Source organism: Thioalkalivibrio sp. ALE30, assembly GCF_000377465.1.
Taxonomy (GTDB): Bacteria; Pseudomonadota; Gammaproteobacteria; order Ectothiorhodospirales; family Ectothiorhodospiraceae; genus Thioalkalivibrio.
In genome coordinates, this window is record NZ_KB898170.1 from 1 (window position 1) to 112978 (window position 112978).

A 112978-nucleotide genomic window follows, 5' to 3' on the forward strand; every position below is an offset into this window, starting at 1 on the left:
GGCTGGCCTTGTATGTTTACCCGTGGCAGGCCTAGAAAGGGTCTGTCGGGGTGGAGGGACGAAGCTGGCATCTGGCCTGTGGCACAGACGGTAGGAGAGTTCGTCCCACCCCTCACCTTAAACGCCGATAAGGAATCGATCGGCTCGGGACCGACGATAGATGGCAAGCCAGCGTTCGGTGAGGCCCCGACAGACCACTCCAAGCTAGCTCGGGAGGTGTGATGATGGCAACGCATCGGATCGGGGTCGATGTCGGCAAGGCCGAGTTGTGGATCAGCATCGACGGTGAAACCGCACAGCTGTGTCCCAACGAGCTCCCGGCGATCCGCCGGTGGGTCCGTGGTTTGCAGGGTCCGGCCGACTTCGCCCTGGAAGCCACCAACGACTATCACCTGGCCCTGGCGCTGGAGGCCCATCATCAGGGCCACCGGGTGTATCTGATCAATGGCTATCGCCTCAATCGCTACCGCGAGAGCATCGGTGGCCGGGCCAAGACCGATGCCGGGGATGCCCGGCTGCTGGTGCGTTATCTGCAACGCGAGCAGGACGAACTGCGCCCCTGGACACCGCCGCCCGAGGGCTACCGGACCCTGCAAAAGCTGCTGCGCCGGCGTGCCACGCTGGTACGGGCACGGGTCATGCTGGAGCAGAGTCTGCGAGGCGTACCCGAACTGCAGGCCCACCTGAAGCACCTGCTTCGGGAGATCGTTCGGCTGGATACCGTCCTCCAGCGTGTGCTGCGCGAGACGGTCAGTCGCGCCGGCTGGTCGGATCACACTCGGCGCTGCCAGCAGATCGAGGGTGTGGGCCCGCTCACCGCCACCGGCTTGGCGATGGCGTTCCATCGCGGCGCGTTCCGCAGCAGTGATGCGTTCGTCGCCTTCCTGGGGCTGGATGTCCGCATCCGCGACTCCGGCACAAAACGGGGGCAGCGCAAACTCACCAAGCAGGGCGATCCAGAGTTGCGACGGCTGCTCTACCTGGCCGCGATGCAGGCCAAGTCCAAACCCGCCTGGAGCGACTACTACCAGCGCTGCCTGGACCGTGGCCTGGCGACGACTCAGGCGCTGAATGCCTTGGCTCGCAAACTGGCCCGCGTCGCCTTCGCCCTGATGAACCATCAGACCGACTATCAACCTAAGACCCCTTGTGGAGAGACATAGAATCTCCTACATGCCTGGGGCCTCGACACCGCGCGAGCATTCCACAGGAACAAGGAAGGCCCGCTGGAAAGCGGGCCTTCTACGTGTCGGCGAACGGCGATCGGGCTCAGTCGACGGCGCCTTCCGGCGGCAGCTTTTCCTTCATGGAGTCGGACAGCGGCACGTCGTGCACGACCAGTACCGGCAGGCGGGCGTTGCGCACCAGCCACTCGGTCGCGGAACCGGAGAGCATGTTGGCGATCTGACTGCGCCCGCGGGTCCCCATCACGATCATATCCGCGCCCCACTCCTCAGCATGACGGGAGATCTCCTCCGGCGCACTGCCCACGGCGATGGCGACCTCGTCATCTGCCTCCGCCCACTCCTGCAACTGCGACCGGATTTTTTCTTCCGCCGAATGGCGCATTTCCTTTGCATTCAGGGGCGACGATCCCGCACCACTGAACGCACCAGCGGAACTGGGCCCTGCCACGTCCGACGGCTTCATCACATAGAGCAGCCGCTTCTTCGCCCCCGGGCAGTGCTGGCGTGCAACGGCCAGGGCCGCGGCAGAGGCGGGCGAGAAGTCGACGGCGATGATGACGCGCTGCAGCATGAAGATCCCCAATTGAACGCATGGAAGAGCCCCGGCAAAGGCTTGAGCGGGGCGGCAAACTTCAGGACGGGCTTATGAAGTGCTAGACTTTGCCGCCTTTCCTGGCGGTTTCAGTCTGTACCGGCATTGAACCGCTTGCAACCGCGCCATCCACTGGTGGCAACCGGGCCCGGCTACTTCGCACAAGTCTCTGGTACCTGTTCGTTCACCCGTTGATCCCGACGCATGTCGGCTTCGGCGCGCATGGGTATTGGGGACCATATCGTGCAGCAGACCCTACAAGACTTCCTGTCCCGCCAGCGCAAGATCTGGTTGTTCAATGTGCGCGGAGACCTGATTGCCGGGATCGTGGTCGCGCTGGCCCTGATCCCGGAGGCGATCGCGTTTTCCATTATCGCCGGGGTGGACCCGAGCGTGGGCTTGTACGCGTCCTTCACCATGGCGGTGGTGATCGCCTTCGCCGGAGGGCGCCCCGGGATGATCTCGGCCGCGACCGGGGCCATGGCCCTGCTGATGGTGACACTCATCGCCGAGCACGGACTGCAGTACCTGCTGGCCGCGACCATCCTGACCGGGATCATCCAGATCCTGTTCGCCTGGGCCAAGCTCGCGCGCTACATGATGTTCATCCCGCGCACGGTGCTGGTCGGCTTCGTGAATGCGCTGGCGATCCTGATCTTCCTGTCCCAGGTGCCCTACCTGGTGGATGGCGACACCACCATGTGGGCGCTGGTCACGGCCGGCCTGATCATCCTCTATGGCCTGCCGATGATCCCGGGCTATCCGAAGCTGCTGCCGCCGCCGCTCGTCGCGATCGTGGTGCTCAGCGTCGTGGTCTATTTCATGGGGCTGCCGACGCTGGAGGTCGGCGACATGGGCGAGCTTCCGGACGGCCTGCCGGTGTTCCTGTTCCCCGACATCCCGCTGAACTGGGAGACGCTGCAGATCATCTTCCCGACCGCGTTCGCGCTGGCGATCGTCGGCCTGCTGGAGTCGCTGCTGACCGCCTCCATCCTCGACGATCTGACCGACACGCCCTCCGGCAAGAACCGCGAGGCCCAGGGCCAGGGCATCGCCAATGTCGTCACCGGCTTTTTCGGTGGCATGGCGGGCTGTGCGATGATTGGGCAGTCGGTGATCAACATCAAGTCCGGGGGGCTGGGGCGCCTGTCCACGCTGTCGGCGGGCATCTTCCTGCTGCTGTTCATCGTGTTCCTGGGGGATCTGGTCTCGATCATCCCGATGGCCGCGCTGGTCGCGGTGATGATCATGGTCTCCATCGCCACCTTCGACTGGGGCTCGCTGACCACCCTGCACAAGCTGCCGCGCACCGACGCCACCGTGCTGATCGTGACCGTTGGCACCACCGTGATCACCCACGACCTGTCGCTGGGCGTGTTCGCCGGCGTGCTGCTCTCGGCGATCTTCTTCGCGCGCAAGATGGTCAAGGCGGTCGAGGTCACCAGTGCGCTGTCGGAGGACGGCCGGACGCGCCTCTACACCGTGCGCGGCCAGCTGTTCTTTGTCGCCGTGGACAAGTTCATCGACAGCTTCGACTACCGCGAGGGCATCCATCACATCGAGATCGACCTGACCCGCGCCTCGCTGTGGGACAGCTCGGCGGTGGCCGCCATCGACAAGGTCGTCGGCAAGTTCCGCCGCAACGGCATGGAGGTCGAGGTGAAGGCCCCGCGAGGTGAAAGTGGTGAACTGCACGACAAGCTCGCGCAGCACGACAAGGGCGCCGACCTGGGGCCGGGCGGGCACTAGCACCGCCACCGTCATTGCGAGGAGTGCAGCGACGAAGCACAAAGGCGCGAAGCGCGTTGAACGGCCGCAGGCCGGCCCGAAGGGCGAGCGCAGCGAGTAATCTCCCTCCGAAACCCTCGGACCCCGACACTGCGCAAGCTTCAGGAGGTTGCCGCGGCCCCTGCGGGGCCTCGCAATGACGGTGCCCGTAACGACGCCGGGAGATGGGAGAGATTGGACCTCTTGTCCAGGCGTGGCAGGCTAGGCGGATGATGAATCTTCGCCGGCCGGCACCCCCGGCCGACCCCCGGGCCGAGCAGGAGCGGATTCGGCGTGCGCTGCTCTGGCCCATGCTGGGGGCCGCTATCCTGATCGTGATCCACGCCCTGCACGACCTGCTGGGCGGGGACTGGTCGCGGCTGGGCATCCTGCCGCGCGACGCGGTCGGGGCGCTGGGCATCATCACCTCGCCGCTGATCCACGGCTCCTGGGGCCACCTGCTCGCCAATGTGCCGACCCTGTGGGTGCTCGGCATGCTCACGCTCTACGGCTTCCCGCGCGCCACCCGCGTTGCGGTCCCGCTGATCTGGCTGATGGGGGGGCTGGGTGTCTGGCTGTTCGCCCGCGAGGGGCTGCACATTGGCGCCTCGGGCCTGACCCACGGGCTGATGTTCTTCGCCGTGGTGATCGGGATTCGCCGCCGCGATGCGCTGTCCATCGCGGTGGCCATCATCATCCTGTTTCTCTACGGCAGCATGATCTGGGGCGTCTTCCCCAGCGGCCCCAGAGTCTCGTTCGAGGCGCACCTGTTCGGTGCGGTTGTGGGTGCGGTCTGTGGCTGGTTCCTCTATCGCCGCGACCCGCTCCCGGTATATCGGCGGCATGACTGGGAGGACGAGGACCCCACCGACCCCGAGACCCTCCGCAAGATCGAACAGGGACGGCTCGACGAGATCGAGCCGAAAGAACCGCCGGACGGGCCTGGGCGGCGTGATTAGGGCATCTGTCCTTGATGCAGTTCGCTGCGCTCAATGCATCCTACGGCGATGGGGTCGGCGACGACGGTTCGCAGGGTGCCGTGAGCGCAGCGAACCGCACCAGCCGAGGCTCGTTTACCGCCCGAAGGTCATGCGCATGCCGGCCATCAGGGTCAGGCCCGGGGCCGGCTCGTAGTAGCGTCCCTGGTTGGCATTAATGCGGATGTTGTCGACGTTGTCCGCGTCCAGCAGGTTGTTCGCGGCCACGAAGGCCTCGACATGGGTGCCGCCGTCCTGCCAGTAGCGGCCCGCGCGCAGGTTCAGCGTGGTCTGCGACCCCGCCTTTTCCGTATTCGCGTTGTCGACGTAACGCGACCCGACATGCAGCGCATCCACGGTCACAAACCAGGGGCCTTCGCGCCAGTCGGCCTCGATGAACAACTGCTCACGCGGCAGACCCGGCATCCGATTGCCGTCGAAGGTATTGCCATCCGCATCCGAATATTCCCGGAACTGAAAGCGGTTCAAACTCAGTGAACCGCTCAAGGTCCAGGCCTCCGATGCCCGCCACTCGGCGCCAAATTCCACTCCTTCTCGCGCCGTACGCCCCGCGTTCTCATAGAAATCCCGGAAGTCTCCCTCGTCATCCACGACGATCTCGTCGCGAACCCTGGTGGCATACGCCGAGGCCTCCCAGGCCAGCCGGCCTGCCTCCGCCCGAACACCGACTTCGATGCTACGCGCCCGCTGGGGATCGAGGTCGGTGTTGAATCCGGCCCCGCCCTCGGGGTTCGCAAACTCGGTGAAGGTTGGCGTCTCGAAGTTGGTCGCCACGTTCACGAAGGCTCGATAGTCGGGCCGGAAGTGCCAAATCAAACCGGCCATGCCGCTGGTTTCGTGGAAAGTGCGCGCACCCGATTGATCGGACTGCCCCACTTGGGTAGAGAAGTGATCATCGATGGTCATGCGGACACGATCGTGTCGGGCGCCCAGGACCATGTTCCAGTCCGACCCGAGCGCGGTGTCGGTCTGCACGAACGCCCCGCGCGAGCGGGCGCGTTCGCGCTGGTCCAGCGCGAGGTCGGTCAGAGCATCTTCGGGTTCTGCCGAACATTCGCGTGCGTCAGGCGCACGGTCAAACAACTGGCCAGCGGAACAACGCCGGGTGCGGTCGTCACGCTGCTCTTCCAGGTCGATCCCGGTCAGCACCCGGGTGGGTCCGATGTCCTGTTCGTACTGGGCGTTGAGGCCGTAGAAGTATCGTTCGTAGGCTACCCGTGAGTCGCCGGGGAATGGCAGTTGCTGCGCGTAGTCGCGCTGCGTCCAGAACCCCCCGAGGCGCAGCTCGCCGGGCCCGAGCGACTGTTCCCACTGCAGCCCCGTCGTGAGCTGCTCGGCCTCCTGCGTGCTGTCGAGGGCCGTGGCCAGCGGGGCGGCCGCTCGCCGGTTCTGACGCATCTCCTCGCGGGTGAGTCCGCCGGGGTCGTCGGTGCGTGGGGCATCGAGGTAGCGCAGGTGGAAGTTCAGCGTGCCGGCCTCCAGCTCCGAGGCGGTGTGCAGGCGCAGGTAGCGCTTCTCGGCGGTGGACTGGTCGCGGTAGCCGTCGATCGCGAAATCGTGGGCGGTCAGGGAGTAGCGATGGGTCCCGTGGTCCTGTTCGGCGATGGCCTCGGCGCGGCGATAACCGTAGCTGCCCAGCAGCACCCCGCCACCAAAGCCACGCGGGTCGCGGCCGTCGCGGGTGCGCGCCGAGATCACGCCTCCGGAGGCATTGCCGTACAGCGCGGCGCTAGGTCCGCGCAGCACCTCGATGTCGCGCAGGTCCAGCAGGTCGATCGCGTCCACCTGTGACTGGCCGTCGGGGGTGGTCTCGGGGATGCCGTCCTGCAGGATGCGTAGCCCGCGCACCCCGAACGGCGCCCGCGAGCCGAAGCCGCGGATGGAGATGCGCGCGTCCTGCGCAAAGTTGTAGCGGTTCTGGGCGAACAGCCCCGGCACACGATTGAGCGCCTCGTCCAGCTGCAGGCCCTGCCGCCCCTCGGTCGCCTGGCGCTCGTCCACGCGCGATACCGCGGCCGGCAGGTCCGCCAGCGGCGTGGCCAGGCGCGGAGCAGTGACAGTCACTTCGACTGGATCCAGGACCGTGGGCCCGTCGTCGGCCTGTGCGGTGACCGCCACCAACAGGCTGGCGAACAGGGGCCAGCGCACTCGCCCAGAGAACGTCGGATCCGGCCGTCGCGCCACCACGGTCCCTCCCATTCGGTACTGCATCGTGACGGGCCTTGAGCCCGCCCACCCTTCAGAGGACTCGCCGCTCGCTAGCAGGTTCCCGGCCCAGGTGTTTCATTTGCGCAACAGTGTCGCGTTGTAACGCGATCTTCACCACCCCGTAACGGACACGTCACTCGCCCTCCCCATGCTTGCGCCCTGTCGGGACGGCTTCGCGTCTCGCCAACCTGCACATTCCAATAGGGGAGAAACCCATGAATCGCAAGCAACTGCTGACCAGCCTGATTGCGGCCGGTCTGGTCGTACCGGCCCTGGCCACTGCCGACTGGACGCTGTACGGCCGCGCCCACCTGTCCGCCGATGTCCTCGACGACGGCGCCGACTACAACGAATTCAACGTGTCCAGCAACTCCAGCCGCCTGGGCTTCAAAGGTGAACGCGAGTTCCGCGAGCAGCTGGTCGGGATGTTCCAGATCGAACAACAGATCGACTTCGACACCAACGGCACAAACTTCGCGACCCGCGACACGTTTGTGGGCCTGAAGGGCTCCGAGTGGGGCATGCTGCGCATCGGCAAGTTCGACACCCCCTTTAAACGCGCCCGCGGTCCGGCCAACTTCTTCGGCGACCAGGTCGGTGACATGCGCAACCTGACCCGTTCCGCCGCGCAGACCGGCCGCTTCGACGAACGCTTCAATAACAGCATCCACTACCAGACCCCGAGCTTCGGCGGCCTGACCTGGAACATCCAGTACTCGAACGAGACGGACGGCGCCACCACCGCCGACGGGGCCCCGAACAAGGCCTACTCCACATCTCTCAACCTGAGCATGGGCGACCTGACCGGCGCCCTGGCCTACGAAAAGCAGGAAGATGGCGATGTGAACCCGGATGCCTGGCGCCTGGCCGTCGGCTATCGCATCACGCCCGCCTTCCGCATGGGCGCGTTCTACCAGAATTCCGAGACCGTCGGTGGCGACGACGCCGATGTCTACGGCCTGGGCGGCCAGTTCCGCCTGACCCCGAGCATGTACCTGAACGGTCACGTCTTCCAGCTGGATTCCGATCTGACTGATGCTGACGCAACGATGTACGCCCTGGGCCTGGAATACCGCCTCGACAGCGACCTGCGCTTCTACGGCAACATCGCAATGGTCGACAACGACGACAACTCGGCCCTGGCGCCGTGGAATGCCGCCAAGAGCGTCAGCCAGCCGGGTGTGGGTGGCGAGAACGCTACCGCCCTCTCGATCGGGATGCGTTACGACTTCTGACCGAGCAATACCGGGGCCGGCGGCCAGGACCGCCGTCCCCGTTTTCCGAGCCCCGCCGGACTACGCCCCGGCGGGGCTTTTTTGTGAGCTCAACGAGGCGCTGGCGGCGCAATTCCGTTGCGACACCGGGACCTTCAAGAATCGGGGAAATACAGGTAGAGATCGGTTTCGGTGCAACAGGCGCACACCGCAGTCCCGTTGGCGGGCTATCCGGGATGGGTTCATCGCCGCCGTTAAAGGATCGACACGGTCGCGCGCCTGCGGGGCAGATGCGCGACCGGCGATCGGCTCAGGGGCGTTTGGGGGTCTGGTATTCGGCTTCCTTCTGGAAGGGTTCCCAGATGGTCTCGTAGCCGACGAAGCCCTTTTCGTTGGGCTTCATCTGCCGGGTTACCAGAAAGCGCGACTTGCCGTCCGGCACTTCCGGGTGCTTCTTGTCGGATTGCTGACTCATGGTGCATTCACCTCGCTTCGATGAAAAAAGAGGGGCGGAGAACTGGCGTCGCCCTGCCCCGACATACTCACGCGCCGAACGCCTGCTCCATCACTCGATAGGGACCGCGCGCCCGCTGTCGATCTCCGGGCCCGACTCCACCTTGCCACCGTGTGCGATTTCCTCGTCGGTGGCATCGCGTACCAGCAGGATGTTCAGCTTGAAGATCACCTGACGGCCGCACAGTGGATTGTTGCCGTCGATGGTGATGGTCTTGTCGTCGAGCCGTGTCACCAGAAAGCTCTTGGTCTGGCCGCGATCGTTCTCCATCAGGATGGCGGTCCCCACCTCGCGGTACTCCTCCGGCACGTTTTCGATCGCGTCCGTGATCACGAGCGACTCGTCGCGCGGGCCATAGAGGGCGTTGCAGTCGATCGGCACTTCGATGGTTTCGCCTTGGGCGCGGCCTTCCAGCTCGCCCATGACCTGGGGCGACAGGACCTCGTTGACGCCGTGGACATAGCCCAGCGGGAACTCGACCTCGGTCAGCACCTGGCCGGTTTTCTGGTCGATCACCTGGTAGTTCAGCTCGACGTACTTGTTGTCCTGGATTACTTCGGTCATGAACAGTCCCGCATTGTCAGAAAATGGACGCACCAAAGATGCGTACCTCGCCTTCCTCGTAGCCGAGGACCATCCGGCCCAGCCACTCGCCCTCCTTCTTCGTGCTGCGCACGCGATACAGGACGGTGACATGCTCGCCACGGCGAATAATGCCCAGGAAATCCCAGTCCTCGCTGAGATTGCGGGTCAACTCGCTCTGGGCGAACTGCTTGCCCACCTCGACCTCGTTAAGGCCAAACAGCAGGTGGTAGGAGAACCGGCGGACGAACTTGCCGTACTGCCCCTTGTTGGAGTGCTTGATTAGGTCGCTCCAGATGGGGTGGGCAATCTCGAGGATCTCCTGGTCGGAGTGGTCGATGATGTTCATCGAGGTCTCCGGCAACGTCTGTGCTTCAGCTGCACTGGTCATATTGAAAACCCTCAGGTGTGGCGGTTGAAAGGGATGACCGACGCGCGAACGCGTGGGTCATCGCGGCTGCCGAGCATGGTGGCGGGGCCGGCTGCGGCCCCGCCACCGCAGCACCCTAGGCTTCCTCCTTCTCGGCCTCCTTGGCCGGCGCCTCGTCCTTGTCGACCAGGTGGTAGCAGGGCGCCTTCTCCATGGTGTACTCGCCCGTCTTCGGGTCACGACGCGAAACCGTCAGGTGGTGCCAGTTCTTGTCATCGAGCTTCATGTAGTCGCCGCGGTAGTAGTAGCCCGGCCAGCGGGTTTCCTTGCGGAACAGGGTGTGGTGGAAGACGCTCTCGGCGGTGCGCACGCGGTGCTTCAGCTCCCAGGCACGCAGCAGCTCGTGGATGTCCTCCGCCGCCAGCTTGTCCAGATCCTCTTCCAGGATCTTCATCTTCTTCAGGCCGATATTGAGCAGCTTCTCGTTGGTCATGTAGCTGACCGTTACGCCGCCACAGTATTCATCCATCAGCTTCTGCAGGCGGTCAAGACCCTGGCGCGGGTTGATGAAGTTCGGATTGACCGAACCGGCCACGACCTCGTTGCTGTAGATCTTGTAGTGCTCCAGCGGCTTGTAGATCTCCTCCTTCAGCTTGTTGATCTGCGAATCGGAGACACGGATGCCGTCGGCCTTGCCATCGTCGATGTACTTGCAGGCGGCCTTCGCGGCCAGACGGCCCTCGGTGAAGGAACCGGAGGAGAACGCGTGCGGCGTGCCGCCCACGGCATCGCCGGCACCGAACAGGCCCTCGACGCTGGTCATGCGGTTGTAGCCCCAGAAGTACTCGGGCGGGGAGACATCCTCCGGACCGGAGCACCAGGCGCCACAACCCGTGGCGTGCGAGCCCATCACGTAGGGCTCCGAGGTGGTCAGCTCGGGGTTCTCGTTCTTGGGGTCCACGTCGGTGGCGGCCCACAGCACGGCCTGGCCGACGGTCATGCCCAGGAAGTTCTCCCAGCCCACCTCTTCAAGGTGCGGATCCTGGAAGGCCTCCATGGTGACCATGTGGATCGGGCCACGACCGGCATTCACCTCGTTCAGGAATGCGTGGTTGCGCAGGCAGGTCGGGATCGGGCGATGGGTCCGGTGGGAGGCCTCCGGATCGAGGTACTCCTTGCCGACCATCTCCTGCAGCTGCGGCCACCACTTGGATTCGTACTCTTCGCCATTGCAGTTCTGCGTACGGGTCTTCAGATGCAGGAAGTACGCACCCACCGGACCGTAGCCATCCTTGAAGCGGGCCAGCACGATGCGGTTCTCCATCTGGGTCATCTTGGCACCGGCGTTGATCAGCAGGCCATAGGCCGAGCCGGACGACCACGGGGCATACCAGACGCGACCCGCACCCTCACCGACCGAACGCGGCTTGAAGATCATCGAGGCGCCTCCGGCGGCCACGATCACCGACTTCGACTTGAAGACGTGGTAGTTGCCGGTGCGAACGTTAAAGCCCACGGCGCCGGCGACCCGGTTCTCCTTGGACTCGTCCATCAGCAGATGGGTCACGCAGATGCGGTTGTAGATCGTGTCCGCGGACTTCTTGGCGGCCTCGGCCACGATCGGCTTGTAGGACTCGCCGTGGATCATGATCTGCCAGCGACCTTCTCGCTGATAGGCGCCCGTCTTCGGGTCGCGCATCAGCGGCAGGCCCCACTCCTCGAACTGGTGCACGGTGGAGTCCACGTGGCGCGCCATGTCGAACAGCAGGTCCTCGCGCACCATGCCCATCAGGTCGATGCGGGCGTAGCGCACATGGTCCTCGGGGTTGTTCTCGCCCCAGCGGGTGCCCATGTAGCAGTTGATCGCGTACAGGCCCTGGGCCACCGCACCAGAGCGGTCGATGTTGGCCTTTTCGGCAATCACGACCTTCTTGTCCTGCCCCCAGAAGCGGGCTTCCCAGGCGGCACCCGTGCCGCCGAGCCCGGCGCCACAGACCAGGATGTCGATGTTGTCTTCGACGATTGTCTTGTAGGCCATCAGTAGTACACCCCTTCTTTCAGTTTGAGACCGGCGGCCTCAAGCGTGTGCAGATCCCCCTCATCCATCCGGATGTACTTGGGCTCGTTGAACAACAGCTGGCTGTCGCGCATGGACTTGTCCGGTGCGGGGACGTCCGCCAGCTGCGGGATGTGCTTGCCCCAGGGCTTGGTGGTAATCGGCGACAGGAAGTCCTTCTCCCGACCGTCGCGGAACTTGATCTTCCAGGCGATGGTGCCGCGCTCTTCGTCGCGATCGACGCGCACGCTGTGCCCCAGTGGGGCGAAGTCCGCGTAGCCGCGCACGTCAATCGCATGGTGCGGGCAGGCCTTCACGCAGGAAAAGCATTCCCAGCACATGTTGGGCTCGATGTTGTAGGCGCGACGGGTGGTTTCGTCGATATGCATGATGTCTGACGGGCAGATGTCCACGCAGTACCCACAGCCATCGCAACGGGTCATGTATACGAAAGTTGGCATGGTTGTCCTCGATCGATGCTGGTGTTCGGGTTAATGGCTAGTAGTGGTGCGGCGCTTCACGCTGGATGCCCTTCCCCATCTCCATCGGCGCATCGCGCAGCAGTTCCATGGAATGGCGCTGCTGTTGCTCGGGATCGTCGCGCGTGAGGGTCGGGAGGTTCTCGGCGGAGCCGTCGGCACGGGTAATGCGCTTCTGGTAGGCCGCGGCAGGCTTGAAGAACATGTGCGCGAACTTGGACCAGTAGACGGTCGCGAACAGGGTCGTGGTCGCCGCGAGGAAGAGCGCGAAGAACAGCCACCCGAGGGCGCCGGTGCCCTGGGTCAGCGACCACAGGATGGCGAAGGTCGACATCGCCAGCAGCGACACGATGAACAGATCGGCCCGGACCAGCTGGTACCAGCGACGGCCCTCGGAGTAGACGTCGACGCGAATGAAGAACCAGAACCAGTAGCCGCCGAAGGCCAGCGACAGGGCGCCCAGATGCCACAGGACCGGCCACACGCCCGCGGCGGGCTCGCTGGCGTAGCCAAAGATCAGGACCGCGGAGGAGACCACGAACAGGATAAAGCCCCACATGGTGAACAGATGGGACGCGCGTCGTTTCGGGTTCTTGAATTCACCGGAGGTCAGAACCTCTTTTCCCAGGGTCTGCATGGCCTGGGAGAATTTTTCGCCGCCGCTCACGCTGCGGGTCGCGTTCTTCTCGGCTTTCTTGGCGTTCTCGAAGAAGTACTGGGCACTCCTCTTGTGCATCATGTCGAGGATCGTGCCGGCGGCCACCAGAATGACCATGAGCACGACATACGCCTGCATTGCGGCTGGTGGGATAAACGCAGCCAGTTCGGCAAAGGGATTGCTAGTGATCACGGCGACAGGCCTCCTCAGAGTGTCCAATGGGCACACCGAGTCTGTGCCAACTCGATCTTGCGCTTCAAATCAAACTTGCTTCCCCGCGCATAAGCCCGATGAATGAGGTCATATGCTTATTTATGGAAACACTTATCTAGCGGCCCAGGCAGACGCCATCGCAAGCCGCCAGGCTGGCCCGGGGGCGGCACACCGCCCGCTGCCCGCAGCACGCGGGTCCGGGGCGCCAGCGATGGCACCGGAACGAACGCCCGGGCCGGGTGAGACAAAGGGAGAAGGCCGCTGATCGAGGCGCTCCCGGGGCAGGGCTGACGGCCCTGACGGGTGGACAGATCCGGATGTGCGGCTGCGGGGGCGGTCAAGAAACCCGAACCTTTATGGACTATCTTGTGCTACGTTCGGGGTCGACCAGCAGCGCGCCCGCCCCGTCAACCGGGTGGGCGCATGCGCCCCGAACACGACTTACGTGTGGCACAGACCACCCCATCCATGCAGTTCACATCCAGCGTCGGCAGGAGAGAAAGCCCCATGATCAAACCGCACGGTGCAGACACCCTGAAGCCCCTGTTCGTCTACGACCCCGATCAACACCACGCCCTGCTGCAGGAGGCCGAGACCCTGCCCTCCGTGGTCATCAGCTCCGGCGCCGCCGGCAACGCCGTCATGATGGGCGGCGGCTATTTCACGCCGCTGACCGGGTTCATGAATGTCGCCGACGCCATGAGCTGCGCGGAGAACATGCGAACCACCAGCGGCCTGTTTTTCCCGGTGCCCGTGGTCAACCTGCTGGAGGATGCGGACGCCATTCGCGGGGCCAAGCGGATTGCCCTGCGCGACCCGAACATGGAGGGGAACCCGGTCCTCGCCATCCAGGAGGTCGAGGCGATCGAGGAATTCACGCCCGAGCAGATGGCGACCATGACCGAAAAGGTCTACGGCACGACCGACATGGAACACCCCGGGGTCGCCGCCTTCAACAGCGTGGGCCGCGTCTGCGTATCGGGGCCCATCCAGGTGCTCCACTTCTCGTACTTCCAGGATGATTTCCCCGACACCTTCCGCACCGCCGTCGAGATCCGCAACGAGATCGCGGAACGCGGCTGGAACCGGGTGGTCGCGTTTCAGACCCGCAACCCGATGCACCGCGCCCACGAAGAGCTGTGCCGCATGGCCATGGAGCAACTGGATGCGGACGGCGTGGTGATCCACATGCTGCTGGGCAAGCTCAAGCCCGGCGACATCCCGGCCCCGGTGCGCGACGCCGCCATTCGCAAGATGGCCGAGCTCTACTTCCCGCCGAACACGGTGATGATCACCGGATACGGCTTCGACATGCTCTATGCCGGTCCGCGCGAGGCCGTGCTCCATGCGCTGTTCCGCCAGAACATGGGCGCGACCCACTTCATCATCGGGCGTGATCACGCCGGGGTGGGGGACTACTACGGGCCGTTCGATGCCCAGACGATCTTCGACACCGAGGTACCCGCGGGCGCGCTGGAGATCGAGATCTTCCGGGCCGACCACACGGCCTACTCGAAGAAGCTAGACCGGGTGGTGATGATGTGCGATGCACCCGACCACACGAAGGAGGATTTCGTGCTCCTGTCCGGCACCAAGGTTCGCGAGATGCTGGGCCGAGGCGAGGCACCGCCGGTCGAGTTCTCCCGCCCGGAAGTGGCCAAGATCCTGATGGAGTACTACCAGGGGCTGAACCGGTAGCAGAAACGCGGTTGAGGCATCCGGCGACCCGCACACTCGCGCGGGCGGCCGGATGTCGGCTCCGGCTAATAGGTCTTGGACAGGGTCGCCTGGATCTGCGCGAAGGTCCGCGCGACATCGAAGGTCTGCACCTGAATCCCCAGCTGACGCCCGATCTGGGTCGCCGAGAATATCCCCCGGATGCGAGTCTCACCCGTCTGGGGATCCCGCTGACCAACCAGCGCATGCTGGCGCCCCCAGTCCTTCAGCGTCGCGACGATATCCGCCACGTCCGCCTGCATCACGCGCTGCATGTCCAGCAGGTCCACGTCATCCAGCGGCACCATCAGGTCACGCACCCGAAGGTCGTCGTACCGCATGCCGCGCTCGTTCACCATCTGGACCGGGCGCTCCCCCTGAGTGTCGCGGGCCGTGATCAGACCCAGCACGCGCTCCGAGTCCACTACGATCAGCAGCCGGACACCCCGGGCGATCATCTGCTCGGTCGCCTGGTTGAGCGTCGCCTCGGGACCGATCGTCGCAACCGGCACCCGGCGGAAATCGGTCATTACGCACAGCGCCGAGGAAGCCAGGGTGACCTGGGGGTCTTCCTCCGACACCTGCTGGAGCCCGATTCCGGGGGCCGCCTTTTGCGACGGAAGGGGCTTGTGCGGGAATTCTGCGGTCATCGCGTTTCTCCATCCACGGTGGAATCCAGAGGGACACGAATGACGCGCCCTCTCCTAGACGATGCCCTGAGACGAAGGCGCTGACAAGCGGGTCGATCATCCCGCGCCGAAACGCCACCCCGCTGCCGAATGCGGGCCGTATGACCGAGTCGGATCAGGCCGCGCTCTCCTCGGGTGTCGCCCGGATCGCAAAGTCCATGGTTTCGAGATCGCCCAGCGCCCAGGTCGCCCGCGGCGCCCCAAGCCCGGCCACGGTGCCCGGATTCACGAGCCAGGTGGCGCCATCCTTCACGTGCGGCTGCTGGCGGATCTCGGTCTCGTGGCTGTGGCCGCAGCAGACGAGGTCATAGTCCCCGGTGCAGGCCATCGCATGGGCGTAATGGGGGTAGTGCGTGACGAAGATGCGCCGGCCACCGAGGGTGATGGTGGCGTCCAGCCCGTAGTAGTGCAGGAGGCCATCGGACTGGTGCGCGATGCGCGAGATCGCGACCGGGTCCCCCAGGTTGTTGCCGTGCACCGCGTGGATCGGCACACCCAGCTTCAGTGACGCCCGCAGCGTGTTGCCGCCGATCACGTCACCACAGTGGATGACCGCCTCGGCGCCCTCGGCAATGCCGGCCTCGATCGCGCGGGCCAACATCGGGCCACGGTCGTGACTGTCGGAAACAATGCATACCTTCATGGGTTGGCAGGCCTCTGTTGTGAAATTCCGGTGCCGGAACGATAACACTGCCGCGCCCCGCCCTGCGTCCGGGCCCGATTCGGGGCATCCGAACGGGCGCGAAGAATCCATCTTTGACTCCCTTGTGGTGGATACCCCGGAACTGCATAGTGGGGGTAACCCCGATCGAAGTAAGGGGTATTGCAGTATATCGCGATTGTCTAACTTACAAGGCGTTGACGATTTATGGCACAGACCCCGTCGCAGGAAATCAAGAACACCACCTGTTACATGTGCGCCTGCCGCTGCGGCATCCGGGTGCACCTGCGCGACGGGGAGGTGCGCTACATCGATGGCAACCCGGAGCACCCGATCAACGAAGGCGTGATCTGCGCCAAGGGCGCCTCCGGGATCATGAAACAGCACTCGCCCGCGCGGCTGACCCAGCCCCTGCGGCGCAAGGCCGGCGCCGAGCGCGGGGATGGCGAGTTCGAGCCGATCTCCTGGGAAGAGACCTTCGAGATCCTCGCCGAACGCCTCGGGCACATCCGCGAGACCGACCCGAAACGCTTTGCCCTGTTTACCGGGCGCGACCAGATGCAGGCCCTGACCGGGCTGTTCGCCAAGCAGTTCGGCACCCCCAACTACGCGGCCCACGGCGGCTTCTGCTCGGTGAACATGGCCGCCGGCATGATCTACACCATCGGCGGCTCGTTCTGGGAGTTTGGCGGCCCCGACCTGGAACGCTCGAAGCTGTTCGTGATGATCGGCACCGCGGAGGACCACCACTCCAACCCGCTGAAGGTGGCGATCTCCAAGTTCAAGCGCCAGGGCGGGCGCTTCATCTCCATCAACCCGGTGCGCACCGGCTACTCGGCCATCGCCGACGAATGGGTGCCGATCCGCCCCGGGACCGACGGTGCCCTGCTGCTGGCACTGATCCACGAGATCATCAACAAGGGCCTGTACGACCGCGACTTCCTGGTCCGCTACAGCAATGCCGGCCAGCTGGTGAACATGAACGAGGAGCAAGACGACTTCGGCATGTTCCTGCGCACCGAGGATCCGCCCGAGGAGGGCTGCTACGACGCGCAGAACCAACTGTGGTGGGACCGCAAGACCGGACGCGCGGTGCCGACCCACACGCCGGATGCCGATCCCTTCCTGCTCGGCGAGTTCACCCTGGATGACGGCACCCCGGCCAAGCCCGCCTTCCAGCTGCTGCAGGACCGGGTCGCCGAATACACGCCGGAATGGGCCGCCCGGATCACCGGGATCGATGCCGAGGACATTCGCCGGCTGGCCCACGAAATGGGCGTTACCGCGCGCGACCAGCGCATCGAACTCCCCATTGCCTGGACCGACTCCTGGGACGTGGAACACGAATCCGTCACCGGGAACCCGGTGTCGTTCCATGCGATGCGCGGACTGGCCGCGCACTCCAACGGCTTCCACACCATCCGTTCGCTGTCGATTCTGATGTCGCTGCTGGGCACCATCGACCGCCCCGGCGGCTTCCGCCACAAGGCGCCGTTCCCGCGTCCGATTCCACCCTGCGCCCGCACGCCCAAGGGGCCGGAGGGCGTGCAGCCGGGCAAGCCGCTGGACGGCATGGTGCTCGGCTGGCCCGCGGACCCGGACGACCTGTTCGTGGACGACAAGGGCGAGCCGGTACGCCTCGACAAGGCCTTCTCCTGGGAATACCCGCTGGCCGTGCACGGCATGATGCACAACGCCATCACCAACGCCTGGCGCGGGGACCCCTACCCGATCGACACCTTGCTGATCTTCATGGCCAACATGGCGTGGAACTCGACCATGAACACGGAAGAGGTCCGCAAGATGCTGAACGACAAGGATGACAACGGGGACTACAAGATCCCGTTCCTGGTCGTCGCGGACGCGTTCCAGTCCGAGATGACCGCGTTCGCGGATCTGATCCTTCCGGATACCACCTATCTGGAACGCCACGACGTGATGTCCATGCTGGACCGCCCGATCTCCGAGTTCGACGGCCCGGTGGACTCGGTGCGCATCCCGGTGGTGCCGCCCAAGGGCGAGTGCAAGCCGTTCCAGGAAGTCCTGATCGAGCTCGGCTCGCGCCTGAAACTGCCGGCGTTCGTGAACGAGAACGGGGAGCGCAAATTCCGCGACTACCCCGACTTCGTCGTCAACTACGAGACCGAACCGGGCTCCGGTATCGGCTTCCTGGCCGGCTGGCGCGGCAAGGGCGGGGAGAAATCCCTGCGCGGCGAACCCAACCCCAACCAGTGGGAGATGTACGCCCAGAACAACTGCGTATTCCAGTACGAGCTGCCGCGCAGCTACCAGTACATGCGCAACTGGAACAAGGGTTATCTCGAGTGGTCGCAGCGCAACCGCATCACGCGCTTTGGCGAGCCGATCCTGATCCACCTCTATTCCGAGGTGCTGATGAAGTTCCGCGCCGCCGCCCAGGGCAAGGGCCCATCGCGCAAGGCCCCGGCGCATCTGGCCAAACGCGTGGAGACCTTCTTCGACCCGCTGCCGTTCTACTACGACCCACTGGAATACCAGACCACCAACAAGCACACCTATCCGTTGGCCGCGATCACCCAGCGTCCCATGGCGATGTACCACTCCTGGGACTCCCAGAACGCCTGGCTGCGACAGATCCACGCGCACAACCTGCTCTACGTGAATTCGCGCACCGCGCGGGCCGCCGGGATCAACGACGAGGACTGGATCTGGGTGGAAAGCCAGTGGGGCCGGGTACGCTGCATGGCCAAGTACTCCGAGGCGGTCGAACCCGGAACGGTCTGGACCTGGAACGCGATCGGCAAGGCCGCGGGGGCCTGGAACCTGACACCCGAGGCCAACGAGTCGCGCAAGGGTTTCCTGCTGAATCACCTGATCTCCGAGGAGCTCCCGGGCGATGAAGGCCCGATCTCCAACTCCGACCCCGTCACCGGGCAAGCCGCCTGGTACGACGTGCGCGTGCGCATCTACAAGGCCGAAGAAGGGGCGCCGCAGGAGACATCGCCCCAGTTCAAGGCCCTGCACCCCTACCCCGGCCAGTCCAAGCGGGCCCGTGTGGTGAACTTCTTTGCGGGAATAGGAGGTAAGAAATGACCCAACTCGCCCTTGTCATCGATCTCAACGTCTGCGTGGGCTGCCACGCCTGCGTCACCAGCTGCAAGGAATGGAACACCTCGGGCGATGCCGGCCCGCTGGTCGACCAGAACCCCTACGACGCGGACCCCACCGGTACCTTCTTCAACCGCGTGCAGAGTTTCGAGGTCGGTGAATACCCGAATACCGAGACGGTCCACTTTCCCAAGTCCTGCCTGCACTGCGAAGAGCCTCCCTGTGTGCCGGTCTGCCCGACCGGGGCGTCCTACAAGCGCGAGTCGGACGGCATCGTGCTGGTCGACTACGACAAGTGCATCGGCTGCAAGTACTGCTCCTGGGCCTGCCCCTACGGGGTGCGCGAGGTAGACACCGAAAGCAAGGTGATGACCAAGTGCACCCTGTGCGTGGACCGCATCTACAACGAGGAGCTGCCGGAGTGGGATCGCAAGCCGGCCTGCGTACGGGCCTGCCCGACCAACGCACGACTCTACGGGGACATTCATGATCCCGAATCGGTCGTCTCGAAGGCGATCCGCGAAGCAGGCGGCTATCAGCTGATGCCGGAATGGGGCACCAAACCGGCCAATCACTACCTGCCACGACGCAAGACTCAGCTGACCATCCGCGAGGACGAGGTGGAGCGCGCCGACAACCCGCTGAAGATCGACAGTCAGCTGCCGAAGCCCGGGCAGGAAGAACCCTCGCTCGACGACGTCACCAGCTGGTAAACAGGGACGAAGACACTATGCATCCAGCCTTCTCGGTTATCTTTCTCACCACCCTGATCGGCGCCGGCCAGGGCCTGTTTCTCGGTCTGTTCGGTGCCGAGTCTCTCAGTCTTCTGGGCGTGCTGCCGCCGCCCGGTTCGGACTTCCTGGCGCTGGGCTCCGCACTCGCCCTGGTCTTCCTGGTCCTCGGGCTGGTCGCCTCGTTCTTCCACCTGGGGCGCCCGGAACGCGCCTGGCGCACCGCCACCAAGTGGCGCACCTCGTGGCTGTCGCGCGAGGTGATCGTGCTCCCGGCGTTCATGGGCGTGGTCTTCCTGTACGGCGCGGCCCACGCGTTCGGGTTCAACCCGCCTCTGGGCACGCTGGCCGGGGACGTCCCCATCCTGCCAACCGTCGTGCTCGGTGCCATCGGCGCGCTGCTGGCGATCGTTCTGTATGTCACGACCGCGATGATCTACGCCTGCATCAAGTTCCTGCAGGAATGGCACTCCCCGCTGACCGTGGTGAACTACACCGTGCTGGGCGCTGCCAACGGCTTCACGTTGGCGGCTGCCTATGCGGCCTGGGCCGGTGTCCCGCTGGTCGCCTTCCTGGCGACGGTGGCGATCGTGCTGACGCTGCTGGGCCTGGCCACCCGCATCGCATCGCTGGTGCGCAACGCCCGTATCAAGTCGAAATCCACGGTGCAGACCGCGATCGGCGTGAAACACCCGAAGATCCAGCAGAAGTCCCAGGGCTTCATGGGCGGTTCGTTCAACACCCGGGAGTTCTTTCACCACATGTCCGCGACGTTCCTGCGCGGGATGAAGTGGATCTTCCTGCTGGGGGCGTTCGCGATCCCGGCGCTCCTGCTCCTGATCGCCCTGGTCACCCGGGTCGACCCGGTCAATGTGCTGATCGCCGCGTTTGTCATCCAGTACCTGGGCCTGGTGGCCGAGCGCTGGTTCTTCTTCGCCCAGGCCAACCACCCGCAGAATATCTACTACCAGTCGGTCGCCTGACCCCGGTTGGGGGGCGGCCTGGCCGCCCCTCGTTCACCCCCACTACGGGCCCTGTTTCAAACAGACCGCTCAGGTGGCAGGCCAGCCCTCCGTCGCGATGCCTTCCCCCAGATCGACCTCTACCAGGCGGCGACGCACCTCCAGCAGCTTCTCGACCAGGGCCGGTTCGACGCGCTCGTAGGCCTCCGCGTCCGGCACCCGGTTGACCACCACCCCCAGCAGTTCGGTGATCGCGTTGCCGATCGAGTTCTGGCTGATCGTCACGATCAGACGGCCCTCGTCATTGCGGTAGATCAGCTGCTTGAAGGCCGGCTGCCAGCGAATGGCATGGGCGTACTTGGCATCGGTAAAGCAGCGGTCGCGCACCTTCTTGGCAGTCTTCAGGAAGTCGTTGTTGAACAGCAGGACCTCCTCCACCGCATCGGGAAAGTGCACGCCCTCGGGCATCGGGGCATTGCGGGTGGAGACCTGGGAGAAGAAGGTGCGATAGAAGTCCAGGAAGCCCTGCAGGATGGCGTCGTATTCGCGCCAGAAGCGGATGTCCTTCAGCGCCTCGACCCCGCCCTGGATCTCCCAGCTCGGCAGGCCGTGCGGGTAGCCGGTCAACCCGAGGCGCGCCTCGTGATCGGACGCCGGGCGCAGGATCTGCAGGTCCAGGGCCCGGGTAAAGAACGCCCGGTAGACCTCGCGCATATAGGCCTGAAACAGGCTGTGCTGCCCGCCATCAGTCAGATTGGGATTGCCCGGATCCGCCAGCGGCGCATCGGCCAGCGACGCCATCGGGAAGACGATGAAATGGTTGTGCAGCATGCGGATGCTGGGCACCCCCGGCGCGGTCAGCGGCCAGGTCGCGTCCAGGCTGGCCTCGCCCGCCAGCACCAGGGCCTCGGCCGGGTCCGGGTACTGCTCCAGCATGTACTCGATGATCACCCCGTTCATCCGGTTCCAGACATGCCGCACCGGCTCCGGCACCTGGGTGCGCCGCACCGGGCGGCCCATCGGGTCGAGGATGGTCTGCGAGGTGTTGTAGATGATGGAACAGTCGAACTCGTTGCTGTGCCCCAGCGCCTTGCGATAGAGCAGCAGGTTTTCCGGATTCACCAGCAGCCCGTTGTTGTGGACCAGGTCCGCCAGGTTTTCGGTGCTGTTGAAGAATTCGTTGGGTTTCATGCCCTCCGGGATGTCCAGGGGGATGGGCCGAAACGGCGTGGTGATCTCGCGGGGGCCGGCTTGCATGACGGTCAGTGACTCCTTGCAGAGGGGCGATGCCAGGGCGGCGCGGGCGGACTTGTACCTACAACCACAATGCCTGTACTGTAACTTGCGCGGCTCGGGAGTGTCTGCCGCGACCATAGCACAACCACCCACTCCTCAGAGGAGCGAGAGCATGCGACTGATTCTGTTGGGGGCGCCCGGCGCCGGCAAGGGCACGCAAGCCCAGTACATCTGCGAGAAGTACAACATCCCGCAGATCTCTACCGGCGACATGCTGCGCGCGGCGGTGAACGCAGGCACCCCACTGGGCATGAAGGCCAAGGAGGTCATGGATGCAGGCGGCCTGGTCTCCGACGACATCATCCTGGGTCTGGTGAAGGAACGCGTGGAGCAGCCCGATTGCTGCGACACCGGCTTCCTGTTCGACGGCTTTCCGCGCACCATCCCGCAGGCCGAGGCCCTGAAGGAACAGAACGTGCCGCTCGACTTTGTCGTGGAGGTGGATGTCCCGGACGAAGAGGTGATCCGGCGCATGAGCGGGCGGCGGGTGCACCCGGGCTCCGGTCGCACCTACCACGTCGAGTTCAACCCGCCGAAGGTCGAGGGCAAGGACGACGTCACCGGCGAGGACCTGATCCAGCGCGAGGACGACAACGAAGAGACGGTGCGCAAGCGCCTGGAGGCCTATCACAGCCAGACCCAGCCGCTGGTCGAGTTCTACTCGAAGTGGGCGGACAGCGATGACCCGTCGGCGCCGCAGTACGTCCACATCAAGGGGACGGGGTCGGTGGAAGACATCCGCGACCAGATCTTCAAGGCTCTGGGCTGACGATCTCGCGGAAGGCCCGGAAAGTGCCTCCCACGAGGTAAAAAGGCCCGCCCGGAGCACCGGGCGGGCCTTTTCGATTCGGGGACCAGCCAACCGGCCAGCCCCCTTTGCTGCCGAGCGGGCCGCGACTAGCGCCCCAGGACTTTGGTCACCTTGTTCTGCCGCAGCCGGTAGGCATCCGGCATACCGGAACCCAGCAGGGGCCGCAGGTACATGCGGAAGGCATCGGTCACATCGGTGCCCGAGGCATCGATGAACTCGTCCGGCATCACCTTGGTCTTGCCGGCGACCGCCTCCAGCGGCACATACTCGTAGTCCACCGAGTAAAAGCCGGTGCGCTTGATCGCCACCGAACCGTCGCGACCTTCCCACATCGCGAACTGCACGGCCTTCTCGCCCACCTCGCGGGCCTCGCGCTGATCGACATCCGACACGCAGCCAATGAAGGCCCGCTGCAGATAGCCGAAGGTGTCGCCACGCACCCGCTTCACCCCCAGCTTGTCGCGGATCTCGCCACACAGCATGTCCGCCAGCGCCCCGGTACCGGAGAGCTGGACGTTACCGTGGGCATCCTTCTCGACATCCTTCGCCAGCTTGGTCGCGATGGGTTCATCGTTGGCATCGTGGATGCCTTCGCTCACAGCAATCACGCAGCGGCCGTGGCGATCCATGGTGGCCTTCACATCCTTCAGGAACTGGTCGACCTCGAACACCCGCTCCGGCACGTAGATCAGGTGCGGCCCGTCATCCGGGAATTTCTTGCCGAGCGCGGAGGCCGCGGTGAGAAAACCGGCATGACGCCCCATGACCACCGCCAGATAGATCCCCGGCAGGGCGTAGTTGTCGAGGTTGGCACCAATAAAGGCCTGCGCCACGAACCGTGCCGCCGACGGGAAACCCGGCGTGTGGTCGTTCTCCACCAGGTCGTTGTCGATCGTCTTCGGGATGTGCACGCAGCGCATCGGATAGTTGGCCTTGCGCGCCTCCTCGCTGACGATGCGGACCGTGTCGGAGGAGTCGTTGCCGCCGATATAGAAGAAGTAGGTGATCTCGTGGGCCTTCAGGACCTTGAAGATCTCCTTGCAGTAGTCAAGGTCCGGCTTGTCGCGCGTGGACCCCAGGGCGGACGAGGGCGTCTGCGCGACCATCTCCAGGTTGTGGGTGGTCTCCTGGGTCAGGTCCAGGAATTCCTCGTCGATGATCCCGCGGACCCCGTGGAAGGCCCCGTAGACCAGTTCGACGTCGGTGAATTTCCGGGCCTCGAGGACCGCACCCACCATGGATTGATTGATTACCGCCGTCGGGCCTCCACCCTGGGCGATCAGAACCTTGGCCATCTTCGTCCTCCTTTTGCGACTTGCGTGCGAACCATCGGTGAACCGGCCGCATAGCGACCGGGGCATCTCGATGCAACAAAGCCCGAAGATAGCAAATTCCGCACCCTGTGTACGGAATTGTTTAATTGTATTATCAGAAACTTATTTAATGGCGCACAGCCCGGCGGGCCTACCTGCATAAGCGTCAGTTGTGCCCCCTGGCAGGGGGCAAGGCAGAACTCAGTCGCGCAGGTGCTGATTGACGAAGTGCGTGACCCGAATCATCGCGTCGCGCGAGGCGAGGTCATCGGCGAAGGTGCGGTTATTGCCGTTGCGGAAGTCGAAGCCGCGACCCACACCGGGATATTCGATCCAGGTGACATCACCGCCGCGGCTCTCCAGTCCATCCGCGGCCATGCGCGCGGTACGGTGGCGCTGGTACTGCTCCTCGTCGCCGATCAGGATCATCATCGGGATCTCGAGCTGATTGACCTCGTTGGCGTAGCGGTACACCTGGTGCGGCTCGCCCAGATTCGGGTCCTGCAGGTGCGGGTAGTAGCCGGCCCAGCAGGCGACATCCTCGACCTGGCGCTCGAAGGTGACGGCGACCTTCAGGGTCTTGTAGCCGCCACGAGTGATGGAGACCAGGCAGGCACGGTCGCCCGCGATGTCGTCACGCGCCAGCAGGACATCCAGCCCGCTGTTCAGATCGCCTTCCAGCTCGTAGTCATGATCCAGCGGGTGGCTCTCCATGAAGCGGCCGGTGTACAGGTCCGGCGCCAGCACCACGAAGCCGCGGGCGGCCAGGCGCTTCACGTGCAGTTCGGCCAGGTCGTCCAGGCCGCGCCGGCCGTGGGTCCAGAGGATCGCCGGATAGGCCTCGCCATCGGCCGGTCTTGCCACCATCGCCGGGATGTCGATGCCGTCGCGCTGGTATTCGATGCGTTCAATGGTGACCTCGTGGTTCTCCAGATCGGAATACATCACGCCGTCTTCCCACCAGTCGTCATCCCACCACCAGTTGTCGGAACCGGTGGGTTCATCGGCCGCCAGCGGCGCTACGAACAGGCTGGCAGCCGCCAGGAACAGGAGAGGACGCAGTACAGAAACCATCGGGAACCTCGTGCGGATCAATGTGGACAGGGCCGTCACAGGGAGACGGGCCGCTCGCGGGCTTTCTTCCGAGGGTAGTGCAAATGGCGAGGCCCTGCCGGGGGGCGCAGCAGATCGCCCAGATCCGACAGACTCCTAGTCTCCGCCGGAAAACCCGAGCTGGCGCCAAGCCTCGTAGACGACCACGGCGACTGCGTTGGAGAGATTCAGGCTGCGGCTGCCGGGCTGCATGGGCAGGCGCAAGCGCTGCCCGGGAGGCAGGGCTTCGAGCACCGAGTGGGGAAGACCGCGGGTCTCGGGGCCAAACAACAGGGCATCGCCAGCGCGGAAGGCCGGCGCATCATAGCGGGCGTGGCCGCGCGTGGTGATGGCGAAGACCCGGTCGGGCCGCACCGATTCCCGCCACTGTTCGAGGCTGTCATACTCTTGCACCCGGGCCAGCTCGTGATAATCGAGCCCGGCGCGGCGCGCCCGCGCACTGTCCAGCTCGAAGCCGAGCGGATGGATCAGGTGCAGCGCAGCGCCGGTATTGGCTGCCAGACGAATGATGTTGCCGGTGTTCGGCGGGATCTCCGGTTGAAAGAGGACGATGTGAAGCATGAGTGATTCGCGCACCGATCCGCGGCTGGCCCTGGAGTTCTGCGGGCTGCATTTGAACACGCCGCTGGTGCTGCTGTCCGGCTGCGTCGGCTTCGGCGAGGAGTACACCCGCGTGGCCGGCTTCTCCAATCGCGACGCCGGTGCGATCTGCCTGAAGGGCACCACCGGCCAGGCCCGTCTGGGCAACGCGCCGCACCGGGTCTACGAGACCCCGGACGGCATGCTCAACGCCATCGGCCTGCAGAACCCGGGCGTGGACCACGTGGTGGACCACACCCTGCCGCAGCTGGACTTCGAGGAGACCCGCTTCTTTGCCAATGTCTCCGGCTCCACCATCGAGGAGTACATCGAGGTCACCCGCCGCTTCGACGACTCGCCCATCGACGCCATCGAGATCAACATCTCCTGCCCCAATGTAAAGGAAGGCGGCGTCGCCTTCGGCAACGACCCGGACATGTCCGCGCGCGTGGTCGAGGCCTGCCGCAAGGTCACCTCCAAGCCGCTGATCACCAAGCTTTCGCCCAACCAGACCGACATCGCCGAAAACGCCCGCCGCTGCATCGAGGCCGGCACCGATGCTTTTGCGGTGATCAACACGCTGATGGGCATGGCGGTGGACGTCGAGAACCGGCGCGCAGTGATTGGCAACAACCAGGGCGGACTCTCGGGGCCCGCGATCAAGCCGATCGCGCTGCTGAAGGTCCAGCAGGTCTATCAGGTGGCCGCGCCCCACAACGTGCCGATCATCGGACAGGGCGGCGTGATGAACGCCACCGACGCGCTGGAATTCCTGATCGCCGGGGCCAGCACCGTCGGCGTGGGCACCGGGCTGTTCTACGACCCGCTGTGCCTGCCCAGGATCCTCCACGGCATCAGCGACTACATGGACCGCCACGGCTACACCCACGTACGCGACCTGACCGGCACCCTGCAACTCAACGGCGCCGTCTCCGCCTGCGCCCCGCCCGCCCCGCAGGACCCCACCACCTGAAGACCTGTTTCACCACGAAGCACACGAAGGCACGAAGAACGGCCAGGTCAAAAGCGATAGAGCATTAACAGGAAGATGGGAAGGACGGAAGAATGCGGGAATGGTGCCCCGGGACTGATCAACCCGCCGGGCAGGCCCCAGGACACGGGCCAGCGGCCTTTACCCAAAAACCCTTCCCATCTTCCCTTCTTCCTGTGAACCGCTTTTGACCTGGCCGTTCTTCGTGCCTTCGTGGGCTTCGTGGTGAAATCAGCCTAGTCGTCGTCGAGGCCGAGTTCGTGGATCTTGCGGGTGAGGGTGTTGCGCCCCCAGCCGAGCAGGGCCGCCGCCTGCTGGCGGTGGCCGCCGGTGGCGTTCAGGGCCTCGCGGATCACCGTGCGCTCCAGTTGCGGCAGCACCGAACCCAGCAGGTCCTGGTCTCCACGCTGCCAGTGCTGGCGGGCCACCTGGGCCAGTTCGGCCGTCCAGTCCCGCGGGCCGGCGACCACGCCGGCCGGACCACCGTCCGGCTCGGCCCGGGTCTCGGCGGGCTGGTGCAGCTCGGCCGGGAGGTCGTCCAGGTGGACCTCGCGGCCCGACGCCATCACGGTCAGCCAGCGGCAGGTGTTCTCCAGCTGACGCACGTTGCCCGGCCAGGGCAGGCGCTGCAGCTCCGCCACCACCTCGGGGCGCATGGTCTTGGCTTCGACCCCCAGTTCCTGCGCCACCTCGGCCATGAAATGCTGCACCAGCAGCGGGATGTCCTCCGGGCGCTCGCGCAGGGACGGCACATGGATCCGGATCACGTTCAGACGGTGGAACAGATCCTCGCGGAACAGCCCCGCGCGCACGCGTTCCTCCAGATCCTGGTGGGTCGCGGCGATGATGCGCACGTCCACCCGGATCGGCGTATGGCCACCCACGCGGTAGAAGGTGCCATCGGACAGCACGCGCAGCAGCCGGGTCTGCAGGTCGAACGGCATGTCGCCGATCTCGTCGAGAAACAACGTGCCACCATCGGCCTGTTCGAAACGGCCCTTGCGGCTCTGGTTGGCGCCAGTAAACGCACCACGTTCGTGGCCGAAGAGTTCACTCTCCAGCAGATCCTTGGGGATGGCCGCGGTATTCAGGGCAATCAGCGGCTGATCGGCGCGCGGGCTGTGCTGGTGCAGGGCACGGGCGACCAGTTCCTTGCCGGTGCCCGACTCCCCGTTGATCAGCACGGTGATGTTGCTGCGCGACAGGCGGCCGATGGCGCGGAACATCTCCTGCATCGCCGGGGCCTCGCCGATGATCGGGGTTTCCTCGATCTCGGGGCCAGCGGTGCCGTTGTCCTGCCCGGCGCGCCGCGCCTCCAGTGCCCGCTGCACCAGAGCCACGGCCTCGTCCACATCGAACGGCTTGGGCAGGTACTCGAAGGCCCCGGTCTGGTAGGCGCCCACGGCGCTCTCCAGATCGGAGAAGGCCGTCATGATGATCACCGGCGGCGGATCGGGGCGCGTCTGCATGCGCGCGAGGAAGTCCAGGCCATTCAGGCCCGGCATGCGGATATCGGCGACGATGGTGTCCGGCACCGGGTCCCGGTCGAGCGCCGCCCAGGCGGCGTCCGCGGTCTCGAAGCCGCGCACCGCGATCGCGTGACGCTGGAGGGCACGCTCCAGCACCCAGCGAATCGAGTCGTCGTCGTCAATGATCCAGACAGTGGGCTCCATCACTTCCTGGCCTCCCGGGCCTTCGGGGGTTCAAGGGGCAGCAGGATGTCGAACGTGGTCGCCCCCGGGCGCGAATGGCATTCGATCAGACCGTCGTGCAGCTGGATCAGGCTCTGGGCAATGGGCAACCCGAGCCCGGTCCCGGCGGCGCGGCCGGTCACCATGGGGAAGAAGATGCGTTCGCGGATCTCCTCCGGGATACCGGGCCCGTTGTCGCGCACGCTCAGCTTGGCGACCAGGCGGTGGCGATGGCCGGAGATGGTGTACTGGCGCAGGATGCGCGAGCTCAGGGTGATCTCGCCCCCGTCCTCCAGCGCATGCACCGCGTTCTGCACCAGATTCAGGATCGCCTGCACCAGCATGTCGCGATCGGCCTGCACGTCCGGGATGCTGGGGTCATAGTCGCCGCGGATCTTCAGCCCCAGCGGCAGCTGCACACTGACCAGGCCCCGCACGTGCTCCAGCACCTCGTGCAGGTTGACGGGCTCGCGCCGCGGCAGGTTGTTCGGCCCCAGCATGCGATCGACCAGGCTGCGCAGCCGGTCGGCCTCGCGAATGATGATCTGGGTGTATTCCTTCAGGCCCGAGTCGTCCAGTTCGCTGGCAAGCAACTGCGCCGCCCCCCGCAGTCCGCCCAGCGGGTTCTTGATCTCGTGGGCCAGCCCCCGGGTCACCGCGCGGGTGATCGCCTGCTGCTTCTGTAACTGCTCCTCGCGGCTGATGCGCTCGTGGCGATCGATCGCATTCAGCTCGAACAGCAACTGCCCCGGCTTGTCGCCCTCGCCACGGAGCGGGGTGATGACCACGTCGGCGAGGAAACTTTCGGCCCGCAGCGGCTCCATCTGGCGCGCGCGCAGGGTGATCGGCTGATCCAGCGTCAGCGCCGAGCGCAGGCGGCTGGACAGATTCCGGTCCAGCTTGAGCCACTGGCCCAGACCATGCCCGACGATGCGTTCGCGACTGAGACCGAGCAGCACCTCGGCGGCGCTGTTCATGCTCAGCAGGCAAAGCTCGGCATCGGTCACCAGCACGGCCGTGGAGAGGTCGTCCCACCAGGGCGGGGTGGCCGGGCCGGAATTGGAAGCGGGCGTGGTCATCAAGAGGCCTCAAGCAGGAATCGCGCCAAGCGGGAATCGCCCGGCGGGGCGCCGAAGCCGGGGGCACGGTCACAAAACGCAGCCGAATCGCCACCCCCCAGAACCTAAAACGCCCCATGATGGTGCAATTATAGCACCATCATGGGGCTTTGGTCGCACTATTTCAGTGCAGAGATCGAGGTTATCAGTTCGGGGCCGGCGTCACCGGCTGGGGCGCCCTGGGTGCCTGCGGGGCCCTGGGCGCCTGCGGCGCACCCCCGGGCGGGAATTGCTGCGGCCGCTGCTGCTGTTGCTGCTCGCGCGGAATGGCCATCCGCAACACGTTGAACTCGATGGTCGCGCTCGCCCCCAGCTCCTCGCCGGATGCGTCCACGATCCGGGCCTGCAGCGTATGCTCGCCGCGGTTCAGCCCCTCGAAGGTCGCCGTGGGCGACTGGCCCTCGCCCGCCTCCTCGCCGTTCAGCACCCAGATCACGCGATGGCCGGCGTCGGCATCCAGCGCTGGCTCGAGATCCAGCTCGGCACTCACATTGCCGTCGTTCGCCCGCACCCCCGAACCATCCTCCGGACGGGCAATTGCGACCCGCGTGTACGCACCCTCCGCCTCCGGCTGACCGCGGGGCCGCACGGGCCGCTCGAGAATCTCCCGCGCACCTTCCAGCGGGACCGCGCGCATGGGCTCGCGCACGTCCACGGGCTCGCTGGCGCGCCCCTCGGGCGGGCGGTCGCCAAAATGGACATTGCCCTGATCGTCGGTCCAGCGGTAGACGTCGGCACTCGCAAGCGCCGGGGCGAGAAGGACAGCCAGCGACAAGGCCAGCCAGAGCGTGGTTCGGAACATGGGTCTTCCTCCTTGGGCGGGATGGCGCGGCACCACCACCCTGCCTCCCGTGTACGTTCGGACCACCACAAGCCCGGAAGCTCCCGCGCCACCGGCACGGGCCAGCCGGGATCAGGCGGCCGCGCGAACCCAGACGCCCTGCAGCCGCGCCGCATCGGCCTGCAGGGTCGCGAGGCGATCCCGCTCGGCCGCCGCGGCCGTTCCCGACTCCAGCGCGGACAGCCAGTCATCCAGCGCAGCCAGGCGGAGCATCGTGGGCGCCGCCCCGCGTTCGATTGCAGTCAGTGGCCGCCGGGCATTGAACCCGGCCAGCACGGCCCGGTACCGATCGGCATCCGGCTGTCCGGAGGCGTCCACGGCGAGCGCCAGGGCGATGCGCGCGAGCTGCCAGAAGGCCGGTACCGGCGCGGGCGGGATCACCAGATCGGCAAGACCGGCACCTTCCGGGTAGATGCGCACGGACTGCCAGTAGCTTCCCGCCAGCGGCAGGTCCTCGAAACGGTAGAGCCCCTGGTGGTGCAGCTCGGCGTCCAGGATCGCCCGGGACTCGGCATCCAGCGTGGACGCCATCGCATCGGCGCGCTCGCGCATCTGCTGCTGCAGCACCCCGCGCCGGTAGCCCTCGCCGACGGGCAAGGCCCCGGCCGTGTGACGCCCCTGCCAGTCGGCGGCGCGCTCGCCCAGGGCCTCCAGACTGCCGGGCCCCTCGGCCGCAACCGCGCCCTGCGGCGCCTGACCGCGCTCCAGCACCAGCAGGACCTCACCAGAATCGGGATCCGCACCCCGGCCGATCACGCGACCGCAGCCGCCAGGTACCTCGCCGAGCGCGGATTCGAGCGCCGGGGCCACGGCGGCTGCCAGGCGCAGACACTGCACCGGCCGGCCATCCAGTTCGAGGCCGCTCGGGCCATGGGTCAGGGCCAGGCCGGTCGCGTCGGCGCAGGCCCGGGTCTCGGATTCGTTCTCTACCATCGGAAAATCACCCAGGAGGGGGGTACGAAATTGGGATCCAGCTCGTTGCGACGACCGTCCAGCGTGCCGTCGCCCGTGGTGTCGATCAGGTAGTAGGTCGGGCCCACGGCGGGCGTGACCTCGACCATCACCAGCTCGCCACCCACGCGGTATTCGCGCCGGGTCTCGCCGTCGCGCTCGATGATGATGATGTCGGCGTCCTCCAGCGAGCGCTGTTCGCGGGCGCGTTCATCCAGCACCGGGGGCGGCGGATCCGCGCCCTCTTCAAGCTCCGGCGGCGGCGGGGCATCCCCCCACTCGCGGTCTTCCTGCGCCAGCGCCGTGCCGGAAACCAGCAGCAGGGCCGCCAGCAGCGACAGGGGCAGGCTCGCACGCATCGAGGTCATCATCACAGTTCCATCAGTCGTTTCTTTTCTTCCGCGGACGGCTCGAAGCTGCGCGCCTCGTAGTACTCGAAGATCACGTCCACCACGTCTTCCGGTGAATCTACCAGCGAGTATAGCTGGAGGTCTTCCTCGTCAATGGTGCCCTGCTCCACGAGCGTATCCCGGAACCAGTCGAGCAGGCCCTTCCAGAATTCGCTGCCCACCAGCACGACCGGGATGCGCCGGGTTTTGCCGGTCTGCACCAGGGTCAGGATCTCCGCCAGCTCGTCCAGCGTCCCGAAGCCCCCGGGCAGCACCACGTAGGCCGAGGCGTACTTGACGAACATCACCTTGCGCGAAAAGAAGTGACGAAACCCCAGGCCCACGTCCTGGTAATCGTTCGCACTCTGCTCGTGCGGCAACTGGATATTCAGGCCGATGCTCGGCGAGCGCCCGGCGAACGCCCCCTTGTTGGCCGCCTCCATGATGCCCGGACCGCCGCCGCTGACCACCGCGAAACCGGCGTCCGAGAGCTGCCGCGCGGTCGCCTCGCCCAGCTGGTAGTAGCGATGCTCCGGCGGGAAGCGGGCGGAGCCGAAGATGCTCACCGAGGGCTTGATATGCGCCAGGCGCTCGAAGCCCTCCACGAACTCCGCCATGATCTGGAAGATCTTCCAGCTCTCGCGGGTCAGGGCGGAGTCATCGATCGGGCGCAGGCCCGGGTGTTCGGCACGTTCGCGGTTGTTCATGCAGCGGGTTCCCAAGGGTGAAGGCTTCAGCGTACCGGCGCCCCCGGGCGCGCACAAATGGTCGCGGCCCGGGCCGGGCCTGTAGAATGGCGCACGTTCCCTGTCCGGATTCCACCTTCATGTCGCAAGCGCCTCTTGTCCTGGTCGACGGCTCGTCGTACCTGTTCCGCGCCTTCCATGCGCTGCCGCCGCTGACCGCGCCGGATGGCGCCCCGACCGGGGCGATGATTGGTGTGGCCAACATGCTGCGCAAGCTGCGCGCGGACTACGGCCCGGAGCACATGGCGGTGGTGTTCGACGCCAAGGGCAAGACCTTCCGCGACGACATCTATCCGGAATACAAGGCCACCCGCCCGCCGATGCCGGAAGAGCTGGCCGCCCAAATCGAGCCATTGCACGAGCTGGTGCGGGCGATGGGCTTGCCGCTTTTGTGCGTCGAGGGCGTGGAGGCCGACGACGTGATCGCGACCCTGGCCGACCAGGCCGCCGCAGCCGGGCACGACGTGGTGATCTCCACCGGCGACAAGGATCTCGCGCAGCTGGTGAATGACCGCATCACGCTGGTCAACACCATGAGCGGGGTCACGCTGGACCCCGAGGGCGTGCAGGAGAAATTCGGCGTCGCCCCGGAGCAGATCGTCGACTACCTCGCGCTGATGGGCGACAGCGTCGACAACATCCCGGGCGTGGACAAGGTCGGCCCCAAGACCGCGGCCAAGTGGATCGCGAAGTACGGCGATCTCGACACCATTCTGGAACAGGCCGACGGCATCGGCGGCAAGATCGGCGAGAACCTGCGCGCCGCGGCCGAGCGCCTGCCCACCTCGCGCGAACTGATCACGGTCAAGCGCGATGTCGAGCTGGACGTCGGCCCCAACGACCTCAACATCCGCGAGCCGGACCACGAGCGCCTGCTGGAGATGGTGCGCCGCTATGGCTTTACCCGCTGGCGCGCGGAGCTGGAGGGCGGCGAGGACGAGGCCGCTAGCGGCAATCCGGGCTCGCCGCTGGCGAAGGCCGACTACCGCACGTTGCGCGAGGAGGTCGAACTGGCCGAGCTGCTGGAGCGTCTGGACCAGGCCGAGCGGGTCGCCTTCGATACCGAGACCACCAGCCTGGATGCGATGCGCGCCGAGATCGTCGGCATGTCCTTCGCCTTCGAGCCAGGCACCGCCTACTACCTGCCGCTGGCCCACACCGGGCCGGATGCCGACCCGCAGCTGCCGCGCGCGGAGACGCTGGAACGTCTGAAGCCCTGGCTGGAATCCGAGGACCACGGCAAGCTGGGGCATCACCTGAAGTACGACCGCAACGTGCTGGGTAATCACGGCATCACCCTGCGCGGCATCGTCGACGACACCCTGCTCGAGTCGTTCTGCCTGGACGCCGGCGCCAACCGCCACGACCTCGACTCCCTGGCCGAGCGCCACCTGGACTACCAGACCACGCATTACGAGGACGTGGCCGGCAAGGGCGCGAAGCAGATCCCGTTCGCCGAGGTGGATATCGGCATCGCCACCGATTACGCCGGCGAGGATGCCGACATCTGCCTTCAGCTGGATGCGGTGTTCCAGCCGCGCCTGCAAGAGGCTGAAGGCCCCGCGTTCGTCTACCGCGAGATCGAGATGCCGCTGGTCCCGGTGCTGGCGGATATCGAACGCGTGGGCGTAAAGGTGGACCCGGATCTGCTCGGCGAGCAGAGCCAGGAGCTGCTGGCCGAGATGGAGCGCATCGAGCGCGAGGCCTTCGAGGAGGCCGGCGGCGAGTTCAACCTCGGCTCGCCCAAGCAGATCCAGGAGATCCTGTTCGAGCGCCTGGGCCTGCCGGTGCTGCGGCGCACGCCCAAGGGCCAGCCCTCCACCGCCGAGGACGTGCTGGAGCAGATGGCGGACGACTACGCCCTGCCGCGCCTGATCCTCGAGCACCGCGGCCTGTCCAAGCTGCGCAGCACCTACACCGAGACCCTGCCCCGGCGCATCCACCCGGAGACCGGACGGGTGCACACCTCCTACCACCAGGCGGGGGCAGCCACCGGGCGGCTGTCGTCCTCGGAGCCGAACCTGCAGAACATCCCGGTGCGCACCGAGGCCGGCCGGCGCATCCGCCGCGCGTTCATCGCGGATGAGGGACACCAGCTGCTGGCGGCGGACTACTCGCAGATCGAGCTGCGCATCATGGCCCACCTGTCGCAGGACGCGGGCCTGCTGAAGGCCTTCGGCGAGGGCCAGGACATCCACCGCGCGACCGCCGCCGAGGTCTTCGGGCTGGACCCGGAGCAGGTCTCCGGCGATCAGCGCCGCGCGGCCAAGGCGATCAACTTCGGCCTGATCTACGGCATGTCCGCCTGGGGCCTGGCGCGCAACCTCGGCATCGAGCAGGGCGAGGCGCGCGAGTACATCGACCGCTACTTCAATCGCTATCCCGGCGTGCACGACTATATGGAACGCGCGCGCGCCTCCGGGCGCGAGAACGGCTATGTCGAGACCCTGTTCGGCCGCCGCCTGTACCTGCCGGAGATCAACAGCCGCAACGGGGCGCGACGCCAGCAGTCCGAGCGTGTCGCCATCAACGCCCCGATGCAGGGTACCGCCGCCGACATCATCAAGCGCGCGATGGTGCGCGTCGCCAACGATCTCGCGAACTCGAATATCGACGCCCGCATGATCATGCAGGTGCACGACGAACTGGTGTTCGAGGTGGCCGATGCGGCCGTGGAGGACCTGACCACGCTGGTGCGCCAGGCCATGAGCGGGGCCGCCGAGCTCGACGTGGAGCTGGTGGTAGATGTCGGCACCGGCGCCAACTGGGACGACGCACACTAGATGTCGGATTCACTGGCCAAGGGGTTCAACCGGCTCGCCCCCTGGCTGGTCGCGGTCCTGTTGCTGGCGACCGCCTGGGTGCTGGCCGAACGCTATCTGGACACCGGTGGTTCCGGCGGGATCACCATCGTCCAGCCGGAGGACTGCGACCTGAACGCAGGGCCCTGCAGCGCCGACCATCCGGCGGGCGGTACGCTGACCCTGGGGATCACGCCACGCCCCGTGCCGATGCTGCAACCACTTGAGCTGACCCTGGAGCTGGACCCGGCGGCCCGGGGCAACCTCGGCGAACCCGAGGCCCTGGAACTGGATCTGGCCGGGGTGGAGATGTACATGGGCTTCCAGCGCCCGCGGCTGGAACACACAGGCGGCGGGCGCTATGTCGGCGAGACGACGCTGCCCATCTGCACCACCGAGGCCATGACCTGGGCCGCCACCGTGATGCCCGCGGGCGATGCGGATGCGGCCCGGGTCCAGTTTCGTTTTGTCACCCGCCGCAGCCACAGCGACAACCCCTGAGGAAAACCGACATGCAGCGTATCCCGCTGAGCAGCCTGCTCTGGGCGCTGGCCGTGCTGGCGGCCGGCGCCCTGCTCGTCTTCGTGATGCTCCGCCCGGCACCACCCCCCGTGTCCCAGGGGGCCGACCACGAACGCCTGCCGGTGGCCGATGCGGTATCCGGCGGGCCGATCGAACTGCCCGTTTCCACCACGGGCGAGCGGTTCCGGCTGGCGGACCTGGAAGGGCAATACGTCTGGGTCTACTTCGGCTACACCGCCTGCCCGGATGCCTGCCCGACCAGCCTGGGCTGGATCAGCGCCGCGCTGGACCGCCTGCCGCCCGAGCTGGAGGGCGAGGTCGCGGCGGTACTGGTAAGCGTCGACCCGGAACGTGATGACCGCGAGCGCCTGGAGACCTATGTGGGGCACTTCCACCCGGCCATCCAGGCGGCGACCGGGTCCCACGAAGAGCTGCAGCCGATCACGGAACGTTACGGCGTGTTCTACGAACGCACCGAGATCGACTCGGCCATGGGCTACGTGGTCGATCACAGCTCGTCCACCTACCTGGTCGGCCCGGAAGGCGACTTGCTGCAGATCTACCCGCACGGGACACCCGCCGCCGAACTGGTGGAGGGCCTGCGAACCCATGCGGAGGCCACCGGGACAGCCAACTGAGCCACACCCCGGACGGCAACGATGGATTCTGTGAAAAAATTCGCAATCGAGAGGCACGCGGCAGGAACTTTGCCCGCGCAGTGCTTTCTCACTTACTGAGCGCTCTAGCCCAGCGCGGCCCGCTTCTCTCCCTGAGCGGGCAATAGGCCTCTCTCCCCCCTGTAGAGGCCGAAATTAGCCCCGGTCCCACCCCAAGGCCGGGGCTTCTTTTTGTCTGCGTTTCGTGTATCCGCTCGACCGTCGGGCAGAGACGGGCCTCAGCCGGTCGCGGGAGCCGACTCCGGATCATGCTCGGCCAGCCAGCCACCCAGCAGGCCGCGCAGGTCATCGACACCCTGGTTCTTCAGCGAGGAGAAGGTCTGCAACGTCGCCTCGACGCCCATGGCCTCCAGCTCACCATGCGCCTTGCGCAACTGGCGGTCGGCCTCCTGGCGCGAGAGTTTGTCCGCCTTGGTCAGCAGGCAGTGCAAGCGGCAGCGCTCCAGAGGCACCCAGTCCAGTAGCTGGCGATCCAGCTCGGTCAGCGGCCGGCGGATGTCCATGATCAGGACCAGACCGATCAGGCACTGGCGTTTTTGCAGGTAGCCACCAAGGAGCTGGTCCCATTCCGCGCGCTTGCCGGCCGAGACCTTCGCGTAGCCGTAGCCCGGCAGGTCGACCAGCCGCCAGTGCTCGGCCGGCGGCAGACGGAAAAGATTGATCTCCTGTGTGCGCCCCGGGGTACGGCCGACCCGCGCGAGCGCCTTGCGTCCACACAAGGCGTTCAGGGCACTGGACTTGCCGGCGTTGGAGCGCCCGGCAAAGGCGATCTCGACACCGGTGTCGGCCGGGAGCTGGGCAATCTGCGCCACGCCACGCAGAAAGTCGGTTTCGCGAAATCGGGGTTCCATGGGGCGAGCAAGTGTCCTAGGGAAACACTGATGAATGTACACGCTCGCGCTCGAGTCGCTTTTGCGTGCGAACAAGGCGCGATGAGTGAAGTGTAGCCGAGCTACATAAGCGAGCCGCAACGCCGGGCGCACGCAAAAGCGGCCGAGCCCCTGCTTTCAATGGCTTGTGGGGTTGGCACCCCAGGTTCCCCGATGCTGCGTTGCGCCGCTTGCGGGTAGAACCACTACCCGCTGCGCGACGCGCCTTGTCTCGGAAAACCTGGGGTGCCAACGCGAGCGTGTACATTCATCAGTGTTTCCCTTGGCCGAGTGCCGGACTCGGTTTATTTTTGAGCACAAATTAGCATTGTGCTATAAACTGCGCCCCTTATGTTGATCGCCCTACGATGGGGCACAAGGAACGGGTCGCGACCCGGCACGCATTTACAAGCAGGAGATTCTCCGTCATGAACCACAAGCTTTCCGCTCTCTTTGCTGCCCTGTCCGTATCCCTGCTGCTCCCGCTGTCGGCAGCCCAGGCGGGCGATCCCCAGCGCGGCCAGGAACTGTCCCAAGCCTGCGCAGCCTGCCACCAGGCGGATGGCAACAGCGTGAACCCGGAATGGCCCAAGCTGGCCGGCCAGCACGCCAAGTACACCGTGAAGCAGCTGCAGGACTACAAGTCCGAACGCCGCGAGAACAGCCTGATGCTGGGCCAGGTAGCCAACCTGGACGAGCAGGACATGCGCGACCTGGCGGCCTTCTATGCCGAGCAGGAAATCAGCGCCGGCACCGCCGACGAGTCGGTGGTCGAACGGGGCGAGCAGATCTACCGCGGCGGCATCCCGTCGCAGAACGTCGCCGCCTGCATTGCCTGCCACGGCCCGAACGGCAACGGCAACCCGGAAGCCATGTTCCCGGCCGTCGCCAGTCAGCACGCGCAGTACAGCGCGGATCAGCTGCGCTACTTCCGTAGCGGCGAGCGCGCCAACGACAATGGCCGCATGATGCGCAATGTGGTGCGCAACATGTCCGATGAAGACATCGAGGCCGTGTCCCAGTACATGGCCGGCCTGCAGCCGAGCAACTGATTCGGCTTCGGGTACGCCGCGCAGGACCGGCGGCGAAGCGACCCAGGGAAGGGGCGGCCTTGGCCGCCCCTTTTTTGTGGGCGCGGAAAAACGCACCCAGTTGGAATGCAATCCTGTACAGGGGCGTCATGGTGGGGCGCGCGAACTCCCGGGCGGATCATCGGTCCATCCACTGGTCGCGCAACGCCCGCGCAGTTTGTCTTGGAAATTGAACCCCTGTCGGGTTGCTTCGCATAGTCCGTCAGGCTAAAGCAGGTTTCAGCATGTCGAATAACGATCAGGCCGCCACCGCCGGCCCGGCCCCCGCATCCCGCCAGAAGGCCGCGCGCAAGCCGCGGCGCAGCCGCATACTGGTCGATTTCATGGGCTCGATGAGCCTGGCGATCACCCTCCTGGTGGCCCTCGCGATCGCCTCGGTCATCGGCACCGTCCTGGTGCAGAACGAACCGTACACCGAGTATCTGATGGACTACGGGCCTTTCTGGCACGAGATCTTTGCCGGGATGGGCCTGTATCAGGTGTATTCCGCGACCTGGTTCCTGCTGGTGGTGGCCTTCCTGGTCATCTCGACCTCCTTTTGCGTCTATCGCCAGACCCCCGGGCTGCTGAAGGACCTGCGCCGCTACAACACGCAGGTCAAGGAAAAGTCCCTGCGCTCGTTCCATTCCAGCGCCGCCGGCGACCTCGATCAGTCACCGGAGGAATTCATCCAGCACGCCCACCGGGTGCTGAAGGCACAGGGTTTCAAGGCGCGCGAGAAGTCCCACGACGGACAGACCGTGATCGCAGCCATGCGCGGGCGCTGGAACCGCATGGGCTACCTGCTGACCCATGTCGGCATCGTGGTGATCTGCGTGGGCGCCCTGGCCGACGGCACGACCCTGCTGAAGATCAACGAGTGGCTGGGGAATCTCGAGGTCGAGACCCGCAGCGTACCGATCTCCGAAGTCCCGCGTTCGGCCTGGATACCGGACTGGAACCCGTCCTTCCGCGGCTCGGTGGAGATCCCCGAGGGTGCATCGGCGAATGTGGTGTTCCTGCCGATGCGCGAAGGCTACTTCGTGCAGGAGCTGCCCTTCCGCATTGAACTGGAGGAGTTCCGGATCGAACGCTTCTCCACCGGTGCCGAAAGCTCCTACGAGTCGGACCTGATCATCCATGACCCGAACCGCGACGAGCCGCTGCGACACACCATCTCGGTCAACCACCCGTTGATCTACAACGGCTTCGCGATCTACCAGGCGAGCTTCGCCGACGGCGGCACCCGCCTGGATATCGACGCCATCCCTCTCGGCGCCGAGGCCCTGCGCGAGCTCGAGGTGCCGGGTCGTGTGTTCCGGGAGGTGGAGATCCCGACGCCGGACGGCGACACCCGGACAATCGAGTTCACCAACTTCCAGCTGGAGAACGTGGTTCCGCTGCTCAACGAAGAGGGCGAGCGCGAAAACCGCCATATGGGCCCGAGCTTCGATTTCCGCCTGATGGACCGCACCGGCCACGGCCTGCACTACCGCAACTACCAGCGTCCGGCCCTGCAGGAAGGGGCGATGTACTTCCTCAGCGGCGTGCGCGAAAGCCCGGCGGACGAGTTCCACTACCTGTTCCTGCCGGCGGACGCAGACGACTCGCTGGAACGCTTCCGCACCTACCTGGCCATGCTGCACAACCCCGAGGTGCGCAACGAGATCGCCCGCCAGGTGGCGCGCGATGACGAGACGGTGCCCAACGAGCAGACCCAGGCCATCGCCCGCACGACGGCCGAGCTGATGGGGCTGTTCGCCGAGGGCGGCTACATGGCCGTCAACAACGAGATCGAACGGCGCGTACCGGGCGAGCGCATCGACGAGGTGCGCGACCTGATGATCCGCATCCTGCACGCCGGCCTCCAGGGGCTTTACATGGAGGTCCTGCAGGACGAGGGTGTAGTCTCGATCCAGGAAGAAGAGCAGCGTTTCCTGGAGGATACGATCTCGGCAATCAACGCGATCAGCCTGTATCAGTCGCCGTTCTTCTTCCACCTGAAGGATTTCGAACACCGTGAGGCGTCCGGCCTGCAGATCGCACGCGCCCCCGGCCAGAGCACCGTCTACACCGGCAGCGTGATGCTGATCGTCGGGATCTTCTTCCTCTTCTACGTGTCCTATCAGCGCCTGTGGATCATGGCACGGCGGAGCGAGAACGGCGAAGGCACTCACGTGGTGATGGCCGGCACGAGCAACCGCCACCAGGTGGAATTCGAGGAACGTTTCGCGCATCTTAAGAGGTGGATCATCGATCAGAAGCCGGTCGATGGCGCCAGCGACGGTACCTATGAGTCCAACAACAAAAACGACTAAAAGCTAAGCAGTCGGAGGAGCACCCCATGTCAGTCCCCCACGAGGCCCTGGATTTCGAACGGCCCGGCATCTTCCGGCGCATCCAGCCGCGCGACTGGGCGTACATCGCCCTGACGATCGCCGTCGGCCTGATCGCCTTCTGGCAATACGGCCACATGATGGACCGCTACGACACCGGCGGCCTGATCCTGGCCGTCGGCCTGAGTGCCTGGATGGGCTGGTTCTGGCGCCCGTGGCAGGCCTTCTCGATCATTGTCGGGGTCCTCGCACTGTTCGGTATCTGGATGTACGGCGACGACCTCGCCCGCGGGAGCACCAACTTCTGGCTGAACTACGTCGGTTCGGGGCAGGCCGGTGTGATGTGGATGAGCGTCTTCCTGTACCTCTCCACCGTCGCGTACGTCACCGGGCTGTTCAGCCGCTCCGACTTCCCCACCCGCGTCGGCGGCGCGTTCGCCTGGATCGGTGCCGGCGCCGGGCTGATGGCCCTGCTGGTGCGCTGGCGCGAGATCTACCTGACCGATCCGACCTGGGGCTATATCCCCGTCGCCAACCTGTACGAGGTCTTCATCCTGCTGGCCGCCCTGACCACGCTGATGTACCTCTACTACGAGAGCCGCACCGGCCAGCGCACCATGGGTGCGTTCGTCATGCTGGTGATCGCCGCGTCCGTCACCTTCCTGCTGTGGTACATGTGGGACCGCCAGGCACACGAGATCGAGCCGCTGGTGCCCGCTCTGAACAGCTGGTGGATGAAGATCCACGTGCCTACCAACTTTGTTGGCTACGGCGGCTTCGCCATCGCCGCGATGCTGGGGGTGGCCTATCTGGTCAAGCATCGGCTCGAGCGCACCCGGCCCGACGCCGCCATCACCAAGCGCATCCCGAGCAAGGAAGCGCTGGACAGCGTGATGTACAAGGCCATCGCGATCGGCTTCGCCTTCTTCACCATCGCCACCGTGCTCGGCGCGATGTGGGCCGCCGAGGCCTGGGGCGGCTACTGGACCTGGGATCCGAAGGAGACCTGGAGCCTGATCCTGTGGCTGACCTACGCCGCCTGGCTGCACATGCGCTTTACCAAGGGCTGGCGCGGACCGGTCATGGCCTGGTGGGCGATCATCGGGCTGTTCGTCACGACCTTCACCTTCCTGGGCGTGAATATGTTCCTGTCCGGCCTGCATTCCTACGGAGAGCTGTAAATGAAGCGTCGTGAATTCATGGGCGCCGTGGGCGGCGCCGGCCTGCTCCTCGCCACCGGCACCAGCCTCGCGGCCGAGTTCCGCGAGGGCCAGCACTACCGGGCCATCCAGCCCCCGCTGGATACCGGGCTGGAGGACGGCAAGATCCAGGTGGTCGAGGTGTTCTGGTACGGCTGCCCGCACTGCTACGCCTTCGAGCCCAAGGTCCAGGCCTGGAAGCCGAACCTGGCCGACGACGTGCAGTTTGAGTACCTCCCGGCGCCGATGAACGACGTCTGGGCGATGCATGCGCGGGTGTTCTACACCGCCGAGAAACTGGGCGTGCTCGACGACGTGCATCAGGCGTTCTACGACGCGATCCACGATCAGGGCCGTCAGATGCGCTCGGAAAGCGCAATTCTGCGCTTCATCAACCAGCGCGGGCTGGATGCGGACGAGTTCCGCGAGACCATGCGCTCCGACGCGATCCGCCGCCGGATCGTCGAGGCCACCGAGGCCGTGCAGGACTACGGCGTCGGCGGCGTGCCCACCCTGGTCATCAACGGCGAGGCCATCGTCTCCGCCAGCATGGCCGGTGGGCACGACGAGATGCTGGAGGTTGCCGACTACCTGATCGAACGTGCCCGCGGGTAGCGCGCGGCATATGCCGCGGGCCGCCGGGGCGCCTTCAGCATGAGCACGCCGACCACCGCCCAGCGTCTGGTCGAATGCCTCGAGCAGGAGGGCGTCGAACGCATCTTCGGTCTGCCGGGCGAGGAGAACATGGCCGTCCTCGATGCCCTGGCCGACTCCTCTATCGAATTTGTTACCACGCGCCATGAACAGGGTGCGGCCTTCATGGCCGACGTCCACGGGCGCCTGTCGGGCAAGGCAGGCGTCTGCCTGGCGACCCTGGGTCCCGGCGCCACCAACCTGATCACCGGCGTCGCCGACGCCAACATGGATCACGCGCCGCTGGTCGCGATTGCCGGCCAGGCCAGCACCCACCGCCTGCACAAGGAATCGCATCAGGTCCTCGACCTGAAGGGCCTGTTCCAGCCGATCACCAAGTACAGCTCCAGCGTGGTCGAGCCCGAGATTCTCCCGGAGGTGGTGCGCAAGGCCTTCAAGTGGGCCGAAGGCGGCAAACCCGGGGCCAGCTTCCTCGAACTACCCGAGAACATCGCCTCGCAGCCGTGCCCCAACCCGCCCCTGCCGGTCCACGCCGGCCCGGCGGCCGTGCCGGCCGACGCCTCGCTGGAGGCCGCGGCCCGGTTGCTGAACGAGGCCCACCACCCGCTGATCCTCGCCGGCAACGGTGTGATCCGCTCCGGCGCCAGCGGGGCCCTGGCCACGCTCGCCAGCGCGCTGAACATCCCGGTGGCCAATACCTTCATGGCCAAGGGCGTACTGCCGTTCCGCCACCCGCTGGCACTCGGCTCGGTCGGGCTGCAGAGCCAGGACTTCGTGAACTTCGGCTTCCACAAGGCCGACGTGATCGTCTGCATCGGCTACGACCTGGTCGAATACCCGCCGAGCTTCTGGCATCCGGACGGCGACCGCACCCTGATCCACATCGATTCGGCCCCGGCCGAGATCGACGGCCACTACAACGTGACGGCCGAGGTCCTCGGGGATTTGACAACGTGTCTGCACCGACTGGCCGAGCAGGTCAGTCCGCGCGAGGAGACCATCCTGCGCCCGCTGCGCCAGAGCCTGATCGAGGACATGAACGAGCACCGCGACGACACCCAGGTGCCGCTCAAGCCACAGAAGCTGATCTGGGACCTGCGCACCGCGGCGGATCTCGACGCGATCATGATCACCGATGTCGGCGCCCACAAGCTCTGGATGGCGCGCATGTTCCGCTGCGAGCTACCCAACACCTGCCTGATCTCCAACGGCTTCGCCAGCATGGGGATCGCGCTGCCCGGCGCCATCGCCGCGGCCAAGCTCCATCCCGAACGCCAGGTCGTCGCCGTCACCGGCGATGCCGGCTTCCTGATGAACGTGCAGGAGCTGGAGACCGCGGTCCGGCTGGGCCTGAATTTCGTGGTGCTGATCTGGAACGACAACGCCTACGGCCTGATCGAGTGGAAGCAGGTCCGCGAGTACGGGCGCAAGGCCTTCGTCGAATTCGGCAACCCGGATTTCGTCCAGCTGGCCCGCGCCTTCGGCGCCCGCGGCGTGCGTATCGAACCGGGAGACAGCCTCGAAATGGCCCTGCGCGAGGCCCTGGTGGAGCCGGGCGTGACCGTGATCGACTGCCCGGTCGACTACAGCGAGAACATGAAGCTGACGGAACGTTTGGGCGAGCTGGTTTGTCCATTCTGAGAACACGGACTTTCCCTCCAGCAGGAGACCTCTCGCGATGACGTCGATCGCGCCTGGCGACCGTCGCGCCGCGCCCCCCGGCCCCGAAGGCGAGGCGCAACCGGAAACCGCCGCCCCGGAACAACTGAGCTACCAGCACGAACAGGGCAGCCAGCGCCTGCGTCTGCTGAGTTTCAATGCCCAGGTGGGCATCCACTCTTCCCGCCTGCATCACTACGTCACCAACAGCTGGAAGCACGTGCTCCCCTATGGCGGGCGCATGGACAACCTGGACCGGGTCGCGCGGTTCATCTCCGAGTTCGATATCGTCGGCGTGCAGGAGTTGGACGGCGGCAGCATCCGCAGCAATTTCGTCGATCTGGCGTCCTATCTCTCCGAGCGCGCGCAGTTCCCGTACACCTACAACCGGATCAACCGGGATCTCGGGCAGTTCGCCAAGCACTCCCTGGCCCTGTTCTCGCGCCTGGAACCGGACCGGGTCGAGATGCACCGCCTGCCAGGCGCCCTGCCGGGACGCGGCGCGATCGAGGCGCACTACGCGATGGGCGACGGAGACGAACTGGTCCTGTTCCTGCTGCACCTCGCCCTCGGCAAGCGGACCCGCAAGTCCCAGCTGGCCTACGTCGCGGAACACATCCAGGACCTCCCCCATGCGGTGGTCATGGGCGATCTCAACTGCCAGCAGGACAGTGAGGAACTGCGCCAGCTGGTCGCGCGCACCGGCCTGATGGAGCCAATGGCCTGCCCCGCGACCTACCCCGCCTGGGACCCGCGCCTGGTCTTCGACCACATCCTGCTGACCCCCGACCTGCATGTCAGCGACGTGCGCGTCTACAACGTTGCGCTGTCCGACCATCTCCCGGTCGGCATCGAGATCGAACTGCCGCAGCGCCAGGCCCTTCATGATCCAGCGCACTAAACCGTTGCCCGTATACGGGTACGATCCCGGTGGCATCTACCCGTATTACGCGTTTAAATAGACACGCCTCCTTTCCGGGATTTCCCGATGTCCGACAGCGATCTGCGTAGAACCATCATCGAGCTCGAACGCTCGCTGGACCGGGAACGGGCCCTGCAGGACACGATCCGCCGAGTCGCGCTGCGTTCGCTTGCGGTGGTGTCCGCCAAGGTGCCGGCACTGGAGGGCGCGGTCCGCGACCTGACCCGGGCCATCGAGTCCGACCCCGGCGACACCGCCTGGCTGGACCGCCTGAGCGGCCAGCTCGCTGACGCGGTACGTTCCAGCGACCATCGCCAGGATCTTGCCGAGGGCATCCTCGAGGTGGTGCGCCGCGGCCTGCACGGCTTCGAGTTCCTCGATTCCGAGGTGGACGCCCTGACCCGGGCCGCTGACCGCCGCGACAAGGCGGAGATCGAACGCACCCTCAACCGTCTGTTCACGGTCCTGCACGACAAGTGCCAGAAGGCCATGACCGAGCGCGAGGAGCTCACCGAGGTCGTCGGCGAGATCTGGCACCGCCTCGAGGATGTCGACACCGCCTTGTCCGAGGACGAGGCCCGCGGCGAACGCGCCCGCGAATCCGTGTCCGAGCTGCATGCCGGGATCTCCGGCGATGTCGCCCATATCAAGGGCCGGGTCGTCGACGTCGACGATCTGGCGACCCTGCGCACCGAGGTCAGCCGCGGCCTCGACCGCATGGTGGAGCGGGTCACCGCGTTTCGCGATGAACAGGAAACCGAGCTGCTGGCAGCACTGGAGCGCAACCGCGCCCTGCGCTCCAAGGGCCGCAGTCTGGAGGGCCAGGTGCAGGCCCTGCGCACGCGCCTGGAACAGGCCCGCGCCGAGGCCACGCGCGACAGCCTGACCGGCCTGCCCAACCGCACCGCCTTCGAACAGCGCCTGGCCCAGCTCCCGGCGGAGCTGAAAAAGGCCGGCGCCGCCTCCCTGCTGGTCTGGGACATCGACCACTTCAAGACCATCAACGACGAATACGGACACAGCGCGGGCGACAAGGTCCTGCGGGCGGTCGCCGAGATCCTGGCCGAAGGGGTCCGCGCACCCGACTTTGTCGCGCGCTACGGCGGCGAGGAATTCGTGATGATCCTCTACCGCGAACCCGCGGCCGCCCATACACAGGCGGACACTATCCGCGAGGCGGTCGATCGCCTGATCGTGCGCGCCGGGAACACCCGGCTGAAGGTCACCATCTCCGCGGGCCTGGCCGGCATCAACCCCGCCGCCGCCCCGGAGGCGATCTTCGATGCGGCCGACCACGCGTTGCTCGAGGCGAAGAAACGCGGGCGCGACCGCATTGAACGCGCCGACGGCTGATCCACCCCGGGAGACGTCATGCACGGCACGCCCCCATCTCACCTGATCTTCGGCGAGGTCCTGTTCGACGGCTTCCCCGACGGCACGCGCGTCCTCGGCGGCGCGGCCTTTAACGTCGCCTGGAACCTGCATCAGCTGGGTGCCGCCGCCTGCTTTGTGGGCGGCATCGGCGACGACGCCGATGGCCGCCGCGTGCGGGAACGCATGCACCACATCGGGATGGATACACGCGGGCTGTACCAGCACCCCACGGCCCCGACCGGCGAGGTCCGCGTCACCCTGGAGCAGGGCGAGCCGAGCTACACCATCGTCCCCGGCCAGGCCTATGACGACGTCCCGGCGGACTGGGCGGAGCAGCTGCCGGCTACGGCCACGCTCCTCTATCACGGGACGCTGGCCCTGCGCACCGGCAATCGCGAGCTGCTGGAACGCCTGCGGGCCCGCTCACGCCAGCGCTTCGTCGACGTGAACCTGCGGGCACCGTGGTACGACGCCGACGACGTCCTCGCGCTGATCCGCGGCGCCGATGTGGTGAAGCTGAACACCGACGAGGCCGCGACCCTGGCCCCGGATGTCGCCGAGGCCGAGCGCCCGACCGCGCTGCTCGAACGGGCCGCGATCCGCTCCGCCCTGATCGTCACCCACGGGGCCGGTGGTGCCGCCATCCACGAGCCTGATGGCCAGCACTGGCAGGCACCGGCACCGCCCGTCGACGGGTTCCGCGACGCCGTGGGCGCCGGCGACGCCTTCGCCAGCGTCGCCATCATCGGCCTGCAAAACGCCTGGCCCTGGGCGACCACCCTGGAGCGCGCCCTCCGATTTGCCGCCTCCGTCTGCACCCTGCAGGGCGCCACCACCGACGACGCGGCCTTCTACCAGCAAGCCACGCGCGACTGGCCCCGGGCCTGACGACACGCCGGGACGCCGGACACCCCAGCGTGAACCAAAAGGGACACCGCGACTTCACGCCCACGCGATTTTTTTGCGTCAGGAAGAGCCTGGCTCTATATTTTCTATAGAAATACTCGTTCTTGTCCCGGGAGGGCCATATGGAACAAACGGCAAACGCGGAACAGCGCCAGGAGGTACTCACCAGGGCCGTCGCGCAGGCCGGGGCACGGCTCGGCATGAAACAGTCGGAGCTGGCCCGGGCCCTGGGGCTGAGCCCCGCTACAATCAGCCGCATGTACGCCGGTGGTTATTTTCTGGACGAGCGCACCAAGCACTGGGAGATCGCGGCCCTGCTGGTCCGTCTCTACCGTGGGCTTGACGCCATCACGGCCGGCGACGAGCGTTCCCTTCGGGCCTGGATGCGCAATCCCAATGCCGACCTGCACGGTGTTCCGGGAGACCTAGTGGACAATGTGGCGGGGCTGGCTCGCGTAGTCGAGTATGTGGACGCACACCGCGCTCGCATCTGAAGCCGCGCCTGCGAACGGCGAGGGATGGCGGGTGGTGGAGCATCAGTACACCGTGTCCACCCGCAAGCTTGTGAGTACCCGGGACGAGCAGGAAGTGCTGGAGGCGATTCTGGAGGAGACCAAGCCCGCCTTTCCCGCCAATACGGCGCATTTGCATTACCTCCTCAAGACGCCGTTCCGCTATCCGCCGTCGCCCTTCGGTTCCCGGTTCCGTCGGCCACAGGAGGGGGAGGGCGTCTTCTACTGTGCCGAAGCCGTCCGCACGGGACTGGCCGAGTTCAGCTACTGGCGCCGACACTTTTTCGAGACATCCCCGGGCACACCGTTACCTGAAGCCCACGAATCGCTCACGGTCTTCAACGTCGCCTGGCGCACCCCGAGTCACCTGGACCTGACCCGTCCGCCGCTCAACCAGGATCGCGCCCAGTGGACCCACCCGGACGACTACACCGCCACCCGGGCGCTCGCTGCCGAAGCGCGACGAGCCGGTATCCAGGCCATCCGTTATGAATCTGTGCGCGACCCTCAGCGAGGCGCCAATCTGGCGCTCCTGGCCCCGGCAGTATTCACGCAGCCGGAACCTCTTACCCAGCAAACCTGGTATCTCTACCTGGGCGCCAGCGAAAGCAACTGCATCCGGGCCGGCCGAGATGAGTCCTTTACCTTCCCGGCCTCGTCCTCCGCCTGATCCGTCCCCCGTAGGATTCCGGTCAGCGAGAGGCGTCAGGCCGGGGCCCGGTGAGCTCCATTCGGATGTTCTCGAAAATCCGGACAATGGCAACTGAGATCTCGGGGGAGAGCCCTGCGCCATCCTCGAGGCGGGCGGGCTCGATGCCGTGGACGATGACGTGCTGGGGAAGCTCGCCCAGGGAGCGGGCGAGTTCGACGGCTTCGGCGAGGCCGATACCGTGGGAGGAGTAGCGCGCGCCGCGCGGCAGGGGCTCGCGGGCGTCCAGGCGGTGGAGGGTGCCGGGGGCGGCGCCGGTGACAATGGCATCGACCAGGATCACCGGGTCGTGGCCCTGCCACAGCTCCATCAGCTCAGCGGGTTCGCCGTGGCTTTTCGCGGTGGCGAGGCCTGCCGTGCCTTCGAGTGCATCGACTACCGCGTGGCCGATGCCGTCGTCGCCGCGCCAGGGGTTGCCGATACCGATCACTAGCGGGCCCTTTTCAGTACTCACGAGCTTTGTCCCGCGATGCGATTCGCTTGCCGGATCGGTTCCCAGCAAGAGTGATGGTCTCCGGCCAGCCCTGGGATGCCCAGGCTCGCTGGAACACGCTCCGGCACAGGCGTAACCTGAAAGACCACCACCCCTTGTGAACACTGTCAGACATGCCGGGCGACGACTTCGAAACGATTCTTGACCAGGCGCGAGCGCTCCCGGACTCGGAGCGTGCACGGCTGGTGCATGATCTTCTGGAGACCCTGGAGGGGGCGCCGGACACCGGCGTCGCCGCGGCCTGGGAGCAGGAGATTGCCCGCCGCCTTGCGCAGGTCGAGAGCGGGGACGCGGAAACCCTCTCGCGTGACGAACTGGATCGGCGTTTTCCGGGCCGCACTGGCTGAATATTTCAGTAGAACCGGAAACCAATCAGCACCGGTGTTCTCTCATCGCGTTTTCGCGTGGGACTTGCCGGTGGCGGCGTCTCTCAACCCGCCGGAAACGTACTTGTGCAGGATACTGGAGACCAGTGTCTGGTACGGGATACCTTCCTCGAGGGCTCGGCGCTGCAGGGCCTCCAGGTCCCGCCCGGAAATGCGGATGTTGATCCGCTTGTTTTTTCGGAAGGTCTCTTCAGCCGCGTGCGCAACGTATTCTCGACGCTCATCGTCCAGAGCCGATTCGAACTCGCCCGCCTCATAGGCATCGAGCAGTTCCTGCTCTTCCTGGCTCAGATTGGGCTTTCCCATGCTATCCCCTCAAATATTGTCGGGTGGCTTTGCGACTGGGAATTGCAGTCTTGAGAAAGAATTCCTTGTCGTTTTCGACATATGGCACCAACCATACGTAGGCATCAACCCGGACGACAAACATCCGCTGGTTCGGGTACTTCTCCCCGTTCGGGTGGACCACGTCGTCCAGCAGGCTGCCCGACTGAAGGGCGAAAACCACGTCCTCGAAGGATATGCCCCTTTCCGCCATCAACTTCTCGTTTTTCGCAGCGTCCCAGTTGATCTGCTTCATTCGTCGACTCTAGCAGGACGTGTGCCTATTGGCATCTTTTCCTCATTGAATCTTTGGGCTCACTGGCGGTCGACCGTGAGGTCGAGGAAGTGGGTGGCGCAGGAGATGCAGGGGTCGTAGTTGCGGATGGCGACCTCGCAGTGGTGGCGCAGTTCGTCGTCCGGCAGATGAAGATGGGTCTGCACCAGTTCGCGCAGGTCGGCCTCGATGGTGGGCTGGTTGACCGAGGTGGGCGGGACGATCTTGGCGTCGGTGATGATGCCCTCGTCGTCGATGCGGTAGCGGTGGTAGCAGATGCCGCGCGGAGCCTCGGTGGCGCCGAAGCCGGTGCCGGCGCGCGGGGTGACCGGCAGCGCGGGTTCGGCCGGTGCGGCCCGGTAGCCGTCGACCAGGCGCAGGGCCTCCTCGAAGGCGAGCACGATCTCGATCATGCGCACCTGGATGCTGCGGAACGGGTTGCGACAGGCCGTGCCCAGCCCGGCGCGCTCGGCCAGCTCGGCGGCGCGCGGGGTAAGACGTTCGCGGTTCAGCGCGAAGCGCGCCAGCGGGCCCATGAACACCGGTTCGCCGCTGTCGGAACGGTGGCTGTGCAGGGCGTTGGAGTGGGCCACGTGCTCCTCGGTGAAGACGTCGTCGTAGTCGCGGATGGCGGCGTCCAGGCCGCTGCCGGAGCCGAGCCGGCCGTGGGTGATCGGGTATTCGTCCGGGTGCACCAGCGACACGAACTCGTAGTCGCGCTCCAGGTGCGGATAGTCGAGGGTGGCGAGGAATTCGGCGACCTCGCAGGACGCCTCCAGGCCCCAGGCCAGCTCCTCGCGCAGCCCGGCGACCTCGGCAGGCGTCGGCGTGCGGTAGAAGCCGCCGACCCGCAGGTTGACCGGGTGGATCTCGCGCCCGCCCAAAAGGCGCAGGATGGCGTTGCCGATCTTCTTGATGCGCAGGCCGTTGCGCACCATGTCGGGGTGGTCCTTCGCGGCGGTGACCGCGTCGGGATAGCCGAGGAAGTCCGGCAGGTGCAGCATGAACACGTGCAGGGCGTGGCTCTCGATCCATTCGCCGCAGTAGGCCAGCCGGCGCAGGTCCTGCAGCACGCCGTCCACGGTCACCCCGCAGACGTCCTCCATCGCCAGCGAGGCGCCCAGCTGGTAGGCGATCGGGCAGATGCCGCAGATGCGCGCGGTGATGTCCGGGGCCTCGCGGAAGTCGCGTCCGCGCAGGAAGCCCTCGAAGAAGCGCGGGGCCTCGAAGATCGACAGCTTCACCTCCTCCACGCGGTCGCCCTCGGTGCGCACGTACATCGCGCCCTCGCCCTCCACGCGCGCGAGGTAGTCGACTTCGATGGTGCGGGTCTCGCTCATGGTCCGTTTCCTGATTCTTCGCGCTCGCTCTCCTCGCGGAAGGCGTCGGCGCCGGCATTGAAGGTGCGGTAGAAGCGCACGCGGGTGGCGCGCTCCATGCCGAGGGCCTCCAGCTGCCCGGACAGACCGGGCGCGTTGGGCGTCTCCTTGGGGCCGAAGCAGCCGTAGCAGCCGCGGTGGCAGCCGGGGCACAGCGCGCCGCAGCCGGCGTGGGTGACCGGGCCGAGGCAGGGCGTGCCGTGGGCGACCATCACGCAGACCTGCCCCGCCCGCTTGCACTCCTCGCAGACGCTGGCGCTGGAGACCTGCGGGCGGCGGCCGTAGAGGAAGGCGCTGATGACCTCCAGCAGCTGGTACTTGTCGATCGGGCAGCCGCGCAGCTCGAAGTCCACCGGCACGTGCTGGCTGATCGCATCCGAGGTGGCCAGGGTCTCGATGTATTCCGGGTGGGCGTAGACCTGACGGGTGAACGCCTCGACATCGGCGAAGTTGCGCAGGGCCTGGATGCCGCCGGCGGTGGCGCAGGCGCCGATGGTGACCAGGAACTTCGACGCGCGGCGGATCTCGCGGATCTCTTCGGCCGCCTCCGGCGTGGTGATCGAGCCCTCCACCAGCGTCAGGTCCCAGGGCCCGTCGATGCGGGTGCGGGTGGCCTCGGGGAAGTGCGCGATCTGGATCCGGTCGGTCACCGCCAGCAGCTCGTCCTCGCAGTCCAGCAGCGAGAGCTGGCAGCCGTCGCAGGAGGCGAACTTGAATACGGCGAGGGTAGGTTGTTCCCGTCTCATAGTTCGCGTATCCGGAAGGCCGGTTCCATCACCGGGTAGGGGAACACGGGGCCGTCGCGGCAGACGAAATGCGCCCCGATCTGGCAGTGCCCGCAAAAGCCCACCGCGCAGCGCATGTTGCGCTCCATGGAGACGTAGATGTCTTCCGGCTTCAGGCCACGGCGCTCCAGCGAGGACGCGGTGAAGCGCATCATCACCTCCGGGCCGCAGGTCATCGCCAGTGTGTTGCGCCGGTCGAAGCCGCCACGATCGACCAGCTGGGTGACCACGCCGACATCGCCGCGCCAGGCGGCCGTGCCACGATCCACGGTGATGCGCAGATCGATGTCGTCGCGCGCGCCCCAGGCCTCCAGCTCGTCACGAAAGATAATGTCACCGGGCGAGCGGGCGCCGTAACAGATCACCACATGGCCAAAGTCGTCGCGCCGTTCCAGCGCCGCATGGATCACCGGACGCAGCGGGGCCAGACCGATGCCGCCGGCGACCAGCACCAGGTCGCGCCCGCGCGCCTGTTCCAGCGGCCAGGCCGTGCCGAACGGCCCGCGCAGGCCAACCACCGCACTGGCCTCCAGATCCTGCATCGCGCGGGTCACGCTGCCCACCGCGCGGGTGGTGTGCACGATGCCGCTGTCCTCGGTGATGGCGGAGACCGAGATCGGCACCTCGCCCACGCCGAACAGGTAGAGCATGTTGAACTGCCCGGGGGTCGGCAGCGGCCCCGGGTCGACTCCCGGTTCGGGGTACAGCGTCCAGCTGAACACCTCGTTGCTGGCGACATCCGGCCGCACCGAATGGATGCGCCAGGGCTGCGGCGCCATCGCCTGTTCCGGCAGGTCACTGTCGGCGCGGGGCTGCAGGGTCTCAGGTGCCATGCCCGGGCCCTCCGTGGCTGTAGATGTCCAGCGCCTGCAGCCGCGCGGCCTGCAGGCGCTGGACGATCAGCACGGCGAAGTGCTTCATCAGGGTATAGCCAAGCGCCGGGTCGGCCTCCATGCGCTCGCGCAGCACGCCGGCGTCGAAGCGCAGGGTGTGCAAGTCGGTGGTCGCGCGGGCGTCGTAGCTCGCGCGGTACGGCGGCAGCAGCCAGGACCAGCCGAGGATGTCGCCGGGGCCCAGGGTCATAAAGGGTACATTGCCCTCGCGCAGGCGACCCTCCAGCGCCACTTGGCCCTCGCGGATCAGCCAGAAGGTCTCGGTGGGTTCGTGGTCGCGCATCAGGATGGCCCCGGCCGCGTAGCTGCGTTCGGCCGCGCAGGCCGCCAGCAGGCGCCGGTGCCGTTCGTCCATGTCTTCGAAGAACGGCTGTTCCTCAAGGATGGCCAGCAGCTCCTTCATCCCCGGCCCTCCGGGTCGCGGCGCACGGCGGTCACCTCCTCGGTGATGTCGATCCCCACCGGGCACCAGGTGATGCAGCGTCCGCAGCCGACACAGCCGGAGGTGTCGAACTGATCGTGCCAGGTGGCCAGTTTGTGGGTGATCCACTGGCGGTAGCGCGCGGCTACCGAGTCGCGGTGGGCGCCGCCGACCAGGTGCGAGTGTTCCTGGTTGAAGCAGGAGTCCCAGCGCCGCAGGCGCTCGGTGCGCAGACCTTCCAGATCGGGCACCTCCTCGACCTGGGAACAGAAACAGGTGGGGCAGACCAGGGTGCAGTTGGAGCAGGACAGGCAGCGCTCGGCGGTCTCCTCCCAGCGCGGGTGCTCGAAGGCCCGGTTCAGCACCTCGCGCGCGTCGCCGGGCATCTGCCGTCCCATCTTTTCCGGGGCCTCGGCCCACACCTGTTCGGCCGCGGCCTGCTCGGCGTCCGTGGCCGGGCGCGGCTCCAGCCGCTCGAACATCGCGCGCCCCGCCTCGCTCCCCGCCTCGATGACCAGGAAATGCTGCGTGGCATCGATCACCTCGGTCAGGGCCAGGTCGAAGCCCTCGCGGGCGCGCGGTCCGGTATCCATCGAGGCGCAGAAGCACGTGGCGCCGGGCTCGGCGCAGTGGGCCGCGACCATGAACACGTCCCGACGCCGCGCTGCATAGCCGCGGTCCTGCACCGTCTGGCCGAGGAACACCCGGTCCTGCACGCCGATCGCCGCCAGCTCGCAGGCACGCATGCCGATGAACGCACGCGGCGACGCGTCGGATTCGCCCGGCTCGGTGGTGAAGCTGCCGTCCGCCTGGCGGGTCAGCCGGAACAGGGTCTCCTGCGGGGGAAACAGGTATTTCTTCCAGGAGTGCGGACCGACCACGTAGCCGAACAGGGCCGCGTCGTCACGCTCGCGCAGGCGGTAGTGACCGGGGGCGTGCTCGTCCCCCCAGCCCGCCGGCAGGTCATCCAGGCCTTGCACGCGGTCGTAGACGATCGCCCCGTCGCGCCGCGTCGGACCCACCACCTCGTAGCCATCACTGGCCAGCAGGCGGATGAGCGTATCCACGGCTTTTGGCGAGATCACGTCCATCGGCGACTCCCGGTCAGTGGCTCCGAACGGCAGGCAAGCACGCCCCGCCGACCCGGGTGCCACTCATATTGCGCCAGGTGCCGACCATGATCCAGCGCGTGACGGACTGGAAATAGCCCCGATACGTGCCACACTCCGGGAAAGGCGTGATGCGATCTTGACGGCCGGTGGCCCGGAGGTGGCAGTGGCGATTTCGGGGGCGCCGGTGAAGCGCAACATCTTTGTGGTCGGTCTGGATGACTTTCATCTGGCCCAGCTCCGGACCCTGCCCGGGGCGGAGGACTATGCCTTCCACGCGCTCTTCACGCGCGCGGAGGTCAAGCCCTGTGCCCGGTTTCCGATCCAACGGATACTGACCGAGGGTCGCGAACGGTTGCAGCGGTTTCCCGGCACGGTGGATGCCGTGGTCGGATTCTGGGACTTCCCGGTGAGCACGATCCTGCCCATCCTGCGACAGGCCGCGGACCTGCCGGGGCCGACCCTTGAAAGCGTACTGAAGTGCGAACACAAGTACTGGAGCCGGCTGGAACAGGCCCGCGTGGTGCCCGAAAACATCCCGGCCTTCTGTGCGGTCAACCCGTTTTCCAGCGATCCCCTGCGCGAGGTCACGCTGGCCTTTCCGTTCTGGATCAAACCGGTGAAGTCGGTGCTCTCCTATCTCGGCTTTCGTATCGGCGATGCGGATGACTTCCGGCGTGCCATGCAGCGGATCCGCCGGGAGATCGATCGCTTTGGCGAACCCTTCAACCATGTCCTGGGGCACGCGACGTTGCCGCCGGAGGTGGCCGGAATCGACGGCAACCACTGCATCGTCGAGGCCCTGATATCGGAGGGGCGCCAGTGCACCCTGGAGGGGTATGCCTGGCAGGGCGAGGTCCGGATCTATGGTGCGGTCGACTCCCTGCGCGAGGGTGCGGCCGGCTCGTCGTTCTCGCGCTACCAGTATCCGTCGACCTTGCCGGATGGGGTGCAGGCGCGCATGGGCGAGATCGCGGACCGCGTGATCCGCCAGGTGGGCTATGACTGCGCCCCGTTCAACATGGAGTTCTACTGGGACGAGGCCACGGACCGGATCTGGCTGCTGGAGATCAATACCCGGATCTCCAAGTCCCACGCCCCGCTGTTCCGGATGGTCGATGGCTGCTACCACCACCAGGTGATGATCGACCTCGGACTGGGCCGCGAGCCCGCCATGCCGCATCGCCAGGGGGAATTCGCGTGTGCGGCCAAGTTCATGGTTCGGCGGCATCAGGACGCGCGGGTCGTGCGGGTTCCGACGGCATCCGAGATTGCGGCCGTCGAGGCCGAGTTCCCGGGACTGGTCATTCAGATCGAGGTCGAGGAGGGCATGCTGCTGTCGGAGCTGTGCTGGCAGGACAGCTATTCCTACGAGGTGGCGACACTGTTTCTGGGAGCTGCGAACCACACCGACCTGGAACGAACCTACGTGCGCGTCATGGAGCGACTGCCCATGGCATTCGAGCCCGTCACGCCCCGCCGTGAGGAGAACGTGCCGACGTGAAAACAGTCACCGACCTTTCCTGCCCCGTGGCAATCGAGGAATACATCCCGATCCCGCTGTCCGACGGTACGCACCTGGCCGCCCGACTGTGGCGCCCCGAGGGCGCCGAACAGCGGCCCGTCCCCGCAATCCTGGAATACATCCCGTATCGCCGGCGCGACTCGACCCGCCTGCGCGACGACGCGATCCACCACTACTTCGCCGGTCACGGCTACGCCTGTCTGCGGGTGGACCTGCGCGGATCGGGCGACTCCGAGGGGGTACTGGAGGACGAGTACCTGCAGCAGGAGCTCAATGACGGCGTGGAGGTCCTGCGCTGGATGGGCGAGCAGCCCTGGTGCAATGGCAGCGTCGGCATGATCGGCATCTCCTGGGGCGGCTTCAACGGCCTGCAGATCGCGGCATTGCAGCCGCCGGAGCTGAAGGCGGTGGTCAGCGTCTGTTCCACCGATGACCGCTACGCCGACGACGTCCACCACATGGGTGGCTGCCTGCTGGGCGACAACCTGTCCTGGGCCTCGACCATGTTCGCCTACAACTCCCTGCCCCCCGATCCGGAGATCGTGGGCGAGCGCTGGCGCGAGATGTGGTTCCAGCGCCTGGAGGGCAGCGGGCTGTGGCTGGAGAAGTGGCTGCGCCACCAGCGCCGCGACGACTACTGGAAGCACGGTTCGATCTGCGAGGACTGGTCCGCGGTGCAGATCCCGGTGATGGCCGTCAGCGGCTGGGCCGATGGCTACTCCAACGCCGTGTTCCGCCTGCTGGCCAACCTCCGGGCACCCCGCCTGGGCCTGGTCGGCCCCTGGAGCCACAAATACCCGCATCAGGGCGTGCCCGGCCCGGCGATCGGCTTCCTGCAGGAGTGCCTGCGCTGGTGGGATCACTGGCTGAAGGGCATCGACAACGGGATCATGGACGAGCCGATGCTGCGTGCCTGGATCCAGGACAGCGTCCCGCCGACCACTCGCTACGAGGAACGCCCGGGGCGCTGGGTGGGCGAACCCTGCTGGCCCTCGAAGAACGTCGAGATGGAGCCATTGACCCTGGCCTGGCCGGGGCGGCTGGAACACGCGTCGGCCGCGTCTCCGGAGCGCGAGATGACGCTGCAGTCACCGCTGAGCGTGGGACTTTTTGCCGGTAAGTGGTGCTCGTATGCAGCGACACCCGACCTGCCGCACGACCAGCGCGAAGAGGACGGGGGTGCCCTGGTATTCACCAGTGCCCCACTGGAGGAGTCGCTGGAGATCCTGGGTGCCGCAGTGCTGGAGTTGCAGCTACGGGTCGACCGGCCCGTCGCCATGGTGGCGGCGCGGCTGTCCGACGTGGCGGCCGACGACAAGGCCACCCGTGTTACCTACGGCCTGCTCAACCTGACCCACCGCGAAGGCGCGGAGAACCCGCAGCCGCTGGAGCCCGATAAAACCTACCGTGTCCGGATCAAGTTCAACGATGTGGCCCAGCAGTTCCCGGCGGGGCATCGCATTCGCTTGTCGCTGTCCACTTCGTATTTCCCGCTGGCATGGCCGGCGCCGCATCCGGTGCGGCTGCGGATCATGGCGGGCGCAAGCCGTCTGCTGCTGCCACGGCGGGGGCGACGGGAGGATCTCGACGCCCGCATCACCTTCCCGCCGCCCGAGGGTGGTCCACCCTCGACGTCCGTCCACCAGCTGACCCCCCAGCAGCACAACTGGCGCGTGATCCGCGACCTGGCCGAGGACGAATCGACCCTCGCGGTTACCAATGACGCGGGGACCGTCCAGCTGGATGACCTGAATCTGGAGATGCAGCGCAAGGCGCTGGAGTGGTACAGCTACCGCGGCGACGACTTCAACTCCGCGCGCGGGGAAACCCTCTGGGAACGTGGCTTCCGGCGCGGCGACTGGGAAGTGCGCACGGTGACCCGAACGGTCCTCACCTCGACCCCCACCGAGTTCCAGATCCACGCACAGCTGGATGCGTACGAGGGTGAACGCAGGGTATATGCCCGCAACTGGGATGTCCGGATCCCCCGCGACCTCGTCTGAACTAGCCAGCTTGAACCCCCGGAAAGAGCGCGGGGTCAGTGGAAAGCACCCTGCAGTGGCAGTAGGGGTGTAGGCGGCTTGTGTGGCGACCACATGCTGGAATCGCTACCGGAGCGTTTGCCACACGCAGTAGCGAACTCGCTACGTGTGGCTCGAAACCGAGTGTGGCTATCCCGACTCGCGAGCCAATCAGGGTGTAACCTTTCCCGGTTATGCTGGAGTTTGGCCCAACCACTGTCCGGGGGATGCGATGAAGGTCGCCGTCTTCAGTACCCAGCAGCATGATCGCGAGCACCTGATACCGGCGCTGGTGGCCGCCGAAATGGTGCCGGTGGTGTACGCCGAGCGCCTGACTGCGGAGACGGCGCACCTGGCCCGGGGTGCGGATGCGGTCTGCGTATTCACCAACGACGACCTGCACCGCCGGGTGATTGACGGGCTGGCGGATCAGGGCATCCACGTGATCGCGCTGCGCTGCTCCGGGTACGACAATCTGGATGTGGCGCGGGCCCGCGAGCGCGGCGTGCGCGTGGGGCGGGTTCCGGCCTACTCCCCGAACGCGATCGCGGAGCATGCCGTCGCCCTGTTGATGACGCTGAACCGCCGGGTGCACCGGGCCTGGGAGCGGACCCGACGCGGCGATTTCCGGCTCGACCATCTGACGGGCTTTGATCTCGTCGGGCGTACCGTGGGTGTGGTGGGCACCGGGCGGATCGGCCAGGCCTTAGCGCGGATCATGCTCGGCTTTGGCTGCCGGGTGCTCGCGCACGACCCGTACCCGAATGCGGAGCTGCAGGCCGCGGGGGTGGAGTATCAGGACCTGGACACGCTGCTGGCCGCGTCCTCGGTGGTGAGCCTGAGCTGCCCGATGACACCGGAGAACCGGCACATGATCAATGCCGACACCCTGGCGCGAATGCCGCGAGGGGCCTTTCTGATCAATACGGCGCGCGGGGCGCTGGTGGATACCGATGCCGCCGAGGTCGCACTGGACTCGGGTCAGCTGGGCGGATTCGCACTGGATGTCTACGAGGCCGAGGCGGGGCTGTTCTTCCACGACTGGTCGCTGGCCGGTCTGCCGGACCGGCGCCTCGCGCGGCTGATGCAGCGCGACGACGTGCTGGTCACCGGCCACCAGGCCTTCCTGACCCACGAGGCGCTGACCAACATCGCCGACACCACCGTCGCCAACCTGACCACCCTGCACCAGGACCCGGACGCGCAACCCGAAGGCCGCGTCGTCTGAGGCATCTCCCCGCGATCAGAACGCGAGCTGGAAGCCCGCCCCCAGCCCCGCACAAACGAGGATCAGCGGGATGATCCCGACGCGAAAGCGGGCCAGGGCGATGAAGGCGGCGATGCCCAGCAGGGCGGAGAACCATTCGAAGGCGCCGTCAAAGCCGTCGGGCCACAGCACGTGCCAGGTGAAGAAGACCGCGAGGTTCACGATCACCCCGACCACCGCGGCGGTGATGCCGGTCAGCGGCCCCGTGAAGTGCAGATCCCCGCGCGTGCGTTCGACCAGCGGCGCACCGACCAGGATGAACAGGAATGATGGCAGGAAGGTAAAGAAGGTTGCGACCAGCGCACCCAGCACGGCCGCCAGAAAGACCTGATCCGGACCCAGGAAGGCCTGGGTCCAGCCGCCAATGAAGCCCACGAACGTGACCACCATGATCAGCGGCCCTGGTGTGGCCTCCCCCAGTGCGATCCCGTCGATCATCTGCGCGGGACTCAGCCACCCATAGGTCTCCACCCCACCCTGGTAGACATAGGGCAGGACCGCGTAGGCCCCGCCGAAGGTCACGAGCGCCGTTTGGGTAAAGAATTGCCCCATGCGGGTCAGCGTGGCGTCCCAGCCGAACAGCGCGAGCAGGGCCCCGAACACGGCGGCCCACAGCCCCAGACCCACCACCAGAAAGCGAATCACCCGCGACCAGCGAAACTGCATCCAGGGGGCGGGTGGCGTGTCGTCATCCACCACCGCCGGGCCCCGCGACTCAACACTGCCGGCCCCGTGAGATTCGCCGTTCTGGAAGCGTTCTGGCCAGACGCGGCTGCCCAGCCAGCCGAGGATCCCCGCCGTGATGATGATGTACGGGAACGGGACGTTGAGGGCGAAGATGGCCAGGAAGGCCGCGATGGCCATTAGCCACAGCAGGCCGTTATTGAGCACCCGTCCGCCGATACGCCAGCCGGCGTAGACAATGATCGCGACCACGGCCGGCTTGATGCCGTAGAACACCGCCTCCACCGCCGGCACATCGCCAAAGGCCAGGTAGACCCATGAAAGCCCGGCGATCAGGAATAGCGAAGGCAGGATGAACAGCAGTCCGGCCATCAAGCCGCCCAAGGTCCCGTGCAACAGCCAGCCGAGATAGGTCGCCAGCTGCTGTGCCTCGGGACCCGGCAGGACCATGGCGTAGTTCAGCGCGTGCAGAAAACGCTTCTCCGAGACCCAGCGCCGCCGCTCGACCAGATCCTCGTGCATCATCCCGATCTGCCCGGCGGCGCCACCGAACGAAATGAAACCGAGTTTCAGCCAGTAGCGAAAGGCCTCGCCCCGGCCCGGTGCAGGCGGCGGTCCGGGCTGGACGTCTTGCCGGCTACGATAGTCGGTCATGGTCGATTGCCTTCATCAAAAAGGCCCGGCGCCTTGCGGGGCCGGGCCTCGGACTGTAAAGGGCGTAGGGATCAGCCCTCGTTGTGGTAACTGGTGATGCGCTCCACTTCGTTCTTCGCGCCCAGGACCACCGGTACGCGCTGGTGGATGCCCTCGGGGCTGATGTCCATGATGCGCTCGCGGCCGGTGGTGGCGGCGCCGCCGGCCTGCTCGATGATGAAGCTCATCGGATTGGCCTCGTACATCAGGCGCAGCTTGCCGGCCGTGCCCTTGGCTTGCATCTTCGTGTCCATCGGGTACAGGAACACCCCGCCACGCGACAGGATGCGATGCACCTCGGCCACCATGGAGGCCACCCAGCGCATGTTGAAGTCCTTGCCGCGGGCGCCTTCCTTGCCGGCCAGGCATTCGTCGATGTAGCGCTTGACCGGGGCCTCCCAGAAGCGGCTGTTGGACATGTTGATCGCGAACTCCTGGGTGTCTTCCGGGATCTGCACGCTGTCCTTGGTCAGCAGGAATTCGCCGAAGTCCTTGTCCAGGGTGAACATCTTCACGCCCTGGCCGGTGGTCATCACCATCATGGTGGACGGGCCGTACAGGCAGTAGCCGGCGGCGACCTGCTTGGTGCCCGGCTGCAGGAAGTCTTCGGTCTTGGGATCGGTGACGCCCTCCGGGGCCTTCAGGATGGAGAAGATCGTGCCGACCGAAACGTTCACATCGATGTTCGAGGAACCGTCCAGCGGATCGAACAGCACCAGGTAGTGGCCGCGCGGCTCGTTGGCCGGCATCTCGCAGATCTCGTCCATCTCCTCGGAGGCCAGGCCGGCGGCGTGGCCGTTGTGGCTCAGGCTCTCGATGAACACCTCGTTGGTGATGATGTCGAGCTTCTTCTGCGTCTCGCCCTGCACGTTCTCGGAGCCGGCGGAGCCGAGCACGCCGACCAGATCACCCTTGTCAACGAGGTCGGAGATCTTCTTGCACGCCACGGAGATGTCGTTCAGCAGACCGGTGAATTCGCCGGTCGCGCCCTGGATGCCGCGCTGGGTTTCGATAATGCAGTTGGTCAGAGTGGTACCGATATGCATGATGCAATCCTGATGCTGTTGTGAATCGGGCGACACGGCGCGAAATGGGGCACAGCAGCCCCGTCGCGGGGCGAACGGCCCCGGCGCGCCGGGTGTCAAAGGCGGCATAGTGTAGCAAAAGCACCCGGAGGGGCCGATCCACGGTACTGATCGTGGCGTGATCGGCCTGGCACTGTGTTTGCTCGGCCTTCGGGAACCAACAGGAAATGGAGGATTCGCATGCCGCAGAACGCGCTGTACGCCCAGTCGGGCGGAGTCACTGCCGTCATCAACGCCAGCGCCTGGGGGGTGATCGAGGCGGTGCGCGCCCACCCGGCCCATTTCGGCAAGATCTATGCGGCGCGCGACGGCATCCTGGGTGTGCTGCGCGAAGAGATCATCGACCTCGACCAGGAGGACCCGCTGACCCTCGCCGCCCTGCGCCATACGCCGGGCGGTGCGTTCGGTTCCTGCCGCTTCGATCTGGGTGACCCCGACAAGGACCCGCAACAATACGAGCGCCTGGTCGAGGTCTTCCGCGCCCATGACATCGGCACCTTCTTCTACAACGGCGGTGGCGGCTCCATGGATACCGCCTTGAAGATCGCAAAGATGGGCGAGCGCATGGGCTTTCCGATCAAGGCGATTGGGGTGCCGAAGACGATCGACAACGACCTTGCCGTGACCGACTCCAGCCCGGGGTTCGGCTCGGCCGCCAAGTTCATCGCCACGGCAGTGCGCGAGGCCAGCCTGGACGTCGAGTCCATGCACACCAGTTCCACCAAGGTGTTCGTGATGGAGGTGATGGGTCGGCATGCCGGCTGGCTGGCGGCCGCCGCGGCGCTGGCGCAGGAGTTCGACGGTCAGCCGCCGATGCTGATCCTGTTCGCCGAGGTCCCGTTCGACCAGGACGACTTCCTCGACCACCTGAACCGGACCATCGAGCGCCACGGCTACTGCGTGGTGGTCGTCTCCGAGGGCATCAAGAACCCGGACGGGGAGTTGTTCTCGGTCGCGCAGAGTCACGACGTGTACGCCTATACCCAGCTCGGCGGTGCCGCCCCGCGCCTGGCCGAACTGATCCGCGAAAAGACCGGCCACAAGCTGCACTGGGCCGTGGTGGACTATATCCAGCGCGCCTCGCGCCATATCGCATCGAAGGTGGACGTGGAGCAGGCCTATGCCTGCGGTCGCGCGGCGGTGGAGGGGGTGGTGGCCGGCGAGGACGCCTTCATGCCGATCATTCGCCGGGACTCCAACCAGCCGTACCGCTGGAGCATCGGCTTTACCCCGCTGGAGACCGTCGCGGACATCGAGCAGGGCATGCCGCGCAACTACATCACCCCGGATGGCTACGGCATCACCCAGGCCGCGCGCGACTACCTGCGCCCGCTGATACAGGGCGAGGATGCCCCGCCATTCGAACGGGGCCTGCCCTGCTACCCGCGCATCCGCGGCGAGCTGTTGCCAAAACGCTGCCCGCCATTCGACGTGAAGACCGAGTAGATACGCGGACTACGGACCCTAAGGCCTCCCGGGGGTACAGCAAGCACCGGGGCCCTCCTGCTGGATCGGCGGACAGGGCACGGACCCGTAGGAACAGAAGACGCAGCAATCCCCCGGCAACGGCCTCAGCAGGGCACCGCAGCCGGTGCACTCATAGAACCACTGGCAGGCATCGGTGGGCATCGTCTCGGTCTTCTGATGGCCGCACTCCGGGCAGGTCAGGGTCGAGTCGGGGATGATCTCGTTCATATGCGTTTCAGGTCGGTTTGCGAGGATGGGATGCAAGATCCAGGCGGGCAGGCGAAAAACCCCGCCGGACAACCGGGATCGGCACAAAACGGGCGGTTCCGGAGTCTACAGCACTGCAAGCCCGCGCAAGACGGGCGCCAACACCGGATACCGGATGGAGGAAACGATGTACACGCGAATCCTGAACCGCACGTTTGCCCTGTCGGCCGCCAGCGTCCTGGCCGCCGCATTCCTGGCGCCAGGCCAGGTCGCCGCGCAGGGCGCCTATTTCGCGCCGGCCGATGGCTCGCCGGACGAGGTCACCTTCGAGTACCGCATGCGCGAATACGGCTGTGCCAACGTGCGCGGCCAATGGCGGGCGGCCAACAACACCGACGACTGGCTGGAGGTGCGCGTCACCAAGACCGCCTACAACTGCCCCGGCGAGTTGGAGGACGATGTCCGCACGACCACCCGCCTGTGGCGCACCCTCGGTCCGGGCGAGACCCAGGAACGCACGCGTGACAACTCGGTGTGCGGTGGGGCCTGGGCGCGCGGGGTCGAGGTCCTGGAGTACGAGATCAACGTGGTTGACGCCCCCGACGAAAGCTGAGGCCTGTGATTCCGGCCGCGATTTTTCTTCGCGGCCGGTTCCCTTGCGCCGTGGGCGCGCTACACTCGTAAGCGTTATGCACCCCGTCCCCATTCGAGGAGTCTGTCCATGCGCGTCCCTTCGTTTCGCCAAGTCCTGTCCGCCCCTGCGGCCTTCCTGGTCGCGCTGACGCTGACCCTGCTGCCCGCCACCCCGGCCTTCGCCGGCGTGGGCATGCTCGACACCGGCAGCATGATCCAGCAGGCCAGCGCGGATGACACCCGCGCCCAGTTGCTGGAACAGCTCAATGACGCCGAGGTCCGTGCCCAGTTGATCGAGATGGGGGTCGACCCCGAACGGGCCGAGCAGCGCGTGGCGCGTCTGACCGACGAGGAACTCGCCCGCCTGGAGGCGCACATGGAGACCGACCCGGCCGGCGCCGCCAGCGCCCTCGGTGTGGTCGCCATCGTGTTCGTGGTGTTCGTGATCCTCGATGCGGTCGGCGTGACCGACATCTTCTCGTTCGTGGGTCCGGCGCGCGCCAACCGCTGACGCGGTCATGGCATCGTGGAACCGACGGCGAGCCTCCGGGCTCGCCGTTCTTGTGTTCGGCCTGGTGATGGGCGCATTCGCCCTGGGCGGTTGCGCCACCGCGCCGCAGAGCGCGAGCCTGGCGAGCGAGCGCCCGGCCGACCTGCCGACCCGCGTGGAACTGACGGACACGCCCTTCTTCCCGCAGGAGCAATACCAGTGCGGCCCCGCCGCCCTGGCCACGGCCCTGAACGCCCGCGGCATCGACGCCGCGCTGGATGACCTGATCGAGGAGGTCTACCTCCCCGGCCGCGAGGGCAGTCTCCAGGCCGAGATGCGCGCGGCGGTGCGGGCCCGCGACCAGGTCGCCTACCGCATCGAGCCGCAACTGGAGACCGTCCTGCGCGAAGTGGCCGCCGGCAACCCGGTGGTGGTGTTCCAGAACCTCGGCGTGGCCCTGATCCCGGAATGGCACTTCGCGGTGGTGATCGGCTATGACCTGGAGGATCGCGAGATCTTCCTGCGCAGCGGCCCCATCCAGCGCCATGTGAACTCGTTTGCCCGCTTCGAGCGGACCTGGGCCCGCGGGGAACGCTGGGCCTTCCTGGTGATGGCACCGGACACCCTGCCGGCAACGGCCACGCCCCTGCGCTGGCTGCGAGCGGTCAACGAGCTGGAGCAGACCGGACGCCTCGCGGCGGCCGCCACTGGCTATGAAACGGCGATGGGGCGCTGGCCCGACGAGGCCATCCCCTATGTGGGCCGGGCCAACGTGGCGTTTGCCCAGGGCGACCTGACCACGGCCGAGGACGCCCTGCGGAACCTCGTGGAGCGTGATCCGGCGCGTCACGAAGGGTGGAACAACCTGGCGCATGTACTGATCGCCCGCGAGTGCGGTGAGCAGGCGCGCGAGGCGGCAAGCTGCGCGGCCGGTCTGGCGGGGCCGGGCAGCTACGCTCGCACCCTCGGTGCGGCGGCGGATGCGCCGGACACGGGGGCCGAATGCCGCGCCCTGCCGCCTTGTGCCGCGACGATGGACTCCGCGGCTTTACCGGAGCGCGATTAGGCGGGTGCACGCTTGCGCGGCGCACGCCGGTCCTCTCCGGCCGGGGCGTGTGCGGCGCGCCTACTTGCGCTTCTCGAGCGTCTGTTCAGCGTGCTTGAGGACCAGGCCCAGGTTCTGTTTCTCGACGTCCGTGACCTGCGGGTCTTCCTTCACGGCGTGGCGCAGGTGTTCCACCAGTTGCGCCAGTTCGTCGCGCGAGATCTGGTGAAAATTGAAGCCGCCACCGTAGCGGGACTCGAGCTGATCCCAGTAGTCGGCAAGCGGAGGGCGGTAGTCGTCACTCATGGGGCATTCCCTGGTTGCGGTGCGGCGGGCGCATTTTGTCTGCTTGCGGTGCTTGGGGTCTAATGGGGGCTTTCCCGGCCGGCCTTTCGCCCATGTCCGTTACCGCTATCTACCCCGGCACCTTCGATCCCATCACGCATGGTCACACCGATATCGTGCGCCGGGCCGCCCGCCTGTTCGATCGCGTGGTGATCGCGGTGGCCGCCAATCCCAACAAGGGCCCGGCCTTCCCGCTGGAGACGCGCGTGGCCCTGGCCCGGGAGGCCGTGGGCGAGATCCCCGGCGTCGAGGTGCAGGGGTTCAACGTACTGCTGGCGCATTTTGTCCACGCCCAGCGGGCCAACGTGATCCTGCGCGGTTTGCGGGCGGTGTCCGACTTCGAACACGAATTCCAGCTGGCGGCGATGAACCGCCAGCTGGCGCCGGAGGTCGAAACCCTGTTCCTGACACCGGCCGAGGAATACAGCTTCGTCTCCTCGAGTCTGGTACGGGAAATCGCCCGTCTGGGCGGCGACGTCTCAAAATTCGTGAGCCCCGGCGTGGCGCGCATGCTGGCCGAACAAAACGGCCTGGAGCGCTAGCGGCCGGGCCCTGCGACTGGATACGAGGATTGGCCCATGGCCCTGATGATCACCGACGAATGCATCAACTGCGATGTCTGCGAGCCCGAGTGCCCGAACGAGGCCATCTACCCGGGTGACGAGATCTACGAGATCGACCCCAATCTGTGCACGGAATGTGTCGGGCACTTCGACGAGCCGCAGTGCCAGGATGTCTGCCCGGTCGACTGCATCCCGCTGGACCCGGATCACAAGGAGACCCGCGAACAGCTCCAGGCCAAGTATGAAGCCCTGATGGCCGCGAAGTAGGCAACCTCGTGGACTGGCATCGACCCCTCCTGCGCGGCGCCGTCCTTGTCACCCTGGCACTGGCCGCCCCGCTGGCCTGGGCCGGGCCTGGGCAGCATGCGGTGGCCACTGCCCACCCCGCGGCCAGCGAGGCCGGCGAGGCCGTGCTGCGCGACGGCGGCAATGCCTTCGACGCCGCCGTGGCCATCACCGCCGCGCTGGGCGTGGCCGAACCCTATGGCTCCGGCCTCGGGGGCGGCGGGTTCTTCCTGCTGTACGAGGCCGACTCAAACCGCAGCGTGATGGTCGACGCCCGCGAGACCGCCCCGGCCGCGGCGCATCGCGACATGTACCTGGATGCGGAAGGCGAGGTGGTCGACGGACTGTCGCTGGACGGCGTGCTGGCGGCGGGCATCCCCGGCATGCCGGCCGGCCTCGATCACCTCGCGCGGAACTACGGGCGTCTGTCCCTGGCGGACAGCCTGGCCCCGGCGATCCGTCTGGCCGAGGATGGCGTGCCCGTCAGCGGTCGCTATCGGCAGATGGCGGGGTTCCGCCACCAGGCCCTGCGCGACGGGGCAGACGCGCACGACATCTACCTGGACGACGGCCAGCTGCCGGACGAAGGGGCGCCCCTGCGCCAGCCGGATCTGGCCGCGACCCTGCGGCGCCTGGCGGACGCCGGCCGCGACGGGTTCTATACCGGCGAACTGGCCGAGCAGCTGGTCGCGGGGGTGCGCGAGGCGGGCGGGATCTGGACGCTGGACGACCTCGCCGGTTACGCGGTGGTCGAGCGCGACCCGATCCGACTCGATTACCACGGGGCCGAGATCACCACGGCATCCCCGCCATCCTCCGGGGGGGTGGCACTGGGGCAGATCCTGAACATCCTTTCATTCTATGACCTCGAGGCGCTGGCGCCGGACATGCGCGCCCATCTGACCATCGAGGCCATGCGCCGCGCGTACCGCGACCGGGCCGAGTATCTGGGCGATCCGGATCATGTCGAGATGCCGCTGGAGCGGCTGTTGTCGCGCGACTACGCCGCCGGACTGCGCGCCACGATCCATCCGGACACGGCCACCCCCAGCCGCTACCTGCCGCTGTCGGTGGATCCGAAGGCCGACCACCCGGAGGCCGCCGCCACCGAGAGCCGCCAGACGACGCATTTCTCCGTGATCGATGCCGAGGGCAACCGCGTCGCGGCTACCCTGACCCTCAACTACCCCTTCGGCGCCGGCTATGTGGTGCCCGGCACCGGTGTGCTCCTGAACAACGAGATGGACGACTTCTCGGCGAAACCGGGCGAGCCCAACGCCTACGGCCTGGTCGGCTTCGAGGCCAACGCCATCGCCCCGCAGCGCCGGCCGCTGTCGAGCATGAGCCCGACCTTCGTCGACACCGGCGAGCGGGTGGCGATCCTGGGGACGCCCGGGGGCAGCCGTATCATCACCATGGTGCTGCACGGCATCCTCGGGGTGCTCGAGGGACAGTCCATCGAGGATGTGGTGGCGGCTCCGCGCTATCACCACCAGTACCTGCCGGACCGGGTCGAGCACGAGACCGGCGCCTTTGATGCCGAGTTGCGCGGCCAGCTGGTCGCGCGCGGGCACCAGCTGGTGCCTCAGGTCCGCCCGTTCGGCGACATGCACGCCATCCTGTGGGAGCCCGAGGCCGACCGTCTGGAGGCCGCCTCCGACCCGCGCGGCGAGGGCGAGGCGCGCGTCTTTCAGCTCCCGTAACCCTCATTGTGGAAGGAACGCGGCAGTCGCGGGTACCCCGAGAGCTCGCCACGTCGCTGTGCGACTCGCGATGACGGGGGATAGCGGCGAGGAATACGTTCAGGGGCGCGCCGGATGCCACCCACGCAAAAAGCCGCGCCCGTTTGCGGGGCGCGGCTTCGCGATTCAGCTATCCGCGGCCGGCGCGAGGCCGGCCAGATGGCCGGGGGCTTAGCCCTGGGCCAGGTCGCGGATGCGGGCGTTCAGACGGCTCTTGTGACGGGCCGCCTTGTTCTTGTGGATCAGGCCCTTGCTCACGGTCTTGTCGATCACCGGCACGGCCGACTTGTAGGCCTCGGCGGCAGCCTGGGCATCGCCCTTGTGCAGCGGCTTCAGCACGGCCTTCATGGCCGTACGGAAACGGGAGCGCAGCGCCATGTTGTGGGCGCGGTTCTTGACCGCCTGACGGGCCCGCTTACGGGCAGAAGCAATATTCGCCAAAGTACTTCCCTCGCGTTGAATCGCTAGGTTCTGGAAAAGGCGGCAGAGCATACCGCCGGGCCGGCTGCGCGTCAACCGGGAGCAGGGCGTGGCGGGAATGACAGGGGGGTTCCGGGGCGTCTACTCTAGAAAGAAACAACACCATACAAAGGAGACCACGATGAACCGCTTTCCCCGGACCCTTCAAACCACCTCGGCAACCGCCGCGGGCATGGCCCTCCTGCTGGCCACCCTGCTGGTCGCGAGCCTGGCCTTCATGCCCCATGCCAAGGCCTTCGAGCCGGAGGCCAAGGTGGTCTATCACGCCGACTTCGCCGACCCGCGCCGCTTCTCCGCGATGCTGACCAGCATCAATAACATGATGACGCACTACCAGAACGAGTTCATCGACGCCGACGTGCGCATCGTGTTCGTGGCCCACGGCATCCGCTTCCTGACCGACGACAATCTCGCCGATACGCCGTTCGAGGCCGACGAGGAGCTGAAGGAAGAGCGCGAGACCCTGCGCGGCCGCCTGATGAGCCTCGCAAGCACCCATGGCGTGAAGCTGGAACTGTGCGAGATCACCCGCTCGCAGATCGGCCTCGACGAGGATCTGATCTACGACCACGTGAATTTCGTCCCCTCGGGCGTGGTGCGCGTGGCCGAACTGCAGAACGAGGAAGGCTTCGCCTACATCAAGATCGAGTGATCGCCATTCGGCTCGATGCTCACAAGCCCCGCCTCGGCGGGGCTTTTTTGTGTCACCACGAAGATACGAAGGGGATCAAGGGCGTTTGCACCAGAAACCCTGCGAAGAGGGGCAGGATGTGGCGAGCGCGGCGAATCGCATCGTGTCGCTATTGAGTACGTCATCGCGAGGAGCGAAGCGACGCGGCGATCGGGTTGGGACTCCCGCCAGTGTTAGCGAAAAGATTGCCGCGCGACGCTCACAATGCCAGCCCTGTTAATCCAGCCCTTCTCTTCCTGTCTCCCCACCTTCCTGTAAATCGCCCTGGCCCTTCTCCGTGCCCTCTGTGTTCTCCGTGGTGCAATAAGCGGCATTCCGCCTAACCCAGAACCTCCAGTTTGGCGAAGCTGAGCACCAGCCACTTGGAGCCGGCGTGGGCGAAGTTCACCTGTACCCGCGCCGAGTTGCCGGAGCCCTCGAACTGGGTGACCAGGCCCTCGCCGAACTTCGCGTGATGCACACGGGCGCCGATGGCCAGGCCCGCCGCGGAGGCCTCGGCGGCCTGTGCATCCATGGACCCGAAGCCCGCCGTCTTCTGCCGGGCCGCCGCAAAGCGTCCGGCGCCGTAGGGCGAGGCCTGCGGGCGCAGTACCTCCAGCGCGTCCTCCGGGATCTCGTTGATGAAGCGCGAGGCGACGTTGTAGGACTCGCGCCCGTACAACCGACGGGTCTCGGCGTGGATCAGGTACAGCTCCTTCTCGGCGCGGGTCATGCCGACGTAGGCCAGGCGGCGCTCCTCCTCCAGCCGTCCCGGCTCCTCCAGCGAGCGCGCGTTGGGGAACAGGCCCTCCTCCATGCCGGTCAGGAACACCAGCGGGAACTCCAGGCCCTTGGCAGAGTGCAGGGTCATCATCTGCACCGCGTCCTCGTGCGGGTCGGCCGCGCCCTCGCCGGCCTCCAGCGCCGCGTGGGCGAGGAATTCGGTCAGGCGATTGCCCTCGCCTTCCTCGCTCTCGGCGGTGGATTCCATGTCGAAGGCGCGCGCCGCGCCCACGAGTTCGTCCAGGTTCTCGAGACGCGCCTCGCCGCGCTCGCCCTTTTCCTTCTTGTAGTGCTCGCGCAGCTGGGCGCGTTCGATCGCCTGCTCCACCTGGTCCGCCAGCGGCTGGCGCGGGAGCTCCTGCTGCAGATCGCGGACCAGCTGCACGAAGCCGGCGACCGCGTTGCGCGCACGCCCGGGCAGGGCGTCGGCATCCACCGCGTGGGCCGCCGCCTGAAGCAGGCTGGTGTCCGCCGCCTGGGCCGCCTGGCGCAGGCCCTCCAGGGTCTTTTCGCCGATCCCGCGCGGCGGCTGGTTGACCACGCGCAGGAAGGCGGCGTCGTCATCGCCGTTGCCGGCCAGGCGCAGGTAGGCCAAGGCGTCGCGGATCTCCTGGCGCTCGAAGAAGCGCAGGCCGCCGTAGACGCGGTAGGGCATGCGCCGGCCGATGAAGGTCTCTTCCAGCACGCGCGACTGGGCGTTGGAGCGGTAGAGCACGGCGCACTCGCGGTACAGCCCGCCCTCGTCCACGTGGCGGGCGATGGTCTCGGCGATAAAGCGCGCCTCTTCCTGCTCGTTCAGCGCGGTGTACAGGCGCACCGGCGCGCCCTCCTTGTCCTCGGTCCACAGCTCCTTGCCGAGGCGGCCGGCGTTGTGGCGGATCAAGGCGTTGGCCGCGTTCAGGATGTTGGCGCTGGAACGGTAGTTCTGCTCCAGGCGCACGACCTGGGTGCCCGGGTAGTCCTGCTGGAAGTGCTGGATGTTCTCGATCTTCGCGCCGCGCCAGCCATAGATGGACTGGTCGTCGTCGCCCACCGCGAACACCGGGCTGTCGCCGGCCAGCAGGCGCAGCCAGGCGTACTGGATGTCGTTGGTGTCCTGGAACTCGTCGACCAGCACATGGCGAAAGCGCGTGCGGTAGTGCTCCAGCAGCGCCTTGTTGTCGCGCAGCAGCTCCAGCGAGCGCAGCATCAGCTCGGCGAAGTCCACCACCCCGGCGCGCTCGCAGGCCTGCTGGTAGGTGGTGTAGACGCGCACCCACTGGCGCGCGACGGGGTCGCCGGTATCCGGCAGGTGTTCCGGGCGCGAGCCCTCGTCCTTGCGCGCGTTGATGTACCACTGCGCCTGCTTCGGCGGCCAGCGCGCCTCGTCCAGTTCCAGGCCGCGCAGCACGCGCTTGACCATGCGCAGCTGATCGTCGGAGTCGAGGATCTGGAAGCCCTGCGGCAGTTTCGCCTCCTGCCAGTGCTGGCGCAGCAGCCGGTGCGCCAGGCCGTGGAAGGTGCCGACCCACAGCCCCGTGGCCGGGTGGCCCAGCAGCGCCTCGATGCGCCCGCGCATCTCGGCCGCCGCCTTGTTGGTGAAGGTGACCGCCAGCAGGCTGTGCGGGGCCACGCCCTCCACGCCGATCAGCCAGGCGATGCGGTGCACCAGCACGCGGGTCTTGCCGGAGCCGGCGCCGGCCAGCACCAACAGCGGCTGCGGCGGGGCGGCCACGGCCTCGCGCTGGGCCGGGTTCAGGGAATCAAGCAGGGGGGAGACATCCATGCGCGAATGGTAGGGAAACCCGGCCGGAATCGCACGTTCCGCATGCGGGCCGTGTGCCTTCGGCCGGGCAAACGCGCTACTCTCGAAGTCAGCCCACGTCGAAGCGTTAGGGTGCCTGCAAGGAACCTCGCACGCCGACGGAGTCACAAGGGTAGTCGCATCAGGAATGGGAAGACCGCGAATGAACGAGATGCCATCCCGGCACCGGCTGGACAGCCCCGTCTCCGGCCAGGAACTGCACCCCGACAATCTGGCCTTTGCCGAGGGTCTGCTGGAGCGCTACCGCGAGGACCCCGATTCGGTCCCGCCCGCCTGGGCCGACTATTTTCGCTCGCTGGAAGGTGTGTCGCGGCCGGAACGCCGCCGGCGTTCGACCGACCGTCCGGATCTGGCGCACGAACAACTGCAGATCCGGGTGCTGCAGTTCATCAACGCCTACCGCTATCTCGGGCACTTCGGCGCCCGCCTCGACCCGCTGGAACGCGAGTCCCCCGAGCCGCCGCGCGAGCTGAGCCGCGAGCATCACGGGCTGGACCAGGTCGGCCCGGACATCACCTTCGATCCGGGTTCCCTGTTTATCGAGGGGCGCGTCTCGCTCGATACCATCGAGCGGGTCCTGAAGGAGACCTACTGCGCCAGTATCGGCGCGGAATACATGCACCTGATGGCCACCGACGAGAAGCGCTGGCTGCAGGAACGCCTGGAGTCCGCGCATGGCCGGTTCGGCTTCGACGACGAGACGCGCCTGGCCATCCTCGAGCGTCTCACCGCGGCCGAGGGCCTGGAGCGCTACCTGCACCGGCGCTATGTCGGACAGAAGCGTTTCTCGCTGGAGGGCGCGGAGAGCCTGATCCCGCTGCTGAATGCCCTGGTCCAGCGTGGCGGCGCGCGCGGGCTGCACGAACTCGTGGTCGGCATGGCCCATCGCGGGCGCCTGAACGTGCTGGTCAACCTGTTCGGCAAGTCGCCGGAGGAACTGGCCAACGAATTCGAGGGCCGGCCGCGTGACGATCGCGGTACCGGGGACGTGAAATACCACATGGGATTCTCGTCGGATCTGGATACGCCGGGCGGGCCGGTTCACCTGGCGCTCGCCTTCAATCCGTCGCATCTGGAGATCGTCACCCCGGTAGTCGAGGGCTCGGTGCGCGCGCGCCAGGTCCGCGTTGGCGATCGCAAGGGCAACCGCGTGATGCCGGTGGTGATCCATGGCGATGCCGCGTTCGCCGGGCAGGGCGTGGTCATGGAGACCCTGAACATGTCCCAGACCCGGGGTTTCTCCACCAAGGGCACCGTGCACGTGGTGGTGAACAACCAGATCGGGTTCACGACATCGACCCTGAAAGACGCACGTTCGACCCATTACGCGACCGATGTGGCCAAGATGGTGAATGCGCCCATCCTGCACGTGAACGGCGACGACCCCGAGGCCGTGGTGTTTGTCACCCAGATCGCGCTGGACTACCGCATGCGCTTCGGCAAGGACGTGGTGATCGACCTGGTCTGCTATCGCCGCCAGGGGCACAACGAAGCCGACGAACCGGCCGCCACCCAGCCGCGCATGTACCACCGCATCCGCGAGCTGCCGACCACCCGCGAGCGCTACGCCACGCGCCTGATCCGCGACGGCCTGACCACCGAAGAGGCCCAGGACCAGGCCCTGGAGGACTACCGCGGCCGGCTGGATGCCGGACAGCCGGTGGCGCTGTCGCTGCTGCGCGAGCGCAATGGCCATACCGGGTCTTCGACCAACTGGGGCCCCTACGTGAACCAGACCTGGGACCAGGACGTGGAGACCGGTGCGCCCGCCGAGCGTCTGGCGCGCACCCTGGAGCAGCTGTCCACGCCGCCGGAGGGCTTTCGCCCGAACGACCGCGTGCAGAAGATCCTGGAGGCCCGCGTCGCCATGGCGCGGGGCGAACAGCCGCTGGACTGGGGCGCGGCCGAGACCCTGGCCTATGGGGCGCTGATCCAGGATGGCTACCGCATCCGCCTTTCCGGACAGGACTCCAGCCGGGGCACCTTCTTCCACCGCCATGCGGTGCTGCACGACCAGGAGACCGGGAAGGCCATCGTGCCGCTGCGGCGTCTGGACCCGGACCATCCGCGCTTCCTGGTAATCGACTCGCTGCTCTCCGAGGAGGGCGTGCTGGCCTTCGAATATGGTTACGCCACCGCCGCCCCGGAGGCCCTGGTGATCTGGGAGGCGCAGTTCGGCGACTTCGTGAACGGCGCCCAGGTGGTAATCGACCAGTTCATCTCCTCCGGGGAGCAGAAATGGGGCCGCCTGTCCGGTCTGACCCTGCTGCTGCCGCACGGCTACGAGGGGCAGGGTCCGGAACACTCCTCGGCGCGCCCGGAGCGCTTCCTGCAGCTCGCGGCGCAGGAGAATATGCAGGTCTGCGTGCCGACCACGCCAGCGCAGATGTTCCACCTGCTGCGCCGCCAGATGCTGCGCCCCTACCGCAAGCCGCTCATCGTGATGACGCCGAAGAGCCTGCTGCGACACAAGGACGCGGTCTCCGACCTCGATGCCCTGGCCAGCGGCCAGTACCAGACGGTCATCGACGACGCCGGCATTGACGACCCGAACCGGGTGAAGCGCGTCCTGCTCACCAGCGGCCGCATCTTCTACGACCTGGCCGCCCGCCAGGCCGAGGGCGAGCACGCGGACACGGCCATCCTGCGCCTGGAACAGTGCTACCCCTTCCCCGAGGCACGCCTGACCGAGCTGCTGGGCCGCTACCCGGAGGCGGACGAGTTCGTCTGGGTCCAGGACGAGCCGGAGAACCAGGGGTATCTGGAGTTCGTCGCGCCGCGCATCAACCCGCTGCTGGCGGTACGCGGCCAGACCCTGCACGCGGTGGCGCGGCCCCCGGCCGCGGCCCCTGCCGTCGGCTACCCCGAGGTGCACAAGGCCCAGCTGAAGGATCTGCTCGAACGTGCGTTCGGGCCCATCAGCTCGCGGGACACGCCGCACCCGACGCCCTGAATCTTCGAAACTGACGTACAGCACAAGGAAGCGAGATGGCAACCGATCGCACCCCGATCCAGGTCCCGGAACTCCCCGAATCGGTCGCCGACGCGACCGTGATCGCCCTGCACAAAAAGGCCGGGGACCCCGTCAAGCGCGATGAACTCATTGCCGAGCTGGAGACCGACAAGGTGGTCCTCGAGGTGTCGGCGCCTGGCCCCGGCACCCTGGTGGAGCTGTCCGCCAGCGAGGGCGACGTGGTCAAGGCCGATGCCGTGCTGGGCTATATCGGCTCGGCCGAGTCTGCGCCGGCAGACACGGAAGACGAAGCCAGTGACGAACCGGCACCGGCGAAGTCCGCAGATTCTCCAGAGCCCGCCGGCTCCGCGGCGACCGCCGACGCTGGAGGGAAAGGCGATGACGCGCAGCCCGCTGCCGAGTCCGCAGCGTCCGGTACGGGCGCGGATGATGCCGGCAGTGCGCCGCCGCCCTCTCCCTCCGTTCGGCGCTTGTTGCAGGAGGCCGGGCTCAGTGCCGGGGAGGTCGAGGGCACTGGGGAAGATGGGCGCATCCAGCGCGAGGATGTGGAGCGCGTTCGTGACCAGCGGGCCGCGGGTTCCGGGACCCGTACGGGTGCGCAGGCGGAGGACTCCGGTTCGGCCGCCCGCACTGCGCAACGCCCGACCGAGCCGACGGACCGTGCCGAGCGCATCGAGCGCGTGCCCATGACACGGCTGCGCGCGCGCATCGCCGAGCGCCTGCTGGAGGCCAAGCAATCCACCGCGATGCTGACCACCTTCAACGAGATCGACATGTCCGCGGCGATGGCCCTGCGCGGGCGCTACAAGGAGACCTTCGAGAAGCGCCATTCCATCAAGCTCGGCTTCATGGGCCTGTTCGTGGCCGCGGCCACGCGGGCGCTGGAGCGCTTCCCGGTGATCAATGCCGCTCTGGACGGCGAGGAGATCGTCTACCACCACTACAGCGACATCGGGATCGCGGTGTCGTCACCGCGCGGGCTGGTGGTGCCGGTGCTGCGCGACACCGGCAACGCCTCCATCGCCGATATCGAGCGCCGCATCCGCGACTTCGCCGAGCGCGCCCGTGATGGCAAGCTGGATATCGACGAGCTGCGCGGGGGCACCTTCACCATCACCAACGGCGGTGTGTTTGGCTCGCTGTTCTCGACGCCCATCCTGAACCCGCCGCAAAGCGCGATCCTGGGCATGCACGCGATCAAGGAGCGCCCCGTTGCGGTGGACGGCGAGGTGGTGATCCGGCCGATGATGTACGTAGCTCTATCCTACGATCACCGTCTGGTGGATGGCGCCGATGCGGTGCAGTTCCTGGTCGCCATCAAGGACGCCATCGAGGACCCGGCGCGCCTGCTCCTCGACGTCTGACCCCGGGCGCCGGACCGCTCCCCGTAGGAGGCCAGCCCTCTGGCCGATGGGGCGTTGGACAGGTCCCCATCGGCCAGAGGGCTGGCCTCCTACTGTCTGCAGCGACACGGCCCATGCATGAACGGGCGACGCTGCCTGTGGGGTTCAGGTGCGATCGACGGGGCGACGGTACGGGCCAGGGCGCAGGCCGAATAGCAGCATGGCGGCGCCAACCAGGCCGAGCGGCCAGGCCGGCCAGGCCAGGCCGAGCCAGGTGGACACGTCGAGCTGGGTGGCCAGCCCCGCCAAGGCGAGCAGTCCCGCGCCCCCCCAGGCCTCGTGGCGCCGACGGTTCTGGCGGCGCAGGCCTTCCTCCAGGTCACGGATCTGCTGGCGCAGAGCGGCGTCGCGCTCGGCGCGCTGCTCTTCGACCGTCAGGGCCTTTTCCAGGTGCATGGGCATCTCGGGCAGCTGGGCAAGCAGGCGCGGCAGGTGCTGCTGCGCATTGCGGATGAACGCGCGCACGCCCATGCGTTCGTGCATCCACTTCTCGATGAATGGCTTGGCGGTGGTCCACAGGTCCAGCTGCGGGTACAGCTGGCGGCCCAGACCCTCAATGTTCAGCAGGGTCTTCTGCAACAACACCAGCTGTGGCTGGACCTCCATGTTGAAGCGCCGCGCGGTCTGGAACAGGCGCAGCAGGACCTGGCCGAACGAGATCTCGTCCAGTGGGCGCTGGAAGATCGGCTCGCAGACGGTGCGGATGGCCGCTTCGAACTCGTCCACGCGGGTGTCTTTCGGCACCCAGCCGGACTCCACGTGCAGTTCGGCCACGCGGCGGTAGTCGCGGTTGAAGAAGGCGTGGAAGTTTTCCGCCAGATAGCGCTGGTCGGAGTCCAGCAGCGAGCCGACGATGCCGAAGTCCACCGCCAGGTAGGTCGGGTCGTCCGGGTGGGTGGCATCGACGAAGATGTTGCCCGGGTGCATGTCGGCGTGGAAGAAGTTGTGCTGAAACACCTGGGTGAAGAAGATCTCCACCCCGCGCTCGGCCAGCAGCTTCAAGTCCACGTTGCGCTCGCGCAGCGCGGCGATGTCGGCCACCGGGATGCCGCCGATGCGCTCCATCACCAGCACGCTGCGGCGCGTGTAGTCCCAGATGATCTCCGGGATGTACAGCAGGTGGCTGTCCTCGAAGTTGCGGTGGATCGCGGCGGCGTTCGCGCCCTCGCGGATCAGGTCCAGCTCGTCGGTGACGGTCTTTTCGTATTCGTCCACCACCTCGCGCGGGCGCAGGCGCTTGGCCTCGGACCAGTAGCGATCGGCCAGGTCCGCGATCAGGTGCATCACCTCGAGATCCGCGCGGATGGTCTTGAGGATGCCAGGGCGCACGACCTTGACCACCACCTCGCGCCCGTCCTGCAGCGTGGCCGCGTGTACCTGGGCGATGGAGGCCGAGGCGATCGGCGTGTCCTCGAACGTGGCGAAGGCGATCTCGATCGGGCGCTCCAGCTCGGCCTCGATCAGGGCGCGCGCCTGCTCGAACGGGAACGGGGGTACCCGGTCCTGCAGCCGCGCCAGCTCCACCGCGATGTCGTCCGGCAGCAGGTCGCGCCGGGTGGACAGCATCTGCCCGAACTTGATGAAGATAGGCCCCAGGTCCTCCAGTGCGCGGCGGATGCGCTCGCCGCGCGTGCCTTCGGTACGGCGAAACCAGTTCCAGGGCGCGAGGTAGAGCAGGAAGCTGAGCGGGCGCAGCGGCTTCAGCGTAAACAGGATGACGTCGAGGCGATAGCGCACCAGGACCCGCGCAATGGTCCACAGCCGCAGGCCCCGGTACAGCGCGCGGCGCATCAGGCCTGCCGGTCGTCAGGTGCGGAGGACTGTGCCTCCAGACGGCGCAGCCGGGCATCTAGGCGGGCGACCCCGTCACGCAGGTCGGCGACGTCCTCGGCAAAGGCCTCGAAGGCCCCGCCGGCCGGCAGCCACTCGAGCTCGTCGCGCAGATAGTCGGCGGTATCCTCGGCGGAGCGGCGGCCTAGGTGGCGCAGGCTGCCGCGGGCCTGATCGAGCAGGTGGCGCAGCGGTCCGGCGGCCCCGGCGCCGGCAAAGCGCTCGAACAGCCCCTCCCAGTCGATTCCGGAATCCCGCAGCGCATGCTGCAGATCGGAGAGCACGGTGGCGTCACCGGTGATGGTCAGCCCGGAACGGTCGTCACGGCCCAGCGCCGCGGCCAGCGACAGGGGCGAGCCCGTCAGCTGCACATCCACCGGCTCCTCGACACCGCCGATGACCTGCAGTCGGTCGGCAGCCCCGACCAGCGAAAGGGCCAGCCCCGGGGGCTCGATCACGATGGCGATTGCGCGCCCGGCCAGGCGCGCCCGGTCCTTCTCCGGCGCGCTCGCCAGGTGTTCGTTCAGCGTGGCCTCGATCAGGGCCGTGAACGGACTGGGCAGAGCGAAGGGTTCGGCCATGAAAACGTTACAGTTTTGTGCCGCGATGCAGCGCGACGATGCCGCCGGTCAGGTTGTCGTACTCGACCCGTTCCAGGCCGGCGTCGCGCATCATCCCGGCCAGGGTCTCCTGATCCGGGTGCATGCGGATGGACTCCGCCAGGTAGCGGTAGCTGTCCGCATCGTTGGCGACCAGTTTGCCCATCAGCGGCAGCATCTTGAACGAATAGACATCGTAGAGCGGGCGCAGCGGCGCCATCGGCTGCGAGAACTCCAGCACCAGCACGCGCCCGCCCGGCTTGATCACCCGGCGCATCTCGGCCAGTGCGCGTTCCTTGCGGGTCACGTTGCGCAGGCCGAAGGCGATGGTTACGCGGTCGAAGTAGTCATCCGGATAGGGCAACTGTTCGGCGTCCGCCTGCACGAAGTCGAGGTTGCCCACATGGCCCTCGTCCAGCATGCGGTCGCGCCCGGCCTCCAGCATCGAGGCGTTGATGTCGCAGACCACGATCTGCCCCTTCGGCCCGACACGTGGGGCAAAGGCCCCGGCCAGGTCCCCGGTGCCCCCGGCCAGGTCGAGGATCTTCATGCCCGGGCGCACCCCGGTGCGCTCCAGGGTGTAGCGCTTCCAGATGCGATGGATGCCCATCGACATCAGGTCGTTCATCACGTCGTAGCGCGATGCGACCGAATGGAAGACCTCGCCGACCCGCGAGGCCTTCTCGGACTCGGGTACGGTCTGGTAGCCGAAGTGGGTCTTGCCGGGTTCTTCTTTCATCAAGCTGCCGTTGTCAGTGCGTCTTGCGCTCGTGGCCGGCCTCTTTCAGCCGATCCAGATAATCCTGCCACAGACTTTCCTGCTCCGTGCCGAGCTTGTGCAGATAGTCCCAGTCGTAGATGCCGGTGTCGTGACCATCGGAGAACACCAGCTTCACCGCGTAGTTGCCGACCGGCTCGATCGCGGTGATGTTCACGTCCTCCTTGTCCACCTGCAGCACCTCCTGACCCGGCCCGTGCCCGCGCACCTCGGCCGAGGGCGAGTACACGCGCAGGAACTCGCAGGGCAGCTCGAAATGCGACCCGTCGGAGTAGGTCAACTCCAGGATGCGCGACTTCTGATGCAGCTGGATATCGGTGGGTCGGTGCGTACTGCTCATGCAGCCTCCAGAATCCTCGGTCCGGGCGAGCCCGGAAAGATCGTGCGCGACCGCCCGCAGCGGCCACCATCAACAGGCTGCGAGGATACCAGCCCTGCAGACCGGCGTGGCATCTCCCCGCGCATCAAAGGCCTGCCGCCCGGCAGGAGGGATCGCGCGGGCGATCCGGAACTCCGTGCGAGAACGTTACTCGGCGTCGCGGCCCCGCTCGGGGACCGGGGGCGGGGTGGCGCGGGAGGACACGCTGAGGGCGGTGACGGTGACCAGGATCAGGGCCATGCCGATGATCTGAACCAGTGCCAGGCTTTCGTGCAGGATCACCACGCCGAACAGCGTGGCGGTGACCGGTTCGATCATCGCGACGATCGAGGCAACGGCGGGGGCCGTAGTCCGCAAGCCATTGATGTAGAACGCGAACGACAGCCCGGCACCGAAGATGCCGAGGGCCAGGAACAGCGGCCAGTCGGAGGTGCTCAGGACCTCCACCATCTGGGTATTGTCGCCCGGCAGCATCAGCAGGATGACCAGCACACCGAAGGCAATCGTCAGGATCGCTTGCGGGCTGCCGTGCTGCCCGGCGTATTTGAAGCCGAAGATGAAGATCGCGTAGGACAGGCCCGCCAGCAGGCCGGCACCGGCGCCGATCAGGGTCACATTGCCCGCTCCGGTGTCGTAGATCTGGGTCAGCAGCACGATGCCGACCATGACCATCGCGATGGCCACCAGCTTGAGCGTGGTCGGGGATTCCAGCCGCAGGGCGAAGGAGATGATGTAGACGAACACCGGGGCGCAGTACATCAACGTGGCGGCGACCGCCACACTGCCATGCGCGATGCTGAGGAAGTAGAACGCGAAGTTGCCGGCCACGCCCAGCCCGGCCACGGCCGACCAGAACCACATCTTGCCGCTGCCCAGCCCGCTGCCACCGGGACGCCAGGCGAGCCAGATCAGCACGAACAGCAGGCCGATGGCACCGCGGTAGAACGAGACCACGAAGGCGTCCCAGCCCTCGGCCATCAGGATGCCGCCGATCCCGCCGGACAACCCCCAGAAGAAAGCCGCCAGCACCACGAGTCCAACACCGAGGCCCATCAATCACTCCCTTTGATCGCTGGATGTAACGGGCCGTAGTCGGTGACTCGACGTGGCCAGCAATGGCGGGTATTCGGCCACGGGAGCGACCGGGCCGGCCTTCGAAACAAGCGTCACATCTTACAGGGAGGCCCGACACGGTTGGAAAGACCCGGCGCCGAACGTCGGCTCCGGTGGAATGCCCCGCATCCGACCGGTCGCTGGGGCCGGCCTTCCGGCACAAGGGCATTTTTTGCGCCCGCAGTGGTCTCATACAGTATGAATGGACGAGCACCCTCGCTCGCCCCGATCGTCAGCAGGTCTCCCCGATGTCCGAACGCTCCCCTCCGATTGCCTGGACCCCGGCAGTTTTCTTCGTACTGACCAACCTGGCCGCCGTCACGCTGGTGCCGTGGTGGTGGTTCACCCAGGGTTTCAGCGGCGCGGCCTGGCTGTTCTTCGGGCTGTTCCTGGTGCTGAGCGGGCTGGGCGTCACGGTCGGTTATCACCGGCTGTGGGCGCACCGCACCCTCAAGGCGCGTGGGCCTCTGCGCGTTCTGCTGGCATTGAGTGGCGCCCTGGCGCTGCAGAACAGCATCTACAACTGGGGCGCGCGGCATCGCGTGCATCATCGCTACGTGGATGACGTGGACCGCGATCCGCATTCGATCAAGCGCGGTTTCTGGCACGCCCACATGGGCTGGATGCTGCGCAACTGGCCCACCAGCGAGCCCGACTATTCGCGCGTGAAGGACCTGGCGAAGGACCCGGTGGTAATGTGGCAGCACCGTCATTACTGGACGCTCGCATGGGGGCTGAACCTGGGCCTGCCGCTGCTGCTGGGGCTGGCGTTCGGCGATGTGGTCGGCATGCTGCTGCTGGCCGGCGTGCTGCGCCTGGTGCTCAGCCACCACTTCACGTTCTTCATAAACTCCCTGGCGCACTGGTGGGGCCGGCGCCCCTACAGCGACGAGAACACCGCCGTGGACAACGGCCTGGTCGCCCTGCTCACCTGGGGCGAGGGGTACCACAACTTCCACCACGCCTTTCAGGCGGACTACCGCAACGGGGTGCGCTGGTGGCAGTACGACCCCTCGAAATGGCTGATCAACCTTTTTGCCTGGACGGGACTGGTGTATGACCGGCGCTGGACGCCGCGATTCAAGATCCTGCGCGCGCGGCTGCACACCGAGTTTCGCCGGCTGCTCAACGCCGACACAGCGGGCGCAATCCACGACAACTGGCGCGCGACCCTGGAGCGCGAGTACCAGCGCTTCCGTGAAATCGTGAACCAGTGGCAGGAGGTCCACGCGCGCAACATGCGGGCCGGGCGCGAGGTCCTGAACGACCGCTGGCTGCGCACGGAACTGCACACCCAGTTCAAGGAGCTGGAGTATCGCCTCAAGATGCAGCGCCGCCGCCTGCGCGCTCTGTCCGCCTCACGCCGTACCGCCTCTGCATGAGCGCGGGCGCCGGATGACGCGGCCGAACGCCTTCCGATTCAATCAGCACCCCAGCTTGGAAGCAACCCGATCGGCCACCTTGCCGCGGACCACGACCTCGTCGGCGCCCGCCTGGCGCGCGGCCTTGAGCATGGCCCCTTCCACGTGCGGGCCAAAGGCCAGGATCGTTGCGTCCGGGTAGCGCTCGCGCCAGCTCGATACCGCTTCCACGCCACGGCTGCCGAGATCGACCACCACCAGGTCAGGCGCCTCCGGTGTCTGGCTGGAGGTGACCACGGCGCCGGCCGAACGCCAGCGCGACTCCAGCCGTACGCGGGTCATCAGATCCGGGGTGTCGAGATTAATCTGCATGAGGTCTCCCGAGGGGGTCGGCTGGTGGAAGGGGTCGCGCTTTACGGAGACTTGGCCGGACACGGGCAGCCTTGCCCGTAGGATCGCTTCAGCGCTGTCTCGTGGCACACACTCTAAACTATCGGGATCGTCACTTTGCCGACCCCGACTAGCCAGCGATTGGCCCCGACAGCAACGGAGAACGGATACATATGGCCCTGAGCGAATTCGAGCGCAAGCGGATTGAAAAAGGGATGGAGGGGTTCATGGAAAGGCGCCGACCACCCGCCCATGTTCGAGACCGTCTGGACCTTGTCTGGCGTCTCGAAGGCCAAAGCGTGGTGCTGTACGAAGTGCGCCCGCTGATGGATGCTCCCACAAGGGTCATGGAACACCCGGTGTTCAAGGCCACGTTCGTGCGCAAATCGGGCCGTTGGAAACTCTATTGGCAACGGGCAGACCTGAAGTGGCACGGCTACGACCCACACCCGGAACTGGCCTCGCTGGAGGATGTGCTGAGTGTGGTGGAGAAAGACGAGTACGCCTGCTTTTTCGGATAGGGGAACACGGATGCACGAGTTTTCGTTGATGGCCGACCTGATGCGCAAGATCGAGCAGGTGGCGGCGGATAACAACGCCGAGCGGGTCACCCGGGTGCGGGTCTGGCTGGGCGCGCTGTCGCACATCACGCCGGAGCATTTTCGCGAGCACTTCGAGGATGGCACCCGCGGCACGCTGGCCGAGGGCGCCGAGCTGGAGGTGGAGACCTCCGACGACGAGACGCACCCCGAGGCGCAACAGATCCTGCTGCGGAGCCTGGACGTGGCGTGAACACGCCCGCGACACTTAGCCCGGCGCGGGAGCGCTGGCGCCTGGTCGTCACCGGCCGGGTGCAGGGTGTGGGATTTCGCCCATTCGTCGCGGCGCTGGCAAAACGGCTGGCGCTGGCCGGCACGGTCGGCAACACGCCCGAGGGCGTGGTGATCCAGGTCGAGGGGGACGCGGCTCGCCTGGATGCGTTTCGTTCGGCACTGGCGCAAGAGGCGCCGGTGGCCGCACGTGTCAATGACATCTCTGTCAGCCCCGTAACCCCCACCGGCGCAGCCGGCTTCCGGCTCACTACGGGGCCGAACCGAGGCGGCGCCCCGGCCCTGGCCCCGGACCGCGCCCCCTGTCCCGACTGCCTGGCCGAGATCCGCGACCCGACGGCGCGGCGCTACCGCTACCCGTTCACCGCCTGCACGGCCTGCGGCCCGCGCTGGAGCATTGCCACGGCGCTGCCTTGGGATCGTGCCGGCACCACCCTTCATGACTTCCCGCTGTGCCCGGCCTGTCGTGCGGAGTTCGAGAACCCGGGGGATCGGCGCTTCCATGCCGAGGCGATGGCCTGCCCGGACTGCGGGCCCCGGCTCCTGCTGCGCGCGCCGGACGGCACCGAACAGGCCACCGGGGATGCGGCACTGGAGGCCGCTGTGGCGGCCCTGCGCGCGGGGCAGATCCTGGCCCTGAAGGGCGCGGGCGGGTTCCAGTTGCTGGCGGACGCCACCCGCGAGGAGGCCATCGCCCGCCTGCGAGCGCGCAAGCAGCGCCCGGAAAAGCCGCTGGCGGTGTTGCTGCCGGACGGCGACTGGCTGGATTGTCTGGCCCACGTATCCGATGCGGAAAGGGGCCTGCTGGATGCCCCGGAGGCTCCGATCGTGCTGGTGGATCGCAAGATTGATGCGCCGCTGGCCGGGAACATCGCCCCCGGGCTGAACCGTCTCGGGCTGATGCGGGCGGCCACGCCCCTGCACCAGCTGCTGCTGGACGCACTCGCGATCCCGCTGGTCTGCACCTCCGGCAACCGCAGCGGCGAACCGCTTTGTATCTCCGGCGAGGAGGCGGTGGCTCGGCTGGGCGGGATCGCGGATGCCATCCTCGACCACGACCGTCCGATTGCGCGGCCGCTGGACGACAGCTTGTTCCAGATCGCGGCCGGGCAGCCGCAGTGCCTGCGCGTGGGACGGGGAGCCCTGCCCCTGCGCATCCCGCTGCCGCAGCCCGGCCCGGTCACGCTGGCGCTGGGCGGCCACCTCAAGGCGGCACCGGCGCTGGCCCTGAACCGCGAGGTCGTGGTCGGCGCCCACGTCGGCGACCTCGACAGCGATCCGGCCCTGCGCCGCCTCGACAGCGAGGCCCGCGCGCTGGCCGGGCTCTGCGGCGTGCAGACCGAGCGCATCACCTGCGACCGACACCCGGACTATGCCTCTACCACACTCGCCGAGCGCCCGGGCGTGCCGGTCTTCCCCGTGCAGCACCACCACGCCCATGCCGCGGCCTGTCTGGTCGAGCACGGGGTGCAGGACCCGGTCCTGGCGCTGGTCTGGGACGGCGCGGGGCTGGGTACGGACGGGACGCTCTGGGGGGGCGAGTGCCTGACCGTGGACGCCGACGGTGACTGGCAGCGTGCGGGCCATCTGCGCCCGTTCCGACTGCCGGGGGGCGAGGCCGCGATCCGCGAGCCGCGACGCGCGCTGCTGGGGCTGCTGCATGCACACTTCGCGGGCGATACGGCGGCCCTGGCGGCCAGCCCGGCCCGGGCCCTGTTCGACGATGCCGAGTGGCCAGCGCTGCTCCGCGCCCTGGATCGCGGCGTCAACGCGCCCTGGACCAGCAGCGTCGGGCGGCTGTTCGATGCTGTGGCGGCCCTGACCGGGCTGCGCACCGGTGCCGGCTTCGAGGGGCAGGCCGCGATGCTGGTGCAGCAGGCGGCAGAGGCCGCGCCGGGCGTGGTGGATGCCCCGGATCTCGGGCTGGAGAACGCGATGCCCTGGCAGGCGGACTGGGGCCCGCTGATCACCGCCCTGCTGGCGGCGCAGGCGGGCGGTGCCACCCCCGGGGCGATCGCCGCGCGGCTGCATAGCGCACTGGCGCGGTTCGCGGTGGCGGCCGCCCGGACGGGCGAACGCGAGACCGTGGCATTGACCGGCGGATGCTTCCAGAATCGGGGACTGCTGCAACAATGCGTGGACGCCCTGCAAACCGCCGGCTTCCGCCCGTTGTGGCCGCAGCACATACCGCCGAACGACGGCGGGCTGGCGCTCGGTCAGGCGGTGATCGCGCGCCGGGCCGCTGTGCCACCGAACGGAGACTGAGCCGATGTGCCTTGCCATCCCCGGTCGTATCGACAGCGTGGAAGGTGACGACCCGCTGTTCCGCCAGGCGCGCGTGGCCTTCGGCGGCGTCACCCGCACGGTCTCGCTGGCCTGCACGCCGGAGGCCGGGCCGGGCGACTACGTGCTGGTACATGCCGGCATCGCGATCGCCACCATCGACGAGGCCGCGGCCGAACGCACCCTGGCCGCCCTGCGCGAGATCCCCGAGCACGAGCCGCCCGCGCCGGAGGGCCCGTGAGGCACCTCGACGAATACCGCGACCCGGCGCTGATCCTGCGCCAGGCGGAGGCGATCCGCGCGGCCTGCACCCGGCGCTGGACCCTGATGGAGGTCTGCGGCGGCCAGACCCACGCGATCCTGCGCCACGGGCTGGACGACCTGCTGGCGGGCTCGGTCGAGCTGCTCCACGGGCCCGGCTGCCCGGTCTGCGTGACCCCGACCGAGACTCTGGACCAGGCCGTGCTGCTGACCCGCCGCCGGGAGGTGATGCTGTGTACCTTCGGCGACATGCTGCGCGTCCCCGGCGCACTGGGCGACCTGAACGCCGCGCGCGCGGCCGGCGGCGATGTGCGCGTGATCTACTCGCCGCTGGATGCGGTCGCCCTGGCGCGCGAACACCCGCAGCGCGAGGTGGTGCTGCTGGCGGTGGGCTTCGAGACCACCGCCCCGGCCGCCGCGATCGCGGTACTGCAGGCCGAGGCCCTGGGGCTGCCCAACCTGTCGCTGCTGGTCTCGCACTCGCTGGTACCCCCAGCGATGGAGGCTCTGCTGACGGATCCGGACCACCGTATCCAGGGGTTCCTGGCCGCCGGGCATGTCTGCACCGTGGAGGGGGCGGCGGCCTATCAGGCAATCGCCGAGCATTTCCGGGTGCCCATCGTGGTGACGGGTTTCGAGCCGGTGGACCTGCTGGCCGGCATCCGGGCCTGCGTGGAACAACTGGAACGCGGCGAGGCCCGGGTCGAGAACCGCTATGACCGGGCCGCCCGCGACGACGGCAACGCGGCCGCGCGCGATGCGGTCAGCCGCGTGTTCGAGTCGGTCGAACGTGAGTGGCGCGGCATGGGCCGCCTGCCCGCCAGCGGGCTGGGTCTGCGCCCGGCCTATGCCCGCTTCGATGCGGTCGCGCGTTTCGGGATCACGGCCCCCGCGACCGGTGCGGACGGGCCCTGCATCGCCGGCGAGGTGCTGCGCGGGCTGCGCCGACCGACCGATTGCCCCGCCTTCGGCCGCGAGTGCACCCCGGACACTCCGCTGGGCGCGCCGATGGTGTCCTCCGAGGGGGCCTGTGCCGCCTATCTGCACTACCGGGGCGGGGCATGACCACTGAGGCGGTCCGCCTCGCGCATGGCGGCGGGGGTCGGCTGCAGGGGAAGCTGCTGGACGAGGTGATCCTGCCGGCACTGGGCACCCCGGCCCGCGGCGCCCCCGATGCGGCCGTGCTCGACGCACCGGACGGACGCCTGGCCATGACCACCGACAGCTTCGTGGTGCGCCCCCTGTTCTTCCCCGGCGGCGACATTGGCCGCCTCGCGGTGCACGGTACGGTCAATGACCTGGCGATGGCCGGGGCGCGGCCGCTGTGGCTGACGCTGGGGCTGATCCTAGAGGAGGGGCTGCCCCTGGAGGACCTGCGGCGCATCCTCGCCTCCGTAAGCGCGGCCGCCGAAGAATGCGGCGTCCGGGTGGTGGCCGGCGATACCAAGGTGGTCGAGGCCGGGCGCGGCGACGGGGCCTACCTGAATACCAGCGGGGTGGGCATCGTGCCGGAGGGGGTGCGGATCGCACCGGACGCGATCCGGCCCGGTGACATGCTGCTGGCCAGCGGTGACCTGGGCCGGCATGGCGTCGCCATCCTGGCCGCGCGCGAGGGACTGGGGCTGGACCCGCCGATCCCCAGCGACAGCGCCCCGGTCGCCGGGGCGGTGGCCGCGCTGCTGGCAGCCGATGTGCCCGTGCATGCCCTGCGCGACCCCACCCGCGGCGGCACGGTGGCCGCGCTGCAGGAACTGGCCCACGCCTCCGGCTGCCGCCTGGTTCTGGACGATGGGGCCATCCCGGTGCGCGCGGACGTGCGCGGGGCCTGCGAGATCCTCGGTCTGGACCCGCTGCACAGCGCTTCGGAGGGCCGCTTCCTGGCCGCCGTGCCGGAACCCGCGGCCGAACAGGCACTGGGCGTGCTGCGGTCACGACCGGAGACGGCCGGTGCCGTTGCGATCGGCCAGGCCAAGGCGGGCGAGCCCGAGGTCATCCGACGCCTCGCGACCGGCGTGGAACGCCGGGTGATCCTGCCCGCCGGCGAGCAGTTGCCCCGCATCTGCTGAGTCGCTGTTTGCAGCGCCTGCCGAGGGACCACGGAAACCGCCCGATGGAGTGCTCACGACGACACGGGATCACGCGCATGACGGCGGCGGCCGCCGGGCGTTATGGTGATCCCCCCGGTTCAATCAGGAGGAACCCCCGATGTCGATGCGCCCGTTGATTCCCGCAGTCCTCACGCTCGCCAGCAGCCCCGCTCTGGCCCACCCGGGGCACGGCCATGGCGAAGGGTTCTCGTTGCTTCACTTCCTGAGCGCTCCGGAACACGCGTGGCCGCTGGGCCTGGGCCTTCTGGCCATGGCGATCATCGTGGGGCTGTTTGCCCGACAGTGGCACCGCAAGCGCCCGCGGCGCTGAGCTCAGGGCGGAGAGGACGCGCCCTTCGCCGGCCACCAGTAACGCTGTTCGTAATCCCGGTCGCGATCGCGGACCGGCACCGGGGCGAAGCCCATGGCGGCGAAGAAACCGGCGGCGGAGGCCTGGGCCTTGACCAGCACCCCGGCGACACCGGCCTCCCTCGCGGCGGCGCGACTGGCCTCGACCAGTTGCCGCCCCACCCCCTGCCCGCGCGCGGCGCGCCCGACATAGAGGCCGTGGAGCAGAAGGCCATCCGGTATACCCTCCGGCAGTTCTTGGGCCCCCGCCGCCTCCCAGGCCGCGACGCCGACCACGTCGCCTGCGCACTCCAGCACGACCATGTCGAGGAACATCCGGTCGGCCTCGGTGTAGCGGTAGGCCGGCAGGGCCAGGCGGCGCACGCGTTCGGGCAACGGCCAGTCCTCAATCGCCTCGGCGACGAGGCGGTTGATGGCATCGAGATCCTCTGGGCGCGCGGCACGGGCAGTCAAGGTGGTAAGGGAGGTTGTGGTTTCGGGCATCGGTCATCAGGTTTGTCGGCACGGTTCCTGCTCGGACCTTTTGCGCAACGCGAAGTGCCAAACGCATGGAGCCACGAGGCCCTTCACGACAACGAAACCCCCGATCGGGGATAATCCGCGCCGCACCGAAAGGAGACGACCCCGCACCATGACGGAACTGAAGAAGGCGATCGAGCACCAGCGCGAGTACCTCGAGAACAAGCTGCAGGAGCCTCTGGCCAACATCGCGCGTCGGCTGTCCGCGGTCTGGCCGCGCCGCGAGGACCTGGACTCGATTCTGGAAGAGGCGATCCGCCAGATCCCTGAGGCCACGTTCGTCTATGCCCTGAATACCCGGGGCATCCAGCTCTCCGACAACATCTCGCGCAGCGGCGTACTGCCGGAGCATTTCGGGCGCGACCGGTCACAACGCCCGTACATGAAGGAGGTCGTGCCGGCGACGGGCTTCCTGCTTTCGGATGCCTACATCAGCCTGCTCGGACGGCGGCCCTCGCTGACCGCGCTGCAGCTGGTTCGCGACAGCGACGGGAACGCACTGGGCTTCCTGGGCGCCGATTTCGACCTGCGCAACCTGCCCGACTTTTCCGAGGACCTGTACGAAGAACCGAACGAGTGGCGGCAGATCAAGGGCGATCCGTCAATCCGCGGCACGCTGTTCCTGCAGAGCCGTACCGAGAGCCTGATGGACCAGAACATGGATACGGCCCTGGCCATCATCGAGGAACTGTTCACCGAGCGCGGGGTGTTCCAGGGGGTATTCCACTTCTCCAGTTCACGCGCCACGCTGTGGACCACCGAGGACCCGTACCGCTACCGCATCCTGACCCACGAATCCCTCGGCGATCCCGACGTTTGCCTGGCGTTTCCGCACGAGCCGTACCCCGAGGAGGCACTGATCCCGAAGGACGAGGTCGGCCGGGTACTGGAGGGGCTGAAGGCCTTGCGCTACGCGGACGAGACCATCTACCTGCGCTCCGCCTCCATCAACCTGTTCAACGGCATGGTCAGCCTGACCTTCTCCTGTGACGGCTCGCACTACATGACCTGGGACGAGTTTCTCGGCCGCTCCATCGAGTTCTGGATAGGCGCCACCGGGTAAAGGGTCCCGGCCCGGGCTGTCGCGGGCCGCCCATCTCGGTCATCATGGGTACAGGATCACCGGGGCTACATGCCTATGGAAACCGGATACGCCAGGGAGACAGGTGGCCGCGCCGAGCAGCAGGATGCGGTGACCGTGCTGCACGGTCCCGACGGGCAAACTGCGTTGCTGCTGGTGGCCGATGGCATGGGCGGCCACGAGGGCGGGGCGCAAGCGTCGCAGACGGCCGTGGCGACGGCCGAACGCCTGTGGAATCGCTGCGCGGGGCGGACCGCGGATGGCCCTACCCTGCTGGAGAGCCTGTTCCACGAGACCCATGCGGCCCTGCTGGAACAAGGCGGCGCCGATCCAGCCCAGCGTCCCGGAACCACACTGGTGGCCCTGTACGTTACGCCGGACTCGGCCTGCTGGGCCCATTGCGGCGACAGCCGCCTGTATCACATCGAGGGCGACCGCCTGCAGGGCCGCACGCGCGACCACACACGGGTGCAGCAGCTGGTCGACCAGGGGGTGATCCGCGAGGCGGAGATGGCCACGCACCCGGAGCAGAATCGCTTGCTGCAGGGTCTGGGCGTGGTCGATCCCATACAGGTCGACCATGACGCGGCGCCCGTGACCGCCCAGACCCGCTTCCTGCTGTGTTCCGACGGCTTCTGGGAACAGTTCGCGCCGGACGCGATCGTCGAACTGCTGGACCATCCCGATCTGGGCACCGCGACCACCGAGGCGGCCCGCGAGGCGGCGCGGCGCGCCGGGCCCGGCGGCGACAACGTGGCGCTCGCCACCTGGCGGGCGGCGCGACCCCGTGGCCGATTCTGGCGCCGGCACCTGAAGGCCCGTATCCAGCCGACGCTGGCGCTGTTGCTGCTGCTCGCCGCGGCGCTGGCGATCCTGCTGTGGCCGCTGGACTGATGCCGATCGTATACTCCGGGCGCCGCACCGCGCCCGAACCGAAGATCTTGCCATGACGCAGTTCCGCACCCTGCCTTTACGCCTCGTTCTGCTCGCCGCACTGGCCGGGCTGCTGCCCGGTTGCGCGCAGTTGCAGGGGGTATTCAACCCGGATGCGGAGGCCGAGGAAGAAACGGCGTTTGCGGAACCCCCCGCGCCCGAACCGGCAGCGGAAGAACCGGAGATCGAACGTCTGGAGATCGCCGAGATCGTGCAGCTCCTGCAGCGCGGCGAGATGGGCCGGGCAGAGGTCGCGCTCGACCGGATCCTCGCGGACGAGCCGCGGAACCACGCCGCCCGTCATCTGCGCGAGCAGCTTTCCGGGGATCCGCGGGCCATGCTCGGCGAGGCGCATTTCGAGCACACGGTGGAACCCGGTGAGACCCTGGCCCGACTGGCCCGCGAACACCTGGGGGATGCCAACCGCTTCGTGATCCTCGCGCGGTACAACGACCTCGAGCGCCCGGACCGATTGCTGGTCGGGCAGCGGCTGCGCATCCCCCGAGACGCATCGGATCTGCCACGCGGCACCAGCGACCTGGACGATCAGCTGACCGCGCTGGATCCGGATGCCGCCCCCGGGGTGGGCGAGGACGGCCTGCGCCGGGCCCTTGAGGCCGACCTGGCTGCGGAGCGTTACGGCGCGGCTCTGGAGGTCGTGGAGCGGGCCCGGCAGCACCCCGAGGCGGAGACGCAGTGGGCCGACTGGCTGGAGCCCCTGGCGCGCGAGGCCGAAACGGGCTACTGGTACCAGCGCGGTCTGGAGGCCCGGTCAGCCGGGGACACCGCAGAGGCGCTCAAGGCCTTCGGCGAGGTGCTCGCGCGGGACCCGCAGCATTCCGGCGCCCGCCAGCACCACGCCGAACTGGAGCAACAGCGCAAGGAGGCCCTCCATGCAGAGGCCATCGTGCGCTACCGCAACCAGGACCTGGATACCGCGATCGCGCTGTGGGACGAGGCGCTGGCCATCGACCCCGAGTTCGAGGCGGCCCGCGGGTACCGGCTGCGCGCGCTGGAACTGCAGCGCCGGCTGGACGCCCTCGACGGTTAAGGAAACACTGATCCCTGTACACGCTCGCGCTCGAGTCGCTTTTGCGTGCGTTTAATGCGCGGTGACCGCCATGCAGTCATTCTGCACAAGGGAACCGCAACTCCGTTCGCGACCCGTTTTTGATAGCAACGGGGGGCCGAGCCCCTTCGGGGTTGGTACCCCAGGTTTTCCGATTCTGCGTTGCGCCCCAAATCCATCCAAAACGGGCCGGTAGAACCACTAGCCACTGCGCGACGCGCCTGGTCTCGGAAAACCTGGGGTGCTAACGCGAGCGCGTACAGGGATCAGTGTTTCCTTAGTCGGTTCCGGTCCGTCTCGGGGCCGCCTCGGACGGCAGATCCTCGGGGGCCAGTTCCTGGGTCCGGTCCCCGGCAGATGCGGCGTGGCCGGTGCCGGGTTCGCTCACCCCGTCCGTGCGCCGCTTCATGCGCGCCTCCAGCGAATCCGCCATCGCGTTGTAGGCACTGAAGACACGTTCGAAGTCATCCCGACGCCGGGCCCGGATGCGCGTGTCCAGCCGTCCCTGACCGATCTGGTCCAGAGCCCCGCGCAGGCGGTCCAGGGGTTCCTGCAGGCGCCGGGCCAGGACGTAGGCCCCCAGCAGCACCGCGAGCAACGTGACCAGGGTGAGCATCAGCAGGGCCATGAACGTGGCCTCGTTGGCCGCACGCAGCGACCCGGTGGACAACCCGACCTGGAGCTGGCCGATGTGGTGATCCTGGTAGCGCACCGGGGCCTCGAACAGGAACAGCTCCCCGCCATCCGGCCCGGCCACGGACCACACGGCCTGGCCGTCGCGGCGCTGGAGGAGATGCTCCTCGGGCGGCGGCTGATACGGCTGGCCCATGGCCTCGGGATCGCTGCTGGCCACCACCCGTCCGCGATGGTCCGCCACGCTCAGCAGGGCGATCTCGCGGTTGGCCTGCATGTCGCGCAGGCGGCCCTGGACCGCGATGGTGTCCTCCAGCAGCAGGTCCTCGGCGCTCTCCACCGAGATGATCTGGGCGAGCGTGGAGCCATAGTCGAAGGCCAGGTCGGTCATCACCGCATTCTGCTTCTGGTGGACCAGGGCCCCGCCGACGACCAGCGTGACCGCGACCAGGACCCCCATCACCGCCGCCCAGCGCAACCGCAACGGGACGATGCGGCGGCCCGCCCCGGCCCGTTCACGTTCGCTGCGTTGCTCTTCGATGCGTTCGAGGTCCACCAGCAGTTCGCCCGCCGACTGATAGCGCTGGTCCGGGTCTTTCGCCAGCAGGCGCAATACCAGCTCGACCAGTTCCTGCGGGCAGTCGCGCACGATGACTCGGGGTGACGGTACGGGGTCCCGGACCACCCGGGTCAGCAGCGTCTCGACATCGTGGCCACGAAACGGCGTGGCGCCGGTCAGGAGTTCGTACAGCACCACGCCGACCGAATACAGGTCGGCCCGCGCATCGGTGGGCTGGCCGCGCACCTGCTCCGGGGCCATGTAGTGTGGGGAACCGGCGACATAGCCATCATCGTCGGCCCGCCAGTCGGGATCGCTGAGGGTGCGGGCGATGCCGAAGTCCATCACCTTGATATTGGCCGTGGCGCTGGTGACGATGATGTTTTCCGGCTTGATATCCCGGTGCACCACACCATGCCGGTGCGCGTAATCGAGCGCTTCCACCAGCTGGATGGCGATCTTCAGGACATTGCGCAGCAGCAACGGACGGAACTGGTCGGCAAATTCCGCGAGCGTGATTCCGTCCAGCAGCTCCATCGCGATGAACGGCTGGTGATCCGACTCGCCGACATCGAAGATGGTAACGATACCCGGGTGGGTCAGCGTGCCGGCCGCGCGGGCCTCGGCCAGGAAGCGCCGGCGATACTCGGGGCGGCAGGCGTAGTCGGGCTGCAGGGATTTGATGGCCAGCGGCCGGCGGATGTCCGGGTCGTAACCACGATGGATCACGGCCATCGCACCGCGACCGATCTCCTCGCCGACCCCGTAGCGCCCGATCCGCTGCATGGGGGAGCCGGGCCCGGCCCTCAGGCTGTCTCGAGCAGGATGCGCGCGATCACCGCCAGCACCAGGACCACGACCGCGATACCGAGCCAGCGCCAGCGCGACCGGCGGCCACCACCGGGTCGGGCATCGGAGCCGTCATCGCGGCGGCGGAAGACGAACTCGGCACGCCCGAAACGGACATGGTCGCCGTCCTTCAGCACGGCCTCGTGCACCTTCTCGTCGTTTACCCAGGTCCCGTTGGTGGAGAGCAGGTTGACCACCCGGCACTCGCCCCCGTCGTTGACCAGCCAGGCATGCTGCGAGGACACGCTGCCCTCCTGCAGGACGATGTCGTTGTCCGCCTGGCGACCGACCGAGCGCTTGCCCGGCTTGAGCGTCAGGCGCTGCTGGCCGAAGGGCTCGGAGAGCCCCACCAGCACCGGATGGCCACCGGGCGGGGTCTCCTCGCCGGCGGGATCGGCTACCGCCTCCGGCTCGGGCACGGCCTGCCCCTGAAACAGCATCGTGCCCTGCGGCCCGCTGCGGCCAGCATCCCTGCGTCGTCCCTGATCGCTCATACATCCCCCTGCTTCTCGAGCCGTGACCCGGCCCTGCTCTTCGGGCTTGCACCCGGTCGAGTATGCACGGGCTGCACGCGCCAAAACAACGAATGCGTCACAGCATGAGGCGGCCTGCTATGCTCCGGAGACCCACCCGTCACGACCAGCCAACACGACAAGGAGTCTGAACATGGAACAGGACGCAACCAGCACGGCCGACCTTCGCGCACTGATCGAACCACTCGTTCGCGGGAAGTTCTGGATGCAGCTGATCGGCATCATGCTGATCATCTCCGGCGTACTCACCGCGCTGTCGATCATCGGCATCATCATCGCGTGGATCCCGATCTGGGCCGGCGTGGTTCTGATGCAGGCCGCCGGTGCCTCCCAGCGCGCCTACGAAAGCGGCGACCCCGAGGCGATCAAGTACGCGCTCGGGCGCCTGCGGATCTACTTCACGATCTTCGGTGTGCTGCTGCTGATCTACCTGATCCTGATGGTGCTGGGCATGATCTTCGGGATCGGCGCCGGACTGATGGGTATGGGGGGCATGAGCGGCGCCATGTAGGTACCCTCGCCCGGGGCTCGGGCCAGAAAAGGAGTCAAGGCTTGGATAACACCAGGCGCCCACGGGCCCTCTGGGACCCGCTGCACCGGGAAGACACCGCGGTTCAACAGGCGTTCGACGCCTGGCATCGCCAGGCGCGCATCCCGCAGGTCCGCTATGTCGCGCTGCTGACGGCCCTGATGTACCTCCTGTTCAGCGCCGTCGAACAGTCTGTGGCGGCGGACCTGCACAGCGAACGACTGGTCGCGCATGCGATGCTGGTGCCCGGCCTGCTGCTGGCGGTGGCCGCGATGAGCCTGCGGGCCCCCCTGCAACGGCCGATGTGGGCCCTGCTGATGGTAGCGCCGGTGATCGCGAATGGCGCCAATCTCTATCTGAACACCGGGTCGCCGCAGTTCCTGGTGTTCGCCCCCGAGATCTACCTCAGCATCATGTGGACCTTCGCGATATCGGGCCTGCCGCTGCGCCCGGCCACGATGGCCGCCACCGCCATCGTGGCCCTGGTGATTGTCGCCGCCTTCCGCGATCCCATGCAGGGCGAGCTGATCCAGCTGCATCTCCTGTGGGTGCTGGCCGCCTTCAGCTTCGGCGCGCTGAGTGCCTTCATGCTGGAGCATGCGCGCAAGCACAGCTTCCTGCAGCAACGCCAGCTGGAACGCTCGGCGCAGGTCGACGAGCTGACCTCGCTATGGAACCGCGCCCATATCGAGCGCCTGTTCGAGGCGGAGCGGGCCCGCACCGAGCGCTACGGCGAACCGTTTTCGGTGATCCTGATGGACATCGACCACTTCAAGGCGGTGAACGATACCTGGGGGCACAGTGCCGGTGACCGCGTGCTGCGACAGTTCGCGGACCTGCTGCGCCAGAATCTGCGCGAGGTGGATGCGATCGGCCGGATCGGGGGCGAGGAGTTCTTCGTGCTGCTACCGCAGACGCCCGTCACGCAGGCACAGGGGGTCGCCCGTGACCTGCAGGCCCGTATCAATGCCTTCGACTTCGAGACGGTCGGGCGGCGCACCGCGAGCTTCGGCGTGACCGAATACCGGCCGGGTGAAAGCCGGGTCGACACCTTTGATCGTGCCGACCAGGCCCTGTATGCGGCGAAGGAGAACGGCCGCGACCGCATCGAGGTGCGGTAGGGCGTCCTGACCCGGGCCAGCCCCGCTGGCCTACACCTCGCGGTAGATCTTCGCGCCCTTCTCGACGAACTCGACCGCCTTTTCCTGAAGGCCCTTCTTCAGGGCCTCGTCCTCCGAGATGCCCTGGGCCGCGGCGTAGTCGCGCACGTCCTGGGTGATCTTCATCGAGCAGAAGTTCGGGCCGCACATGGAGCAGAAGTGGGCGACCTTGTGCGCATCCTTCGGCAGGGTCTCGTCGTGGAATTCGCGTGCGCGCTCCGGGTCCAGCGCCAGGTTGAACTGGTCCTCCCAGCGGAATTCGAAGCGCGCCTTGCTGAGTGCGTTGTCCTGCAGCTGCGCGCCGGGGAAGCCCTTGGCCAGATCGGCGGCGTGGGCGGCGATCTTGTAGGTGATGATGCCGTCGCGCACGTCCTGCTTGTTCGGCAGGCCCAGATGTTCCTTCGGTGTCACGTAGCAGAGCATCGCGGTGCCGTACCAGCCGATGTTGGCCGCGCCGATGCCGGAGGTGATGTGGTCGTAGGCCGGGGCGATGTCGGTCACCAGCGGGCCGAGGGTGTAGAAGGGCGCCTCGAAGCAGTCCTCCAGCTCCTTGTCGACGTTCTCCTTCACCTTCTGCAGCGGGACATGGCCGGGGCCCTCGATCATCACCTGCACGTCGTGTTCCCAGGCCTTCTGGGTCAGCTCGCCCAGGGTCTCCAGCTCGCCGAACTGGGCGGCGTCGTTGGCGTCGGCCAGACAGCCGGGGCGCAGGCCGTCGCCCAGCGAGAAGGAGACGTCGAACGCCTTCATGATCTCGCAGATCTCGTCGAAGTGGGTGTAGAGGAAGTTCTCCTGGTGATGCGCCAGGCACCACTTGGCCATGATCGAGCCGCCGCGGGAGACGATGCCGGTCACCCGGTCGGCGGTCAGCGGCACGTACTGCAGGCGCACGCCGGCGTGGATGGTGAAGTAGTCCACACCCTGTTCGGCCTGCTCGATCAGGGTGTCGCGGAACAGCTCCCAGGTCAGGTCCTCGGGCTTGCCGTCGACCTTCTCCAGCGCCTGGTAGATCGGCACGGTGCCGATCGGCACCGGCGAGTTGCGCAGGATCCACTCGCGGGTCTCGTGGATGTTCTTGCCGGTGGACAGGTCCATCAGGGTGTCGCCGCCCCAGCGCGCGGACCACACGAGCTTCTCCACCTCCTCCTCGATCGAGGAGGTGACCGCGGAGTTGCCGATGTTGGTGTTCACCTTCACCCGGAAGTTGCGGCCGATGATCATCGGCTCGAGTTCCGGGTGGTTGATGTTGGCGGGGATAATCGCGCGGCCGCGGGCGATCTCCTCGCGCACGAACTCGGGGGTAATCTCCTCGGGGATGGAGGCCCCGAAGGACTCCCCGGCGTGCTGCCGCAGCAACTTCTGGTAGCGCGGGTCGGCGCGCAGCGCCTCGAGGCGGTTGTTCTCGCGGATCGCGACGAACTCCATTTCCGGGGTAATGATGCCCTTCCGGGCGTAGTGCATCTGCGAGACGTTCGCGCCGGCCTTCGCGCGGCGCGGCGGGCGGATGTGCTCGAAGCGCAGGCGGGCCAGCTCCGGGTCGGCGGCGCGGGCGCGGCCGTACTCCGAGCTCGGGCCGTCCAGCCACTCGGTGTCCGCGCGTTCGTCGATCCACGGGCCGCGCAGGTCCGCCAGGCCCCGGTGCAGGTCGATGCTCGCCTCGGGGTCGGTGTAGGGGCCGGAGGTGTCGTACACCGGGATCGGCGGGTTCTCCTCGGGCGTGCCGGAGGTCATCGTCGGCGTCTGCGCGACCTCGCGATACGGCACGCGGATGTCCGCGCGCGACCCCTCGACGTAGCGCTTCTCGGAGTTCGGGAACGGGCGGGTGACCTCCGCGGAGACCTCGGCGGTCTTGCGGGCAAACGACTCGGGGATGGCGCTCATGATCGGACCTCTGCTGTCGCGTGAGGCGAAGGGAGCGCGGGCAGGGCGATCGCGGGGGCAGGGACCCCGGGTACAGCAGACCGTTGACCGAGCTTCCCTCCGCCGGTGTTAACCGGTTCAGGTTCAAGGGGACTCTCTCAGCCCGCATCCACGGCGGGCACCCCCAGCTCTGATCCAAGAGTCTAGCGCAGAACGGCGGCCTCGACACGAACAAGTCCGCGCGGGCCACGGTGTTTTGCGTTAGATTATGGCTTTGTGACAACCTTCGCGCCGCCATGTCCCCCAAGAACTTCGTCTTCGAGCTGTTTGGCCGTTCCCCGGTGCGCCCGCTGCAGGCGCACATGGAGAAGATCCGCGCCTGCATCGCCGAGCTCCCCCCGTTCATGGAGGCCATGGCGCGCGATGACTGGGAGACCGCGCGCGAGCAGCAGCGCAAGATCGCGAAGCTGGAGCGCGAGGCCGACCGCCTGAAGAAGGACCTGCGGCTGCACCTGCCCAAGGGCATGATGCTGGCGATGTCGCGCCGCGACGTGCTGGATACCCTGCTGATCCAGGATCGCATCGCCAACATGGCGAAGGACATCGCCGGGCTGATGCTGGGCCGCCAGATGCAGTTCCCCGACAACATGCGGGAACCGATCAAGCGTTTCCTCGACCGCAGCGTGGATGCGGTCGATCAGGCCGGTCGGGCGATCAACGAACTGGACGAACTGGTGGAGGCGGGTTTCCGCGGACACGAGGTCGAGGTCGTCAACGGCATCCTTACCGAACTGGACCAGATCGAGCACGAATCCGACGAGGCCCAGCGCGAGGTGCGCGAGATCCTGTTCGCCCAGGAGGCGGAGCTGCCCCCGGTTAACGTGATCTTCATGTACCGCGTGATCGACTCGATCGGCGAGCTGGCCGACCTGGCCCAGCGTGTAGGCAGCCGCCTGCAACTGATGCTGGCGAAGTAACAGGCCATACCAAGTAAGGAACCGAGGACCGCATGGAATACAGCACCCTGTTGCTCGGCCTTGCAGTGATCTTCGGCCTGTTCATGGCCTGGGGCATCGGCGCCAATGACGTCGCCAATGCGATGGGTACCTCGGTCGGCTCGCGCGCGCTGACCATCCGCCAGGCGGTCTTTGTCGCCGCGATCTTCGTATTCTCCGGGGCCTGGCTCGCCGGCGGCGAGGTCACCCAGACCATCCGCAGCGGGATGGTCGACTCCAGCCTGATGGCGGACAACCCCGAACTGCTCGTGTACGGGATGCTGGCCGCGCTGGCCGCAGCCGGAACATGGCTGCTCGTGGCCTCCTACTTCGGCTGGCCGGTCTCCACGACCCACTCCATCATCGGCGCGATCGTCGGCTTTGCCGTGGTGGGGCTGGGGTTCGAGGTGGTGCGCTGGGAGCGCGTCGGGACCATTGCGATGTCCTGGGTGGTCTCGCCCATGGTCGGCGGCATGATTGCGTTTGCCCTGTTCCGCAGTGTGCAGATCCTGATCCTGGACACCGTCGATCCGCTGAAGAACGCCAAGCGCTGGGCCCCGCTATACATCTTCCTGACGGCCTTCGTCACCGCCCTGGTCACGATGTTCAAGGGGCTGACCCATGTCGGGCTGGATCTGACGACGCTGCAGGCCTATGGCTTCGCCATTCTGATCAGCGCGGTGGTGGTCGTGCTCGGGATGATGGCGATCCGCCGCCTGCGCTTCGACGACCCCACGGGCGTGGGCGAAGAGGGCTCCCATTTTGCCAATGTCGAGAAGGTGTTCGGCGTCCAGATGGTGGTGACCGGCTGCGCGATGGCCTTCGCCCTGGGCTCCAACGACGTCGCCAATGCGGTGGGGCCGCTAGCCGCGGTCGTGGACGTGATCCAGACCGGCGATGTGAGCACCGAGACGGTCGTGCCGATGTGGGTGCTGCTGCTGGGCGGGTTCGGGATCGTCTTCGGCCTGTTCACCTACGGCCACAAGGTCATCGCGACCGTCGGCACCGGCATTACCCAGCTCACGCCCAGTCGTGGCTATGCGGCCACGGCCGCGGCGGCGGCGACCGTGGTGCTGGCCTCGGGCACCGGCTTGCCGATCTCCACCACGCACACCCTGGTCGGCGCGATCCTCGGGGTGGGCCTGGCGCGCGGGATCGCCGCGATCAACCTGGGGCTGGTGCGGATGATCTTCCTGTCCTGGATCGTGACCCTGCCGGCCGGGGCCATCCTCGCGGTGGTCTACTTCTACATCCTGCGCGGCATCCTCGGGTAAGCTCGGGGCAATCATTCCACACCCCGCACGCATTCCGTCCGGTCAGGACGAACAACTCAGCTGGATGCCGCTGGCCCACGCCGGGGGCAGATCGGCATAGGCCTCGAACTCGGGCTGCTCGTCGAACGGCCGGGCGAGAATCCGCTGCAGGCGCAGCACCTCGGAGGGATCACCGGCCTCGGCCCGCTCGATTGCGGCCTGCGCCAGGTGGTTGCGCAGGATGTACTTCGGGTTGACCGCGTTCATCGCCGCCCGGCGGGCATCCGCCGCCCGGGCTTCCTGCGCCAGGCGTGCCTGGTAGCGCGACCACCATGCCTGCCAGGCGGCCCGATCCTCCAGTTCCGATTCCAGCTGCGCGCGCGTCTCCGCCTGCTCCAGATCCGGCAACTGGCGGAAAAATCGGGTGTAGTCCACGCCCTCGGCCGCCATGCGGGCCAGCAGGTCCTGGATCAGGGCCTCGTCGCCTTCCTGCGCCGCCTGCAGGCCGAGTTTCGCCCGCATGCGCGCGAGCCAGGCACGGCGGTACTGCGGCTGGAAATCCTCCAGCAAGGCCTTGGCGCGCTCGATCGCCGCCTCCCGGGTAGGGTCGGCGAAGTAAATCACCAGGGTCTCGGCCAGGCGGATCAGGTTCCACTGCGCGATCTGCGGCTGCTGATCGAAGGCGTAGCGCCCGCCCTGGTCGGTGTGGTTGCAGATGTAGCTGGGGTCGAAGGCATCCATGAAGGCGAACGGACCATAGTCGATGGTCAGCCCGGCCAGACTCATGTTGTCGGTGTTCATCACCCCGTGACAAAACCCGATGGCCTGCCAGTCCGCGATCATCTCCGCGGTGCGTCCAATCACCGCCTCCAGCATCGCAGCCACCGGATCTTCGGCATCCACCAGCTCCGGATAGTCGTGCGCCAGGGCATAGTCGATCAGCTCCTGCAGGCGCGCGCTGTAGCCGTTGTAGTGGAAGTACTCGAAATGGCCGAAGCGGAGGAAGGACGGCGCCGCCCGCAGCACGATGGCCCCCGGTTCGATGCGCTCGCGATAGACCCGCAGACTGGAACCAAACAGCGCCACGGCCCGCGTGGTAGGCACACCCAGCGCCGCCATCGCCTCGGAGACCAGGTACTCGCGCACCGAGGACCTGACAACCGCACGACCGTCCGCCCCTCGCGAGTACCGGGTTGGTCCAGCCCCCTTGACCTGCAGTTCCCAGGTCTCGCCCCGGGCAGTTCGGACCTCGCCGAGCAGCTTGGCGCGACCATCCCCCAACTGTGGCACGAATACTCCGAACTGATGACCGGCATACACCGATGCCAGGGGTTCGGCGCCCGGCAGCTCGCTCCCCCGGGTACAGGCCCCCAACCACGGATCGCGCTCCAACGCGGCCGGGTCCAGGTCCAGGCGATCGCACATGTCGGGACTTGCGGCCAGGCAGTTGGCGCCGGGAAACGGGGCCGGGGCGGGCCGGTCATAAAAGGCCTCCGGCAACCGGGCGAAGCGGTTGATCCACTCCAGTTCCGTTTCGGGGAGGTCAGATTGTGCAGGGTCGTGGACCGACATGGGGCAGCTCGGCAGGTTGCGGTGTCAGGGGTTATCATGCGCGTCGCAACGACCCCGGTTCAGGAACCCACGGCGGTCGCACGTTCATTCCCCGGCCGGGGCCCGTGGCCACCGGCCGTCCGCATGCATCCCGGAGGCAAGCCCCGTGTCCGAACAAGACAACCCCAAGCCGCAGAACCTGAAGACCAGCGAACGCCTGGTGTGGCTCGGCTTCATGCTGTTCTTCGTGGTCGTGCTGGCGATCTACATCGCCCGCGGCAACGGTCTGGAACAGGATCTGTCGGAGGCCAACCGCGACCTGCTGCAGGCGCAGATGCAACTGCAGCAGTACACCCGCCACGAAGTGCCGCGCCCGGTGGAACTGGGTCTGACCAACGCCCACATCCAGGACCTGCAACGCCGCGGCATGGTGCGCCCGAATGAGCGCCTGGCCGACGACCTGATGCCGCAGACCGACCTGATCCCCCACGAGGCCCCGGCGGGCGAGGAATACGCCTTCCGCCGCGACGGCATCCACGTACTCAACCACCAATGGGTGCTGGCGAACTTCGAGGGTGACTCCGCGCATGGCCAGTTGCTGCTGGCCTACGAGGTCGTCCACGGCAACGTGCACTGGGAAGTGCTGGAGTCCACGCTGGATCGCAGGTAAGGCTCGCGGCGAACGGGGTCGCGCTCTCCCCGTGTCCGTCCGGCAAGGCCCTCTGCGTCAGGTATCCGCGCGGGCCAGCGCGGCCAGGTGTTCGCGCGCCGCTGCGGCCTGGCGGCGGACCTGGTCCGGGGCGGTCCCCCCGGTGAGGTTGCGCGCCGCCGCCGAGCCCTCCGGCGTCAGCACCGCGAAGACATCCTCGCCCACCGCCGGGCTGATCGCCTGCAGCTCTGCCAGCGGCAGCTCCGCCAGATCCACCCCGCGTTCCTGGGCGATGCGCACCGCCCGGCCGACCACCTCGTGGGCGTCGCGGAAGGCCACGCCCCGTCCGACCAGGTAGTCCGCCAGGTCGGTCGCGGTGGCAAAGCCCTTGCGGGTCGCGGCCAGGGTGTTCTCCCGCCGCACCTCGAGGTTCGGCACCATGTCGCCGAAGGCGCGCAGCGACCCGAGCAGGGTATCGACCGTGTCGAACAAAGGCTCCTTGTCCTCCTGGTTGTCCTTGTTGTAGGCCAGCGGCTGGCTCTTCATCAGGGTCAGCAGGGACATCAGGTGGCCATAGACGCGGCCGGTCTTTCCGCGCACCAGCTCGGGCACGTCCGGGTTCTTCTTCTGCGGCATGATCGAGGAACCGGTGCAGTAGCGGTCCGGTAGCTCGATGAAGGCGAACTGGGCGCTGGTCCACAGCACCAGCTCCTCGGCCTGGCGCGACAGGTGCATCATCAGGGTCGCCGCGGCCGCGGTGAATTCGATGGCGAAATCACGATCGGAGACGGCGTCCAGGGAGTTGCGGGTCACGCCATCAAAGCCCAGCAAGTCGGCCGTGTATTCGCGATCCAGCGGATACGGCGTACCGGCCAGCGCGGCCGCGCCCAGCGGCAGGATGTTCACCCGACGACGCGCGTCACGCAGGCGCTCGGCATCGCGCTCCAGCATCTCGTACCAGGCCAGCATGTGGTGGCCGAAGGTGACCGGCTGCGCGGTCTGCAGGTGGGTGAAGCCCGGCATCACCGTCTCCGCCTCGCGTTCGGCCAGGGCGACCAGACCGTCCTGGTAGCCGCGGATCAGGCGCAGGATGTCGTCGATGCTCGCACGCAGCCACAGCCGGATGTCGGTGGCGATCTGGTCATTGCGCGAGCGCCCGGTGTGCAGCTTCTTGCCGACGTCACCGATACGCTCGATCAGCCGTGCCTCGATGTTCATGTGCACGTCCTCGCGCCCGACCTGCCAGTCGAACGCACCGGCGGCGATCTCGTCGCGGATCGCGTCCAGCCCCTCGAGGATCTGCGCGGCCTCGGCGTCGGTCAGCACCCCGACCTTCGCCAGCATGCGTGCATGGGCCTGGGAGCCCTGGATGTCCTCGCGATACAGACGGCGGTCGAACGCCACCGAGGCGGTGAAGCGCTCGACGAAGGCATCGGTCGGCTCGGAGAAGCGTCCGCCCCACAGCTTGGCCTCGCCGGAGGCGGCGGGTGTGGCGGCTGGCTTGTCGTGCGGGGAATCCTGCGTCATGGTGCTTCCTGAAGGGACTTGGAAAGACACGGAAGTATACGGGCACAAAGGGGGGGTGAACATGGCACGACCACGTCCCCGGAACGAGGCCCGGTACCAGGGGAGCAACTGACGCATGGCCCAGGGGGACTCCGCCAGGCAGACCAACGGGGAGCTGTCGCCGCTGCCGGACTTCTGCAGCGCGGAGACCCTGCTGCGGGTGCTGATGGTCGCCGTGCTGCTGGCGCTGGCGATCGCCCTGCTGCGCGGCGGGGGGCAGGACTGGCTGTCGGCCCTGGCGCTGCACGCCCTGTTCATCTTCTGGGTGGCGCTGACCAGCCTTCTGATCCTGTGCGCCCTGAAGCGCCCGCTGCACCGGCTCCCCCTGACCGCCCAGATCGTGCTGCCGCCGCTGGTGCCCATCGCCAACACGGCCATCGTCTATCGTCTGGCGGAGGAGCTGGTGCTGGCCGACCCGGCCCTGCGCTGGCCGGTGATCGGTGTGGCGACCATCCTCAGCCTGGTGGCGATGCACTACCTCTACCTGCAGGCGGCCTGGCAGCGCGAGACCCGGGCCGTGGCCGCGGCCCGCGAACAGGCGATGCGCGCCCGCCTGCGCCCGCACTTTCTCTACAACAGCATGAACACCATCGCCGGCCTGTGCCGCAGTGACCCGGAACGGGCGGAGCAGATCACCCTGGATCTGGCGGACCTGTTCCGCGCCACCTTCGCAACCGGGGACCGCCACTCGCTGCGCGAGGAGCTGGAGCTGGTCCGCGCCTTCCTCGGGATCGAGCAGACCCGCTTCGGCGAACGCCTGGAACTGGACTGGGACTGTCCCGACCATGCCGGACTGGACGTGCCGGTGCCCACGCTGTTCCTGCAGCCGCTCGCGGAGAACGCCATCCAGCACGGGATCGCCCCGGCGCGCGGCGCGGGCCGCATCTGGGTACGCTGCCGCATGGACTCGGGCCGGGTGACGCTGATCCTCGGCAACAGCGTGGACGCGCAGGCCCGCGGCGAGGGTACCGGGACCGGCACCGAGGCCGTGCGGCTGCGACTGCAGCATGCCTTCGGTGAACGGGTACACTTCGAAACCGAGGGGGGCGACGGGGCGTTCGAGGTCCGCATCCGGCTGCCCCTCGCGACCCGGGAGGGAACCCCATGAACGACCGCCCACTGGACTTGCTGGTCGCCGACGATGAACCCATCGCCCGCCAGCGCCTGAGCGCTCTGGCCCGGGAGCTGGGGCATCGTGTGGTGGCAGAGGCCGCGCACGCCGGTGAGGTCGAGACGCGCCTGCGAGACCACACGCCGGATGCCCTGCTGCTGGACATCGACATGCCCGGCGAAACCGGGCTGGAGCTCGCGCGGCGCCTGCATGCCGCCGACCCGGGGCTGACCGTGATCCTGGTCACCGCCCATGATCGCTTCCCGCTGGAGGCCTTCGAGGCGGGGGTGCGCGACTATGTGCTGAAGCCGGTACGCCGCGAACGACTGGACCAGGCGCTGCAGCGCGCGGTGCAACAGAAGCAGGGGCGGGTCGAAACCTTTCCCAACGAGGTGCACATCACGGTGGGTCGGCGCGAGGAGCGCGTCCCGCTGGAGCGGGTCGATATCTTCATCGCCGAGGGCGGCTACGTGATGGCGCGTTCCGCGCGCCTGGCGGGTTTTGTGGATGGCCGCCTGCGGGATCTGGAGAGTCTCTACGGCCCGGCGCTGTTGCGGGTGCACCGCGGCTGCCTGGCGGTGAAGGCGTCGATCAAGGGGATCGAAACCCTCGGACCTACCGACAACCGCCTGTTGTTCCACGACGACCTGGACCCGATGCCGATCAGCCGCCGCCAGCTCCCGCGGGTGCGCGAGTACCTGCGCAACGGCACCTGACTACCTGGCCCGCCCCGGACATCCGGCGGATCAAGGCCGGGGAAACGCGCGGGATTCGGGGCCGACCGCCATGATCGTTATACTAGTGCGTTTTGAACGCCCGGCCGCCTGCGCCGTGGCTCGCCCGGACAACCCATGAAGCCTGTACGCATCGCCACCCGAAAGAGCCCGCTTGCCATGTGGCAGGCGGAACATGTCGCCGCCCGCCTGCGCGCCCGCGAACCCGAGCGTCCGGTCGAACTGGTCGGCATGACCACCCAGGGCGACCGCGTGCTGGACTCGCCGCTGGCCCGGATCGGCGGCAAGGGGTTGTTCGTGAAGGAGCTGGAGATCGCGCTGCTGGAGGACCGCGCCGACATCGCGGTGCACTCGGTGAAGGACGTACCGATGGAGCTCCCGGAGCAGCTGGAACTCCCCGTGATCCTGGACCGCGAAGACCCGCATGATGCGTTCGTGTCCAACCGCTACGCCCATGTCGACGAGCTGCCGCAGGGCGCGCGGGTGGGCTCCTCCAGCCTGCGCCGCCAGTGCCAGCTGCGGGCCCGGCGGCCGGACCTGGAGGTGCGCGACCTGCGCGGCAACGTGAACACGCGCCTGGGCAAGCTGGATGCCGGCGAGTACGACGCGATCCTGCTGGCCGCGGCCGGGCTCAAGCGCCTCGGGTTCGACGAACGCATCCGCTCCTGCCTGGAGCCGGACGTCAGCCTCCCGGCGGTCGGCCAGGGGGCCATCGCCATCGAATGCCGCGCGGGCGACCGCGCGATCGGCGACCTGATTGCGCCTCTCAACGACCCCGACACCGCCGACCGCGTGCGTGCCGAACGCGCCTTCAACCGCCGTCTGGAGGGCGGCTGCCAGGTGCCGCTGGCGGCCCATGCCACGCTGGACGGTGACCAGCTGCACCTGGACGGACTGGTGGGCGCGGTGGATGGCAGCCGCCTGCTGCGCCGCCAGGTGGACGGGCCGCGCGGCGAGGCCGAGGCCCTGGGGATTCGCCTCGCGGACATGCTGCTGGAACTGGGGGCGGGTGAACTGCTCGCGGCCGCCCACCGCGAACACGGCCAGGACACGAAGGGGTAGACGCATGACCGCATCCGCAGACGAGAACGCCGTGGCCACCGAGGGTCAGGGTCCGCTGGCCGGCCTCGGCATCCTGGTGACCCGCCCGGCCGCCCAGGCCGAGCCCTTTTGCGAGGCGCTGGCGGCGGAGGCCGCAACGGTGATCCGTTTCCCCGTGCTGGAGATCCTGGCCCCCAGCGACCCCACCAACCTGCGCGAGATCCTGGAGCGGCTGGACCGCTTCGACATCGCGGTGTTCATCAGCCCGAACGCGGTGCAGCGCGTACTCAACCTGGCACTGGCGGAGCGCGACTGGCCGGCGACCACGCAGATCGCCGCCATCGGTAACCGCACCGCGCAGGAGCTGAAGGGCTTCGGTCGCCCGGCGGATATCCTGCCCCCGCGGCGTTTCGACAGCGAGGCGCTGTTGGCGCAGGAGGCCATGCAGGACGTGGCCGGCAAGCGCGTGGTGATCTTCCGCGGGGACGGCGGGCGCGAGCTGCTGGGCGACACGCTGAAGGAACGCGGCGCCGAGGTGACCTTTGCCGAGGCCTACCGCCGCGGACGCCCCGAGGGCGATACCGGCGAACTGATGTATTCCTTCTCGCGCGGGCAGATCGACATCATCACCATCACCAGTGGCGAGGGCCTGCGCAACCTCTACGAGATGGTCGGCAAGCTGGGCCGCATGTGGCTGCGCAAGACCCCGCTGGTGGTCGGCAGCGAGCGCATCGCCGAGATCGCGCGGGAACTCGGCTTCAAGGCCGCGGTGGAAACCGCCGAGGACCCCACCGACACCGCCATGCTGGCCGCCGTCCACCGCCTGGCAGACCAACTACGCACGGACCGCACCTGATCATCCACCACGACAAGAGCCTTTCACAGGAAGACTGGAAGATCGGAAGGTTCTACAGCTTGGGCGTTGACCAAACGATCAACGCCTTGCAAGCACCAGCGTCAGGGAACTCTCTGATGCCGCCAAGAAATCTTCCTTCTTCGCGTCTTCCTGTTCAGGCTTTTCGCCCTTGAATTTCTTCGTGCCTTCGTGCGCTTCGTGGTGAACAAGCCCTGCGAACGCCGGCGGGTTTACTCGGCCGGGGTGGCGGGCTCGAAGCTGTCGTAGTAGAGCTGCTCCGGCGGCAGGCCGGCGGCGCGGAAGGCCTCGCGGGCGGCGTGGATCATGGCCGGAGGCCCGGCCATGTAGACGTCGAAGCCGGACAGGTCCGGATATTCAGCGAGCACCGCGTCGTGCGGCCAGCCGCTGACCGCGGCAAAACCGGCGGCCGTCTCGGCCGGGGTATCGGACAGGACCGGCGTGAAGCGGAAATGCTCGGCGTGTTCGTCCGTCATTCGGGTGAGCCAGTCCGGGGCATAGATGCCCTCCGCCCCGCGCGCGCCCCAGAACAGGTGGTGCGCCCGATCCAGCCCCTCCGCGGCCAGGTGATCGAGCATGCCCTTCAGAGGACCGAAACCGGTGCCGCCGCCGACGAACAGGCGCGGCCTCGGCGATTCCTCGTCGACGAAGAAACTGCCGAGCGGGCCCTCGATGCGCAGCAGGGCCTTGGGCTTGAGCTCCTCGAACACCATGGTGGAGAAACGCCCGCCCGGCATCTGCCGCACGTGTAGAACCAGCTGGGCATCGTCATGCGGGGCGTTGGCGAGCGAGTAGCTGCGGCGGTCGCCGCCCTTCAGCAGCACGTCCAGATACTGCCCGGCCAGGAACTGCAGGCGTTCGGTGGCCGGTAGCTGCAGGCGCAGCTCCATCACATCGTCCGCGAGGCGGTTCAGCTCCGCCACACGGCACGGCAGGGTCTTGACGACGATATCCCGGGCGGCGCCGATCTCGCGCACCTCGATCTCCAGATCGTCCACCGGCACGGCCTGGCAGAACAGGGCCATGCCGTCGGCCAGTTCGGCGTCGGTGATGCCCTGCGGCCGGGTCGGTCCGTGATCGACTTCGCCCTGCAGGACCCGCCCCTTGCAGGAGCCGCAGGCGCCATTGCGGCAGCCGTAGGGAAACGCATAGCCCTGGCGCAGGGCGGCCTCGAGGACGGTCTCGTCGTCCTCGACCTCGAACACGTGGCCACTGGGCTGAATGGTGACATCGAACGCCATGGAAACCCCCGGTCGCGGAAAGCCGATCATTCTCGCCAGTAGCAAGCGGAACGCAAGCAACCGCAATCCCGCCGGGTGGCCCGGATGGAGATCTCGCGGAAACCAGCCCTGGGGGTTTCGCCCCGCGAGCGGGTTGGGCAGAATCGGATACGTTCCACAAAAACGACAAGGGAATGCCATGCGTCATTTGCTGATTGCGGCCGGGGCCGGCCTGCTGCTCGCGACAGGCTGTGCCTCCAACGAAACCCGTTCCACCGATGCCAGCGACCGCGCGGCGGAGGCCGAGGCCGACGCCCCGGCCGCGACCGCGGATGTCCCGGCGGACGCACCGGTGATCCGGGTCGCCCATTCGGTGCCCTACAGTGCCGATGCCACCATCGCCAGCAATATCCGTCAGGAGTGCAACCTGGAGGAACAGTTCTCCGAGTTCATCGCCCACTATGGCGCCGACCAGGGCCTGCGCTTCGAACGCGAGGCGAGCGTCGACCCCTCCGCCGGGGGTCAGGTACTGGTGGTGGAACTGACCGACGCGGTCAGTGGCGGCAATGCCTGGATCGGCCATCGCAAGGTCACCGAGGCCGCCGGCACGCTCTACAGCGATGGTGAGGAAGAGGCCAGCTTTACCTCGCGGCGCTTCTCCGGTGGCGGTGCGTTTGGAGGCTTCAAGGGGTCGTGCTCGGTGCTCGGCCGCACGGTACAGGCGATGGGCCGCGATATCGCGACCTGGTCGGCGGCGCCGGAGGATGGCGCCCACCTGGGCGACTAGTCGCAGGCGGCGGGAGCCCGCGCAACCCGCGGGCCTGGTGCGTCGTCCGTCACCCGCTGCATCCAGTCGACCAGACGGGTGGCGGTGGTCGGCCAGTCCGGGGCGTGCAGGAGCAGGTGCGGCCAGTGCGGTTCGGTCCAGACCTCCGCCCGATGCCCGGGGTGCGCGCGGGCGGCGGCGCATACCGAGGGTTTCAGGATCGTCCCGTCCTGCTCGCCCCACAAATAGACTACCGGGACCGTCACGTGGTGGATGTAATCGGTGGCGTACTGCGCGAGCCAGACCACGCCGGCATAGGTATCCAACCGCACTCGGCGGATGACCTGCGGGTCGTTGGCGAATCGCTCCACCGCGGCGGGGTCCAGGCTGTCGGCGTAGTCGGGGTCGATGGTGAGCGTCAGGCCCCCGGCCAGGGTCTCGCCGGTGCGCACCGCGGCGTCCCAGAACCCGCGCGCGGGTATGCCGCCACGCAGGCCCGGGGCCACCGCGATCACGCCGGCGACATCGAGTTCCGGATACGTCGCGAGGCTCGCCAGTGCGGCCGAGCCCCCCATGCTCTCCCCCAGCAGGAAGACGGGCCGGTCCGGATCCTCCGCGCGGGCGGCATGGACCATCGCAACCACATCCTCGATCACGGGCTGCATCCCGGGCCAGCGCCCATGCGGCTCGCTGGCGCCATGCCCGCGCTGATCCAGGGCGTGAACGCTGTACCCGCGTTCGGCCAGCCACGGACCGAGGGAGGCATACGCCCCGGCATGGTCGCGGAAGCTGTGCAGGGCGATCACGACCGCGGCCGGGGCATCGGCCGGCCAGTGGCGGATGCGGTCGGGCGCAATCGCGGTCGCGGTGGGGGTTTGCTCTGCAGGGGTTGAGTCCGCCCGCATCGAGTCACGCTCCGGGACGGCGGCACAGCCGGCCAGGGCCAGCAGCACGCCCGGCAGCAGCCAGCCACCGGCCCGGACAGCGCGGCGGCTCACGCGTCATAACCCCAGGTCATCCCAGATCTCGTCAACCCGGCGTTTCACCGCCTCGTCCATGGCGATTGGCCGCCCCCATTCGCGATCCGTCTCGCCCGGCCACTTGGAGGTGGCGTCCATGCCCATCTTCGATCCGAGCCCGGACACCGGGGAGGCGAAGTCCAGGTAGTCGATCGGGGTGTTTTCCACCAGCGTGGTATCCCGCGCCGGGTCCATGCGCGTGGTGATGGCCCAGATCACGTCATTCCATTCGCGGGTGTTCACATCGTCATCGACCACGATCACGAACTTGGTGTACATGAACTGACGCAGGAACGACCACACGCCCATCATCACGCGCTTGGCATGGCCCGGGTACTGCTTGCGCATGGAGACTACGGCAAGGCGGTAGGAGCAACCCTCGGGGGGCAGGTAGAAGTCCACGATCTCCGGGAACTGCTTCTGCAGGATCGGGATAAAGACCTCGTTCAGGGCCACGCCGAGGACGGCGGGTTCATCCGGGGGGCGGCCGGTGTAGGTGGAGTGATAGATCGGGTCGTCGCGGTGGGTAATCCGGTCAATGGTGAACACCGGGAACTCGTCGACCTCGTTGTAGTAGCCGGTATGGTCGCCGAACGGGCCTTCGGGCGCGGTGTCGCCCGGGTGGATATGGCCCTCCAGCACGAACTCGGCCGACGCCGGCACCTCGAGGTCGGAACCCATGCAACGGGTAACCTCCGTACGGCTGCCACGCAGCAGGCCGGCAAAGGCATATTCCGACAGGGTGTCGGGCACCGGGGTGACCGCGCCGAGGATGGTGGCGGGGTCGGCGCCCAGGGCTACGGCAATCGGGAACGGCTCGCCGGGATGGGCGCGGGTCCACTCCTGGAAATCCAGCGCGCCGCCACGATGCGACAGCCAGCGCATGATCACCCGGTTGCGACCGATCACCTGCTGGCGATAGATGCCCAGGTTCTGGCGTGACTTCTCGGGGCCGCGCGTAACCACCAGGCCCCAGGTGATCAGGGGCCCGGCGTCCCCGGGCCAGCAGGTCTGCACCGGGAGGGTCGACAGGTCGACCGCGTCGCCTTCGATCACATGGCGCTGGCAGGCGGCCCCGCGGGTCTTCTTCGGGGCCATGTCCAGGACCTTGCGGAAGACCGGCAACTGCTCCCAGGCGGCCTTCAACCCCTTGGGCGGATCCGGCTGTTTGAGGAAGGCGAGCAGACGTCCCACCTCACGCAAAGCCTCGACCGAGTCCTCGCCCATACCC

General features: G+C 67.3%; 108 protein-coding genes and 1 riboswitch (1 of these 109 cut by a window edge). Of the genes, 58 read left to right on the plus strand and 50 right to left on the minus strand.

Translation table 11 applies throughout. The features are described 5' to 3' along the window. The first annotated feature begins 221 nt into the window (after positions 1-221). The gene (locus tag D107_RS0104900) at positions 222-1163 is read left to right on the plus strand and encodes an IS110 family transposase (RefSeq protein WP_018880901.1); all 942 of its coding nucleotides are present in this window, start codon (positions 222-224) and stop codon (positions 1161-1163) included. Positions 1164-1269: 106 nt separating this feature from the next. Here the strand turns inward: D107_RS0104900 and D107_RS0104905 are convergent, their stop codons facing one another. Then, the gene (locus tag D107_RS0104905; RefSeq protein ID WP_018880902.1) at positions 1270-1758 is read right to left on the minus strand and encodes a universal stress protein; all 489 of its coding nucleotides are present in this window, start codon (positions 1756-1758) and stop codon (positions 1270-1272) included. A 264-nt stretch (positions 1759-2022) separates the two neighbouring features. Here D107_RS0104905 and D107_RS0104910 point away from each other — a divergent pair, with 264 nt between their 5' ends. Both D107_RS0104910 and D107_RS0104915 read left to right on the plus strand, forming a co-directional pair. Next, positions 2023-3528 (plus strand): SulP family inorganic anion transporter, encoded by a 1506-nt coding sequence (locus tag D107_RS0104910; RefSeq protein WP_026280747.1) that lies wholly within the window; start codon positions 2023-2025, stop codon positions 3526-3528. Positions 3529-3776: 248 nt separating this feature from the next. Beyond that, positions 3777-4505, plus strand: coding sequence for a rhomboid family intramembrane serine protease (locus tag D107_RS0104915; protein WP_026280748.1), 729 nt, complete (start codon positions 3777-3779; stop codon positions 4503-4505). Between the two features lie 114 nt (positions 4506-4619). On the opposite strand, the gene D107_RS0104920 is transcribed toward D107_RS0104915, so the two are convergent. After that, positions 4620-6743 (minus strand): TonB-dependent receptor, encoded by a 2124-nt coding sequence (locus D107_RS0104920; RefSeq protein ID WP_081619359.1) that lies wholly within the window; start codon positions 6741-6743, stop codon positions 4620-4622. Positions 6744-6967: 224 nt separating this feature from the next. On the opposite strand from D107_RS0104920, the gene D107_RS0104925 reads away from it, so the two are divergent. Further along, positions 6968-7987, plus strand: coding sequence for a porin (locus D107_RS0104925; protein ID WP_018880906.1), 1020 nt, complete (start codon positions 6968-6970; stop codon positions 7985-7987). A 289-nt stretch (positions 7988-8276) separates the two neighbouring features. On the opposite strand, the gene D107_RS14090 is transcribed toward D107_RS0104925, so the two are convergent. The 6 genes from D107_RS14090 to D107_RS0104955 form a co-directional block, all read right to left on the minus strand. Continuing rightward, positions 8277-8441, minus strand: a complete 165-nt coding sequence (locus D107_RS14090) for a hypothetical protein (RefSeq protein ID WP_017942944.1) — start codon at positions 8439-8441, stop codon at positions 8277-8279. 90 nt (positions 8442-8531) lie between these two features. After that, complete coding sequence (locus tag D107_RS0104935; protein ID WP_018877191.1) at positions 8532-9044, minus strand: peptidylprolyl isomerase; 513 nt, start codon at positions 9042-9044, stop codon at positions 8532-8534. Between the two features lie 16 nt (positions 9045-9060). Continuing rightward, on the minus strand, positions 9061-9411 hold the full coding sequence (locus D107_RS0104940) for a hypothetical protein (protein WP_018867728.1): 351 nt from the start codon (positions 9409-9411) through the stop codon (positions 9061-9063). Between the two features lie 157 nt (positions 9412-9568). After that, positions 9569-11470 carry an adenylyl-sulfate reductase subunit alpha gene (gene aprA, locus D107_RS0104945; protein ID WP_018877190.1) on the minus strand — a complete coding sequence of 634 codons (1902 nt, stop codon included), beginning with the start codon at positions 11468-11470 and terminating at the stop codon, positions 9569-9571. Then, positions 11470-11949 carry an adenylyl-sulfate reductase subunit beta gene (gene aprB, locus D107_RS0104950; RefSeq protein WP_038028264.1) on the minus strand — a complete coding sequence of 160 codons (480 nt, stop codon included), beginning with the start codon at positions 11947-11949 and terminating at the stop codon, positions 11470-11472. The genes aprA and aprB overlap by 1 nt, the downstream gene beginning before the upstream one ends. A 37-nt stretch (positions 11950-11986) precedes the next feature. Then, positions 11987-12763, minus strand: coding sequence for a hypothetical protein (locus D107_RS0104955; protein ID WP_018880907.1), 777 nt, complete (start codon positions 12761-12763; stop codon positions 11987-11989). A 582-nt stretch (positions 12764-13345) separates the two neighbouring features. Here D107_RS0104955 and sat point away from each other — a divergent pair. Next, entirely contained in the window at positions 13346-14536 is a 1191-nt protein-coding gene (gene sat / locus D107_RS0104960; protein WP_018867724.1) for a sulfate adenylyltransferase, read from the plus strand. Positions 14537-14601: 65 nt separating this feature from the next. On the opposite strand, the gene D107_RS0104965 is transcribed toward sat, so the two are convergent. Both D107_RS0104965 and D107_RS0104970 read right to left on the minus strand, forming a co-directional pair. Then, positions 14602-15204 carry a CBS domain-containing protein gene (locus D107_RS0104965; protein ID WP_018867723.1) on the minus strand — a complete coding sequence of 201 codons (603 nt, stop codon included), beginning with the start codon at positions 15202-15204 and terminating at the stop codon, positions 14602-14604. Positions 15205-15358: 154 nt separating this feature from the next. Next, positions 15359-15886 carry a metallophosphoesterase family protein gene (locus D107_RS0104970; RefSeq protein WP_018867722.1) on the minus strand — a complete coding sequence of 176 codons (528 nt, stop codon included), beginning with the start codon at positions 15884-15886 and terminating at the stop codon, positions 15359-15361. A 225-nt stretch (positions 15887-16111) separates the two neighbouring features. On the opposite strand from D107_RS0104970, the gene D107_RS0104975 reads away from it, so the two are divergent. The 3 genes from D107_RS0104975 to D107_RS0104985 are packed head-to-tail and all read left to right on the plus strand — an operon-like array spanning position 16112 to position 20705. Continuing rightward, a complete protein-coding gene (locus D107_RS0104975) occupies positions 16112-18976 on the plus strand; it encodes a molybdopterin oxidoreductase family protein (protein WP_018880908.1) in 2865 nt (954 codons plus the stop codon). Then, a complete protein-coding gene (locus tag D107_RS0104980; protein ID WP_018867720.1) occupies positions 18973-19704 on the plus strand; it encodes a 4Fe-4S dicluster domain-containing protein in 732 nt (243 codons plus the stop codon). The genes D107_RS0104975 and D107_RS0104980 overlap by 4 nt, the downstream gene beginning before the upstream one ends. 17 nt (positions 19705-19721) lie before the next feature. Next, a complete protein-coding gene (locus D107_RS0104985) occupies positions 19722-20705 on the plus strand; it encodes a DmsC/YnfH family molybdoenzyme membrane anchor subunit (protein ID WP_018867719.1) in 984 nt (327 codons plus the stop codon). Between the two features lie 69 nt (positions 20706-20774). On the opposite strand, the gene D107_RS0104990 is transcribed toward D107_RS0104985, so the two are convergent. Beyond that, positions 20775-21941 (minus strand): hypothetical protein, encoded by a 1167-nt coding sequence (locus tag D107_RS0104990; RefSeq protein WP_018875923.1) that lies wholly within the window; start codon positions 21939-21941, stop codon positions 20775-20777. Positions 21942-22092: 151 nt separating this feature from the next. On the opposite strand from D107_RS0104990, the gene adk reads away from it, so the two are divergent. Beyond that, the gene (gene adk / locus D107_RS0104995) at positions 22093-22749 is read left to right on the plus strand and encodes an adenylate kinase (protein WP_018877185.1); all 657 of its coding nucleotides are present in this window, start codon (positions 22093-22095) and stop codon (positions 22747-22749) included. Positions 22750-22877: 128 nt separating this feature from the next. On the opposite strand, the gene D107_RS0105000 is transcribed toward adk, so the two are convergent. The 3 genes from D107_RS0105000 to D107_RS0105010 all read right to left on the minus strand — a co-directional run bounded on the left by D107_RS0105000 (position 22878) and on the right by D107_RS0105010 (position 25778). Next, positions 22878-24086 carry a 6-phosphofructokinase gene (locus D107_RS0105000; protein ID WP_018867716.1) on the minus strand — a complete coding sequence of 403 codons (1209 nt, stop codon included), beginning with the start codon at positions 24084-24086 and terminating at the stop codon, positions 22878-22880. A 219-nt stretch (positions 24087-24305) separates the two neighbouring features. Further along, positions 24306-25178: a dienelactone hydrolase family protein gene (locus tag D107_RS0105005; protein ID WP_018867715.1), complete on the minus strand. Its 873-nt coding sequence runs from the start codon at positions 25176-25178 to the stop codon at positions 24306-24308. Positions 25179-25313: 135 nt separating this feature from the next. Then, positions 25314-25778, minus strand: coding sequence for a tRNA (cytidine(34)-2'-O)-methyltransferase (locus D107_RS0105010; RefSeq protein WP_018867714.1), 465 nt, complete (start codon positions 25776-25778; stop codon positions 25314-25316). Between D107_RS0105010 and D107_RS0105015 the strand changes: the two genes are divergently transcribed. Next, entirely contained in the window at positions 25777-26769 is a 993-nt protein-coding gene (locus D107_RS0105015; RefSeq protein WP_018877183.1) for a dihydroorotate dehydrogenase, read from the plus strand. The two genes, D107_RS0105010 and D107_RS0105015, sit on opposite strands and share 2 nt — an antisense overlap. A 254-nt stretch (positions 26770-27023) precedes the next feature. Here the strand turns inward: D107_RS0105015 and ntrC are convergent, their stop codons facing one another. The 6 genes from ntrC to D107_RS0105045 all read right to left on the minus strand — a co-directional run bounded on the left by ntrC (position 27024) and on the right by D107_RS0105045 (position 32484). Further along, on the minus strand, positions 27024-28460 hold the full coding sequence (gene ntrC / locus D107_RS0105020) for a nitrogen regulation protein NR(I) (protein ID WP_018877182.1): 1437 nt from the start codon (positions 28458-28460) through the stop codon (positions 27024-27026). Continuing rightward, positions 28460-29557, minus strand: coding sequence for a nitrogen regulation protein NR(II) (gene glnL, locus D107_RS0105025; RefSeq protein ID WP_018875920.1), 1098 nt, complete (start codon positions 29555-29557; stop codon positions 28460-28462). The genes ntrC and glnL overlap by 1 nt, the downstream gene beginning before the upstream one ends. A gap of 184 nt (positions 29558-29741) precedes the next feature. Beyond that, a complete protein-coding gene (locus tag D107_RS0105030) occupies positions 29742-30398 on the minus strand; it encodes a DUF4124 domain-containing protein (protein WP_018880909.1) in 657 nt (218 codons plus the stop codon). 111 nt (positions 30399-30509) lie between these two features. Then, positions 30510-31370, minus strand: a complete 861-nt coding sequence (locus tag D107_RS0105035) for a hypothetical protein (RefSeq protein ID WP_018880910.1) — start codon at positions 31368-31370, stop codon at positions 30510-30512. Continuing rightward, on the minus strand, positions 31364-31759 hold the full coding sequence (locus D107_RS0105040; protein ID WP_018880911.1) for a DUF2782 domain-containing protein: 396 nt from the start codon (positions 31757-31759) through the stop codon (positions 31364-31366). Before D107_RS0105040 ends, D107_RS0105035 begins: the two co-directional genes overlap by 7 nt. Beyond that, positions 31759-32484 carry a TIGR00730 family Rossman fold protein gene (locus D107_RS0105045; RefSeq protein WP_018867707.1) on the minus strand — a complete coding sequence of 242 codons (726 nt, stop codon included), beginning with the start codon at positions 32482-32484 and terminating at the stop codon, positions 31759-31761. Before D107_RS0105045 ends, D107_RS0105040 begins: the two co-directional genes overlap by 1 nt. 119 nt (positions 32485-32603) lie before the next feature. On the opposite strand from D107_RS0105045, the gene polA reads away from it, so the two are divergent. From polA to D107_RS0105060, 3 genes are read left to right on the plus strand one after another with little or no spacing between them, the layout of a single operon-like run. Next, positions 32604-35306: a DNA polymerase I gene (gene polA / locus D107_RS0105050; protein ID WP_018880912.1), complete on the plus strand. Its 2703-nt coding sequence runs from the start codon at positions 32604-32606 to the stop codon at positions 35304-35306. Then, entirely contained in the window at positions 35307-35825 is a 519-nt protein-coding gene (locus tag D107_RS0105055; RefSeq protein WP_018875915.1) for a hypothetical protein, read from the plus strand. 11 nt (positions 35826-35836) lie between these two features. Further along, entirely contained in the window at positions 35837-36484 is a 648-nt protein-coding gene (locus tag D107_RS0105060) for an SCO family protein (protein ID WP_018867704.1), read from the plus strand. Between the two features lie 257 nt (positions 36485-36741). Here D107_RS0105060 and yihA read toward each other — a convergent pair whose 3' ends face one another. After that, entirely contained in the window at positions 36742-37374 is a 633-nt protein-coding gene (gene yihA, locus D107_RS0105065; RefSeq protein ID WP_018867703.1) for a ribosome biogenesis GTP-binding protein YihA/YsxC, read from the minus strand. Positions 37375-37820: 446 nt separating this feature from the next. Between yihA and D107_RS0105070 the strand changes: the two genes are divergently transcribed. From D107_RS0105070 to D107_RS0105115, 10 genes are all read left to right on the plus strand, one after another. Continuing rightward, a complete protein-coding gene (locus D107_RS0105070; protein WP_018867702.1) occupies positions 37821-38444 on the plus strand; it encodes a cytochrome c in 624 nt (207 codons plus the stop codon). A gap of 263 nt (positions 38445-38707) precedes the next feature. Further along, the gene (locus D107_RS0105075) at positions 38708-40780 is read left to right on the plus strand and encodes a cytochrome c biogenesis protein ResB (protein WP_018880913.1); all 2073 of its coding nucleotides are present in this window, start codon (positions 38708-38710) and stop codon (positions 40778-40780) included. A gap of 26 nt (positions 40781-40806) precedes the next feature. After that, complete coding sequence (gene ccsB, locus D107_RS0105080) at positions 40807-41979, plus strand: c-type cytochrome biogenesis protein CcsB (RefSeq protein ID WP_018880914.1); 1173 nt, start codon at positions 40807-40809, stop codon at positions 41977-41979. Beyond that, the gene (locus D107_RS0105085; RefSeq protein ID WP_018880915.1) at positions 41980-42612 is read left to right on the plus strand and encodes a thiol:disulfide interchange protein DsbA/DsbL; all 633 of its coding nucleotides are present in this window, start codon (positions 41980-41982) and stop codon (positions 42610-42612) included. A 39-nt stretch (positions 42613-42651) separates the two neighbouring features. After that, positions 42652-44292 (plus strand): acetolactate synthase large subunit, encoded by a 1641-nt coding sequence (locus tag D107_RS0105090; protein ID WP_018867698.1) that lies wholly within the window; start codon positions 42652-42654, stop codon positions 44290-44292. A 37-nt stretch (positions 44293-44329) separates the two neighbouring features. Next, positions 44330-45211 (plus strand): endonuclease/exonuclease/phosphatase family protein, encoded by an 882-nt coding sequence (locus D107_RS0105095; protein WP_018878182.1) that lies wholly within the window; start codon positions 44330-44332, stop codon positions 45209-45211. 87 nt (positions 45212-45298) lie between these two features. Next, on the plus strand, positions 45299-46585 hold the full coding sequence (locus D107_RS0105100; protein ID WP_018878183.1) for a GGDEF domain-containing protein: 1287 nt from the start codon (positions 45299-45301) through the stop codon (positions 46583-46585). Positions 46586-46603: 18 nt separating this feature from the next. Further along, the gene (locus D107_RS0105105; RefSeq protein WP_018880916.1) at positions 46604-47494 is read left to right on the plus strand and encodes a PfkB family carbohydrate kinase; all 891 of its coding nucleotides are present in this window, start codon (positions 46604-46606) and stop codon (positions 47492-47494) included. 140 nt (positions 47495-47634) lie between these two features. Beyond that, positions 47635-48006 carry an antitoxin Xre/MbcA/ParS toxin-binding domain-containing protein gene (locus D107_RS0105110; protein WP_018867694.1) on the plus strand — a complete coding sequence of 124 codons (372 nt, stop codon included), beginning with the start codon at positions 47635-47637 and terminating at the stop codon, positions 48004-48006. Continuing rightward, entirely contained in the window at positions 47978-48694 is a 717-nt protein-coding gene (locus D107_RS0105115; protein ID WP_231373769.1) for an RES family NAD+ phosphorylase, read from the plus strand. The genes D107_RS0105110 and D107_RS0105115 overlap by 29 nt, the downstream gene beginning before the upstream one ends. Before the next feature lie 22 nt (positions 48695-48716). Here D107_RS0105115 and D107_RS0105120 read toward each other — a convergent pair whose 3' ends face one another. Further along, positions 48717-49163: a hydrogenase maturation protease gene (locus D107_RS0105120; protein ID WP_018867904.1), complete on the minus strand. Its 447-nt coding sequence runs from the start codon at positions 49161-49163 to the stop codon at positions 48717-48719. Positions 49164-49339: 176 nt separating this feature from the next. On the opposite strand from D107_RS0105120, the gene D107_RS0105125 reads away from it, so the two are divergent. After that, positions 49340-49573: an addiction module protein gene (locus D107_RS0105125; protein WP_018867905.1), complete on the plus strand. Its 234-nt coding sequence runs from the start codon at positions 49340-49342 to the stop codon at positions 49571-49573. Between the two features lie 42 nt (positions 49574-49615). Here the strand turns inward: D107_RS0105125 and D107_RS0105130 are convergent, their stop codons facing one another. The 7 genes from D107_RS0105130 to D107_RS0105160 are packed head-to-tail and all read right to left on the minus strand — an operon-like array spanning position 49616 to position 54779. Beyond that, complete coding sequence (locus D107_RS0105130; RefSeq protein WP_018867906.1) at positions 49616-49918, minus strand: hypothetical protein; 303 nt, start codon at positions 49916-49918, stop codon at positions 49616-49618. Between the two features lies 1 nt (position 49919). After that, positions 49920-50192 carry a BrnT family toxin gene (locus tag D107_RS0105135; protein ID WP_018867907.1) on the minus strand — a complete coding sequence of 91 codons (273 nt, stop codon included), beginning with the start codon at positions 50190-50192 and terminating at the stop codon, positions 49920-49922. Positions 50193-50251: 59 nt separating this feature from the next. Continuing rightward, positions 50252-51550, minus strand: coding sequence for a Ni/Fe hydrogenase subunit alpha (locus tag D107_RS0105140; RefSeq protein WP_018880918.1), 1299 nt, complete (start codon positions 51548-51550; stop codon positions 50252-50254). Continuing rightward, the gene (locus D107_RS0105145) at positions 51547-52335 is read right to left on the minus strand and encodes an oxidoreductase (protein ID WP_018867909.1); all 789 of its coding nucleotides are present in this window, start codon (positions 52333-52335) and stop codon (positions 51547-51549) included. Before D107_RS0105145 ends, D107_RS0105140 begins: the two co-directional genes overlap by 4 nt. After that, positions 52332-53207, minus strand: a complete 876-nt coding sequence (locus D107_RS0105150) for an FAD/NAD(P)-binding protein (RefSeq protein WP_018880919.1) — start codon at positions 53205-53207, stop codon at positions 52332-52334. Before D107_RS0105150 ends, D107_RS0105145 begins: the two co-directional genes overlap by 4 nt. Beyond that, positions 53197-53670 (minus strand): cyclic nucleotide-binding domain-containing protein, encoded by a 474-nt coding sequence (locus tag D107_RS0105155; RefSeq protein ID WP_018880920.1) that lies wholly within the window; start codon positions 53668-53670, stop codon positions 53197-53199. The genes D107_RS0105150 and D107_RS0105155 overlap by 11 nt, the downstream gene beginning before the upstream one ends. Next, positions 53667-54779, minus strand: a complete 1113-nt coding sequence (locus tag D107_RS0105160; protein ID WP_018867912.1) for a sulfite reductase subunit A — start codon at positions 54777-54779, stop codon at positions 53667-53669. The genes D107_RS0105155 and D107_RS0105160 overlap by 4 nt, the downstream gene beginning before the upstream one ends. Positions 54780-54963: 184 nt before the next feature. On the opposite strand from D107_RS0105160, the gene D107_RS0105165 reads away from it, so the two are divergent. The 3 genes from D107_RS0105165 (at position 54964) to D107_RS0105175 (ending at position 59571) form a co-directional block, all read left to right on the plus strand. Beyond that, positions 54964-56301 carry an acetyl-CoA carboxylase biotin carboxylase subunit family protein gene (locus D107_RS0105165; RefSeq protein WP_018879305.1) on the plus strand — a complete coding sequence of 446 codons (1338 nt, stop codon included), beginning with the start codon at positions 54964-54966 and terminating at the stop codon, positions 56299-56301. Between the two features lie 26 nt (positions 56302-56327). After that, positions 56328-58325 (plus strand): CocE/NonD family hydrolase, encoded by a 1998-nt coding sequence (locus tag D107_RS0105170; RefSeq protein ID WP_018880921.1) that lies wholly within the window; start codon positions 56328-56330, stop codon positions 58323-58325. A 250-nt stretch (positions 58326-58575) separates the two neighbouring features. Beyond that, positions 58576-59571 carry a 2-hydroxyacid dehydrogenase gene (locus tag D107_RS0105175; RefSeq protein WP_018880922.1) on the plus strand — a complete coding sequence of 332 codons (996 nt, stop codon included), beginning with the start codon at positions 58576-58578 and terminating at the stop codon, positions 59569-59571. Between the two features lie 15 nt (positions 59572-59586). Here D107_RS0105175 and chrA read toward each other — a convergent pair whose 3' ends face one another. Both chrA and D107_RS0105185 read right to left on the minus strand, forming a co-directional pair. Further along, positions 59587-60948, minus strand: coding sequence for a chromate efflux transporter (gene chrA / locus D107_RS0105180; RefSeq protein WP_018877008.1), 1362 nt, complete (start codon positions 60946-60948; stop codon positions 59587-59589). 71 nt (positions 60949-61019) lie between these two features. Continuing rightward, positions 61020-62033 carry a class 1 fructose-bisphosphatase gene (locus D107_RS0105185; RefSeq protein WP_018877009.1) on the minus strand — a complete coding sequence of 338 codons (1014 nt, stop codon included), beginning with the start codon at positions 62031-62033 and terminating at the stop codon, positions 61020-61022. 219 nt (positions 62034-62252) lie between these two features. Here D107_RS0105185 and D107_RS0105190 point away from each other — a divergent pair, with 219 nt between their 5' ends. Then, positions 62253-63518 (plus strand): 6-phosphofructokinase, encoded by a 1266-nt coding sequence (locus tag D107_RS0105190; RefSeq protein WP_018877010.1) that lies wholly within the window; start codon positions 62253-62255, stop codon positions 63516-63518. Positions 63519-63536: 18 nt separating this feature from the next. Here the strand turns inward: D107_RS0105190 and D107_RS0105195 are convergent, their stop codons facing one another. Further along, positions 63537-63767 (minus strand): GDCCVxC domain-containing (seleno)protein, encoded by a 231-nt coding sequence (locus D107_RS0105195; protein WP_018878207.1) that lies wholly within the window; start codon positions 63765-63767, stop codon positions 63537-63539. A gap of 154 nt (positions 63768-63921) precedes the next feature. On the opposite strand from D107_RS0105195, the gene D107_RS0105200 reads away from it, so the two are divergent. The 3 genes from D107_RS0105200 (at position 63922) to D107_RS0105210 (ending at position 65935) form a co-directional block, all read left to right on the plus strand. Beyond that, entirely contained in the window at positions 63922-64359 is a 438-nt protein-coding gene (locus D107_RS0105200; protein WP_018880923.1) for a hypothetical protein, read from the plus strand. A 108-nt stretch (positions 64360-64467) separates the two neighbouring features. Further along, positions 64468-64890: a PA2779 family protein gene (locus D107_RS0105205; protein ID WP_018867923.1), complete on the plus strand. Its 423-nt coding sequence runs from the start codon at positions 64468-64470 to the stop codon at positions 64888-64890. A gap of 67 nt (positions 64891-64957) precedes the next feature. Beyond that, complete coding sequence (locus D107_RS0105210) at positions 64958-65935, plus strand: PA2778 family cysteine peptidase (protein WP_051074876.1); 978 nt, start codon at positions 64958-64960, stop codon at positions 65933-65935. A 60-nt stretch (positions 65936-65995) separates the two neighbouring features. On the opposite strand, the gene D107_RS0105215 is transcribed toward D107_RS0105210, so the two are convergent. Next, on the minus strand, positions 65996-66220 hold the full coding sequence (locus D107_RS0105215; RefSeq protein ID WP_018877013.1) for a hypothetical protein: 225 nt from the start codon (positions 66218-66220) through the stop codon (positions 65996-65998). Positions 66221-66312: 92 nt separating this feature from the next. Between D107_RS0105215 and coaD the strand changes: the two genes are divergently transcribed. Genes coaD through ggt form a run of 3 tightly spaced genes read left to right on the plus strand, consistent with a single transcriptional unit; the run spans position 66313 to position 68810 of the window. Continuing rightward, entirely contained in the window at positions 66313-66801 is a 489-nt protein-coding gene (coaD, locus tag D107_RS0105220; RefSeq protein ID WP_018867926.1) for a pantetheine-phosphate adenylyltransferase, read from the plus strand. A 36-nt stretch (positions 66802-66837) separates the two neighbouring features. Then, positions 66838-67089 carry a YfhL family 4Fe-4S dicluster ferredoxin gene (locus tag D107_RS0105225; protein WP_017942992.1) on the plus strand — a complete coding sequence of 84 codons (252 nt, stop codon included), beginning with the start codon at positions 66838-66840 and terminating at the stop codon, positions 67087-67089. Between the two features lie 8 nt (positions 67090-67097). After that, complete coding sequence (gene ggt, locus D107_RS0105230) at positions 67098-68810, plus strand: gamma-glutamyltransferase (RefSeq protein WP_018880925.1); 1713 nt, start codon at positions 67098-67100, stop codon at positions 68808-68810. Positions 68811-69020: 210 nt separating this feature from the next. Here ggt and rpsT read toward each other — a convergent pair whose 3' ends face one another. Further along, a complete protein-coding gene (gene rpsT, locus D107_RS0105235) occupies positions 69021-69290 on the minus strand; it encodes a 30S ribosomal protein S20 (RefSeq protein WP_018880926.1) in 270 nt (89 codons plus the stop codon). A gap of 160 nt (positions 69291-69450) precedes the next feature. Between rpsT and D107_RS0105240 the strand changes: the two genes are divergently transcribed. After that, entirely contained in the window at positions 69451-69981 is a 531-nt protein-coding gene (locus tag D107_RS0105240) for a DsrE family protein (protein WP_018867929.1), read from the plus strand. Positions 69982-70339: 358 nt separating this feature from the next. Here D107_RS0105240 and uvrD read toward each other — a convergent pair whose 3' ends face one another. Beyond that, positions 70340-72547 carry a DNA helicase II gene (gene uvrD / locus D107_RS0105245; protein ID WP_018880927.1) on the minus strand — a complete coding sequence of 736 codons (2208 nt, stop codon included), beginning with the start codon at positions 72545-72547 and terminating at the stop codon, positions 70340-70342. Between the two features lie 181 nt (positions 72548-72728). On the opposite strand from uvrD, the gene D107_RS0105250 reads away from it, so the two are divergent. Together D107_RS0105250 and odhB are read left to right on the plus strand one after the other, a co-directional pair. Further along, positions 72729-75539, plus strand: coding sequence for a 2-oxoglutarate dehydrogenase E1 component (locus tag D107_RS0105250; protein ID WP_018879298.1), 2811 nt, complete (start codon positions 72729-72731; stop codon positions 75537-75539). Positions 75540-75574: 35 nt separating this feature from the next. Then, positions 75575-76924, plus strand: coding sequence for a 2-oxoglutarate dehydrogenase complex dihydrolipoyllysine-residue succinyltransferase (odhB, locus tag D107_RS0105255; RefSeq protein WP_018880928.1), 1350 nt, complete (start codon positions 75575-75577; stop codon positions 76922-76924). A 144-nt stretch (positions 76925-77068) separates the two neighbouring features. Here odhB and ubiB read toward each other — a convergent pair whose 3' ends face one another. From ubiB to D107_RS0105280, 5 genes are all read right to left on the minus strand, one after another. Continuing rightward, complete coding sequence (ubiB, locus tag D107_RS0105260) at positions 77069-78754, minus strand: ubiquinone biosynthesis regulatory protein kinase UbiB (RefSeq protein WP_018880929.1); 1686 nt, start codon at positions 78752-78754, stop codon at positions 77069-77071. Next, positions 78754-79374 carry an SCP2 domain-containing protein gene (locus D107_RS0105265; protein ID WP_018877021.1) on the minus strand — a complete coding sequence of 207 codons (621 nt, stop codon included), beginning with the start codon at positions 79372-79374 and terminating at the stop codon, positions 78754-78756. The genes ubiB and D107_RS0105265 overlap by 1 nt, the downstream gene beginning before the upstream one ends. Positions 79375-79381: 7 nt before the next feature. Next, positions 79382-80131: a bifunctional demethylmenaquinone methyltransferase/2-methoxy-6-polyprenyl-1,4-benzoquinol methylase UbiE gene (gene ubiE / locus D107_RS0105270; protein WP_018867569.1), complete on the minus strand. Its 750-nt coding sequence runs from the start codon at positions 80129-80131 to the stop codon at positions 79382-79384. 13 nt (positions 80132-80144) lie between these two features. Then, entirely contained in the window at positions 80145-80510 is a 366-nt protein-coding gene (locus D107_RS0105275; protein WP_018867570.1) for a gamma-butyrobetaine hydroxylase-like domain-containing protein, read from the minus strand. Between the two features lie 186 nt (positions 80511-80696). Next, a complete protein-coding gene (locus D107_RS0105280) occupies positions 80697-81602 on the minus strand; it encodes a DMT family transporter (protein WP_018878216.1) in 906 nt (301 codons plus the stop codon). Positions 81603-81910: 308 nt separating this feature from the next. Here D107_RS0105280 and D107_RS0105285 point away from each other — a divergent pair, with 308 nt between their 5' ends. Continuing rightward, complete coding sequence (locus D107_RS0105285) at positions 81911-83044, plus strand: acyl-CoA desaturase (protein ID WP_018867572.1); 1134 nt, start codon at positions 81911-81913, stop codon at positions 83042-83044. Between the two features lie 42 nt (positions 83045-83086). On the opposite strand, the gene D107_RS0105290 is transcribed toward D107_RS0105285, so the two are convergent. After that, positions 83087-83395 carry a response regulator transcription factor gene (locus tag D107_RS0105290; protein ID WP_018867573.1) on the minus strand — a complete coding sequence of 103 codons (309 nt, stop codon included), beginning with the start codon at positions 83393-83395 and terminating at the stop codon, positions 83087-83089. A gap of 191 nt (positions 83396-83586) precedes the next feature. Here D107_RS0105290 and D107_RS0105295 point away from each other — a divergent pair, with 191 nt between their 5' ends. The 7 genes from D107_RS0105295 to D107_RS0105325 all read left to right on the plus strand — a co-directional run bounded on the left by D107_RS0105295 (position 83587) and on the right by D107_RS0105325 (position 89205). Next, on the plus strand, positions 83587-83934 hold the full coding sequence (locus D107_RS0105295; RefSeq protein WP_018880930.1) for a DUF3024 domain-containing protein: 348 nt from the start codon (positions 83587-83589) through the stop codon (positions 83932-83934). A 10-nt stretch (positions 83935-83944) separates the two neighbouring features. Then, positions 83945-84205 (plus strand): hydrogenase maturation nickel metallochaperone HypA, encoded by a 261-nt coding sequence (locus D107_RS0105300; protein WP_018863238.1) that lies wholly within the window; start codon positions 83945-83947, stop codon positions 84203-84205. After that, positions 84202-86508 (plus strand): carbamoyltransferase HypF, encoded by a 2307-nt coding sequence (gene hypF / locus D107_RS0105305; protein WP_018880931.1) that lies wholly within the window; start codon positions 84202-84204, stop codon positions 86506-86508. The genes D107_RS0105300 and hypF overlap by 4 nt, the downstream gene beginning before the upstream one ends. Positions 86509-86512: 4 nt before the next feature. Beyond that, the gene (locus D107_RS0105310; RefSeq protein WP_018877027.1) at positions 86513-86767 is read left to right on the plus strand and encodes a HypC/HybG/HupF family hydrogenase formation chaperone; all 255 of its coding nucleotides are present in this window, start codon (positions 86513-86515) and stop codon (positions 86765-86767) included. Beyond that, the gene (gene hypD, locus D107_RS0105315; protein WP_018880932.1) at positions 86764-87852 is read left to right on the plus strand and encodes a hydrogenase formation protein HypD; all 1089 of its coding nucleotides are present in this window, start codon (positions 86764-86766) and stop codon (positions 87850-87852) included. Before D107_RS0105310 ends, hypD begins: the two co-directional genes overlap by 4 nt. Then, positions 87849-88853, plus strand: coding sequence for a hydrogenase expression/formation protein HypE (gene hypE, locus D107_RS0105320; protein WP_018879293.1), 1005 nt, complete (start codon positions 87849-87851; stop codon positions 88851-88853). The genes hypD and hypE overlap by 4 nt, the downstream gene beginning before the upstream one ends. Before the next feature lie 139 nt (positions 88854-88992). Continuing rightward, complete coding sequence (locus tag D107_RS0105325; RefSeq protein ID WP_018867579.1) at positions 88993-89205, plus strand: hypothetical protein; 213 nt, start codon at positions 88993-88995, stop codon at positions 89203-89205. Positions 89206-89207: 2 nt separating this feature from the next. Here D107_RS0105325 and D107_RS0105330 read toward each other — a convergent pair whose 3' ends face one another. Continuing rightward, positions 89208-89726, minus strand: coding sequence for a GNAT family N-acetyltransferase (locus D107_RS0105330; protein ID WP_018879292.1), 519 nt, complete (start codon positions 89724-89726; stop codon positions 89208-89210). Between the two features lie 148 nt (positions 89727-89874). Between D107_RS0105330 and D107_RS0105335 the strand changes: the two genes are divergently transcribed. The 3 genes from D107_RS0105335 to D107_RS0105345 all read left to right on the plus strand — a co-directional run bounded on the left by D107_RS0105335 (position 89875) and on the right by D107_RS0105345 (position 92827). Beyond that, positions 89875-90825, plus strand: a complete 951-nt coding sequence (locus D107_RS0105335) for a PDC sensor domain-containing protein (RefSeq protein ID WP_018867581.1) — start codon at positions 89875-89877, stop codon at positions 90823-90825. A gap of 75 nt (positions 90826-90900) precedes the next feature. Then, complete coding sequence (locus D107_RS0105340) at positions 90901-91737, plus strand: PP2C family serine/threonine-protein phosphatase (protein ID WP_018880933.1); 837 nt, start codon at positions 90901-90903, stop codon at positions 91735-91737. A 52-nt stretch (positions 91738-91789) separates the two neighbouring features. Then, positions 91790-92827 carry a LysM peptidoglycan-binding domain-containing protein gene (locus D107_RS0105345; protein WP_018880934.1) on the plus strand — a complete coding sequence of 346 codons (1038 nt, stop codon included), beginning with the start codon at positions 91790-91792 and terminating at the stop codon, positions 92825-92827. Between the two features lie 295 nt (positions 92828-93122). Here D107_RS0105345 and D107_RS0105350 read toward each other — a convergent pair whose 3' ends face one another. Then, the gene (locus D107_RS0105350) at positions 93123-94823 is read right to left on the minus strand and encodes a protein kinase (protein ID WP_018880935.1); all 1701 of its coding nucleotides are present in this window, start codon (positions 94821-94823) and stop codon (positions 93123-93125) included. 20 nt (positions 94824-94843) lie between these two features. Further along, entirely contained in the window at positions 94844-95326 is a 483-nt protein-coding gene (locus tag D107_RS0105355) for an FHA domain-containing protein (protein ID WP_018867585.1), read from the minus strand. Between the two features lie 226 nt (positions 95327-95552). Here D107_RS0105355 and D107_RS0105360 point away from each other — a divergent pair, with 226 nt between their 5' ends. Both D107_RS0105360 and D107_RS0105365 read left to right on the plus strand, forming a co-directional pair. Next, complete coding sequence (locus tag D107_RS0105360; protein WP_018876807.1) at positions 95553-95930, plus strand: DUF5362 family protein; 378 nt, start codon at positions 95553-95555, stop codon at positions 95928-95930. A gap of 41 nt (positions 95931-95971) precedes the next feature. Beyond that, on the plus strand, positions 95972-97069 hold the full coding sequence (locus D107_RS0105365; RefSeq protein WP_018879284.1) for a diguanylate cyclase: 1098 nt from the start codon (positions 95972-95974) through the stop codon (positions 97067-97069). Between the two features lie 30 nt (positions 97070-97099). Here the strand turns inward: D107_RS0105365 and thiC are convergent, their stop codons facing one another. Then, positions 97100-98989, minus strand: a complete 1890-nt coding sequence (thiC, locus tag D107_RS0105370) for a phosphomethylpyrimidine synthase ThiC (protein WP_018880936.1) — start codon at positions 98987-98989, stop codon at positions 97100-97102. Between the two features lie 77 nt (positions 98990-99066). Next, positions 99067-99164, minus strand: a riboswitch (TPP riboswitch). Positions 99165-99264: 100 nt separating this feature from the next. Between thiC and D107_RS0105375 the strand changes: the two genes are divergently transcribed. After that, a complete protein-coding gene (locus tag D107_RS0105375; protein WP_018867589.1) occupies positions 99265-99945 on the plus strand; it encodes a TIGR00153 family protein in 681 nt (226 codons plus the stop codon). 32 nt (positions 99946-99977) lie between these two features. Further along, positions 99978-101237 carry an inorganic phosphate transporter gene (locus tag D107_RS0105380; protein WP_018879281.1) on the plus strand — a complete coding sequence of 420 codons (1260 nt, stop codon included), beginning with the start codon at positions 99978-99980 and terminating at the stop codon, positions 101235-101237. A gap of 42 nt (positions 101238-101279) precedes the next feature. Here the strand turns inward: D107_RS0105380 and D107_RS0105385 are convergent, their stop codons facing one another. Then, positions 101280-102788 (minus strand): YdiU family protein, encoded by a 1509-nt coding sequence (locus tag D107_RS0105385; protein ID WP_018880937.1) that lies wholly within the window; start codon positions 102786-102788, stop codon positions 101280-101282. Positions 102789-102933: 145 nt separating this feature from the next. Between D107_RS0105385 and D107_RS0105390 the strand changes: the two genes are divergently transcribed. Further along, complete coding sequence (locus D107_RS0105390) at positions 102934-103437, plus strand: hypothetical protein (RefSeq protein ID WP_018867592.1); 504 nt, start codon at positions 102934-102936, stop codon at positions 103435-103437. 57 nt (positions 103438-103494) lie between these two features. On the opposite strand, the gene argH is transcribed toward D107_RS0105390, so the two are convergent. After that, positions 103495-104943 carry an argininosuccinate lyase gene (argH, locus tag D107_RS0105395; protein WP_018867593.1) on the minus strand — a complete coding sequence of 483 codons (1449 nt, stop codon included), beginning with the start codon at positions 104941-104943 and terminating at the stop codon, positions 103495-103497. A gap of 115 nt (positions 104944-105058) precedes the next feature. Here argH and D107_RS0105400 point away from each other — a divergent pair, with 115 nt between their 5' ends. The 4 genes from D107_RS0105400 (at position 105059) to D107_RS0105415 (ending at position 108724) form a co-directional block, all read left to right on the plus strand. Next, positions 105059-106090, plus strand: coding sequence for a sensor histidine kinase (locus D107_RS0105400; RefSeq protein ID WP_018880938.1), 1032 nt, complete (start codon positions 105059-105061; stop codon positions 106088-106090). After that, positions 106087-106809: a LytTR family DNA-binding domain-containing protein gene (locus tag D107_RS0105405; protein ID WP_018879277.1), complete on the plus strand. Its 723-nt coding sequence runs from the start codon at positions 106087-106089 to the stop codon at positions 106807-106809. The genes D107_RS0105400 and D107_RS0105405 overlap by 4 nt, the downstream gene beginning before the upstream one ends. A 135-nt stretch (positions 106810-106944) precedes the next feature. Continuing rightward, a complete protein-coding gene (gene hemC / locus D107_RS0105410; RefSeq protein WP_081618404.1) occupies positions 106945-107889 on the plus strand; it encodes a hydroxymethylbilane synthase in 945 nt (314 codons plus the stop codon). 4 nt (positions 107890-107893) lie between these two features. After that, positions 107894-108724 (plus strand): uroporphyrinogen-III synthase, encoded by an 831-nt coding sequence (locus D107_RS0105415; protein WP_018867597.1) that lies wholly within the window; start codon positions 107894-107896, stop codon positions 108722-108724. 230 nt (positions 108725-108954) lie between these two features. Here D107_RS0105415 and D107_RS0105420 read toward each other — a convergent pair whose 3' ends face one another. Beyond that, on the minus strand, positions 108955-109983 hold the full coding sequence (locus D107_RS0105420; protein ID WP_018880939.1) for a CDP-6-deoxy-delta-3,4-glucoseen reductase: 1029 nt from the start codon (positions 109981-109983) through the stop codon (positions 108955-108957). A gap of 178 nt (positions 109984-110161) precedes the next feature. Between D107_RS0105420 and D107_RS0105425 the strand changes: the two genes are divergently transcribed. After that, a complete protein-coding gene (locus D107_RS0105425) occupies positions 110162-110749 on the plus strand; it encodes a hypothetical protein (RefSeq protein ID WP_018880940.1) in 588 nt (195 codons plus the stop codon). On the opposite strand, the gene D107_RS0105430 is transcribed toward D107_RS0105425, so the two are convergent. Further along, positions 110746-111726, minus strand: a complete 981-nt coding sequence (locus D107_RS0105430; RefSeq protein WP_018879273.1) for an alpha/beta fold hydrolase — start codon at positions 111724-111726, stop codon at positions 110746-110748. The two genes, D107_RS0105425 and D107_RS0105430, sit on opposite strands and share 4 nt — an antisense overlap. A 3-nt stretch (positions 111727-111729) precedes the next feature. Next, positions 111730-112978, minus strand: partial view of a 4-hydroxy-3-polyprenylbenzoate decarboxylase gene (ubiD, locus tag D107_RS0105435; protein ID WP_018867601.1) — the 3' portion only. The gene runs 215 nt beyond the window's last position; 1249 of the gene's 1464 nt are visible here — the last part of the coding sequence; its start codon lies beyond the right edge, outside the window; it ends in the stop codon at positions 111730-111732.

Coding starts and splice junctions, on each gene's coding strand:
- D107_RS0104900 (WP_018880901.1), top strand. CDS start 222: ATGATGGCAACGCATCGGATCGGGGTCGATGTCGGCAAGGCCGAGTTG.
- D107_RS0104905 (WP_018880902.1), bottom strand. CDS start 1,758: ATGCTGCAGCGCGTCATCATCGCCGTCGACTTCTCGCCCGCCTCTGCC.
- D107_RS0104915 (WP_026280748.1), top strand. CDS start 3,777: ATGATGAATCTTCGCCGGCCGGCACCCCCGGCCGACCCCCGGGCCGAG.
- D107_RS0104920 (WP_081619359.1), bottom strand. CDS start 6,743: ATGGGAGGGACCGTGGTGGCGCGACGGCCGGATCCGACGTTCTCTGGG.
- D107_RS0104925 (WP_018880906.1), top strand. CDS start 6,968: ATGAATCGCAAGCAACTGCTGACCAGCCTGATTGCGGCCGGTCTGGTC.
- D107_RS14090 (WP_017942944.1), bottom strand. CDS start 8,441: ATGAGTCAGCAATCCGACAAGAAGCACCCGGAAGTGCCGGACGGCAAG.
- D107_RS0104935 (WP_018877191.1), bottom strand. CDS start 9,044: ATGACCGAAGTAATCCAGGACAACAAGTACGTCGAGCTGAACTACCAG.
- D107_RS0104940 (WP_018867728.1), bottom strand. CDS start 9,411: ATGAACATCATCGACCACTCCGACCAGGAGATCCTCGAGATTGCCCAC.
- aprA (WP_018877190.1), bottom strand. CDS start 11,470: ATGGCCTACAAGACAATCGTCGAAGACAACATCGACATCCTGGTCTGT.
- aprB (WP_038028264.1), bottom strand. CDS start 11,949: ATGCCAACTTTCGTATACATGACCCGTTGCGATGGCTGTGGGTACTGC.
- D107_RS0104955 (WP_018880907.1), bottom strand. CDS start 12,763: ATGCAGGCGTATGTCGTGCTCATGGTCATTCTGGTGGCCGCCGGCACG.
- sat (WP_018867724.1), top strand. CDS start 13,346: ATGATCAAACCGCACGGTGCAGACACCCTGAAGCCCCTGTTCGTCTAC.
- D107_RS0104965 (WP_018867723.1), bottom strand. CDS start 15,204: ATGACCGCAGAATTCCCGCACAAGCCCCTTCCGTCGCAAAAGGCGGCC.
- D107_RS0104970 (WP_018867722.1), bottom strand. CDS start 15,886: ATGAAGGTATGCATTGTTTCCGACAGTCACGACCGTGGCCCGATGTTG.
- D107_RS0104975 (WP_018880908.1), top strand. CDS start 16,112: ATGGCACAGACCCCGTCGCAGGAAATCAAGAACACCACCTGTTACATG.
- D107_RS0104980 (WP_018867720.1), top strand. CDS start 18,973: ATGACCCAACTCGCCCTTGTCATCGATCTCAACGTCTGCGTGGGCTGC.
- D107_RS0104985 (WP_018867719.1), top strand. CDS start 19,722: ATGCATCCAGCCTTCTCGGTTATCTTTCTCACCACCCTGATCGGCGCC.
- D107_RS0104990 (WP_018875923.1), bottom strand. CDS start 21,941: ATGCAAGCCGGCCCCCGCGAGATCACCACGCCGTTTCGGCCCATCCCC.
- adk (WP_018877185.1), top strand. CDS start 22,093: ATGCGACTGATTCTGTTGGGGGCGCCCGGCGCCGGCAAGGGCACGCAA.
- D107_RS0105000 (WP_018867716.1), bottom strand. CDS start 24,086: ATGGCCAAGGTTCTGATCGCCCAGGGTGGAGGCCCGACGGCGGTAATC.
- D107_RS0105005 (WP_018867715.1), bottom strand. CDS start 25,178: ATGGTTTCTGTACTGCGTCCTCTCCTGTTCCTGGCGGCTGCCAGCCTG.
- D107_RS0105015 (WP_018877183.1), top strand. CDS start 25,777: ATGAGTGATTCGCGCACCGATCCGCGGCTGGCCCTGGAGTTCTGCGGG.
- D107_RS0105010 (WP_018867714.1), bottom strand. CDS start 25,778: ATGCTTCACATCGTCCTCTTTCAACCGGAGATCCCGCCGAACACCGGC.
- ntrC (WP_018877182.1), bottom strand. CDS start 28,460: ATGGAGCCCACTGTCTGGATCATTGACGACGACGACTCGATTCGCTGG.
- glnL (WP_018875920.1), bottom strand. CDS start 29,557: ATGACCACGCCCGCTTCCAATTCCGGCCCGGCCACCCCGCCCTGGTGG.
- D107_RS0105030 (WP_018880909.1), bottom strand. CDS start 30,398: ATGTTCCGAACCACGCTCTGGCTGGCCTTGTCGCTGGCTGTCCTTCTC.
- D107_RS0105035 (WP_018880910.1), bottom strand. CDS start 31,370: ATGGTAGAGAACGAATCCGAGACCCGGGCCTGCGCCGACGCGACCGGC.
- D107_RS0105040 (WP_018880911.1), bottom strand. CDS start 31,759: ATGATGACCTCGATGCGTGCGAGCCTGCCCCTGTCGCTGCTGGCGGCC.
- D107_RS0105045 (WP_018867707.1), bottom strand. CDS start 32,484: ATGAACAACCGCGAACGTGCCGAACACCCGGGCCTGCGCCCGATCGAT.
- polA (WP_018880912.1), top strand. CDS start 32,604: ATGTCGCAAGCGCCTCTTGTCCTGGTCGACGGCTCGTCGTACCTGTTC.
- D107_RS0105055 (WP_018875915.1), top strand. CDS start 35,307: ATGTCGGATTCACTGGCCAAGGGGTTCAACCGGCTCGCCCCCTGGCTG.
- D107_RS0105060 (WP_018867704.1), top strand. CDS start 35,837: ATGCAGCGTATCCCGCTGAGCAGCCTGCTCTGGGCGCTGGCCGTGCTG.
- yihA (WP_018867703.1), bottom strand. CDS start 37,374: ATGGAACCCCGATTTCGCGAAACCGACTTTCTGCGTGGCGTGGCGCAG.
- D107_RS0105070 (WP_018867702.1), top strand. CDS start 37,821: ATGAACCACAAGCTTTCCGCTCTCTTTGCTGCCCTGTCCGTATCCCTG.
- D107_RS0105075 (WP_018880913.1), top strand. CDS start 38,708: ATGTCGAATAACGATCAGGCCGCCACCGCCGGCCCGGCCCCCGCATCC.
- ccsB (WP_018880914.1), top strand. CDS start 40,807: ATGTCAGTCCCCCACGAGGCCCTGGATTTCGAACGGCCCGGCATCTTC.
- D107_RS0105085 (WP_018880915.1), top strand. CDS start 41,980: ATGAAGCGTCGTGAATTCATGGGCGCCGTGGGCGGCGCCGGCCTGCTC.
- D107_RS0105090 (WP_018867698.1), top strand. CDS start 42,652: ATGAGCACGCCGACCACCGCCCAGCGTCTGGTCGAATGCCTCGAGCAG.
- D107_RS0105095 (WP_018878182.1), top strand. CDS start 44,330: ATGACGTCGATCGCGCCTGGCGACCGTCGCGCCGCGCCCCCCGGCCCC.
- D107_RS0105100 (WP_018878183.1), top strand. CDS start 45,299: ATGTCCGACAGCGATCTGCGTAGAACCATCATCGAGCTCGAACGCTCG.
- D107_RS0105105 (WP_018880916.1), top strand. CDS start 46,604: ATGCACGGCACGCCCCCATCTCACCTGATCTTCGGCGAGGTCCTGTTC.
- D107_RS0105110 (WP_018867694.1), top strand. CDS start 47,635: ATGGAACAAACGGCAAACGCGGAACAGCGCCAGGAGGTACTCACCAGG.
- D107_RS0105115 (WP_231373769.1), top strand. CDS start 47,978: ATGTGGACGCACACCGCGCTCGCATCTGAAGCCGCGCCTGCGAACGGC.
- D107_RS0105125 (WP_018867905.1), top strand. CDS start 49,340: ATGCCGGGCGACGACTTCGAAACGATTCTTGACCAGGCGCGAGCGCTC.
- D107_RS0105130 (WP_018867906.1), bottom strand. CDS start 49,918: ATGGGAAAGCCCAATCTGAGCCAGGAAGAGCAGGAACTGCTCGATGCC.
- D107_RS0105135 (WP_018867907.1), bottom strand. CDS start 50,192: ATGAAGCAGATCAACTGGGACGCTGCGAAAAACGAGAAGTTGATGGCG.
- D107_RS0105140 (WP_018880918.1), bottom strand. CDS start 51,550: ATGAGCGAGACCCGCACCATCGAAGTCGACTACCTCGCGCGCGTGGAG.
- D107_RS0105145 (WP_018867909.1), bottom strand. CDS start 52,335: ATGAGACGGGAACAACCTACCCTCGCCGTATTCAAGTTCGCCTCCTGC.
- D107_RS0105150 (WP_018880919.1), bottom strand. CDS start 53,207: ATGGCACCTGAGACCCTGCAGCCCCGCGCCGACAGTGACCTGCCGGAA.
- D107_RS0105155 (WP_018880920.1), bottom strand. CDS start 53,670: ATGAAGGAGCTGCTGGCCATCCTTGAGGAACAGCCGTTCTTCGAAGAC.
- D107_RS0105160 (WP_018867912.1), bottom strand. CDS start 54,779: ATGGACGTGATCTCGCCAAAAGCCGTGGATACGCTCATCCGCCTGCTG.
- D107_RS0105175 (WP_018880922.1), top strand. CDS start 58,576: ATGAAGGTCGCCGTCTTCAGTACCCAGCAGCATGATCGCGAGCACCTG.
- chrA (WP_018877008.1), bottom strand. CDS start 60,948: ATGACCGACTATCGTAGCCGGCAAGACGTCCAGCCCGGACCGCCGCCT.
- D107_RS0105185 (WP_018877009.1), bottom strand. CDS start 62,033: ATGCATATCGGTACCACTCTGACCAACTGCATTATCGAAACCCAGCGC.
- D107_RS0105190 (WP_018877010.1), top strand. CDS start 62,253: ATGCCGCAGAACGCGCTGTACGCCCAGTCGGGCGGAGTCACTGCCGTC.
- D107_RS0105195 (WP_018878207.1), bottom strand. CDS start 63,767: ATGAACGAGATCATCCCCGACTCGACCCTGACCTGCCCGGAGTGCGGC.
- D107_RS0105200 (WP_018880923.1), top strand. CDS start 63,922: ATGGAGGAAACGATGTACACGCGAATCCTGAACCGCACGTTTGCCCTG.
- D107_RS0105205 (WP_018867923.1), top strand. CDS start 64,468: ATGCGCGTCCCTTCGTTTCGCCAAGTCCTGTCCGCCCCTGCGGCCTTC.
- D107_RS0105210 (WP_051074876.1), top strand. CDS start 64,958: ATGGGCGCATTCGCCCTGGGCGGTTGCGCCACCGCGCCGCAGAGCGCG.
- D107_RS0105215 (WP_018877013.1), bottom strand. CDS start 66,220: ATGAGTGACGACTACCGCCCTCCGCTTGCCGACTACTGGGATCAGCTC.
- coaD (WP_018867926.1), top strand. CDS start 66,313: ATGTCCGTTACCGCTATCTACCCCGGCACCTTCGATCCCATCACGCAT.
- D107_RS0105225 (WP_017942992.1), top strand. CDS start 66,838: ATGGCCCTGATGATCACCGACGAATGCATCAACTGCGATGTCTGCGAG.
- D107_RS0105240 (WP_018867929.1), top strand. CDS start 69,451: ATGAACCGCTTTCCCCGGACCCTTCAAACCACCTCGGCAACCGCCGCG.
- uvrD (WP_018880927.1), bottom strand. CDS start 72,547: ATGGATGTCTCCCCCCTGCTTGATTCCCTGAACCCGGCCCAGCGCGAG.
- D107_RS0105250 (WP_018879298.1), top strand. CDS start 72,729: ATGAACGAGATGCCATCCCGGCACCGGCTGGACAGCCCCGTCTCCGGC.
- odhB (WP_018880928.1), top strand. CDS start 75,575: ATGGCAACCGATCGCACCCCGATCCAGGTCCCGGAACTCCCCGAATCG.
- ubiB (WP_018880929.1), bottom strand. CDS start 78,754: ATGCGCCGCGCGCTGTACCGGGGCCTGCGGCTGTGGACCATTGCGCGG.
- D107_RS0105265 (WP_018877021.1), bottom strand. CDS start 79,374: ATGGCCGAACCCTTCGCTCTGCCCAGTCCGTTCACGGCCCTGATCGAG.
- ubiE (WP_018867569.1), bottom strand. CDS start 80,131: ATGAAAGAAGAACCCGGCAAGACCCACTTCGGCTACCAGACCGTACCC.
- D107_RS0105275 (WP_018867570.1), bottom strand. CDS start 80,510: ATGAGCAGTACGCACCGACCCACCGATATCCAGCTGCATCAGAAGTCG.
- D107_RS0105280 (WP_018878216.1), bottom strand. CDS start 81,602: ATGGGCCTCGGTGTTGGACTCGTGGTGCTGGCGGCTTTCTTCTGGGGG.
- D107_RS0105285 (WP_018867572.1), top strand. CDS start 81,911: ATGTCCGAACGCTCCCCTCCGATTGCCTGGACCCCGGCAGTTTTCTTC.
- D107_RS0105290 (WP_018867573.1), bottom strand. CDS start 83,395: ATGCAGATTAATCTCGACACCCCGGATCTGATGACCCGCGTACGGCTG.
- D107_RS0105295 (WP_018880930.1), top strand. CDS start 83,587: ATGGCCCTGAGCGAATTCGAGCGCAAGCGGATTGAAAAAGGGATGGAG.
- D107_RS0105300 (WP_018863238.1), top strand. CDS start 83,945: ATGCACGAGTTTTCGTTGATGGCCGACCTGATGCGCAAGATCGAGCAG.
- D107_RS0105310 (WP_018877027.1), top strand. CDS start 86,513: ATGTGCCTTGCCATCCCCGGTCGTATCGACAGCGTGGAAGGTGACGAC.
- hypE (WP_018879293.1), top strand. CDS start 87,849: ATGACCACTGAGGCGGTCCGCCTCGCGCATGGCGGCGGGGGTCGGCTG.
- D107_RS0105325 (WP_018867579.1), top strand. CDS start 88,993: ATGTCGATGCGCCCGTTGATTCCCGCAGTCCTCACGCTCGCCAGCAGC.
- D107_RS0105330 (WP_018879292.1), bottom strand. CDS start 89,726: ATGCCCGAAACCACAACCTCCCTTACCACCTTGACTGCCCGTGCCGCG.
- D107_RS0105335 (WP_018867581.1), top strand. CDS start 89,875: ATGACGGAACTGAAGAAGGCGATCGAGCACCAGCGCGAGTACCTCGAG.
- D107_RS0105340 (WP_018880933.1), top strand. CDS start 90,901: ATGGAAACCGGATACGCCAGGGAGACAGGTGGCCGCGCCGAGCAGCAG.
- D107_RS0105345 (WP_018880934.1), top strand. CDS start 91,790: ATGACGCAGTTCCGCACCCTGCCTTTACGCCTCGTTCTGCTCGCCGCA.
- D107_RS0105350 (WP_018880935.1), bottom strand. CDS start 94,823: ATGCAGCGGATCGGGCGCTACGGGGTCGGCGAGGAGATCGGTCGCGGT.
- D107_RS0105355 (WP_018867585.1), bottom strand. CDS start 95,326: ATGCTGTTTCAGGGGCAGGCCGTGCCCGAGCCGGAGGCGGTAGCCGAT.
- D107_RS0105360 (WP_018876807.1), top strand. CDS start 95,553: ATGGAACAGGACGCAACCAGCACGGCCGACCTTCGCGCACTGATCGAA.
- thiC (WP_018880936.1), bottom strand. CDS start 98,989: ATGAGCGCCATCCCCGAGTCGTTTGCCCGCAAGACCGCCGAGGTCTCC.
- D107_RS0105375 (WP_018867589.1), top strand. CDS start 99,265: ATGTCCCCCAAGAACTTCGTCTTCGAGCTGTTTGGCCGTTCCCCGGTG.
- D107_RS0105380 (WP_018879281.1), top strand. CDS start 99,978: ATGGAATACAGCACCCTGTTGCTCGGCCTTGCAGTGATCTTCGGCCTG.
- D107_RS0105385 (WP_018880937.1), bottom strand. CDS start 102,788: ATGTCGGTCCACGACCCTGCACAATCTGACCTCCCCGAAACGGAACTG.
- argH (WP_018867593.1), bottom strand. CDS start 104,943: ATGACGCAGGATTCCCCGCACGACAAGCCAGCCGCCACACCCGCCGCC.
- D107_RS0105400 (WP_018880938.1), top strand. CDS start 105,059: ATGGCCCAGGGGGACTCCGCCAGGCAGACCAACGGGGAGCTGTCGCCG.
- D107_RS0105405 (WP_018879277.1), top strand. CDS start 106,087: ATGAACGACCGCCCACTGGACTTGCTGGTCGCCGACGATGAACCCATC.
- hemC (WP_081618404.1), top strand. CDS start 106,945: ATGAAGCCTGTACGCATCGCCACCCGAAAGAGCCCGCTTGCCATGTGG.
- D107_RS0105415 (WP_018867597.1), top strand. CDS start 107,894: ATGACCGCATCCGCAGACGAGAACGCCGTGGCCACCGAGGGTCAGGGT.
- D107_RS0105420 (WP_018880939.1), bottom strand. CDS start 109,983: ATGGCGTTCGATGTCACCATTCAGCCCAGTGGCCACGTGTTCGAGGTC.
- D107_RS0105425 (WP_018880940.1), top strand. CDS start 110,162: ATGCGTCATTTGCTGATTGCGGCCGGGGCCGGCCTGCTGCTCGCGACA.